The organism is Musicola keenii (assembly GCF_014855505.1).
GTDB lineage: Bacteria > Pseudomonadota > Gammaproteobacteria > Enterobacterales > Enterobacteriaceae > Musicola > Musicola paradisiaca.
The window spans coordinates 115,344-230,686 of the sequence record NZ_JAAWVW010000001.1 but is presented as its reverse complement, the minus strand read 5'-3'; the positions used below and the strand labels follow the sequence as shown (position 1 = coordinate 230,686).

General features: G+C 56.1%; 105 protein-coding genes (2 of these 105 cut by a window edge). 59 read left to right on the top strand and 46 right to left on the bottom strand.

Features of this window, described 5'->3' with window-relative positions:
* Positions 1-23: the 5' portion of a helix-turn-helix transcriptional regulator gene (locus HEP82_RS01035; protein WP_192456392.1), read on the bottom strand. The gene continues 700 nt to the left of window position 1, outside the view; 23 of the gene's 723 nt are visible here — the first part of the coding sequence; the start codon lies at positions 21-23; the stop codon falls past the left edge of the window.
* Between the two features lie 560 nt (positions 24-583).
* Between HEP82_RS01035 and HEP82_RS01030 the strand changes: the two genes are divergently transcribed.
* The 13 genes from HEP82_RS01030 (at position 584) to HEP82_RS00970 (ending at position 14,785) form a co-directional block, all read left to right on the top strand.
* Positions 584-958, top strand: a complete 375-nt coding sequence (locus HEP82_RS01030; protein WP_192456391.1) for a YidH family protein — start codon at positions 584-586, stop codon at positions 956-958.
* Between the two features lie 9 nt (positions 959-967).
* On the top strand, positions 968-1,285 hold the full coding sequence (locus tag HEP82_RS01025; RefSeq protein WP_192456390.1) for a DUF202 domain-containing protein: 318 nt from the start codon (positions 968-970) through the stop codon (positions 1,283-1,285).
* Positions 1,286-1,501: 216 nt separating this feature from the next.
* Complete coding sequence (gene dgcN, locus HEP82_RS01020; RefSeq protein ID WP_192456389.1) at positions 1,502-2,509, top strand: N-acetyltransferase DgcN; 1,008 nt, start codon at positions 1,502-1,504, stop codon at positions 2,507-2,509.
* 4 nt (positions 2,510-2,513) lie between these two features.
* The gene (gene dgcA / locus HEP82_RS01015) at positions 2,514-3,479 is read left to right on the top strand and encodes an N-acetyl-D-Glu racemase DgcA (RefSeq protein ID WP_192456388.1); all 966 of its coding nucleotides are present in this window, start codon (positions 2,514-2,516) and stop codon (positions 3,477-3,479) included.
* A 20-nt stretch (positions 3,480-3,499) separates the two neighbouring features.
* Positions 3,500-5,374 carry an ABC transporter ATP-binding protein gene (locus tag HEP82_RS01010; RefSeq protein ID WP_192456387.1) on the top strand — a complete coding sequence of 625 codons (1,875 nt, stop codon included), beginning with the start codon at positions 3,500-3,502 and terminating at the stop codon, positions 5,372-5,374.
* Between the two features lie 58 nt (positions 5,375-5,432).
* Positions 5,433-6,974: a glutathione ABC transporter substrate-binding protein gene (locus HEP82_RS01005; protein WP_192456386.1), complete on the top strand. Its 1,542-nt coding sequence runs from the start codon at positions 5,433-5,435 to the stop codon at positions 6,972-6,974.
* A 17-nt stretch (positions 6,975-6,991) separates the two neighbouring features.
* Positions 6,992-7,912: an ABC transporter permease gene (locus HEP82_RS01000; protein WP_192456385.1), complete on the top strand. Its 921-nt coding sequence runs from the start codon at positions 6,992-6,994 to the stop codon at positions 7,910-7,912.
* 8 nt (positions 7,913-7,920) lie between these two features.
* A complete protein-coding gene (locus HEP82_RS00995) occupies positions 7,921-8,817 on the top strand; it encodes an ABC transporter permease subunit (RefSeq protein WP_192456384.1) in 897 nt (298 codons plus the stop codon).
* 124 nt (positions 8,818-8,941) lie between these two features.
* On the top strand, positions 8,942-10,000 hold the full coding sequence (locus HEP82_RS00990; RefSeq protein ID WP_192456383.1) for a DmpA family aminopeptidase: 1,059 nt from the start codon (positions 8,942-8,944) through the stop codon (positions 9,998-10,000).
* Between the two features lie 10 nt (positions 10,001-10,010).
* A complete protein-coding gene (locus HEP82_RS00985) occupies positions 10,011-10,832 on the top strand; it encodes a M55 family metallopeptidase (protein WP_192456382.1) in 822 nt (273 codons plus the stop codon).
* Positions 10,833-10,859: 27 nt separating this feature from the next.
* Positions 10,860-11,822 (top strand): isoaspartyl peptidase/L-asparaginase family protein, encoded by a 963-nt coding sequence (locus HEP82_RS00980; protein ID WP_192456381.1) that lies wholly within the window; start codon positions 10,860-10,862, stop codon positions 11,820-11,822.
* Positions 11,823-12,021: 199 nt separating this feature from the next.
* Complete coding sequence (locus tag HEP82_RS00975) at positions 12,022-13,347, top strand: sulfotransferase family 2 domain-containing protein (RefSeq protein WP_192456380.1); 1,326 nt, start codon at positions 12,022-12,024, stop codon at positions 13,345-13,347.
* Positions 13,348-13,654: 307 nt separating this feature from the next.
* Complete coding sequence (locus HEP82_RS00970; RefSeq protein ID WP_192456379.1) at positions 13,655-14,785, top strand: acyltransferase family protein; 1,131 nt, start codon at positions 13,655-13,657, stop codon at positions 14,783-14,785.
* Positions 14,786-14,974: 189 nt separating this feature from the next.
* Here the strand turns inward: HEP82_RS00970 and HEP82_RS00965 are convergent, their stop codons facing one another.
* Genes HEP82_RS00965 through HEP82_RS00940 form a run of 6 tightly spaced genes read right to left on the bottom strand, consistent with a single transcriptional unit; the run spans position 14,975 to position 21,555 of the window.
* Positions 14,975-16,486 (bottom strand): serine hydrolase domain-containing protein, encoded by a 1,512-nt coding sequence (locus HEP82_RS00965; RefSeq protein ID WP_192456378.1) that lies wholly within the window; start codon positions 16,484-16,486, stop codon positions 14,975-14,977.
* The gene (locus tag HEP82_RS00960; protein WP_192456377.1) at positions 16,483-17,223 is read right to left on the bottom strand and encodes an ABC transporter ATP-binding protein; all 741 of its coding nucleotides are present in this window, start codon (positions 17,221-17,223) and stop codon (positions 16,483-16,485) included. Before HEP82_RS00960 ends, HEP82_RS00965 begins: the two co-directional genes overlap by 4 nt.
* On the bottom strand, positions 17,220-18,050 hold the full coding sequence (locus HEP82_RS00955) for an ABC transporter ATP-binding protein (RefSeq protein ID WP_192456376.1): 831 nt from the start codon (positions 18,048-18,050) through the stop codon (positions 17,220-17,222). Before HEP82_RS00955 ends, HEP82_RS00960 begins: the two co-directional genes overlap by 4 nt.
* Complete coding sequence (locus HEP82_RS00950; RefSeq protein WP_192456375.1) at positions 18,051-18,953, bottom strand: ABC transporter permease; 903 nt, start codon at positions 18,951-18,953, stop codon at positions 18,051-18,053.
* The gene (locus tag HEP82_RS00945; RefSeq protein ID WP_192456374.1) at positions 18,950-19,960 is read right to left on the bottom strand and encodes an ABC transporter permease; all 1,011 of its coding nucleotides are present in this window, start codon (positions 19,958-19,960) and stop codon (positions 18,950-18,952) included. The genes HEP82_RS00950 and HEP82_RS00945 overlap by 4 nt, the downstream gene beginning before the upstream one ends.
* A complete protein-coding gene (locus HEP82_RS00940) occupies positions 19,960-21,555 on the bottom strand; it encodes an ABC transporter substrate-binding protein (RefSeq protein ID WP_192456373.1) in 1,596 nt (531 codons plus the stop codon). Before HEP82_RS00940 ends, HEP82_RS00945 begins: the two co-directional genes overlap by 1 nt.
* 210 nt (positions 21,556-21,765) lie before the next feature.
* On the opposite strand from HEP82_RS00940, the gene HEP82_RS00935 reads away from it, so the two are divergent.
* The 4 genes from HEP82_RS00935 to HEP82_RS00920 all read left to right on the top strand — a co-directional run bounded on the left by HEP82_RS00935 (position 21,766) and on the right by HEP82_RS00920 (position 25,886).
* A complete protein-coding gene (locus HEP82_RS00935; protein ID WP_192456372.1) occupies positions 21,766-22,833 on the top strand; it encodes a dipeptidase in 1,068 nt (355 codons plus the stop codon).
* A gap of 167 nt (positions 22,834-23,000) precedes the next feature.
* Positions 23,001-23,909: a LysR family transcriptional regulator gene (locus HEP82_RS00930; RefSeq protein WP_192456371.1), complete on the top strand. Its 909-nt coding sequence runs from the start codon at positions 23,001-23,003 to the stop codon at positions 23,907-23,909.
* Between the two features lie 376 nt (positions 23,910-24,285).
* Entirely contained in the window at positions 24,286-24,798 is a 513-nt protein-coding gene (locus HEP82_RS00925; protein ID WP_192456370.1) for an RcnB family protein, read from the top strand.
* 224 nt (positions 24,799-25,022) lie between these two features.
* Complete coding sequence (locus HEP82_RS00920; protein WP_192456369.1) at positions 25,023-25,886, top strand: YicC/YloC family endoribonuclease; 864 nt, start codon at positions 25,023-25,025, stop codon at positions 25,884-25,886.
* A 207-nt stretch (positions 25,887-26,093) separates the two neighbouring features.
* Here the strand turns inward: HEP82_RS00920 and HEP82_RS00915 are convergent, their stop codons facing one another.
* A complete protein-coding gene (locus HEP82_RS00915; RefSeq protein ID WP_192456368.1) occupies positions 26,094-26,396 on the bottom strand; it encodes a hypothetical protein in 303 nt (100 codons plus the stop codon).
* 118 nt (positions 26,397-26,514) lie between these two features.
* Between HEP82_RS00915 and HEP82_RS00910 the strand changes: the two genes are divergently transcribed.
* From HEP82_RS00910 to HEP82_RS00895, 4 genes are all read left to right on the top strand, one after another.
* Positions 26,515-27,528 (top strand): DNA-binding protein, encoded by a 1,014-nt coding sequence (locus HEP82_RS00910; RefSeq protein WP_192456367.1) that lies wholly within the window; start codon positions 26,515-26,517, stop codon positions 27,526-27,528.
* Between the two features lie 8 nt (positions 27,529-27,536).
* Positions 27,537-27,998, top strand: coding sequence for a type II toxin-antitoxin system death-on-curing family toxin (locus HEP82_RS00905; protein WP_192456366.1), 462 nt, complete (start codon positions 27,537-27,539; stop codon positions 27,996-27,998).
* Positions 27,999-28,293: 295 nt separating this feature from the next.
* Complete coding sequence (locus HEP82_RS00900; RefSeq protein ID WP_192456365.1) at positions 28,294-28,695, top strand: hypothetical protein; 402 nt, start codon at positions 28,294-28,296, stop codon at positions 28,693-28,695.
* Positions 28,696-29,055: 360 nt separating this feature from the next.
* Positions 29,056-30,105 (top strand): phosphotransferase enzyme family protein, encoded by a 1,050-nt coding sequence (locus HEP82_RS00895; protein ID WP_192456364.1) that lies wholly within the window; start codon positions 29,056-29,058, stop codon positions 30,103-30,105.
* A gap of 36 nt (positions 30,106-30,141) precedes the next feature.
* Here the strand turns inward: HEP82_RS00895 and HEP82_RS00890 are convergent, their stop codons facing one another.
* The 6 genes from HEP82_RS00890 to ulaG form a co-directional block, all read right to left on the bottom strand.
* Positions 30,142-30,795 (bottom strand): hypothetical protein, encoded by a 654-nt coding sequence (locus HEP82_RS00890; RefSeq protein ID WP_192456363.1) that lies wholly within the window; start codon positions 30,793-30,795, stop codon positions 30,142-30,144.
* A 67-nt stretch (positions 30,796-30,862) separates the two neighbouring features.
* Complete coding sequence (locus HEP82_RS00885) at positions 30,863-31,573, bottom strand: LuxR family transcriptional regulator (protein WP_192456603.1); 711 nt, start codon at positions 31,571-31,573, stop codon at positions 30,863-30,865.
* A 663-nt stretch (positions 31,574-32,236) separates the two neighbouring features.
* The gene (ulaR, locus tag HEP82_RS00880) at positions 32,237-32,992 is read right to left on the bottom strand and encodes an HTH-type transcriptional regulator UlaR (protein WP_192456362.1); all 756 of its coding nucleotides are present in this window, start codon (positions 32,990-32,992) and stop codon (positions 32,237-32,239) included.
* A gap of 99 nt (positions 32,993-33,091) precedes the next feature.
* Positions 33,092-33,964, bottom strand: a complete 873-nt coding sequence (locus HEP82_RS00875; RefSeq protein ID WP_192456361.1) for an L-ribulose-5-phosphate 3-epimerase — start codon at positions 33,962-33,964, stop codon at positions 33,092-33,094.
* Positions 33,965-34,003: 39 nt separating this feature from the next.
* Positions 34,004-34,828, bottom strand: a complete 825-nt coding sequence (locus HEP82_RS00870; protein WP_192456360.1) for a Cof-type HAD-IIB family hydrolase — start codon at positions 34,826-34,828, stop codon at positions 34,004-34,006.
* A gap of 76 nt (positions 34,829-34,904) precedes the next feature.
* Positions 34,905-35,972, bottom strand: a complete 1,068-nt coding sequence (ulaG, locus tag HEP82_RS00865) for an L-ascorbate 6-phosphate lactonase (RefSeq protein WP_192456359.1) — start codon at positions 35,970-35,972, stop codon at positions 34,905-34,907.
* Positions 35,973-36,457: 485 nt separating this feature from the next.
* On the opposite strand from ulaG, the gene HEP82_RS00860 reads away from it, so the two are divergent.
* The 19 genes from HEP82_RS00860 (at position 36,458) to HEP82_RS00765 (ending at position 55,074) form a co-directional block, all read left to right on the top strand.
* The gene (locus HEP82_RS00860) at positions 36,458-38,221 is read left to right on the top strand and encodes a PTS ascorbate-specific subunit IIBC (RefSeq protein ID WP_192456358.1); all 1,764 of its coding nucleotides are present in this window, start codon (positions 36,458-36,460) and stop codon (positions 38,219-38,221) included.
* Between the two features lie 69 nt (positions 38,222-38,290).
* Positions 38,291-38,767, top strand: coding sequence for a PTS sugar transporter subunit IIA (locus HEP82_RS00855; RefSeq protein WP_192456357.1), 477 nt, complete (start codon positions 38,291-38,293; stop codon positions 38,765-38,767).
* A 57-nt stretch (positions 38,768-38,824) separates the two neighbouring features.
* Positions 38,825-39,517 (top strand): L-ribulose-5-phosphate 4-epimerase, encoded by a 693-nt coding sequence (locus HEP82_RS00850; protein ID WP_192456356.1) that lies wholly within the window; start codon positions 38,825-38,827, stop codon positions 39,515-39,517.
* A gap of 164 nt (positions 39,518-39,681) precedes the next feature.
* Positions 39,682-40,326 carry a 3-keto-L-gulonate-6-phosphate decarboxylase UlaD gene (locus HEP82_RS00845; RefSeq protein WP_192456602.1) on the top strand — a complete coding sequence of 215 codons (645 nt, stop codon included), beginning with the start codon at positions 39,682-39,684 and terminating at the stop codon, positions 40,324-40,326.
* A gap of 222 nt (positions 40,327-40,548) precedes the next feature.
* Positions 40,549-40,857 (top strand): hypothetical protein, encoded by a 309-nt coding sequence (locus HEP82_RS00840; protein WP_012763756.1) that lies wholly within the window; start codon positions 40,549-40,551, stop codon positions 40,855-40,857.
* Complete coding sequence (gene lysA, locus HEP82_RS00835; protein ID WP_192456355.1) at positions 40,850-42,178, top strand: diaminopimelate decarboxylase; 1,329 nt, start codon at positions 40,850-40,852, stop codon at positions 42,176-42,178. Before HEP82_RS00840 ends, lysA begins: the two co-directional genes overlap by 8 nt.
* Positions 42,175-43,092, top strand: coding sequence for a hypothetical protein (locus HEP82_RS00825; RefSeq protein WP_225622250.1), 918 nt, complete (start codon positions 42,175-42,177; stop codon positions 43,090-43,092). The genes lysA and HEP82_RS00825 overlap by 4 nt, the downstream gene beginning before the upstream one ends.
* Positions 43,093-43,101: 9 nt before the next feature.
* Entirely contained in the window at positions 43,102-44,682 is a 1,581-nt protein-coding gene (locus tag HEP82_RS00820) for a class I adenylate-forming enzyme family protein (RefSeq protein ID WP_192456352.1), read from the top strand.
* Between the two features lie 5 nt (positions 44,683-44,687).
* Entirely contained in the window at positions 44,688-44,960 is a 273-nt protein-coding gene (locus HEP82_RS00815; protein ID WP_192456351.1) for an acyl carrier protein, read from the top strand.
* Positions 44,951-46,501 carry an AMP-binding protein gene (locus HEP82_RS00810; protein ID WP_225622249.1) on the top strand — a complete coding sequence of 517 codons (1,551 nt, stop codon included), beginning with the start codon at positions 44,951-44,953 and terminating at the stop codon, positions 46,499-46,501. The genes HEP82_RS00815 and HEP82_RS00810 overlap by 10 nt, the downstream gene beginning before the upstream one ends.
* Entirely contained in the window at positions 46,482-48,002 is a 1,521-nt protein-coding gene (locus HEP82_RS00805) for an AMP-binding protein (protein ID WP_192456350.1), read from the top strand. The genes HEP82_RS00810 and HEP82_RS00805 overlap by 20 nt, the downstream gene beginning before the upstream one ends.
* A gap of 56 nt (positions 48,003-48,058) precedes the next feature.
* On the top strand, positions 48,059-48,490 hold the full coding sequence (locus HEP82_RS00800) for a VOC family protein (RefSeq protein ID WP_192456349.1): 432 nt from the start codon (positions 48,059-48,061) through the stop codon (positions 48,488-48,490).
* On the top strand, positions 48,487-49,617 hold the full coding sequence (locus tag HEP82_RS00795) for an acyl-CoA dehydrogenase family protein (RefSeq protein WP_192456348.1): 1,131 nt from the start codon (positions 48,487-48,489) through the stop codon (positions 49,615-49,617). The genes HEP82_RS00800 and HEP82_RS00795 overlap by 4 nt, the downstream gene beginning before the upstream one ends.
* 5 nt (positions 49,618-49,622) lie before the next feature.
* Positions 49,623-50,141, top strand: coding sequence for a hypothetical protein (locus tag HEP82_RS00790; RefSeq protein ID WP_192456347.1), 519 nt, complete (start codon positions 49,623-49,625; stop codon positions 50,139-50,141).
* Between the two features lie 50 nt (positions 50,142-50,191).
* Positions 50,192-51,169, top strand: coding sequence for a 3-oxoacyl-[acyl-carrier-protein] synthase III C-terminal domain-containing protein (locus HEP82_RS00785; RefSeq protein ID WP_192456346.1), 978 nt, complete (start codon positions 50,192-50,194; stop codon positions 51,167-51,169).
* 47 nt (positions 51,170-51,216) lie between these two features.
* Positions 51,217-52,353, top strand: a complete 1,137-nt coding sequence (locus HEP82_RS00780) for an acyl-CoA dehydrogenase family protein (protein ID WP_192456345.1) — start codon at positions 51,217-51,219, stop codon at positions 52,351-52,353.
* A complete protein-coding gene (locus HEP82_RS00775; RefSeq protein ID WP_192456344.1) occupies positions 52,337-53,173 on the top strand; it encodes a hypothetical protein in 837 nt (278 codons plus the stop codon). The genes HEP82_RS00780 and HEP82_RS00775 overlap by 17 nt, the downstream gene beginning before the upstream one ends.
* Positions 53,174-53,177: 4 nt before the next feature.
* The gene (locus HEP82_RS00770) at positions 53,178-54,101 is read left to right on the top strand and encodes a 3-oxoacyl-ACP synthase (RefSeq protein ID WP_192456343.1); all 924 of its coding nucleotides are present in this window, start codon (positions 53,178-53,180) and stop codon (positions 54,099-54,101) included.
* Between the two features lie 307 nt (positions 54,102-54,408).
* A complete protein-coding gene (locus HEP82_RS00765) occupies positions 54,409-55,074 on the top strand; it encodes a GIN domain-containing protein (RefSeq protein WP_192456342.1) in 666 nt (221 codons plus the stop codon).
* 41 nt (positions 55,075-55,115) lie between these two features.
* On the opposite strand, the gene HEP82_RS00760 is transcribed toward HEP82_RS00765, so the two are convergent.
* The 5 genes from HEP82_RS00760 to HEP82_RS00740 form a co-directional block, all read right to left on the bottom strand.
* A complete protein-coding gene (locus HEP82_RS00760; RefSeq protein WP_192456341.1) occupies positions 55,116-55,862 on the bottom strand; it encodes a 4'-phosphopantetheinyl transferase family protein in 747 nt (248 codons plus the stop codon).
* Positions 55,819-57,138, bottom strand: coding sequence for a sensor histidine kinase (locus tag HEP82_RS00755; protein WP_192456340.1), 1,320 nt, complete (start codon positions 57,136-57,138; stop codon positions 55,819-55,821). Before HEP82_RS00755 ends, HEP82_RS00760 begins: the two co-directional genes overlap by 44 nt.
* Positions 57,131-58,531 carry a sigma-54-dependent transcriptional regulator gene (locus HEP82_RS00750; protein WP_192456339.1) on the bottom strand — a complete coding sequence of 467 codons (1,401 nt, stop codon included), beginning with the start codon at positions 58,529-58,531 and terminating at the stop codon, positions 57,131-57,133. Before HEP82_RS00750 ends, HEP82_RS00755 begins: the two co-directional genes overlap by 8 nt.
* A gap of 316 nt (positions 58,532-58,847) precedes the next feature.
* The gene (locus HEP82_RS00745; protein WP_192456338.1) at positions 58,848-61,289 is read right to left on the bottom strand and encodes an ABC transporter permease; all 2,442 of its coding nucleotides are present in this window, start codon (positions 61,287-61,289) and stop codon (positions 58,848-58,850) included.
* Positions 61,290-61,293: 4 nt separating this feature from the next.
* On the bottom strand, positions 61,294-62,001 hold the full coding sequence (locus HEP82_RS00740) for an ABC transporter ATP-binding protein (RefSeq protein ID WP_192456337.1): 708 nt from the start codon (positions 61,999-62,001) through the stop codon (positions 61,294-61,296).
* 449 nt (positions 62,002-62,450) lie between these two features.
* Between HEP82_RS00740 and HEP82_RS00735 the strand changes: the two genes are divergently transcribed.
* Positions 62,451-63,008 carry a helix-turn-helix transcriptional regulator gene (locus HEP82_RS00735; protein WP_012763736.1) on the top strand — a complete coding sequence of 186 codons (558 nt, stop codon included), beginning with the start codon at positions 62,451-62,453 and terminating at the stop codon, positions 63,006-63,008.
* Here HEP82_RS00735 and HEP82_RS00730 read toward each other — a convergent pair.
* The 6 genes from HEP82_RS00730 to HEP82_RS00705 form a co-directional block, all read right to left on the bottom strand.
* Positions 62,990-63,991, bottom strand: coding sequence for an alpha/beta fold hydrolase (locus HEP82_RS00730; protein ID WP_192456336.1), 1,002 nt, complete (start codon positions 63,989-63,991; stop codon positions 62,990-62,992). The two genes, HEP82_RS00735 and HEP82_RS00730, sit on opposite strands and share 19 nt — an antisense overlap.
* The gene (locus HEP82_RS00725) at positions 63,978-65,339 is read right to left on the bottom strand and encodes an MATE family efflux transporter (RefSeq protein WP_192456335.1); all 1,362 of its coding nucleotides are present in this window, start codon (positions 65,337-65,339) and stop codon (positions 63,978-63,980) included. The genes HEP82_RS00730 and HEP82_RS00725 overlap by 14 nt, the downstream gene beginning before the upstream one ends.
* A gap of 20 nt (positions 65,340-65,359) precedes the next feature.
* Positions 65,360-65,971: a VfmB protein gene (locus HEP82_RS00720; RefSeq protein ID WP_192456334.1), complete on the bottom strand. Its 612-nt coding sequence runs from the start codon at positions 65,969-65,971 to the stop codon at positions 65,360-65,362.
* Positions 65,961-66,227 (bottom strand): phosphopantetheine-binding protein, encoded by a 267-nt coding sequence (locus HEP82_RS00715; RefSeq protein WP_192456333.1) that lies wholly within the window; start codon positions 66,225-66,227, stop codon positions 65,961-65,963. The genes HEP82_RS00720 and HEP82_RS00715 overlap by 11 nt, the downstream gene beginning before the upstream one ends.
* Before the next feature lie 12 nt (positions 66,228-66,239).
* The gene (locus tag HEP82_RS00710; RefSeq protein ID WP_192456332.1) at positions 66,240-67,217 is read right to left on the bottom strand and encodes a 3-oxoacyl-[acyl-carrier-protein] synthase III C-terminal domain-containing protein; all 978 of its coding nucleotides are present in this window, start codon (positions 67,215-67,217) and stop codon (positions 66,240-66,242) included.
* Between the two features lie 385 nt (positions 67,218-67,602).
* On the bottom strand, positions 67,603-68,475 hold the full coding sequence (locus HEP82_RS00705) for a DMT family transporter (protein ID WP_192456331.1): 873 nt from the start codon (positions 68,473-68,475) through the stop codon (positions 67,603-67,605).
* Positions 68,476-68,783: 308 nt separating this feature from the next.
* On the opposite strand from HEP82_RS00705, the gene HEP82_RS00700 reads away from it, so the two are divergent.
* Complete coding sequence (locus tag HEP82_RS00700; RefSeq protein WP_192456330.1) at positions 68,784-69,284, top strand: MarR family winged helix-turn-helix transcriptional regulator; 501 nt, start codon at positions 68,784-68,786, stop codon at positions 69,282-69,284.
* Between the two features lie 74 nt (positions 69,285-69,358).
* Here HEP82_RS00700 and argG read toward each other — a convergent pair whose 3' ends face one another.
* Both argG and HEP82_RS00690 read right to left on the bottom strand, forming a co-directional pair.
* Complete coding sequence (gene argG / locus HEP82_RS00695; RefSeq protein ID WP_192456329.1) at positions 69,359-70,711, bottom strand: argininosuccinate synthase; 1,353 nt, start codon at positions 70,709-70,711, stop codon at positions 69,359-69,361.
* Between the two features lie 327 nt (positions 70,712-71,038).
* Positions 71,039-72,166 (bottom strand): nickel/cobalt efflux transporter, encoded by a 1,128-nt coding sequence (locus tag HEP82_RS00690; protein WP_192456328.1) that lies wholly within the window; start codon positions 72,164-72,166, stop codon positions 71,039-71,041.
* 107 nt (positions 72,167-72,273) lie between these two features.
* Between HEP82_RS00690 and HEP82_RS00685 the strand changes: the two genes are divergently transcribed.
* The gene (locus HEP82_RS00685) at positions 72,274-72,552 is read left to right on the top strand and encodes a metal/formaldehyde-sensitive transcriptional repressor (protein ID WP_012763726.1); all 279 of its coding nucleotides are present in this window, start codon (positions 72,274-72,276) and stop codon (positions 72,550-72,552) included.
* A gap of 181 nt (positions 72,553-72,733) precedes the next feature.
* A complete protein-coding gene (locus HEP82_RS00680; RefSeq protein ID WP_012763725.1) occupies positions 72,734-73,321 on the top strand; it encodes a DJ-1/PfpI family protein in 588 nt (195 codons plus the stop codon).
* Between the two features lie 70 nt (positions 73,322-73,391).
* Here the strand turns inward: HEP82_RS00680 and xylR are convergent, their stop codons facing one another.
* From xylR to xylF, 4 genes are all read right to left on the bottom strand, one after another.
* Positions 73,392-74,579: a D-xylose utilization transcriptional activator XylR gene (gene xylR / locus HEP82_RS00675; RefSeq protein WP_192456327.1), complete on the bottom strand. Its 1,188-nt coding sequence runs from the start codon at positions 74,577-74,579 to the stop codon at positions 73,392-73,394.
* A 134-nt stretch (positions 74,580-74,713) separates the two neighbouring features.
* A complete protein-coding gene (gene xylH / locus HEP82_RS00670) occupies positions 74,714-75,886 on the bottom strand; it encodes a xylose ABC transporter permease XylH (RefSeq protein WP_192456326.1) in 1,173 nt (390 codons plus the stop codon).
* On the bottom strand, positions 75,864-77,405 hold the full coding sequence (locus tag HEP82_RS00665) for a xylose ABC transporter ATP-binding protein (RefSeq protein ID WP_192456325.1): 1,542 nt from the start codon (positions 77,403-77,405) through the stop codon (positions 75,864-75,866). The genes xylH and HEP82_RS00665 overlap by 23 nt, the downstream gene beginning before the upstream one ends.
* Before the next feature lie 69 nt (positions 77,406-77,474).
* Positions 77,475-78,470: a D-xylose ABC transporter substrate-binding protein gene (gene xylF, locus HEP82_RS00660; RefSeq protein ID WP_192456600.1), complete on the bottom strand. Its 996-nt coding sequence runs from the start codon at positions 78,468-78,470 to the stop codon at positions 77,475-77,477.
* 359 nt (positions 78,471-78,829) lie between these two features.
* Between xylF and xylA the strand changes: the two genes are divergently transcribed.
* From xylA to HEP82_RS00640, 4 genes are all read left to right on the top strand, one after another.
* Positions 78,830-80,149, top strand: coding sequence for a xylose isomerase (gene xylA / locus HEP82_RS00655; protein ID WP_192456324.1), 1,320 nt, complete (start codon positions 78,830-78,832; stop codon positions 80,147-80,149).
* Between the two features lie 74 nt (positions 80,150-80,223).
* On the top strand, positions 80,224-81,684 hold the full coding sequence (gene xylB / locus HEP82_RS00650; protein ID WP_192456323.1) for a xylulokinase: 1,461 nt from the start codon (positions 80,224-80,226) through the stop codon (positions 81,682-81,684).
* Positions 81,685-81,816: 132 nt separating this feature from the next.
* Entirely contained in the window at positions 81,817-82,365 is a 549-nt protein-coding gene (locus tag HEP82_RS00645) for an isochorismatase family protein (protein ID WP_192456322.1), read from the top strand.
* A 79-nt stretch (positions 82,366-82,444) separates the two neighbouring features.
* Positions 82,445-83,365: a GlxA family transcriptional regulator gene (locus tag HEP82_RS00640; RefSeq protein ID WP_192456321.1), complete on the top strand. Its 921-nt coding sequence runs from the start codon at positions 82,445-82,447 to the stop codon at positions 83,363-83,365.
* Positions 83,366-83,411: 46 nt separating this feature from the next.
* Here the strand turns inward: HEP82_RS00640 and exaC are convergent, their stop codons facing one another.
* Positions 83,412-84,950, bottom strand: a complete 1,539-nt coding sequence (gene exaC / locus HEP82_RS00635) for an acetaldehyde dehydrogenase ExaC (protein ID WP_192456320.1) — start codon at positions 84,948-84,950, stop codon at positions 83,412-83,414.
* Between the two features lie 360 nt (positions 84,951-85,310).
* On the opposite strand from exaC, the gene fdhD reads away from it, so the two are divergent.
* From fdhD to HEP82_RS00620, 3 genes are all read left to right on the top strand, one after another.
* A complete protein-coding gene (fdhD, locus tag HEP82_RS00630) occupies positions 85,311-86,144 on the top strand; it encodes a formate dehydrogenase accessory sulfurtransferase FdhD (protein WP_192456319.1) in 834 nt (277 codons plus the stop codon).
* 203 nt (positions 86,145-86,347) lie between these two features.
* Complete coding sequence (gene sodA, locus HEP82_RS00625; RefSeq protein WP_192456318.1) at positions 86,348-86,974, top strand: superoxide dismutase [Mn]; 627 nt, start codon at positions 86,348-86,350, stop codon at positions 86,972-86,974.
* 590 nt (positions 86,975-87,564) lie between these two features.
* Positions 87,565-89,457 (top strand): methyl-accepting chemotaxis protein, encoded by a 1,893-nt coding sequence (locus HEP82_RS00620; RefSeq protein WP_192456317.1) that lies wholly within the window; start codon positions 87,565-87,567, stop codon positions 89,455-89,457.
* A 101-nt stretch (positions 89,458-89,558) separates the two neighbouring features.
* Here HEP82_RS00620 and HEP82_RS00615 read toward each other — a convergent pair whose 3' ends face one another.
* From HEP82_RS00615 to HEP82_RS00590, 6 genes are all read right to left on the bottom strand, one after another.
* A complete protein-coding gene (locus tag HEP82_RS00615) occupies positions 89,559-90,269 on the bottom strand; it encodes a DUF3053 domain-containing protein (RefSeq protein WP_192456316.1) in 711 nt (236 codons plus the stop codon).
* A 471-nt stretch (positions 90,270-90,740) separates the two neighbouring features.
* Complete coding sequence (locus HEP82_RS00610; protein WP_192456315.1) at positions 90,741-91,559, bottom strand: carbohydrate ABC transporter permease; 819 nt, start codon at positions 91,557-91,559, stop codon at positions 90,741-90,743.
* On the bottom strand, positions 91,556-92,503 hold the full coding sequence (locus HEP82_RS00605; RefSeq protein ID WP_012763710.1) for a carbohydrate ABC transporter permease: 948 nt from the start codon (positions 92,501-92,503) through the stop codon (positions 91,556-91,558). Before HEP82_RS00605 ends, HEP82_RS00610 begins: the two co-directional genes overlap by 4 nt.
* The gene (locus HEP82_RS00600; RefSeq protein WP_192456314.1) at positions 92,500-93,744 is read right to left on the bottom strand and encodes an ABC transporter substrate-binding protein; all 1,245 of its coding nucleotides are present in this window, start codon (positions 93,742-93,744) and stop codon (positions 92,500-92,502) included. The genes HEP82_RS00605 and HEP82_RS00600 overlap by 4 nt, the downstream gene beginning before the upstream one ends.
* Before the next feature lie 54 nt (positions 93,745-93,798).
* Positions 93,799-95,553 carry a GH116 family glycosyl hydrolase gene (locus HEP82_RS00595; protein WP_192456313.1) on the bottom strand — a complete coding sequence of 585 codons (1,755 nt, stop codon included), beginning with the start codon at positions 95,551-95,553 and terminating at the stop codon, positions 93,799-93,801.
* The gene (locus HEP82_RS00590; RefSeq protein WP_192456312.1) at positions 95,550-96,671 is read right to left on the bottom strand and encodes an ROK family protein; all 1,122 of its coding nucleotides are present in this window, start codon (positions 96,669-96,671) and stop codon (positions 95,550-95,552) included. Before HEP82_RS00590 ends, HEP82_RS00595 begins: the two co-directional genes overlap by 4 nt.
* Positions 96,672-96,919: 248 nt before the next feature.
* On the opposite strand from HEP82_RS00590, the gene HEP82_RS00585 reads away from it, so the two are divergent.
* The 3 genes from HEP82_RS00585 (at position 96,920) to HEP82_RS00575 (ending at position 100,734) form a co-directional block, all read left to right on the top strand.
* Positions 96,920-98,119 (top strand): ROK family transcriptional regulator, encoded by a 1,200-nt coding sequence (locus tag HEP82_RS00585; RefSeq protein WP_192456311.1) that lies wholly within the window; start codon positions 96,920-96,922, stop codon positions 98,117-98,119.
* A 350-nt stretch (positions 98,120-98,469) separates the two neighbouring features.
* The gene (locus tag HEP82_RS00580) at positions 98,470-99,564 is read left to right on the top strand and encodes an ABC transporter ATP-binding protein (RefSeq protein ID WP_192456310.1); all 1,095 of its coding nucleotides are present in this window, start codon (positions 98,470-98,472) and stop codon (positions 99,562-99,564) included.
* Positions 99,565-99,732: 168 nt separating this feature from the next.
* The gene (locus HEP82_RS00575) at positions 99,733-100,734 is read left to right on the top strand and encodes a hypothetical protein (protein WP_192456309.1); all 1,002 of its coding nucleotides are present in this window, start codon (positions 99,733-99,735) and stop codon (positions 100,732-100,734) included.
* Between the two features lie 190 nt (positions 100,735-100,924).
* Here the strand turns inward: HEP82_RS00575 and glyS are convergent, their stop codons facing one another.
* The 3 genes from glyS to HEP82_RS00560 all read right to left on the bottom strand — a co-directional run bounded on the left by glyS (position 100,925) and on the right by HEP82_RS00560 (position 104,871).
* Positions 100,925-102,994: a glycine--tRNA ligase subunit beta gene (gene glyS / locus HEP82_RS00570; protein WP_192456308.1), complete on the bottom strand. Its 2,070-nt coding sequence runs from the start codon at positions 102,992-102,994 to the stop codon at positions 100,925-100,927.
* Between the two features lie 9 nt (positions 102,995-103,003).
* Positions 103,004-103,918 (bottom strand): glycine--tRNA ligase subunit alpha, encoded by a 915-nt coding sequence (gene glyQ / locus HEP82_RS00565; RefSeq protein ID WP_192456307.1) that lies wholly within the window; start codon positions 103,916-103,918, stop codon positions 103,004-103,006.
* A 146-nt stretch (positions 103,919-104,064) separates the two neighbouring features.
* Entirely contained in the window at positions 104,065-104,871 is an 807-nt protein-coding gene (locus HEP82_RS00560) for a sulfite exporter TauE/SafE family protein (protein WP_192456306.1), read from the bottom strand.
* 205 nt (positions 104,872-105,076) lie between these two features.
* On the opposite strand from HEP82_RS00560, the gene HEP82_RS00555 reads away from it, so the two are divergent.
* Both HEP82_RS00555 and HEP82_RS00550 read left to right on the top strand, forming a co-directional pair.
* Positions 105,077-105,637 carry a DNA-3-methyladenine glycosylase I gene (locus tag HEP82_RS00555; protein WP_192456599.1) on the top strand — a complete coding sequence of 187 codons (561 nt, stop codon included), beginning with the start codon at positions 105,077-105,079 and terminating at the stop codon, positions 105,635-105,637.
* The gene (locus tag HEP82_RS00550; RefSeq protein WP_192456598.1) at positions 105,634-106,083 is read left to right on the top strand and encodes an N-acetyltransferase; all 450 of its coding nucleotides are present in this window, start codon (positions 105,634-105,636) and stop codon (positions 106,081-106,083) included. Before HEP82_RS00555 ends, HEP82_RS00550 begins: the two co-directional genes overlap by 4 nt.
* A gap of 59 nt (positions 106,084-106,142) precedes the next feature.
* Here HEP82_RS00550 and HEP82_RS00545 read toward each other — a convergent pair whose 3' ends face one another.
* A complete protein-coding gene (locus tag HEP82_RS00545; RefSeq protein WP_192456305.1) occupies positions 106,143-106,391 on the bottom strand; it encodes a YdgH/BhsA/McbA-like domain containing protein in 249 nt (82 codons plus the stop codon).
* A 239-nt stretch (positions 106,392-106,630) separates the two neighbouring features.
* Here HEP82_RS00545 and ghrB point away from each other — a divergent pair, with 239 nt between their 5' ends.
* Positions 106,631-107,596: a glyoxylate/hydroxypyruvate reductase GhrB gene (ghrB, locus tag HEP82_RS00540; RefSeq protein WP_192456304.1), complete on the top strand. Its 966-nt coding sequence runs from the start codon at positions 106,631-106,633 to the stop codon at positions 107,594-107,596.
* Positions 107,597-107,703: 107 nt separating this feature from the next.
* Here the strand turns inward: ghrB and HEP82_RS00535 are convergent, their stop codons facing one another.
* A complete protein-coding gene (locus HEP82_RS00535; RefSeq protein WP_192456303.1) occupies positions 107,704-108,912 on the bottom strand; it encodes an aldose 1-epimerase family protein in 1,209 nt (402 codons plus the stop codon).
* A 394-nt stretch (positions 108,913-109,306) separates the two neighbouring features.
* Here HEP82_RS00535 and HEP82_RS00530 point away from each other — a divergent pair, with 394 nt between their 5' ends.
* On the top strand, positions 109,307-110,560 hold the full coding sequence (locus HEP82_RS00530) for a valine--pyruvate transaminase (protein WP_192456302.1): 1,254 nt from the start codon (positions 109,307-109,309) through the stop codon (positions 110,558-110,560).
* Between the two features lie 111 nt (positions 110,561-110,671).
* Here the strand turns inward: HEP82_RS00530 and HEP82_RS00525 are convergent, their stop codons facing one another.
* Positions 110,672-111,724 carry a 2,3-butanediol dehydrogenase gene (locus HEP82_RS00525; RefSeq protein ID WP_192456301.1) on the bottom strand — a complete coding sequence of 351 codons (1,053 nt, stop codon included), beginning with the start codon at positions 111,722-111,724 and terminating at the stop codon, positions 110,672-110,674.
* Positions 111,725-112,044: 320 nt separating this feature from the next.
* On the opposite strand from HEP82_RS00525, the gene HEP82_RS00520 reads away from it, so the two are divergent.
* A complete protein-coding gene (locus tag HEP82_RS00520; RefSeq protein ID WP_192456300.1) occupies positions 112,045-112,362 on the top strand; it encodes an NIPSNAP family protein in 318 nt (105 codons plus the stop codon).
* Between the two features lie 181 nt (positions 112,363-112,543).
* Here HEP82_RS00520 and HEP82_RS00515 read toward each other — a convergent pair whose 3' ends face one another.
* Positions 112,544-113,830 carry a Zn-dependent hydrolase gene (locus tag HEP82_RS00515; protein WP_192456299.1) on the bottom strand — a complete coding sequence of 429 codons (1,287 nt, stop codon included), beginning with the start codon at positions 113,828-113,830 and terminating at the stop codon, positions 112,544-112,546.
* A gap of 81 nt (positions 113,831-113,911) precedes the next feature.
* Positions 113,912-115,343: the 3' portion of a dihydropyrimidinase gene (gene hydA / locus HEP82_RS00510; protein WP_192456298.1), read on the bottom strand. The gene runs 17 nt beyond the window's last position; 1,432 of the gene's 1,449 nt are visible here — the last part of the coding sequence; its start codon lies off the right edge, out of view; the stop codon is at positions 113,912-113,914.

The following is a 115,343-nucleotide window of genomic DNA, read 5'->3' as shown; positions in this document are numbered from 1 at the left end:
GTATTATCAAAATATCCACGCATTAATGATCGTCCCTTTTCATAAAAAGCATAATATCTATTCGACTAATCAGCAGTCTCTATTATCACTAGGACTGTATACTCTAAAGTGCTTTGAGATTCAATGGAATGAAAACCTACGGAATAATATAATTCATTGTTAATGTTATAATTTTTCTTCTTTTCCAGCGGCTCTTGCAGAGAAAGACACGAATAATGTTTCCACATGTCGATGATGACCATACGCCAATAACACCGACGATCTGTGTTCTCTTCATTCCCTATCCGCCATCCGCCGCCAGACCGGCGAGGATCGCGCCTCGCAGCAAAACGCCATTCCGTACGGAATATCCGAATCCGTTTAGCGAACCAGACGGCGCTCTCAATAATAATACGGGACGCGGCCGGAAACCGCGCCAAGGTATTCATCCGTTGCCTGCATGGTATAAGATGGCAGACTTCACGTTTACGGCAGGCAAACGGGTCGTACTACCAAGTTGGTTTTCTGTGGAAGCCTTGCCGTCAAACTGCGGCCCGTATTTCCGTTTTCTAAATGGATTCCTTTATCAGCCGGTGATCACCTCATGAACACAACACCGCCCGCCGACAAAAAACGCCCCTGGTATCAGCAAGGTACGCCACCGGATTACCGCTTTTCTCTGGCTAATGAGCGCACGTTCCTCGCTTGGCTGCGCACTGCGCTGGCTTTTCTGGCGGGCGCCATCGCCATTGACCAGTTCGCCCCTACATTAGCGCCGCCGGCTATTCGCGCCGGCATTGCCGTATTCCTGACGCTGACGTCAGCGCTGCTGGCGTGGATGGCTTACCGTCGCTGGGTGGCTAACGAACTGGCGATGCGCACCGGTCAGGCGCTCCCCTATACGCGGTTGTTGCTGGTGGTGGCGTGCTGCGTCGGCGCTATCTCCATAGCACTGACGCTGATGATTCTCTGGCTGTAGGAATAGGGAATGACACCGCCACCTTCGCCACCACGCGACCCGGGTCTACAACCGGAACGAACCCAGCTCGCCTGGTCTCGCACCGCTTTTGTTATGTTAATCAATAGTGTACTGCTGCTCAGAGCGGGTTCGACACCGTCCCATCCGTCGCTCACGGCCATTGGCGCCTTTCTGCTGCTGGCGACGTTAATGATGTATCTCTGGTCGCGGCTAAGGTTACGCCATGCCTGCGCCAGTTCGCCTCTTGCGGCCCGCATGATGCTGCTGTTCACGATGGCGGTGGTGGGTGCCAACTTTGCGCTACTGATCACGCTATTACTGGCCTGATTTTCCTTTTCCAGAAGATTTTGCTATGCCTGTCAGCCATAACACACAGGCATACCCATTTTGATCACCCTCACAAAAATCGTTAATTAACATGCAGTTAAAAATAAAAACACTATAACCTAAAGCTATACCCCCCTAATAAACAAGCATTCGTCAGCCCAAAAGCATCGTGGAATAGTTTTTCCATCAATCTTTTTCAATCACGGATAAGACATCATGCTGATTCCACAACCTTACCTGCTTTTTCTTGGCGATGTGACCGATCCCCTGGCGGTGAAAACGGCACGCGGGATCCACACCTGGCGTCCCGAACAGTGCGTGGGTCAGCTCCGCCTGCCGGGCAGCACCGTCTCGCTGGGGCTGGACGATCTGGATATCGTCGGCGCCGTGGCGCGCGGCGCCAAAACGCTGGTGCTGGGCACCGCCAATGCCGGGGGATTCCTGCCGGCGCACTGGCTGGATACCGTCCGCGCCGCGATCGAAGCCGGCATGAACGTCGCCAACGGCCTGCATCAACGCCTGACCGACGTCCCCGGTTTGCAGGCACTGGCCGATAAGCACCAGGTTCAACTGTTCGATATCCGCCACATGCGCCCGGAACTGACCGTCGGCAGCGGTAAAACACGCAGCGGAAAACGAGTCCTGACCGTCGGTACCGACTGTTCGGTGGGCAAAATGTACACCTCGCTGGCACTGGAAGCGGCAATGCGCAAGCTGGGCATGAAAGCGGACTTCCGCGCCACCGGTCAGACCGGCGTACTGGTCGCGGGTGACGGCATCGCCATTGACGCCGTGATCGCCGATTTCATCGCTGGCGCGGCCGAAGCACTTTCTCCCGCCAATGATGACGACCACTGGGATATCGTCGAAGGTCAGGGATCGCTGTTCCATCCGTCCTATGCCGGCGTCACTACCGGCCTTATCCACGGTGCACAGCCGCACTGGCTGGTGATGTGCCATGAAATGGGCCGCCCGCACATGCGCCACCTGCCCCACCAGCCGATGGTGGAACTGGGTGAGTGCGTGGAAGCCTGTCTGCGCGCCGCCCGCGTCACCAATACCGCGGTGCAATTGGCCGGTTTTGCCATCAACACCTCCAACCACAGCGAACAGGAAGCGCGGGACTATTGCCGTGAACTGAGCGAACGCTTCGGCGTCCCGGCGACCGACCCGATTCGTTTCGGTATCGATGATATCGCACAGCTGCTAAACACCCGGGGATAACCCTATGCGACAAATGCAAATCGAAACGCTGGAACTGCCGCTGGCAAGACCGTTCGCCATCTCTCGCGGCACCCGAACCGCCGTCACCGTGGTGCGGGTGACGCTGGAAGAGCGCGGTTTTATCGGACGCGGCGAGTGCACGCCCACCGCTCACTATCAGGAAACGGCGCAGAGCGTCGCTGCACAACTGGAATCGGTGCGTCACGCGGTGGAAAACGGCATGACGCTGGACGAACTGCAATGCCTACTGCCGCCGGGTTCGGCCCGCAATGCGCTCGACTGCGCGCTGTGGCGTTTGAACGCCGCCCTGAACAAGCAGACGCTGTGGCAATACCTCGCCATTACGCCGCCACAGTCGATCATCACCGCCGAGACGCTGAGTCTGGATAGCGTGGAAAAGATGACACACGCCGCCAAAGACGCGGTATCTCGTGGCGCGCTGCTGCTGAAAATCAAACTCAACGGCGAACAGATTTTGGAAAAAGTGGCCGCGATTCGCCACGCGGCGCCGAACGTCACCCTGATCGTCGATGCCAACGAAGCCTGGGGCGGGCAGGATCTGGAGCCATTATTACGCCAGTTAGCCGCCTACCGTATTGCCATGGTGGAACAGCCGCTGCCCGCCGGGCAGGACGCGGCGCTGGCCGATTTCACCCACGCCATTCCGGTGTGCGCGGACGAAAGCTGTCACCATAGCGGCGACATCGCCGCGCTGCGCGATCGCTACGAGATGATCAACATCAAGCTGGACAAATGCGGCGGCCTGACCGAAGCACGAGCCATGGTAGCGCTGGCCCGCGAGCAGGGCATGCGCATCATGGTGGGCTGTATGCTCGGCTCATCGCTGGCGATGGAAGCCGCTCTGCCGGTGGCGCTGAGCGCCGAGCATGTCGATCTGGACGGCCCCATCTGGCTGGCGGCGGACAGTTCGCCCTACCTGACCTATAACCTCGGCCGCATCTGGCTATAAGCAACCACACCGGAGTGACTATGACGGACACCACCTTAATCGAATCGACCGCCACAGCATCCGGTCAGGCACCGCGGCCGGTGCTGGAAATCAACGACCTGAGCGTCAGCTTCAGCGGACGATCCGGCACCAGCGAAGCGCTGAAAGGCGTGTCCTTCAGCCTGAACAAAGGCGAAGTGGTGGCGGTGGTGGGTGAAAGCGGCTCCGGCAAATCGGTCACTTCGCTGACCGTCATGGGGCTGCTGGCGGATTCCGCCACCATCAATCGCGGCAGCATTCGTTTCACCACCCGTTCCGGTCAGGCGCATTCGCTGCTGGAGATGAAAGACGACGCGCGCCGGGCGCTACGCGGCCGCGAAATGTCGATGATCTTTCAGGAACCGATGACCTCGCTCAACCCGGTGCTGAAAGTCAGCGACCAGCTCACCGAAGCGCTGATAGACCACCAAATGTGCGACGCCGCCAGCGCCAGCGCCCAGGCGCGAGAACTGCTGCGCAAGGTGCGCATCGCCGACGTCGATCGGGTAATGAACAGCTACCCCCACTCCTTGTCGGGCGGCATGCGGCAGCGCGTGATGATTGCCCAGGCGCTGGCCTGCAATCCGCAGCTGCTGATCGCCGACGAACCCACCACCGCGCTGGACGTCACCGTGCAGGCGCGCATTCTGCAAATCCTGCGCGATCTGCAACGCCAGAGCGATATGGCGGTACTGTTTATCACCCACGACATGGGCGTGGTGGCGGAAATCGCCGATCGCGTGGTGGTGATGTACCGCGGCGAAGTGGTGGAGCAGGGTCGCGTGGACGATATTTTCAACCGCCCGCAACACGATTACACCAAAGCGCTGCTGGCGGCGGTGCCGAAGCTCGGCGACATGCGCGACAGCGCCTGGCCCCGACGCTTCCCGTTGTTAGGGCAACAGAGTGAAGAAACCGCGCAAGACCACATGACCGCACAATATGACGCCTTGCCGCTGCTGGACGTTCGCGGCCTGAAAGTCTACTACCCGGTGCGCAGCGGGCTGCTGTCCGCCGTCACCCACCGGGTGCACGCGGTGGAGCAGATCGATTTTGCCGTCTGGCCGGGCGAAACGCTGGCGATTGTCGGCGAATCCGGCTGCGGCAAGTCCACCACTGGCCGGGCGCTGCTGCGGCTGGTGGACAGCGAGTCGGAAAGCCTGCTGTTTGAAGGGCACGAAATCGCCGTCATGCGGGATCGGGACTTTCTGCCGCTGCGCCGCAAAATGCAGATGGTGTTTCAGGATCCGTACGCCTCCCTCAATCCACGGCTGACGGTCGGCTTCACCATCGCCGAGCCGCTGCTGCTGCACGGCCTGGTCAAATCGCTGGAGGAAGCCACGCCGCAGGTGCAGGCGCTGCTGAAAAGCGTCGGCCTGCCGCCGGAGTACGCCCGCCGTTATCCGCACGAATTTTCCGGCGGCCAGCGTCAGCGCATCGCCATCGCCCGCGCCATGGCGCTGAAGCCGCAGGTGATCATCGCCGACGAAGCGGTCTCCGCGCTGGACGTATCGATTCAGGCGCAGGTGGTCAACCTGATGATGGATCTGCAACAGCAAACCGGCGTGTCGTGGATCTTCATTTCTCACGATATGGCGGTGGTGGAACGCATCGCCAACCGCGTCGCGGTGATGTACCTCGGTCAGATTGTCGAGATCGGCCCGCGCCAGTCAGTCTTCAATAATCCGCAGCACCCCTATACCCGCCGGCTATTGGCCTCGGTGCCGGTTGCCGACCCTGGCCGACGCTATGCGCGCCAGCTGGACGACAGCGAGATCCCGTCGCCGTTGCGCAAAGCCAATGAGCGGGTCGCCAAGGCACAGTACCGTCAGGTCGGCCCGCACCACTGGGTCAGCGATGCCGAGATCGGGCGCTGACTAATAACACCGCAAACACAACACATGACATAACCACACAGCATCACAGGAGAGCACCATGAAGCCGTTACTACGTCGTTCCGCCGTCGCCCTCGGGTTGTCGCTCTGTCTGGCCGCTGCGGCTCAGGCTCAGGATCTGCGCATTTCCATGTACGCCGACATCACCGGATTCGACCCGCATGATACCTCGGATACGCTGAGCTACTCGATCCAGAGCGGGGTATTCGAGCGTCTGTTCCAGTTCGACAACCAGATGAAACTGGTGCCGCGCCTGGCCACCAGCTACACCGGCAATGCCGATGCCACCGAATACACCATTACGCTGCGCGAAGGTGTCACCTTCCAGGACGGTACGCCGTTCAACGCCGATGCGGTGAAAGCCAACCTTGACCGTCTGGCCGACCAGACCAAGGGCCTGAAACGCAACAGCCTGTTCAACATGATCAAGAGCGTCACCGTGCTGTCGCCGACGCAGGTGAAGATCGAACTGAACAAATCCTTCGGCGCCTTTATCAACACCCTGGCGCACCCGTCGGCGGTGATGCACAGCCCGGCAGCGCTGAAACAGTACCCGGATGAAACCCAGCTGCGCGTACACCCGGTCGGCACCGGCCCGTTCAAGTTCGTCGAATGGCAGCAGGGTAAAGACGTCAAGCTGGTGAAAAACGACAGCTACTGGCAGAAAGGCTGGCCGAAAGTCGACAGCGTGACCTTCTACCCGTCGCCGGAAGACGCCACTCGCGTCGCGGCGCTGAAATCCGGCCAATCGGACGCCATCTACCCGCTGCCGTCCGATCTGGTAAATACCGTCCAGGAAGACAGCAAGCTGCAAGTTCAGCGTGACCCCAGTATTTATCTGTATTACATGGCGATTAACACCCAGCACGGACCGCTGAGCGATCTGAAAGTCCGTCAGGCGCTGAACTACTCTATCAACCGCAACCTGTGGCTGAAAGTCGGTTTCGCCGGCATGGGTCTGCCAGCTGCGTCCGCCATGGCGCCGCGCGTGCAGTTCTTCGCCAGCCAGAGCGAACCGAACTACACCTACAGCCCGGCCAAAGCCAAAGAGCTGCTGAAGGAAGCCGGCTATGAGAAAGGCCTGGAGCTGAAACTGTGGGTCAGCAACGCCACTGCCGCAGTGCGTAGCGCCCAGTTCTTCAAACAGCAGTTGGAACAGGTCGGTATTAAAGTCACCGTCACCCCGATGGACTCCGGTACCCGCAACGAAAAACTGTTCGGCGTGAAAGATCCGAAACAGGCTGAATTCGACCTGTACTACGGCGGCTGGTCGCCCTCCACCGGTGATGCCGACTGGGCGCTGCGTCCGCTGTTCGCCACCGAATCCTGGGTGCCGAAAGCCTACAACGTCTCCTACTACAGCAATGCTGACGTCGATAAAGCGATCGTGGCCGGCCTGGCAACCGCCGACAACACCAAGCGCGCCGCCGCCTATGCCGAAGCGCAGAAGCTGATCTGGAAAGACGCGCCGGTAGTGTTCCTGGGCGTGCCGGACAACCTGGTGGGTAAAGTGAAGAGTCTGTCCGGCGTTTACATGCTGGCGGACGGTTCGCTGATTTTCGACCAGGCTGAGTTCAAGTAATCACACGGGGGATCACCATGTTTGCCTATATCGTCCGACGTTTGCTGGAAATGATCCCGGTTTTGCTGGTGATCTCCCTGTTGGTGTTCGGTTTTATCAAACTGCTGCCGGGTGACCCGGCGCGAATTTACGCCGGCCCCGACGCCACGATCGAAGCGGTGGAAGCCGCCCGCGAGCATCTGGGCCTTAACAATCCGCTGCCGCAGCAGTACCTCGACTGGCTGAGCGGGATGATGCGTGGTGACTTCGGCATCACCTACCGCACCCAGCAGCCGGTGTTGACCGTCATCCAGAAAAGTTTTATGCCGACGCTGTGGCTGGCGTTGGCCGGTTTTGTCTGGTCGGTGGTGCTTGGCCTGTTGATCGGCGTATTCGCCGCGCTCAAGCGCGGTAAATGGCAAGACTGGACGCTGATGAGCGCCGCCGTCGGCGGCATTTCGATGCCGACCTTCTGGCTCGGCCTATTGCTGATCCAGTTCGTCGCCATGCCGTTCGGCATTTTTTCCGTCAGCGGTTTCAATAAACCGCTGGATATCGTGCTGCCGGCGCTGACGCTGGGCGCGTCCGTCGCGGCGGTCATGGCGCGCTTCACCCGCTCTGCCTTTCTGGAAGTGATGCAGGAAGACTACGTGCGCACCGCCCGTGCCAAAGGGCTGCGTCAACGGTTGATCGTCTGGAAGCATGTGATGCGCAACGCGCTGATCCCGGTTATTACCATGCTCGGCCTGCAATTCGGTTTCCTGCTCGGCGGCTCGATCGTGGTGGAAAGCGTGTTCAACTGGCCGGGGCTCGGCTGGTTGCTGATCGAATCCATCAAAACACAAGACCAGCCGGTAATTCAGGCGCTGGTCATGCTGTTCGTCATTGAATTTATCCTGATTAACCTGCTGGTCGACCTGCTGTACGCGGTGGTGAATCCGGCCATTCGTTTACGTTAGGAGCGACGATGAATCCTGCACAAGATCCTGTTGCGGCCCCAACCGCCCTCGATGACACCATTCGCTCGCCCTGGCGCGACTTTCTGCACGCCTTCGTGCGTAACCCGATGGCGCTGTTTGCCGGCGGCTTCGTACTACTGCTGGTGATGGTGGCGGCGTTCGCCCCCTGGCTGGCGCCGTGGAACCCGATGGAGCCGGACTGGATGGCGCTCAGCGCGCCGCCTTCCGCCGAGCACTGGATGGGCACCGACGATCTGGGCCGCGACGTGATGAGCCGCATCATTTACGGCGCACGTATCTCGCTGTACGTCGGCTTCTTCTCGGTCACGCTCGGCATGCTGGTGGGTATCGTGCTCGGCCTGTTGGCGGGCTACTATGGCCGCTGGATAGACATGCTGATCATGCGCGGCTGCGACGTGCTGTTCGCCTTCCCCGGTATGCTGCTGGCGATCGCGGTGGTCGCCATCCTCGGCCCCGGCCTGAATAATGTGATTATCGCGGTAGCGGTATTCAGCGTGCCGGTATTCGCCCGTATTGTGCGCGCCTCTACGCTGTCGCTGAAACAAGCCGCTTACGTGGAAGCGGTGCGCTGCGCCGGCGCGCCGGACCGCATCATCCTGATGCGCCATATTCTGCCGGGCACGCTGTCGAACGTGATCGTCTATTTCACCATGCGTATCGGCACCAGCATTCTGACCGCCGCCGGGCTGAGTTTTATCGGGCTCGGCCCGGAGCCGGATGTGCCGGAGTGGGGCAACATTCTGGCGATGAGCCGCAGTATGATGATGGCCGGCCAATGGCACGTCAGCGTGTTCCCCGGCCTGGCGATTTTCTGTACCGTGCTGGCGTTCAACCTGCTGGGCGATGCGCTGCGCGATACGCTGGATCCGAAACTGAAACGCTGACCCCGAACCGCTCATGCCGATGGGCGGAACGCCGGAATGGGCCAACGACAAGCGTGTCGCTCCGGCGGCGCCCGCTCACACCGGCTTAACGGCGCAAGAGCACCCAACGCGGAATGAGGACATCATGACCCTTTATCAACAGGCGCGGCTGCAACCGCTGTTGCAGCGCTGGCGCGAAGAGCGTCGGCTGGGAACCCCGCGTCTACCTGGCGGCGAACACAACCGTCTGAGCGACGTACCCGGCGTGCGCGTCGGTCACTACACACTGGCCGACGGCGACATCCAAACCGGCGTCACCGCCATCGTGCCGCCCGGCGCTAACCTGTTCGTCCAGCCGTTACCCTGTGGCGCGGCGGTACTCAACGGCTTCGCCAAACCGGTCGGGCTGGTACAGGTTGAAGAGCTGGGACGGCTCCAAACCCCGATACTGCTCAGCAATACCCTATCGGTCGGCACGCTATTCACGGCGCTGGTACGCGACGCCATCGGTAAAAACCCCGAACTGGGCCGATCGCTGCCCACCGTCAACCCGCTGGCGCTGGAGTGCAACGACGGCTGGCTCAACGACATTCAGGCGCTGGCCGTCACCGAGCCGATGGCGCTGGCGGCACTGGACGACGCCCGCGTCGATTTCGCCCGCGGCAGCGTGGGCGCCGGGCGCGGTATGAGCTGCTTCGGCCTGAAAGGCGGCATCGGCACCGCCTCGCGGCTGATCCCGGAACTGAATGCCACGCTCGGCGTGTTGGTGCTGGCGAATTTCGGCACGCTGTCGGCGCTCACGCTGGATGGCGTACAGGCCGGCGAGGCCATCGCCCCGCTGCTGCCGGAACTGGCACCGCAGCGCGACGCCGGCTCCATCATTATCATCATGGCGACGGACGCCCCGCTGGACGCCCGCCAACTGACGCGCATCGCCCGACGCGCCGGCGCCGGTCTGGGCCGGCTCGGCAGCTATTGGGGGCACGGCTCCGGCGATATCGCCGTGGCGTTTTCCACCTGCCCGACGCCGCAGCCGCCGGAAGACGCCGCGCTGGAGCCGATGCTCAACGCCGCCGCCGATGCCACCGAGCACGCGGTGCTGGACGCCCTGTTGCAGGCTGACGCGGTGACGGGTTTTCGTGGTCATCATCGTCCGTCGTTGACGCAGGTGCTGGACCGTTTATCCCAGGTTCGTCCCGAATAAGGAACCCGACATGAAAGTGTTTATTTCTGCAGATATTGAAGGTATTGCCGGCGTCATGCGGCCGGAACAGTGCAGCCCCGGCGCGCCGGAGCATCAGATCGCCCGTGGTCTGATGGAGCAGGAGGTCAACGCCGCGATTGAAGGCGCGTTCGCCGGCGGCGCCAGCGAAGTGGTGGTGGCCGATAGCCACGCCGCCATGACCAACCTGCGGGCGGAAAACATCGACCCGCGCGCCCGTCTGGTTCAGGGCAAACCCCGCGGTTTATCGATGGTGGAAGGGTTGCAGCAGCAACAGTTCGACGGCCTGATGTTTATCGGCTACCACAGTGCCGCCGGAGAACACGGCGTGCTGGCGCATACCATCAACGGCCGGGCATTTTACCGAGTACGCATCAATGGCGAAGTGATGGGCGAAAGCGATATCTACGCTGCGGCGGGGGCCGAACTGAACACGCCGCTGTGGCTGGTGAGCGGTGATGATACGCTGCAAAGTTGGATCAACCGCTATTACCCGGCGACGGACTTTGCCTGCGTGAAACGCGCCATTTCCCAAACGGCGGCAGAGTCCCTCAGCCCGGAAGCAGCGCGCAACGTCATCCGCGCTGCCGCCACCCAGGCAGTACAGAAAGCGCATAAAGAGACAACCACGCGGCTACAACCGCCATATGAATTAGAGCTGATGGTGGCTAAACCGGTGCTGGCCGACCTGTTTTGCCTGATCCCCGGCGTTAAGCGCAAAGACGCGATCACCGTGGGTTATCACTCCCCGACCATCGCGCCGATCGTCAGCCTGCTGGGGGCATTCTCCTATCTGGCGACTACACAAAATTAACGTTCGCATCCGAACGAGGGCAATTCGATGAAACCAGTAATTGTGATCCATGGCGGCGCGGGTGCGCTCAGCCGGTCGGCCATGAGCAGTGACAAAGAACAACGCTACCGTGCGGCGCTGCTGTCCATCGTCACCCGCGGCCAAGACATTCTGGCCGCCAACGGCAGCGCGCTGGACGCCGTTACCGAGGCAGTCCGCCTGCTGGAAGAGTGTCCGCTGTTCAACGCGGGCAGAGGTTCGGTGTTTACCCATCAGGGCACCCACGAGCTGGACGCCTGCGTGATGGACGGCCAATCGTTACAGGCCGGAGCCGTGACCGGCGTCAGCCATATCCGCAACCCGGTACTGGCGGCACGCACGGTGCTGGAACGCAGCCCGCATGTGATGTTCACCGCCGCCGGCGCGGAGGCGTTCGCCCGCGATCACGGGCTGGAAATGGTGGAACCGTCGTTCTTCTCTACCGATGAACGCTACCAGCAGTTGCTGAGAGCGCAGGCCGGCGCAGGCCAGATCCTGCTGGATCACGACGGCGAGCGTGCGGCGTCGGGCGCCGATCCGATCGACCCGGATCGCAAGTTCGGCACCGTCGGCGCGGTCGCGCTGGATGCGGCAGGCAACCTGGCCGCCGCCACCTCCACCGGCGGCATGACCAACAAACAGGTCGGCCGTGTTGGCGACTCGCCGATTGTCGGCGCGGGCTGCTATGCTAATAACCAGACGGTGGCCGTTTCCTGCACCGGCACCGGCGAAGTCTTCATGCGTACCGTCGCCGCTTACGACGTGTCGGCGCTGATGGAGTACGCCAGCCTGCCGTTGCCGGACGCCGCCGATAAGGTGGTGATGGAGAAAATCAACGCGCTGGGCGGCAGCGGCGGGCTGATCGCCGTCGACCATTACGGCAATATCGTCCTGCCGTTCAACAGCGAAGGGATGTACCGCGGCTACGGCTACGTTGGCGAGGAAGCCGTGGTGGGGATTTATCGGGATTAGCGCGACCACTCAGTGACTGGTTGCGGTAATTATCCACATATTCTGATAATCAGTCGCTTACGCCACCGATGTAGGCGGCGGTTCAACTGCGTAGACACCTTGAATGCTCACAATTAATGACCAATAAACACTATTACCAAGTGCATTATTAGTATGTAATTCATCCAACTACGTTACTGCAAGAAAGTAAAGGTCAGGCATGCCTCGTATTGTTTTTCATCATGTTGATAAATGTGCAGGCACATCGCTGCTAAAGTATCTGCAAAATTTTTTTTCGTCCGATGAGTGTATTTATTTAGAAGAACACGCCGATTGGATGGGCGCCGGTGATATAGCGTTTGACCCAAATCAGCTGGCACGGGCGCGTTTTATTCATGAACCATTCGGTAGCCGAATTTGGTCAAATTACATATCGAATGCCGCAACATTGTGCTTTCTACGCAATCCGCTGGACAGACTGGTCTCTAATTGGTGGATGGTACACCGCTGGACAGACGAAGAAGCAACCCATTTCCCCGATGGCACACTGATCCGTGATCTGGCACAAAATAACCCGGCATTATTCTTTTCTTCCAACCACCCACAATGCCAATACCTTAACTGGAACCGGATCAGTCTCCATCTGGCCTGCGCCCCCAGAGAGTACCTGGAAGCCTGGCGAAAAGATTCCCTCGATAGTAAGGATTTTCGAGCCTTCATCCGAAAACGTGCCGAGGAAACGCTACGTTCCTTGTCTTTTATCGGCTTTCAGGAGGATTTTGAACGTTCGTTATCTGCACTACAATTGTGGCTGTCGCTCCCTCCAGACCAGCCACAGCCGCTAAATATTCATGCCAGTAAGCAGCAAAAGCCGAAATTAAGCGAAGAAGCGGTGGCCGCAGCCAATCAACTGATTGATCTCGACCAGGAAATCGTTGCTATTGCTCGTGAACTTTACGACGCGCAAATGGCACGATTCCAGGCGACCTATGGCGCAGATTTTGCGAGTGTGGCGGAGGGTAACTACCGTCAGGCATTAACCCGCCCGGCCGGCTGGACGGTTGTGGACATGTCACAACCATTAAACGGCACAGGGTGGCACTGCCGTGAGCGGAATGAACGCAAGTTCAGCCGCTGGATTGGCCCGACGCCAACGGCAACCATCGATATTCCATTCAGGAAAGACCGGGATATTCTGGTACGGTTTAGAGTTACCAACATACTGTCGACACGCCAGGTCGATGAGCTCACCTTGAAAGTTGATGATTACGCAGCCCCCTTGCATCGATGGTCAGAAAGCACGTTCGTTGTAGTATTTGACGCCGTCATACCCCAGCAGGAACTCAACCACGCTAACGACATTCTACGGCTGACGATTGACTGTGCCGAAACGATTACCATGGCCACCCCAGACGATGGTCGCCAGCTCGGTCTTGAGATCTGTGAGATTGAAGTCGGTCCATCTGATGCTTTCATACTCCAGGCACCAGGTACACCTGCCGCCTCACTCGGTCTGAGGGGTATCGCCTCCAGCAGGAATGATTGATGTAATGCCATTGCCACACCCACAGGACATTTCCCCATGCTACCGCATGGTTTTCAGCCTGTTCCGCCAATGAACAGGCTATCTCGTTTTTTCAACGTCATATCGCACTCTTGTTCACGGAAAGCCCTCCAGGTCGTCGCCAATAGAGCGATACTACACAGCAGATGATTCTGGTAACGTAGTGCTCCTCGAAATAAAACCGACGCCCATAATGGGCTGTTGATAGGTGGTGCTCAGTTCAAAACTCGCCTGACTCATCACCTCAAGGACAAACACACAATATGACTCACAAGACATATCTACGATAATGAAAAGACAATATAGTTTAGACTTAGCCCGCCTGATGGCCGCCTATTTCGTGCTATTTGGCCATTTTGTGCTGAGCGGTACATTTGATGATACATCTCGAACTTGGGTTGAAAGTACAGAAGCACTCCCTCTATTAGATAAATCTAGCCAGTCACTATGGATGTTCGACATATATCTGCTAGAACACGGGAGAACGGCAACTGCAATTTGGGGCGTTGCATTATTTTTCCTGATTAGTGGATGGGTTGTCCCACCAATGTTATCCAGGTATTCGCGAAAGCAATTTCTCATTAATCGTTTTTTTCGTATTTTCCCAATGCTTATTGTTGCCGTGATAGTCGCCGCAGCTATTCAATACCAATTTGGCGAACGCTCTTCACTGAATATCAGCGATATTCTATCAACAATGACGCTAACTAATCAGTTTATAAATCATCCCCTGACATTAGGGGTTGTCTGGACGTTGTTAATTGAGTTCAAATTCTACCTATTAATCACATTTATGGGGCGGATTAACTGCACAAAGATTTTATGTGCCTCAGCGGTAATGTTTGTGCTATTAGCATTGCAGGCTGTATTGGTGAAGGACGGGATCTATACTACCTCACCGCAAGCGATGGTAGTTACGAATGCAATGATTCATGACTTTTGTTTTATGATTTTTATGTTATGCGGCTCAGCATTATGGATGATAATCCATCATTCAGAAAAGCGTCTGATGGGTGCAGTAACACTACTGTTAACTATCATCGTTTATAATATCTATCGGTATTTATGTATTAATAAACTGGGAATCCATCTTTCTCAAGATATTAATATGCTAACACAATTAATCGTCTTTTTATTTTTTGGACTATGTCTGCTCGCTCAAAAATATTTCCCCCATGAAAATATGGTAACTCGCATAGTGTGTGTCTTGTCTAACGTTACCTATTCGCTTTACTTATTGCATGTTAGTTTGGGTTTCTTCTTAATATCAAAACTCCGTCATGTGTTCGAAAACCCATATTTATTGCTGGTGACAGTCACTGTGATTGTCACCTTAATGTCAGCGGTAACATATCGGTTTATTGAAATACCAGGCAATAGGTTCGGAAAAAGGTTACTGAGCAATCTCTACCCTAAATAGCCCGAAACGGATATGCCGGTGATGATGTACCCTGTGGACATCGCGTTAATGTGCTAATCGTTAGCCTGACAGTGGAAGAGATATCCCTTTTGCTGTCAGGCATCAATAATGCCACCACACTTTGCCGATAAGGCGTGTCGTCGCAAGCTGGCGCCTTGAGAGTTAAAATCAACCGGAGCCACCTCACACTCACCCGCGCTGATACCTCACCACCCGGCTGCGGTTAAGCAGCAGAATCAGTTCGTCGCCGTCCGGCAGCAGCGAGAAGCGTTTTTCCCACAGGCCGTCCTGAACGGTGGCGAGTGCCCGGCCATTGCCCAATGGCTGCAACATGCCCGCAATCGCCGCCGGGCCGATGCCCATCACGATGTTCGCGCCGTCGATCACCAGTTCACTGCGACACGCCGGCACCCGCCAACGCCCCTGCAACCGGGATACGCTGTCGTCCACCTCTACCGGTAGGAAACGCTTCGGTGCATGGCCGATTTCCCCTTCGATCGCCACACCGTTCTGGCGCAGGCGCATTGGCAGGTGGCTGGAAAGCGACACCGCCACGCCCGGTTCGTCATCGAGGTATAGCGTTTCCGACGCGCCCAGCCAGCAAGCACCCGGCGCTGTGACTTCCAGCCAGTCCCCGCCGTGTTCCGCCACATACAAACCCGGCGTCAGGCAGTGGCCTTTCGGCGGCAGCGGCTGATCCAGCAACGCCGACATCACGTTCAGCGCGCAGTCATAGGTAGCGACATCTTCTCGGTTGGCCACCAGCGCCAGCCCGACTTTCCGTTCAGGATCGAGCAGGAAATAGCTCTTGTAACCGGCGTGAGAACCGCCATGCCCTACCAGCGCCACAGAGCCTAACTGGCTATGCGCCATCCCCAGTCCATAACCAGTCTGGCGACCGTCGCTCAGATAACGCGGCTGCGTCAGGCGCGCCAGCACACCCTCGCCCGGCCCTTGATTCGTCAATACCGATTGCAGCCAGCGCGTCAGATCCTGCACGCTGCCCGCCACACAACCGGAGGTGGACAGATGCAAACCAGCGCAAGACAACATCCAGCCCTGCGGTGACTGCCAATAACCCGGCACCAGCCCCGGCACAATGTCGAACCAGGTTTCCGGCGCATGCAGCGCAATGCCCAATGGCTGGTTGATGTGGCGGTCGAGCAAATCGGCAAAGTAGACGCCTTTGGCTTTCAGCGCTTCTTCTACCAACCGATAGCCGGTATTGGTATAAGAAATTTCGCTGCCTGCCGGGTAGTTGAGATCGCCCCACTGCGCCAGATACGCCAGCAGGCTGGCGGCGGAGGTGGCGTTGTAAACCGACAGCCCCAGCAGCGACAAGTTTTCCCGCACGTCCGGCAGGCCGGAGGTCATATCCAGCGCCTGTCCCACCGTCACCTTGCCGTTATCGCCGGTCAACTGCGGCAGATGCCGGTCGAGACGGTCGCTCAGCGCCAGGTGGTTGCTGGCCGGGCCGGTAGCCAAGGATGCAAACAGGTGCTTGGTGACGGACGCAAAACGCACCACGCTCTGGGTGGTAAACGGTGTCTGTTGCGCCAGATCCGCCAGCCCGCCGCAGCAAGCGGCGCGAATCTGCTCGCCGTCAAACAACGTGATGGCGCCGCCGGGTTGCCCCGGCTGATTCCAGTGCTGGGTGATATCGCGGGCGATGTCGATCGCCCGCTGCCAGTGTAATGTCATGCCGGTTCCTCCAGCGTCATGCTTAAATCATACAGTTCTGCGGTGTGCGCGTGGCTAACGCGGCGGGCGCGCAAATCCTCGGTACTGACCTGTTCCACCATTTCGCCATGCTGCATCACGCCCACCCGCTGGCAGAGGTGCGACACCACCGCCAGGTTATGGCTGACCATGATGTAGGTGAGCTTACGCTCGTGGCGTAAGTCCGCCAGCAGGTTAAGGATTTCCGCCTGCACCGACACATCCAACGCCGAGGTCGGCTCATCCAGCAGCAGCACCTCCGGTTCGGCAATCAAAGCGCGGGCGATCGCCACGCGCTGACGCTGGCCGCCGGAGAGCTGATGCGGAAACCGGAAGCGTACCGCCGCCGGCAGCCCGACTTCCTCCAGCGCCTTGGCGATACGCTGCTCCGCGCGATCGAAACGGTGCACCAACAACGGTTCGTGCAGAATGCGATCAATGGTCTGACGGGGATGCAGCGAGCCATACGGGTCCTGAAATACCATCTGCACCTGGCGGAAGAAATGACGATCCTGCCGGCCGGCCAGCGACATACCGCCAAAGGTAATCCCCCCTTGCCAGTATCGGTTCAACCCGGCCATCGCCCGCAGAATGGTGGATTTACCGGAGCCGCTCTCCCCCACCATGCCGAAACTGCCGCCGCTTTCCACGTCAAAGGACACGCCTTTGACCACCTCGAGACCGCCAAACGCGATCCGCAGGTTTTCTACATGAATCATGCGTTCCTCCAGGCCGGGTCGCGCTGCAAGACTTGCAGCCGCTCGCGCGGATGTCGCAGCGAAGGCAGGCAGGCCAGCAGCCCCTGGGTATAAGGATGCTGCGCCTGCATCAGTTCGCTGGCCTTCAGCATTTCCACGATCCGGCCGGCGTACATCACCGCCACGCGATCGCAGAAGTGCGACACCAACGGCAGATCGTGGCTGATCAGGATCAGCCCCATCCCGCGCTGGGAAACCAGATCGTCGATCAACGACAGGAGCTCCGCCTGAACGGTGGCGTCCAGCGCGGAAGTGGGTTCATCGGCGATCAGCAGTTCCGGATCCGGCGCCAACATCATGGCGATCATCACTCGCTGCCCCATCCCGCCGGACACTTCATGGGGATAGCGTCCCGCCACCCGTTGAGGATCACGAATCCGCACCTGCTCCAGCAGCGCCACCGCCGCATCCATCGCGGCGCGGCGGCTGCCGCCTTTGTGTTCGCGCCAGGCTTCGGCGATCTGCTGGCCGATGGTCATCACCGGGTTCAGGGAATATTTCGGGTCTTGCAGGATAAAACCGACGCGCTTGCCGCGAATCTGGCGCAGGGTTTTCTCGCTGGCGCCGCGCAGGTCGATACCATCGAAGCTGAGCTTGTCCGCCTCAATGCGGGCATTGCCGGGCAACAACTGCATCAGGCTGCGGGCAGTGAGGGACTTGCCGGAACCGCTCTCCCCGACGATGGCGAATTTTTCTTTCCCCACGCTCAGCGAGATACCGCGCACAGCCTCGAACGTCTCCGTGCGATTGGCGAAGGAGATGCGAAGATTTTCAATTTCTACCAGCATTTAACGCTCCTTCGGGTCCAGCACATCACGCAGGCCGTCGCCCAGGAAGTTGAACGCCAGCGAGGTCAGGAAAATCGCGATGCAGGGCACCAGCGGCACCCACCAGGCGTTGAACAGGAAACGGCGCGCGGTGGCGATCATGGTGCCCCACTCCGGCGACGGCGGCTGTGCCCCCATGCCGAGGAAGCCGAGGCTGGCGGCAGTAATGATGATAGAGCTCATATCCAGCGTGACGCGCACAATCAGGCTCGGCACGCACAGCGGCATGATGTGCCGCAGGATGATGCGAAACGGCGAGGCGCCGGTCAGACGGCAAGCGGCGATGAAATCGCTGTTGCGAAACTGCAGCGTTTCCGCCCGCGCCAGACGGGCATAAGGCGGCCAAGCGGTCAGCGCAATCGCCAGAATGGCGCTTTCCACCCCCGGTTTGAGCGCCGCGACAAACGCCAGCGCCAACACCAGGCGCGGGAACGCCAAAAAGATATCCGTCAACCGCATCAGGGTTTTATCCAACCAACTGCCCGCGTAACCGGCGATACAGCCGATCAACAGGCCGAGCGGCGCGGTCAGCGCCACCACGGCGATCACCATACCGAGCGTGGTGCGTCCGCCGTACAGGATGCGGGTGTACACATCGCGCCCCAGTTCGTCCGTACCCAGCCAGTGCGCCGATGACGGCGCCGCCAGTCGATTGGCGAGATCCTGAAAGCCGGGATCGTAGGGAGTCAGCAACGGCGCGGCCAGCGACAACAGCAACACTAGCGTGATGGTAATCAACCCCATCATCGCCAGCAGGTTGGTGCGCAGCCCCAGCCACAGCCGATAGCGTTGCCCCCAGACCGCCTGACGGCGCGTCGCGGGGGTTTCGTCGAGCAACCAGGCTCGTGAGACTAAGAAACTCATGTTACTCGGGGATCCAAAAGTCGATAGAGAATGTCGGCCAGCAGGTTAAGCAGTACATACACCGCACCGACCAGCAGCGTGGCGCCGACGACTGGGTTCATGTCCGCATTGAGCAGCGCATTGGTGAGATATTGCCCCAAGCCCGGCCAGGAGAAGACGTTTTCCGTCACCACCGCCCCCTCCAGCAGGCCGGCATAGGTCAGCGCGAGTACCGTAACCAGTTGCACCGCCACGGTGGGAAAGGCATGCCGCCAAATCACCCGGCGGGAGGACAACCCCTTGGCACGGGCGGTAATCACGAATTCGCCATTCAGCGCATTGAGCATGAAGGTACGGGTCATGCGCGTGATATAGGCCATGCTGAAATACGCCAGGATCAGTACCGGCTGCACCATGTGCGCCAACGCATCGCGCAGGGCGTCATAGTCACGGGCCAGCAGGGAATCCACCGTCAGCAAACCAGTAACGTGCGGCACCATATCCTGAAAGATAATGTCCTGACGCCCCGGCCCCGGCGCGATATCAAGCACCGCGTAGAAAATCAACAAGCTCATCAGCGCCAGCACAAACACCGGCAACGAATGCCCAGCCAGGCAGATGACACGTATCGTCTGATCCACCCAGCTCCCTTGACGCACCGCCGCCCACACGCCTAGCGGAATGCCGAGCAACGCGGCGACGATAATCGCCGCGGTCGCCAGTTCCAGCGTGGCAGGGAAATAACGGGCGATATCGGAAAGCACCGGATTGGAGGTCAGCACCGAGCGCCCAAGGTCGCCGTGCAACAGTTGGTTGAGGTAATGACCGTATTGGATCCACAGGGGCTGATCCAGCCCCATTTCCTGTCGAACCCGCTCCACAACGGCCTGTGGGGCATTATCCCCCACGGCCGCCAGTACCGGGTCGGTCGGCATAATGCGACCGATAAAGAAGGTCAATATGGAAAGCCCCAACAACGTCAGCGCCAGACTGCCAAGCGTACTGAAAAAGCGGGTCAGCATGTGCATCAGGCTTTCTTCACCTGCTGGTAGGGAACCTTGCTCAGTACAGTCAGCGTGACGCCGCTAAGATTCTTGCGGCAGGCCAGCGTTTTTTCATACTGCATCATCACGGTAAACGGGCTCAGTTCACGGTGTTTGCGCTGTAGGGTCTGGTACAGCTCGATACGCTTGGCGGCGTCCTTCTCATGCAGCGCCTGCTCGGTCATCTGGTTGAACGAATCATCAGACCAGTTGCAACGCCACGCCAATGTACGGTTACGAGCGCCGTCACTATTGTCGGTGTTGATGCAGAACGCTTCAGCGTTGGAGTTCGGGTCGAAATAGTCTGCCCCCCAGGCAGTCAGCGCCAGTTGCTGCTGGCGAGCGCGCATTTTGGTCAATACCTGACGGTTTTCCGCCGCAATCAGCTTCACCTTGATGCCGATAGCGCCGAGCTGCGTCTGGATTGCCTGTGCGATATCCGGGAACGGCTGGGCGGAGTAATGATCCATGGTGATCTCAAACCCCTCCGGGTATCCGGCGTCTTTCAACAGGGCTTTGGCCTTGGCGACATCCAGATGGAACGGGTTGTCGTCCAGCGCCGCCGGGAAACCGTCCGGCAAGAAACTTTGATGCACTTTATGGGTCAGCGGCAGAATGTTTTTCTGGATGCTGTCGTAATCCAGCGCCCATTTAATCGCCTGCCATACCTGCGGTTTTTTCAGGAATTCGTTGGCAGTATTGCAGGAAAGCAACATCAGGCTGGCAATGCTCTGACGCACCAGATGGTAGTTGCTGTCGTTCAGCAATGGGCGAATCTGTTCCGTCGTCAGATCACGGGCAATATCCACATCCCCTTTTTGCAGCATCAGCAGCTGTGCGGACGGATCGACGATATGCTTGAGCAGCACACGTTTGAAGACATTATCCCCAGGGAAATTATCGTTTTTCTGCAGAATGATACTTTCGCTGGGTTTCCAGCTCACCAGCGTGAACGGGCCGGAACCGGCGCTATTCTGCTTGATCCACTGGTTGCCCAAGTCGTTGTTCTGCTGGTTAGCCAGCGCGATTTTCTTTTGGACTACGCTGCCCACCGGCGCCGACAGGCAATAAAGCAGGAAGGTTTCCGCCGCCGGTTTTTCCAGATTCAGCACCAGCGTGTGGGCATCCGGCGCGGTAATGCGCTGTTCCACGTTGTCTTTGGTGAAACCGAACTGGTTGATAATAAAGGCCGGACTTTTATCCAGCTTCACCGCACGCTGCAACGAAAACGCGGCGTCTTCTGCAGTAATCGGCGCGCCATCGGCGAATTTGGCTTGCGGGTTGAGATGAAAGGTAAAGGTTTTGCCTTCATTGCTGACGGCCCAACTGCTCGCCAGATCACCGATCACCTCCTGCGGGTTGGAGGGGTTCGGCATCACTAAGCGCTGGTACAGGTTGCCGATAACTTCGGTGCCCACCGTCTCAAAGCACTCCTGCGGATCGAGACTGGTCATGTTATCGAGCTGCATCGCCATCACCAGCATGGAGGGCGGCGTATCGGCAAATGCGGTGTTCAGATTGAGCCAGGACAGGAAAGGTACGGTTGCGCAACCGGCAAGAAAACGTCTTCTGGTGACCATTAATCCCCCAAGTGTTTAACTATTTGATTTATAAATAAAAATAAACATATTTTTTCTGTATTCGGCTTGACAGGGTCGGCAGGAGCTGGCTTAAATGGGCGTGCGTCGAATAAAAATTCAGCGCTGGAACAGACCGACCGCCAGTGGGTAATTCCCCGCCGCGTTCCGAACCATCGATTTCATTTCAATCCAGTACCGGTACTTCCGCTCATGTCAGATAAACCAGTGTTTCACGATCGCATTCCTGTGTTCGACGGCCACAATGACGTACTGTCCCGCCTATGGCGCCAGCATCGCGATAATCCGACGGAGGCATTTCTTTGCGGGCCGTCGCAAGGCCAAATCGACTTGCCTCGGTTACGTCAGGGAGGGTTCGCCGGCGGCCTGTTCGCCACCTACGTTCCTTCAGCCAAAAAGGGAAATGCAAACTCCATACCAGGTGATAACAGTGTATTCACAACACCCACATTGGACGAAGCGCGGGAAACCAGTTTCTGGATGATTTCCACACTATTACGCATTGAAGCCGAGTCCGCCGGACAGGTAAAAGTGTGTCGTAGCGTGGCGGAGATCCGGCGCTGTATGACACAAGGCGTGCTGGCGACGGTGATGCACATTGAAGGTGCAGAGATGCTGGATCCCGACCTGACGCTACTGGATATTCTGTATGCCGCCGGGTTGCGCAGCCTTGGCCCGTTATGGAGCCGGCCAAATATTTTCGGCCAGGGCGTGCCCTTCCGGTTTCCCTCCTCGCCCGACACCGGCGATGGCCTGACGGAAGCCGGTTTGCGGCTGATCCGCGCCTGTAATGCCCGGCGCATTTTGGTGGATTTATCCCATATGGACGAAAAAGGATTCTGGCAGACAGCGGAGATTTCCGATGCACCGCTGGTCGCCAGCCACTCCAATGCCCATGCATTGTGCGCGCAGTCGCGCAACCTGACCGACCGTCAACTGGCCGCCATCCGCGAAAGCAACGGCTTTGTCGGCGTCAATTTCGGTACCGCTTTCCTGCGGGCCGATGGCCGCAAAGACCCATCGGCAACCGTGTTGGAAATCGTCAGGCATATAGAGTATCTGCTTGAAAAAGTTGGGGAAGATAATGTGGGGTTCGGTTCTGATCTGGATGGCACCACCGTTCCTCCCGATCTGAAAGATGCGGCGGGATTCCCCATATTGGTGCAGTCCATGCTCGATCTTGGCTATTCGCGCACCATTTTGGAGAAAATCTGTTACGGCAACTGGCTACGAGTGCTGGAAGCCACTTGGGGCGAATAGCTCAAACGGGGGCGCACGCCGCGCCCCCGATGCGTTGTCTGATACCTGCCCGGTTTTCTTCCCAGTTCCAATAAAGTGGCGTAAACCTTGCTTATATTTGCACCTTAATCGATCGCGCACGAGCCGGTCGTCAACCCACCACATTCCATCCATCAGGGCGCCAGATTATGCGTTTACGCCATATCGAAGTCTTCCAGGCCATCGTTCAGGCTGGCACCATCAGCGGCGCGGCACGGTTATTGAACGTTTCCCAGCCCAATGTCAGCCGGGTGCTCAATCACGCCGAACAGCAGTTGGGGTTCGCTCTGTTCGAACGGCGCGTGCAGGGTATGGTGCCGACGGTGGAGGGACGACGGTTGATGCCGGAAATTGAGCGTCTTTACAGCCATTTGCAGGATATCGCCCACCTGACGGAACAGATTCGCCGCGGCAAGCGTCAAACAGTACGGCTTGGCGCCGCCCATGCCTTCGGCCAGATGATCGTAGCGCCGGCGATGGTGGCATTTCAGCAGCAGGCAGCGATGGTGAACGTGGAGCTGGTGACGGAACATTTCGGCACGCTATGCCAAAATGTTCAGCAACAACAGCTTGATTTAGCGCTGGTATTCGGTCAGCAAGTCCCGACCGATTTGCTGGCGGAACCGTTATGCCAATCTCGCATGGTGGCGATTCTGCCCAAAAACAGTCCGCAGCAGGGGCCGGTTTCGCTGGAGTGGTTGTGCCATAACAACCTGCTGATGATGCAACAGCAGGATCCACTGGGCCAAGTGGTACACCGCGCGCTGCGGGATCGCCACTTGAAGCCGGCGGCCTCGCTGTATATCAAAACCTATTCGGTGATCGCCGATATGGTGTTGGCCGGCGGCGGCACCGGTATTGTCGATCTGTTCACCGCCCATCGTTACGCCGATCAACTCAAGATTGTGCCCATCAGCCAGCCGTTGCCGTTCGAAGTGATGCTGATAAGCCGCAGCGATATTCCGCAATCACGCGAAGTGTTACAGCTCAAACAGGAGCTGAAAATCAAATGCCGCGAGCTGGCAACCCGATGCCTGCCGATGCTGCAGGCCGCCTGACCCCTTCTCGTTTCCCCGGTTCGACGCGGTATCTTTCCCGTCGGGCTGGCGGCTAGCCGACCACTTGCACGTTATTCTCGACAGTGCCCATTACAGGCGCGCGGCGTCACAGCGCACCGCCCAGCGCCAGAAGACAAGGCAGCCGAGGTATCGCGGTGCACGACATCCCGCCAAATCCAGATTATTCAGATAGCGTTCCCGCTGACGACCTCCTATGGTTATCCCGAACAACCGGAGTCGATAAAAGTAATATCTGTCGCTTAAGAACCGAGACTCGCGAGCGAGCGCAGGGTAAGGCGTCCTACCTGAAGCCCCCCTGACATTTCCCCAGTCTGGCTTAGCTGAACGGTATTAACGTCCATAAGAGGCAGTAACCATGAAAAAAGCAGCATTGGCATTGTTAATAGGCACAGCAGTCGTATCCAATGCATTGTTCGTCTCCGCGTCCTATGCGGAAGGTCCCGGCGACAATCGCGGCCCGCAGCAACAGCAGCAATGGAAGCCCGGCGGCCAAGGGCAAGGACAGGGCCCCGGCGGTGGTCAGCAGCCGGGCCGTCAGGGCGGAGGCCAACCGGGTCATCAAGGCGGCGAGCAAGGGCGTCCAGACGCGCGTAACGATCGCAATCCGGGTCAGGGCCGTCAGGAACAACGTCCGGGCCCGCAGCAACAGCGTGAGCATTTTGCCTTTAGCGGCCATGACTTCCGGCGCGGCCATCCGGTGCCGAGAGATTTCCGCTGGGATCGGTATCGCGTGGACGACTGGCGCGGCCGTGGCCTGTATGCACCGCCGTCCGGCTACCGCTGGGCCTATATCGACGGCAACTATGTGCTGATTGCCGTTGCTACCGGCATCATCACCTCCATCATTATCAATAGCGCACTGCACTGATCAATGCCCCGTCAGAGGCGTACATATTCGCCTCTGACTCTCGCGCTACACGCTCTGTTTCCCCTTCTGGCATTCTTCCCCATCCATCGTGCTCTGCCGCAACAGAGACGCGGATGGCGGTGAGACATGCAACCGGATTTTCTACACGTGTTAATGATGCCGTTACCCTGACGCCGGAGACAGGGTTATAATCATCTGCATCATTCCTTTATCGGTATCGACTTATGATTCGTAGCATGACTGCTTACGCCCGGCGAGAAATCAAGGGTGACTGGGGCAATGCGTCCTGGGAACTGCGTTCCGTAAACCAGCGTTATCTGGAAACTTATATCCGCATGCCGGAACAATTTCGCAGTTTGGAGCCGGTTATTCGCGAGCGTATCCGCCAGCGTCTGACCCGCGGCAAAATCGAGTGCAACCTGCGTTTCGACCTCGACCCACGCGCACAGGGGCAATTGATGCTGAATGAATCGCTGGCGAAACAGCTGGTTGATGCCGCCAACTGGGTCAAAATGCAGAGCGACGAAGGGGAAATCAATCCGCTGGACATCCTGCGTTGGCCTGGCGTGATGTCGGCGCAAGAGCAAGACCTGGACACCATCAGCGCCGAGCTGATGCAGGCGCTGGAAGCAACGCTGGACGACTTCATCACCGCCCGAGAAAGCGAAGGCAATGCGCTCAAACAACTTATCGAGCAACGGCTGGCAGGCGTCAGCGCCGAAGTGACGAAAGTGCGCGCTCACATGCCCAGCATCCTGCAATGGCAGCGGGAAAGATTACTCGGCAAGCTGGAAGAGGCGCAGGTTCAGCTCGAAAACAACCGGCTGGAACAGGAACTGGTGCTGCTGGCGCAGCGCATTGACGTGGCGGAAGAGCTGGATCGGCTGGAAGCCCATGTGAAGGAAACCTACAACATCCTCACCAAGAAAGAAGCCGTCGGCCGCCGGCTGGATTTCATGATGCAGGAATTTAACCGCGAATCGAACACGCTGGCGTCCAAATCCATCAATGCCGACGTCACCGCCTCCGCCATCGAATTGAAAGTCTTGATCGAGCAGATGCGGGAGCAGATTCAGAATATCGAGTAACGTTTCACGCGATCTCACGTAGTCTCATCAGGATAAAAAGGCCATTGTAAATCATGGCCTTTTTTGTTTTACATAGTCTCATATCGTATCACTAGAGCGCGTGTTTCGTGTGTACATAGACGTGTACATATTGACATTTATGACACGCAGTTTATGTACACAGCAATGAGACAAGTGGACTGCCCCACACCGGTAGACGATCCCGCCCTATAGTTTGGACTGACCGGGTAAATCGTAGCGCACGACAGTAGCGTTAGTTTCACCGCCGCTCTTTACCTGACGGGATTCATACACTGTCACACGTTCCAGCAGCCCACCAGCAACCACGCTTTCGAGGGTGCACCGGGTTGATTCGAGCGGGTGGTGCTTATCGAACGACACCATGCCATGAAGCAGGTAGGCAACGCCCGACACATCGAACGACGGTGCGCCAATTTCACCCGTCACCCACTCCCGGTTATCAGGTTCGAAGTAGTTGAGTATCGTCTTCTTGCAGCTCGTCATTCTCATTCACCATTACGCCACGTTTCAGGGTGGTGATCACGTAGACTATCAGGGCGAGGGGTAAAAATATTTGCGGTATAATGTTACTTTGTGATGCTTCACGCTCCCTCTTAAGGTGATGGATATGGCTAAAGATCTTACTACCTCCGCACACGACCGACAGAACATACTTAATAACACCTATGCACTAACTCACGCTGAAAATCATATGGCCTTAGGTGGGATTGAATTCAATGGCGAACGGCTTTTTACAAAAAGTCAGTTAATGGAGATTTTTGGTATCAGTGATGCCACAGTAGAACGATATATCGCAAATCATAGCAACGAACTCAAAAACAATGGCTATCGACTCATAAAAGGAAGGGAACTTAAAAAATTCAAAGAGTTAGATCATGTCTCCTTCATCAATGAGGGTAACAAGGCACCCACTATTGGGGTGTTTAATTACCGAGCCGTTCTGAACTTTGCCATGCTACTGGTAGAAAGTGAGCAAGCCAAGATTATACGTACACGTCTGCTTGATATTGTCATTGATACTTTAGCTGAAAGGGCTGGCGGGCATACCAAGTATATTAACCAACGCGATGAGAATTACTTATTGGCTTCTTTTCAAGAAGAAAGCTATCGCAAGCAATTCACTGATGCCCTAGATGAATGTGTCGAAGGGAATAATTGGAAGTATGCAAAGTTTACCAACCTTGTATATCAAAGCATCTTTCACGAAGACGCAGCCGAGTACCGTAAGGTTTTGAATCTTGCACAAAAAGAGAAGATACGGGACACTATGTATTCCGAAGTTCTAACTCTTATTGCTGGTTTCGAATCTGGTATTGCGCATGAATTAAAACAGGAATTCTCTCGTTTAGGCCGAAAGCTTACACAGCCGGAAGCAGAAGCTCTTTTTAAACAATTCGAATCCCATCCATTGTTCAAGCCTATGATGCTGGATGCCAGAACCAAAATGGCAAGTAGGGATCTTTGTTTCAGAGACGCGCTGCATGAAAAGCTTAAGGCATACGTAAGGGCTGTACCTGAGGGCGACTTTGAGCGTTTCTTGGGTGAGAAAAGTAAATCGCTTGAAGAACGTTTGAACGACCCAGAAACCCTAGAAGTGTTTAAAAGACTGAAATATCGCTAGGGGTATCAATGGAAGATATAAAATTCAATTATTTTGACATTCATCACGCCATTCGGGTTCATGATTGGATCATTGATAAAACTGGCGGCTTACACGGAATCAGAGACCAAGGGGTACTAGAAAGCGCACTTGAACATATCAAAAATGATTGGTACTACCCCGAATTCGTGGATAAGCTAAGTCACTTATTCTTTGCAATAAATAAATTTCATGCTTTTACTGACGGAAACAAAAGATCAGGTATCGCCCTTTCAACATACTTTCTTGAGATAAATGGTTTCGGTCATTGTGTGCAACTTTTTGTGCGTGAGATGGAAAACATCGCTGTTTGGGTGGCTGATGGCGCGATAGAAAAAGAATTGCTCAAAAACATCATCCATGATCTGATCTTGTGCGAAGAAATACTTGAAACAACCAAGCTGGAGATTGTCATAGCTGTAATGGAGTTTGACGCTCAAAGGCATGGTTAAAAAAAATGCACCCTGATTTTATGGGTACACAAGGGTGTACCCATTAAAAAAACGCCCCCTATAAAAATCAGTGAGAATGCGAAATTGAGCGTCATACTCAACAAACAGATTCAAGCGATTCAGCCAAAAATATTTAAAAAACCATAAAGCCCATAATAACGGGCTTTATTTTTTATAAAAAAACACAGCTATGAAATATCATGAGGACGTTAAAAACCTTGAAATTATGTCTATTTTATTTATAGAATGAAATCGCATTAAATTATTAAGGACTTTATTTTCAGGAGATTTAATTATGCGTCGAATTACCCTCAGTACCTTTATGTTTGCTTTCCTTTCTTTTGCTAGCACAGCCTCAACATCCATCACTATTGATGCTAAGAAAAATTGTCTCGCTGCACCGTCAGATAGCACAATGACATCTGGCTCTTCTGCAATATTTCAGTTGGAGCAAGGGCGATATGTTCTCTCCCTCGTATCCAATAGTATGAACTGTTCTAGTTTATCCAGCATAACCTGCCCAATTGATGTTGTTATGGTTGCAGGCGGAATGAAAAATGCCAGATGGGGCATTTCTGTTACCAGCACCCCCGTCGTTGTCGATTCAACAACAACATCCTTTATCGCATATATCAGCGATAACAATTGTTACGACAATGTAGGGCAGGCAACATTACTGATACAAAAATCAGAATAATAAAATACCTTGCACAAGGTAATGTAATTTTATTTCTTAGCATAACCTTAGAAATATCTATAAATAGCGCCCATGATTTTTACCATAGGCGCTACACCTTAAAACATGCATTTCATTTTTAATCCTGAATGTAGAGCTCCCCATTCATTGTAAATATGTCTTTGCCAAACTCCGATAAAACAGCTAACTCAATAGCGTGGCTAAATAACATTATTTAAACACCTGAACGATACATGCAAAAGATAGTTACCGTTATCTGAAAGTAGAGTGGTTTGGCTAACCGGAATGCTTACAATAACAACAACCCACCACCGTCCGACGTTGTCTAACGTCCACACTCACCGCGTAGGAAAAGCCTATATGTCCGCGCTTCATTCTGATGACGACGCCGCCGCGCTGGCCGATATCCTGCGGCATCGCTACGGCGTAGCGCCGATAATGCAGATCGAACGCCTACCGATTGGACAAGGGACGCTGAATTACCGCGTGCTTGGCGCACAACAGCAATATTTCATCAAACGCTATACCGGCCAGGAAGATCTGCAGGCGGAAGCGGCCGGGATCGCGCTGTCGGAAACGGCTCGCCACGCAGGCATTCCTACCGCCAGCGTCATACCGAATATCGACGGACAGTGGATTGACCACAGTACCGCCACCGCCCTTTCGCTTTGGCGATGGTCTGAGGGTGTGGTCATCACCCATGGTTTACAGGCCGGGCACTATCAGGAAATCGGTGCGATGCTGGGTCGCATCCATCGTGTCTTCGCGTCTCTGCCGACGGCAGGCCTGCCGCGTCACCAGCCTGAGCTATGGCGCAGTACCGATCCCGGCAAGGTGCAGTCGGAGGTTGCACAGCTGTTGGCAATTATTAATGAAAAAATACGCAACGGAACAGCGGATGCGTTTGATCTACGCGGTTTCGAAGCATTACATGCGCGGCAGCAGCAACTCACCGCATTCACGCCATTACTCGCGGGCCTGCCCGCATTGGGTGTACAGCCCTTGCATGGCGATTACACGCTGGTGAATATGTTGTTTACCGGCGAAAAAATAAGCGCCGTGCTGGATTTCCGCCCGCCAGCGTTATTTTTCAGAAGTTATGAATTGGGAAGAATCGCGTTTTCTCCGCATAGTGTAGTCAACGATCCGAACTGGCTAAACATGGCCAAGCAGCTTATTACCGCCTACCGGGAAGAACATCCTGAGGTGCCGCTTAACGATGTGATCTTTAGCGCCAGAGTCGCACTGCTCCAGCTATTGAAAAGCCTTTACGGCATCAAACAGCATTACCTGAAACCGGGTTTGATTCCGTCGGATTTAGATAATTTCTGGGCGCTGCGCCACCGTACCGTTGGCATCATGCTGCCCCGGCTGGAAGAAATCGAAGCGGTATTACGGCAGTCGTTGTAATCATGTTCTATTACCGTCGACACGCCGGGAAATACGCTAGGGCGTAAGGTAAAAAGGCGTGGCGATATTCGCGAATGACTCCAGAAAATCCGAGCGTAATTCCGTTTCCTCGGCCTGTCCGGTGTCAACGTTATAGACCTGCGCATGCAGCCAGCATTTGATATTACCGAGTGAAAATTCAAAAGTGTTGTCGTCGATACGGTCATCGCGCGCGGTATTTTCCCGCTTTTGGCGAAATAGGGTCAGTACGATCGACAGCGTCAGCGTGGTGTCCTCAATCGGCTCGCAGGATAGCGATCTTTCTTTGTCATCGTCGGAAAACTGATACAGCGTCTGTTTTCTGATCTGCTTTGCGGATCTGACTTCTTGAGCCGTATAAGGGTGGGTATGAAAATCACCGAGGTAGATAAGTTCATCACGGAACACTTCGCCAATAGCACGCTTTAATGCTTCGGTATCGTTGCGAGGCAGTGCCCAGTTTTGATGCATTTTGGCGGAGGTGTCGATGGTCATGCTGGTCACTCGGAATTTACTGCGCTTTTTCCCCGCCTGATATTGCCCCCAGATGCGGCCGAAACATTCCACGCCGATGTCCTGTTTATGCGGATGTTGGATGCAATAGGTTTCCAACCCGGCGACCACCATCTGAAACAGCGCTGTGCTGGTAATAACAACCTTATGTTTCACCATATTCCCCCACGCTTCTTTTGAGCCTATGGATACCGCGGCCGAAATGCTCGCCGAAAGATGAATATCATCACACACGCCGAATCAGATTCATTTCAATCCCCATTCGAATGGCATGTTTGGCATTCGCCACTCCCAGCTTTCTCACCACATTTCCGATATGGAATTTTACCGTACTGGTTTTAATACCCAGAATCAGCGCAATTTCCTGATAGGTTTTCCCCATGCTGGCCCAGTACAGAATGTCATTTTCCCGTTCGGAAAATAACACTTCATTACTACGATGTTGACGGCTTTCCGCCAACTCGCGATAGAGTGACAGGATTTTCTCGTGAGTCGCAATCAGCAGCATCTGCAATTTTTCCTGATTACCGTGAATAATATTTTCAATATTATCGGCTGCCAGGGATAACGTCGCCATATGGTTATTTTGATCATGCAGCACGAAAGTATACCCATGACAGATATCATATTGCCGGGCATGCTCAAATAATTGAGGTAATTTAAGGCGGGAATGACGCACCACATTATCATTCCATGAGAATGGTGAAACTTTATTGACAGCAGTGAGAATCACCGGGTCGATACTATTGTAATTTCTCTTTTTATACGTACTCACCCATTCAGATGGATAATTCGAAATAATCACCATATCTGTCGGGAAGCGCTTATTCATAATCAAATAAGCATATTTCAACCCACTGTAACATTGCAGATTACGAGCGAGATAATTTTGTATTGCCGCACTGATAAAATCAACCTCAGGAAGCGATACGACCATATAATCCTCACCAACAAAAACATTACTTTTCATAATAATATCATAATCAACACGTATTGCCGATAGTACCGATAACACCTTCAATACTGATGAAATTTCGCGAAGACCAGGAATATAGCGAAGTGGGAATAACATGCCGAATAGGGGAATGGATGAGAGGTGTAAGATGAGAGGTATCGTACTGTACTTTGGTCTAACTATTCTTTTTATTTTAGAATAACTAAACTCCATCAAAAAATAATATACCCCCAATAATTCGAGTTACAGGAAGGCGGCAAGTGAGTGAATCCCGATGAGCTGACTCAGGTCAGTGATGCGGGTGAGCGACAAAGAGGCATATGCCTCTTTGAACGCTGCTTGCAGCGGCCCGAAGGGCGAGGCCCATTGATGGGCCGAGTAACATAGCCAACACACCTGCAACGTGAAATATGACGGGATAAATGTAATACAAAAAAATACTCACCCATGTCAGATCGTTATCAATCAACATCAGGGAAAATAAGATAAAAAAGGAGCCAAACTCATGTTTGGCTCCTTTTTTTATTCCAGCCAGCCGTTCGTTGCATCACAAAAAACGACCGTATTAACGGATGCGCAGGCTATTTAAAACTGCAACAGTGAGCGATGACATTTTCCCCTGCCAGCCCCTACGGCTGGTTGCGGCTATACCAACCGCACATCGACGCCTTTATCCCGCAGCTGCTGCACCACCACCGGGTCAGCATCCCGGCCGGTGATCACCACATCAATACGTTCCGCCGGGCAGAACAGCATACCGGCGCGTTGCCCCACCTTGCTGCTGTCGGTCAGCACCACCAGTTTGCCGACGTGATCCAGCATCTTTTGTTCCGCCATCGCGGTCAGCATATCCATCTTATACAACCCATCGGCGGTCAGCCCTTTACCGCTGGTGAACATCCAGTGCCCGGCATACAGGGATGAAATCTCGTCCTGCGGCGCCAACGTGATGGACTGGGATTTATTGTATTGGCCGCCGATGATCACCACGCCGTCGTGTTCTGCTTCGATCAGATAGTTGGCCAGCGGAAAATAGTTGGTGATGACCTGCACGTCCTGGCCGCAAATTTCCTGGCCCAGCAGGAACGCGGTGGAACCGCAGTTAATGACGGCGCTCTCGCCCGGACGCACCAGCGCGGCGGCGGCTTGCACGATGCGCACCTTCTCGTCGTGGTTGGACGCCTGATGGATATTGAGCGGCGACCAGAAGGCCTTTTTCTGCGCCAGCGCTTCGGCGCCGTTACGCACTTTACGCAGCTTGCCGGATTCATTGAGTTTGTTGATATCGCGTCGCGCGGTAGCCGGCGAGATATCGAATGCCTGCATCAGCCCGGCGACCGTCATCTGACGTTTCTGCTGGAGGAGCTCAATAATGGCGTTATGGCGCTGTGCTTCTGTCATGGGATGCCCGGTTAATGATTATTATTGACGATTTATGATTGTATAACGCTCATAGCAGGAATAAAAGCCGCCATCAACCACATCTGTCCCGCGACAACATCAGGCCAGCGCCAGCCCCGCCTGCCGCCCCATCGTCACCAGTCGGGATTTCGCCAACCGCAGATTGCTGGCCCACTGTTCGTCCTGCGCCCACATTTCCACCACCATCGGCCCGTTGTACTGCATCTCCGCCAACGTGCGGAAAATGGCCGGAAAATCCACCTGCCCTTCGCCGATCACCAGATCGCGAAATTGCCCTTTGCTCTGCGCAGACACCTTCAGCGTGTCCTTAAGATGGATTTGCACAATATGCTCACTGCTGAGTTTCAGCTCGGTACAGGTATCGTAGTTCCAGCCGGTGATATTGCCCACATCGGGATAGGCCATGAAATAAGGCGATGGAATGGCTTTCTTCAAGACTTCGAACTTGCTGAGCGAATTGAGATACGGCGTATCCATGATCTCCACACCCAGCATCACTCCGGCTCGCTCCGCCATTTTAGTCGCGGCTTTCATCCCCTCGATAAAACGCCGATGCGTCGCCTCGCTTTGCGGTTCGTAGTAGACATCGTAGCCGGCAAGCTGGATGCAACGAATGCCCAGCTTGTAAGCCAGATTGATGGCTTTTTCCATGATCAGATAGGCTTCGCGCCGCACCGCTTCGTCTTCGGAACCAAACGGAAACCGACGGTGCGCGCTCAGGCACATCGACTGCAACGGCATGCCGTAATGCTCGCACAGATGGCGTAACCGGTAGATGTCCTCGTCGGGCCAATCGAGCCGGCGCAGCCGCTCGTCGGATTCATCCACGGAGATCTCGATGAAATCGAACCCCAGCTCCCTGGCGACCTGAATTTTTTCTTCCCAGCTCAACGCGGCGGGCATGGCTTTCTCATACAGCCCCAGCCGAAAAGGTTTATCGAAATTGTGCATAGCGTCCCCTGTTGTTGAATGTCCCGATAGGCCCGGTCTTCACGCGCCGAAATAGCGGTGCAGCACCTCCTGGATGCCCAACCCGTCATTGCTGTCTTCGGTCACGACATCCGCCGCCTGTTTCACTGCGTCGTCGGCATTGGCCATCGCCACGCCGAGCCCGGCCAGTTGCAACATCGAGATATCGTTATGGTTGTCGCCGATCGCCACCACCTCGGCAGGGTCGATCGCATGCTGGGCGAGAAACGCCGCCAAACGGCTGCCCTTGGTGTTGCCGCGCCGGGCAAAATCGATGCGGTTGTGCCAGGATTTTTCGCCGTTGAAATGTTCTTGAACCCACGGCAGCCGGGCGAAGGCCTCGACACGTTCGATATCGCCCTCCACCACAAACTTCCAGACGTGGCTTTGTGACGCCAGTTCGTCGTCAAACGACGCCACGCGGGCAATCGACGGGCGAATCGCCGTCGGAAACTGCTGCGCCCAACGCTCCAGTACCTGCATATAGTCGATCGGTCGGCCGGCGGAATAGACCATACGGTCAGTCACGTACATCACCAGGTTCAATCCGTGCCCGGCGGCCAGCGCCAGAAAATCGCGGGCGACGTCATGCCCGATGGCATCGGCCGCCAGCACGCTCTGCGTGCGGTAGTCATACACATAGGTACCGTTGCAGCAGATGATGGGCGTCGAGAGCCCCAGTTCATGGTGATACGGACGCGCCGCCGTGTGATGCCGCCCAGTCACCAACAGCACCGTCACCCGATCGCGGATGCTTGCGATAGCCGCCCTCACCGGCGGCAGGATCCGGTGGTCGCTGGTCAGCGTGGTGCCATCCAGATCCAACGCCAATACGCGATAGTTCACTGTCGCCCCCTTTCAGCGCTGTTTTTCGCACGGCGGGGCGCCTAAACCGGCACGCCCGCCGTATCGCCGTGAGCCCTTACAGGAAGGACTTGTACGGCAGTTCCGGTTCGTCGATGAAGATATCGTCAAAGCCGCGCGGATGCTGGTAATGCATCTTCGTCTGGTCGGTCGGGAAGGTGTATTTGCCGCCCACCTGCCAGAAGAACGGCCGGAAACCGTAGTTCAGACGGTCTTTCTTCATCTGCCACAGCACTTCAATCTCACGCGGGTCGCTCTGGAAGTTGGCCCAGATATCGTGATGGAACGGGATCACCACTTGCGCATTGAGTGATTCTCCGGCGCGCAGAATGTCGGATGCGGTCATCTTGTCGGTCACGCCGCGCGGGTTTTCGCCGTAGGAGAGCAATGCCACGTCAACGCGGTATTCATTGCCGTGACGGGCGAAGTAGTTGGAGTAGTGGGAATCACCGGAATGATAGAGATTGCCGCCGGAAGTTTTCACCAGATAGTTCACCGCCCGGTCGTCCATGCCGTCCAGTATGTTTTTGTCACGCGACGACACCCCTTCCGGCAGCGTCACCAGCGCAGTGCGGTCAAAAGCGTCGAGCACCTTAATGGTGATATCCCCCACCGGAATTTCATCCCCCACGCGGGCGACGATGCAGCGTTCGGCAGGTACGCCCCAGCGGGTCCACAGATCCACACAGGCCTGCGGGCCGATGAATTTCACATGCTTGCCGCAGTTTTGCAGCACCGCCGCCGCGACGTTGACGTCGATATGGTCGGCGTGATCGTGCGTCGCCAGCACCGCATCGATTTTCTTGATGCCGAACGGGTCGAGCACAAACGGCGAGGTGCGCAGGTTTGGCTGCAACTTACGCACGCCCCCCATCCGCATCATCTGGTGTTGTTGCTTCATAAAGGGATTGGCGTGGGTCTTCTTGCCGGTGCCGCACCAGAAATCGATAGAGATGTTGGTATCACCGGCGGACTTCAACCAGATGCCGGTACACCCCAGCCACCACATAGCAAAGGTTCCCGGCGCCACCTGTTCCTGCTCGATTTCTTCATTCAGCCAGGTTCCCCACTCGGGAAACGTACTGAGGATCCAGGACTCACGGGTAATTTCATCTATCTTGCTCATCGGATAAACCCTTCTTGATTGGAAGACGGTGCGGCATCGGCCCGTTATCAGACCGTGAGCGCTTTTGATTCGTCGTGAATATAACAATCACAAAAATGATTATCAATGATTTCTATGAGCGTTTTGTGATTACGGTAGAAATAATTCCCGTCACTTGGGATGAAAAAGAATTTAAACAAATAAATATCAATGAGATAAAATCAATCAATAATAAAAGAACTCACCCAGGCTCGCCAACCAGATCGGTGAACTTCGGTCATATACGGCGAAAAAAAATCTTGATCACCATCACTCGTGTCGATTCACGAACGGGATCGCTCTCACATAAAATCAATTAATGACTTTTTATGATTACTTGTGATTGTTAATGTGACGGCGCGAAAAGGAATGCAGACACAGCGCGGAGAAGCACATCAAGAACAAACGGCGAAACGTCACCACTGATCCATGAGCAATGAGGTGTCCTCATTTGACGGAGCATCATTATGGAAACCCTATATAGCATTTTTTACATCTTCTACAGCCAGGTCATGACCAAAGCGCCGCTGCTGCTCGGTTTGGTCACGTGTATCGGCTATCTGCTGCTGCGGCGCGATACGACGACAGTCATCAAAGGTACCACCAAAACCATCGTCGGCTTTATGCTGGTACAGGTGGGCTCCGGCACGCTGGTTGCCGGTTTCAAACCGGTCATCGACAAGATTTCCGAGTATCACCATCTCACCGGTTCGGTCATCGACCCTTACACCACCATGATGGCAACCATGGAAACCATGGGCGATAAATACGCCTGGGTCGGCTATGCAGTGCTGCTGGCGCTGGGCATCAATATTTTGCTGGTAGCATTCCGCCGTTACACCGGCATCCGCACCATCATGCTCACCGGCCATATCATGTTCCAGCAGGCAGGGCTGGTGGCGGTGTTCTATCTGGTGTTGGGCGCGTCGATGTGGGAAACCATCATCTACTCGGCGGTGATCATGGCGCTTTACTGGGGCATCTCGTCGAACATCATGTTCAAGGCCACCGAAGCCGTGACCGGCGGCGCCGGCTTCTCCATCGGCCACCAACAGCAGGTCGCCTCCTGGATCGCCACCAAAGTCGCGCCGAAACTGGGCAACAAGGAAGATAGCGTCGACCACCTGCAACTGCCGAAATGGCTGCACATCTTCCACGACAGCATTACCGCAACCGCCATCGTCATGACCGTCTTCTTCGGCATCATCCTGCTCTCTTTCGGGCTCGACAACCTGCAGAAAATGGCCGGGCAAACCCACTGGACTATCTACATTCTGGAAACCGGGCTGAAATTCGCCGTCGCCATTCAAGTGATCGTGGCGGGGGTACGCATGTTCGTCGCGGAGCTGTCTGAAGCGTTCAAAGGGATCTCCGAACGGGTTATTCCCAACGCGGTTCTGGCTATCGACTGCGCCGCCATCTACGCCTACTCGCCGAACGCCATGGTATTCGGCTTCATGTGGGGCACCATCGGCCAGTTCATCGCGGTGGTCGGGCTGCTGGTGTTCAAAGCGCCGATCATGATCATCCCCGGCTTTATCCCGATGTTCTTCTCCAACGCCACCATCGGCGTATTCGCCAACCACTTCGGCGGCTGGAAAGCGGTGATGAAGATCTGCTTCGTGATGGGCATCATCGAAGTGCTGGGCTCCGCCTGGGCGATCCACCTGTTCGCGCTGCACGGCGCCAAATTCAACGCCTGGATGGGGATGGCCGACTGGGCATTACTGTTCCCGCCCATCATGCAAGGGTTGTCCACCTCCTCACTGTTCTTCTTTGTGCTGCTGGCAGGCGTCGGGGTCTATATGTACTTCGCCTCCCGCCTCCTGCGCGCTGAAGAAGACGCCGCCGCGCACACCGCTCCGGCCGTCACCGACCTCCCGGAAACCACCGCGCACAGCGACGATGCCGCAATGCAGCCGGGGCGCGCCATCCGCATTCTGGCGGTATGCGGCAACGGTCAGGGCTCCTCCATGATGATGAAAATGAAAATCGGCAAATACCTAGAGCAAAAGGGTGTGCCGCACATCATGGATTCCTGCGCCGTCGCAGATTACAAATCCAAGTTGGCCACCACCGACATCATCGTCTCCTCCCGCCATCTGGCCGGTGAAATGCAGCCGGGCGAGGGTAAGTTCGTACTCGGCGTACAAAACATGCTGAACCCGAACTCTTTCGGCGATGAACTGCTCGGCTTGATCCAGAAAAAACTGACCGCCGGCGACTTCTGACGCCACCGACGGCAGCCCGATAGCACACGCCCTGTCCGCCGGATGGCGGGCAGACCAGAGGAGCACCTCATGAAGTTCAAACAATCATTGATCGACAACAACTCCATTCTGTTGCAAGCCCATGCGACCGATTGGCGCGACGCCATCCGGCTCGGTACCGACATGCTGATCGCCTCCGGCGCCGTCGAGCCCCGCTACCACGACGCCATTATCAGCAGCATCGAACAGATGGGGCCTTATATCGTGATCGCTCCGCAGTTCGCCATGCCGCACGCCCGCCCGGAAAACGGCGTCAACCGGACGGCGTTCGCGCTGGTCACACTGGACGCGCCGGTGAAATTCGACGGCGAAGATGAACCGGTGGATGTGCTGGTCACGCTGGCCGGCAGCTCCTCCGACGAACACATGGAAGGGTTGATGGAAGTCACCAAGGTGCTGGAAGACGACGACAGCGACACCGGCGTCGATCTCGACAAACTGCGCGCCTGCCGCAGCCGGGAAGATGTCTACCGCGTGATTGAAGCGGCGCTGGGGCAAATGGCCTGACGCCTGACGGATCATTTTTGACAAGGCGCGCCGCCGCCGCGCGCCGGGAGAGTATGTATGTTTACCGCGCTGAAACAACGGGTGCTGGAAGCCAACCTGCTGCTGCCGCATTACGGACTGGTGACGTTTACCTGGGGCAACGTCTCGGAGATCGACCGCCAGCAAGGGGTTATCGCTATCAAACCCTCCGGCGTCAGCTACGACGCCATGACGGTGGACGACATCGTGGTGGTGGATCTGGACGGGCATACGGTGGAAGGAGGGCTCAACCCCTCCAGCGACACCGCGACCCATCTGGTGCTGTATCACGCCTTCCCGGCGCTGGGCGGCATCGTCCACACCCATTCCCGCAGCGGCACCGTCTGGGCGCAAGCGGGGATGGACATCCCAGCGCTCGGCACCACCCACGCCGACTACTTTTACGGCGACATTCCCTGCACCCGGCCGCTAACCCGTGCGGAGATCGACACCGATTACGAAAAACATACCGGCGACGTGATTGTGGAAACCTTCCGCCAGCGCGATCTGGATCCGATGGCGGTACCCAGCGCGGTGATCACCGGCCATGCGCCTTTTTCCTGGGGGAAAGATGCGTTCGATGCGGTGCACAACGCCGTGGTGCTGGAGGAGGTGGCGGCGATGGCGCTCTCCACCCGCACGCTAAACCGCGAGATCCGCATTCAGCAGGCGCTATCGGATAAGCACTACTTCCGTAAACACGGTGCCAACGCCTACTACGGGCAACAGTGAAACAGAACCCGCGCCTCGCCGGCCGGTTAAACGTGATTGAAGCGGGAAAACGCCGGGGGAGGTTCCCGGAGGGACGTCTCACCCCGGCAGTCGGCCCGCAGGCACCCACGGGCCACTGACGCCCGGCGCTATAACATTATTGCATTGAATAAGGATCACACATGATGACCAAACCCCTGTTGCAGATAGCTCTCGATTCCACCGATCTCGCCTCCGCCGTTACCATCGCCAACAGCGTGGAAAGCTTTGTGGACGTCATCGAAGTCGGCACCATTCTGGCCTTCGCCGAAGGCATGTCCGCCGTGCGCACTCTGCGCAAACGGCACCCGAACCATATTCTGGTCTGCGACATGAAAACCACCGACGGCGGCGCGATTCTGGCGCGCATGGCGTTTGAAGCCGGCGCCAACTGGATTACCGTGTCCGCCGCCGCCCACGTCGCCACCATCGCCGCCTGCAAGAAGGTCGCCGACGAATTCAACGGCGAAATTCAGATTGAACTGTACGGCCGCTGGACGCTGGACGACGCCAAAACCTGGGTCGATATGGGCATCAAGCAGGCGATCTACCACCGCTCGCGAGATGCCGAACTGGCAGGCGTCAACTGGACGCCGGACGACCTGAACCGAATGCGCGCCTTGTCTGAACTGGGCATCGACGTCTCCATCACCGGCGGTATCGTGCCGGAAGACATCCACCTGTTCGCCGGCATCAACGCCAAAACGCTGATCGCCGGGCGCGCGCTGGCGACTGCAACCGGCAAGGCCACCGCCGAAGCGCTGCGCCGCGAAATCGACAAATACTGGTGATACACGCCGAATGCCTGATCGCTACAGGCATCGCCACTGCCGGACGGCCGTTCGTTAACAGTCAGAAAAATCGAGATAACATCGTGATCGTTGAGGATTATCTCCGTTTTTAAAACTAACGGGCGGCCACCGCCCGTCAAATGCCGGTTGTGCAATTTCAAACAAAATGCCGTGAAGTCAATCGCTATACTCCGAACAAATACACTGATAATGGAGTATCACATGGCACATCCGGCGTTGGTGAATCACGAAGCGGAGAACATTCACAACCTGCTACGTGAGAAAATGGCGGTTATCGGCATCGATCACCACCGAATCAACGATATCTTTCAGGGTTCGCCGTTGTTCGGCGACGACGGGCTGTTTGATTCCATCAACCTCGTCAGTTTGATCGCCGTACTGAGCGATCACTTCGAAACGCAAGGCCTGTCCGGCGAGCTGTTCAATCTGATGGACGACGGCGTGTTCGACACCTTTCGCGACCTGTCCAGCCTGACCCGATACCTGCAAGAGCAAACCCGTCATGCATGAACCCGAACCGGGCGTTCCCTGCTTTGATGAAGGATACATAGACGGCGTAGCCGTCAGCGATATCGCCAACCGTATCGGAACGCCGTTCTACGTATACAGCGCACGCCAGCTGCGCCGCCAGTTTGGGCAGTTGCGCCAGCGTTTACCGTCGAACATCGATATCTATTACTCCCTGAAGGCCAATCCCAACCTTTCCGTGGTCAACCTGCTGGTGACGGCAGGCGCGGGATGCGAAGTCTGCTCGCCCACCGAACTGGAGACCGCGCTGGCGGCGGGCGTCGCCCCGCAGCGCGTGTTGTATGTCGGCCCCGGCAAATCGCTCGCGGCGCTGGAACACGCCGTCGACAAGCAGGTACGCGCCATCGTGGCGGAGTCAATCGCCGAACTGGATGCCATCAACCGGCAGGCTGCGGCGTCGGGCAGCGTGCAAACGGTGGCGCTGCGCATCAACCCGGATTTCAACGTCGAACACGCCCGACTGGTGATGAGCGGCAAACCCACCCAATTCGGCTTGTCGCTGGAAAACGCACATGCGGCACTCGCCAGCCTGTCGCGCTGGCCGTTTATCGCCCTGCGCGGCTTCCACATTTATCTCGGCACCCGCATCCTTAACGCTCAGGCGATTGCCGACAACACCCGCCACATCCTGCAACTGGCGCGTGCCCTGCGCGACCGCTACCGCTTATCACTGGACTTTGTCGATGTCGGCGGCGGCTTTGGCGTGCCCTACTTTCCCAAGGAACAACCGCTGGATTTGCCGCAACTGGGCGACGCGCTGACCCGCATCGCCGACGACTTCGGCGCGCAGGCGCCGGATACCCGCATCATCATCGAGCTGGGGCGTTATCTGGTGGCGGAAGCCGGCATGTTCGTCACCCGGGTCAACACGCTGAAAACCGCAGGCGACAAACAGTTTGCGGTGTGCGACGGCGGCGCCAACTGCCACAGCGCGGCGGCAGGCCTCAACAGCATGCTGCGGAAAAACTTTCCGTTGCGCCGGCTGGGGGACAATCGACAGCGGCCAACCCAGCGCTATCAGGTCAGCGGCCCGCTGTGCACCCCGACCGACCTGCTGGGCGACAACGTGTTGCTGCCGGAACTGACGGTCGGCGACCTGATCGGCATTACTCATTCCGGCGCCTACGGCCTGACCGCCTCGCCCGGCCATTTCCTCAGTTTTGGCTATCCGGCGGAAATTATGGTCGACGGCGATCGCGTGTTACTGATCCGTCAGCCGGAAACGTCCCGACAACTGCTGGAGCGTCAGCGCCCGCAACCGTTGATGTCCGCTGCCACTGTCGCAGTTAAGGACGACGCATGACGCTATGCATCCAGCCGGCCAATATGGTGTGGCGCACCTTCTCCAACCAGGACGACCTGCCGCCGCACTCCAGTCAGGAGGTGATGGCCGACTACCTGCGTGCGTTCTTTCTCTCTCACGGCGAAACTCAAGAACCGGACAACGAATGGCTCGACCGCTGGCTGAACAGCGGCCAGCTCTCGTTCGTTCATATGATGCAGGCGCTGCTGCCGGAACTTCAGGCTCGTCATCTGCTACAGGATATCGATCTGGCGCTGTTCGCCCACTGGACGCCAGATACCGACATCGGCTGCGCGGTGCCCAATGCGCTGATCAACGCCTGCGGCGCGCGTCAGGCTTTTGGGCTGTCCATTTCCGATCGCGGCCTGGCGGCGCCACTGTTCGCACTGTACGCCATCGACGAATATCTCACCGGCGATCCCTCCCGGCAAAAAGCCCTGTTGATGATTGCCGATCAGGATCTGGCGCCTTATCCCAGCGAGCGGTTGCGTCTGTTGCAGCCGCGCAAAAACTGCAGCCTGCTCCTGATCGAAAAACACGCGCCCGCGCAGGCGTACGGCCTGGTGTACGAGGGGTATTATCGCCAGCCTTATGCCTCCGACGGCGATCTGACGCTGACTGTCCGCCAGCTGCTGGCGCGGGTGCGCGAACAGCATGCCGACCCACTGCCTATTACGCTGCTGGTCGGCGCTACGCTGTTCGTCGCGTTGCAAAACGGCGTCGGCGACGCTCAGCTGGCGCAGGTAGCGGAATCATTGCTGTGCGCGGCGCCGTTCGTTTACCTGAAAACCGCCGCCCAACCCGATAATCGTTACCTGATGGTGGTGGCGGAAGCCCGTCATCTCACCGCCTGTGCATTTCGCTGCCAGCCCGACCGGAACCCGTTCCCGCATTCCCCTGTATTGACTCGTTGAGGACGCACCATGACGCCAACCGCCCACCTCACTGCCTGGCTCGACCGGGCCGCCCAAGAGGCCGCCAACCATGCGGCCGTTATCGACGCCGACCGTGAAATCAGCTGGTTCATGTTGCGCCTGCAGGCACGGCAGCTGGCTGAATATCTCCAACAACAAGGGGTAGAACGCGGCGACCGGGTGATCGTCTACATGCCTAACTCGCTGACATTTATCACCTGCTTCTGGGCATTGCAGTATCTGGGCGCCGTGTTTATTCCGGTCAACCCAGACACCCGAGCCAGTAAACTCAGTTGGCTGGTGGACAACGCCGGTTGTCGACTGGTGCTGGCGGATACGGCGCTGCGCGACGAAATCGGCATCGCCTACGGCAGCGAGCACTGGCAACAGTACAACCGCGCCGTACAGGTACTGTTCAACGACGATGTAGCCGCTTCGCTGGTTGAAACGCCCTATCGCATTTCGGTGCCGGATGACGCCGTGCCGGGCATCGACCTCGATCTGGCCTGCATCATCTACACCTCCGGTTCCACCGGATATCCTAAAGGCGTCATGCTCAGTCGCCGCAACATGACTGCCGCCGCAGACTCCGTTGCCGGCTACCTGCAATTGCGCAGCGACGACCGCATCATGTCGATGATCCCGATGAGCTTCGACTACGGCCTCTACCAGATGATCATGGCGACGCGGGTACAGTGCACCCTGATTGTGGAGCCGGACTTCCGCCGCCCGCTGCTGTCGCTGCAACGGATGGTGACATTACGGGCCACCGTGCTGCCGATTGTGCCCACCATGCTGCGCCTGATCGCGCCCTTCGCTTCGCGCTACGACTTCAGCGGCATTCGTACCCTGACCAACACCGCCGCTGCGCTGCACCCCGACGATATCAGCCGGTTACGCGCGCTATTTCCACAAGCGCGGATCTACTCCATGTACGGGCTGACGGAATGCCATCGCTGCACCTATCTGCCGCCGGAGTTACTGGCCAGCCACCCGCAAAGCGTCGGCATCGCCATTCCCAATACCGAACTGTGGGTAGTGGACGAGCAAGGGCAACGCCACACCCGCAACGCCACCGGGGAATTGGTGATCCGCGGCGCGACCGTGATGTGCGGCTACTGGCGCAATCAGGAAAAAACCGCAGAAAAACTGCGCCCCGGCCTGTTGCCGGGCGAAAAGGTGCTCTATACCGGCGATCTGTGCCATCTGGACGAACAGGGCCTGCTTTACTTCGTCGGGCGCCAAGACGAAATGCTGAAAAGTTGCGGCGAAAAAGTCGCGCCGAAAGAAGTGGAAACCGTGCTGTGCCGTCATCCGCAGGTGGTACAGGCCGCAGTGTTCGGCGTGCCGCACCCGATCTACGGCGACGAAATCGTCGCTTGCGTGGTCACTGTCGGCGATATCACCGAAAAGGCGTTGTCGCGCTGGAGCAAAACCCAGATGGAATCGCATTTGGTGCCGCATCGTTTCCAACTGCTCAACCAGTTGCCGTTGACGCCGAATGGCAAAATCAACCGGTTGCAGTTGAAGGCGCAATGTACTGCCGCCGAACCGGCGGCATCCCGCTTACAACCTGGATTGACGGAGTAACACGCATGTCACTGGATCTCTATTACGATGACGTGGTTGCCGCCATTGGCCTGGTACTGGAAACCGATGACTTGTCAGAGCTCGGCCCGCACACCCATCTGGAGCGGGATTTGGGCTTCACCAGCGGCGTATTCATCGAGCTGCTGATGTACCTGGAAGAGCGAGTGGACGATCTGTCGATCAACCCCGTCACGCTGGATACCGAGCAGATCGCCACCATTGAAGCCTTGTGCCGTTTTATCCATACCCAACGGGAGAACAACGCCTCTTGTGCCTGATCGCATCCTGGCAACCGCTGATCACCCTGTTCGCCCGCTTTGAAGGGACAAGCGCTATTGCCTACCATCACATCGACGGCTGTCTAACCTATCGCCAGCTTTATCTGGGCGCGTTGGCGCTGGCGGAACAGCTGGACATCGCGACCGCCGGCCGTACTCCCCGGCCGCCGGTGTTGTTGTACGGCCACAAAAACCGGGTCTATCTGATCGCCTATTGGGCCTGTCTGTTGACGGGCCATCCCATCGTGCCGATGGAAACCGACAACGCCGATGCCCGGCTACGTACCATCGCCGATAGCATTCAGGCCGAGTTACTGTTGAACCTCACCGACGAAACCGCACCGGACTGCGGTATTCCGGTTATCCCGGTAACAATGGCGTTGTGCGAACAGGCCGCGCCGTCACTGAACGAACGCTGCCGCCGCATGGGAATGGACTTCGGCCACGACAACATCATCAGCGGCACCGCTTACATCATGTTTTCTTCCGGCACCACCGGTGCCCCCAAAGGCATTCGCATCGGTTATCCCAATCTGGCGCATTTCGTGCGCTGGATTGAAGGGCGCTTCCCGTCCCCCGGTGCCGTCAGCGGCAATATTCGCTACTGTTTCGATGTTTCGCTCTACGAGCTGTGGCTGGCCTGGCTTCACCTTGAGCCGATTTCGACGCTCGACTACCGTGACATCATCAACACCCGAAAAATGATCGCCCGTCACGCCGAAGCCGGCGTGCAAACCTGGGTCAGTACCCCTTCCCTGGTGCGCAACTACTTGCAGGATCGCCAGTTTCGGCAGGAAAACCTGCCGCAACTCAACACCTTCATTTTTTGCGGCGAAGTGCTGCCTAAAGAGATGGTCGACGCGCTGTGGCGGGCCTTTCCCGGTTGCCGCATCGTCAATACCTACGGCCCGACGGAGTGCACGGTGGCCGTCACCGCCTGCGATATCACGCCGGAGATGATGAGTGACCCGGCGCCGTTGCCTATCGGCCGTGCTCGCCCCGGCGTCGGCATCCATATCGATACCACCGCGGCACAGAATGGACGCGGTGAAATTCTGCTGTGCGGCGCCGCTGTCGGCGAAGGGTATCTGAATGCCGCCGCGTCGCAACAGGCCCGTTTTTTCACTACGCACAACGGCGTTCGCGGCTACCGCACCGGCGACCTGGGTTCGCTGCGCGACGGCCTGCTCTATTTCCATGGACGGAAAGATGACGAGCTGAAGATTCAGGGCTATCGCATCTCGCCGGGTGAGATTGAACATCTTCTGCGCCAACACCCTCAGGTTCAGGACGTCATCGTCAGTCCCTGGCTGCGACAAGGCATCCCGCAAGCCTTGCAAGCGTTCGTATTAAGCGATCAAGTTGATATTTGCCCGGCGCTGGCAGCCTACCTACAACGCCATGTCCCGGCTTACATGATCCCCCGATTCTGGTACCCGATTGACGACCCGACGCTGAATCTGAACAGCAAACTCGATCGCCGTCAGATTGCCGAACAGACCCCAAACAGAGGTAAACGTTATGTTTTCGTCGGTTCTTAATCCCCTGCGCGACGCGATTCTACGCCAACCGGAGGACATCGCGCTGATCACCAACGAGGGCCAGTACACCTTTGCGCAGTTGGGTGAACGTATCCAGGCGTTGCGTAATGCCATCCGCCGGCATCAGCCTGGCTGCGTGATGATTTACGGCCACAAACAGTTGGACGCCGCCGCCGCGATGATCGCCTGCGCCTTCGAGACCGTCGCCTTTACCTTCGTCGATATCGCCAACCCCGCGCCGCGTATCGCCAATATCGTCGCCATGACCGGCGCACAACTGGTGCTGCTGGCATGCGAGCCGCCGTTACCGCTCCCCATCAACCACATGCCGATCCTTCGCTGTCAGGACTGCCGCACCGATGAAGCATTACAGCCCGTCGCTCCCTCTCGCGATAATGCGGTGTTTTATATTCTCTCCACATCCGGCAGCACCGGGGAACCCAAGGGCGTTAAAATCAGCTACGACAACTTCGGTGCGCTGGCCGACTGGGCGATCCCATTGGTGCACCGACGTTATCCCGGCGCTCACGTCAACCATGCCTGTCTGTCGTTTGATATGGGGGTCATGGATATTTTTCTGGCACTGTCCGTCGGAAAAGCCGTCATCATGCTGAATCATCGCGACAATATCCGCCCGCTCGCCAATCTGCACATCCTCACCCCACCGACGCGACGGGTCAGCACCTGGTTTTCCACCCCCGGCTTTCTGGAAATTATGTGTATGGCGACGCCATTTCAGCAGGCGCACCTGCCCGATCTGCGCTTCATCGGCATCGGGGGAGAAATGCTCTCGCCGTCGCTGGTGAAAACACTCCACGCACGTTTTCCGCAGGCGCAGATCCTGAATGGCTACGGTCCGACAGAAGCCACATGTATGACACATGCCGCCATCCTGACGCCGGAGAACCTGCCGGATACGCCGCCATTAACGGTTGGGCTGCCGGGTGTCGGCAACGGTATGGCGATCGTGGATAAACAACGCTGTCCCCTACCGGCCCTGGCTGTCGGCGAAATCGTACTGTTCGGCTCGCAGATCAGCCCTGGGTATCTGCCGGAAAACGATCCCCGTAACCAGCTGTTCGGGTTGTGGCGCGGACAGCGTTGCTATTACACCGGCGATATGGGGTACCTGAATGCTGATGGTGAGCTGTTCATAAAAGGCAGGGACGATGGGCAATTCAAATGGCAAGGTAATCGTATCGAGACCGGCGAAGTCGAAACCACCGCACAGCGGATTGACGGTGTGCAGCAGGCGGCGCTGGTGTCGCAAAAAACACACGGCAAAGTCACGGCGCTGGTGCTGTTCGTCCATCTCGCCGTCGATGATGCCAGCCGGCGTGAGCATTTTCGGCGTGAGTTGGCGCGTCGGCTGCCCGCCTACATGGTGCCTCGCACCATTCACTTTACGGCCGTTTTCCCTCTCACGTTGCACGGCAAGACCGATCGTCAGGCGTTGATGCGGCAATTTACAAACAACGATGAGACCTGCAATCAGGAATAAAAAAAAACCACCGTAACCGCTAGGCTGTAAAAACGGTATTTTTCAAAGGAAAAGCCATGAAATTCAGCCATCTTGGATACATCGTCAAAAATAGCGATGCCACCATTGCGGCCATGGCCCACTTCTTTCCGCAGACTCTCGTACACCGGAAAAAGATCGCGGCCCAGCAGATTTTCGTCAGCTTCATGAACACCGCCCATGGCGATATGCAGATCGAACTGGTGGAGCCGCTGCCGGAAAACCGCTTGCTGAACGGCATGCTGGAAAAAGCGCACAAAGAGTGCTTGCCCTACCATATCTGCTTCGAGGTGAACGACTTCGCCGAAAAGTATCAACAATTAATTCACGGCGGGTGGCTGGCGCTCACCAGACCTTTCCATGCCTATCCCGACGGACCGTTGGCCAGCCATCTGTACAAACCCGAAGCTGGCATCATGGAGATCATGTCCGGCAGCACCACTCTGCTGGCGCAAGGAGAAACCGCGTGACCGACTATGCCCTCTTCCTGCAACCGCTGAAAACGCGGATTGAAAGCACGCTCGACGAAGGACGCCATCTTGGCGGCCAGATCGATATCGACCCGGAAAAAGCGCGCATCACCGCCGGTTACTCGCTGGCGCCGATGTTGAATACGCTCGGCGTTCCCGCCGACTACCGGCCGCAGTGCTGGCTGGAAGAGGCCGGCGTTGCGCTGAATAACCTGTCGCTGCCGTTACGTTGCGAAGCCTACGAATCCTTCGGCTATATCGACCCTAATCTGCTGTTCTCCTCCCCCGGCCCAGGCATGGCGGCGATGGTGGTGGACAGCATCGGCAGCCAAACACAGCGGGACGAGTTTTTCTCGCAATTCAGCCGCGAGCTCACCTGGAGCAGCTTCGCCATGTCGGAGCCGAACGTCGGCAGCGATGTCCAACAATTGCAGACGCAGGCGGTTAAAGTGGACGGCGGCTGGCTGATAAACGGGGAGAAGTATCTGATCGGCAACGGCGTCATCGCCGATACCGGCGTGCTCTTTGCCCGTACCGCGCCGGGGCCGCTGGGCATTAACGTCTTCATCTTCTCGCCACGCCATCAACCAGGAATCGAGGCGGAACGTATTCCCATCGTGGCGCTGCCCGGCTGCAATGTCTCGCACCTGCGTTTTCACGATCTGTTCCTGCCGGATAGCGCGTTGCTGGGTCAACACCTGAAACCAACCGAACGCTTTGCCCGCTCCGCCCTGATCACCTTCGACGCGCTGCGCCCCTGCGTCGGCGCCATTGCGCTGGGGATTGCCCGTTCCGCGCTTGATATGGTGTTGCAACACCGCTGGACGACGCCGAAGAGCGGCTGGCTGCAAAAAGCGCAGCGCCAATTGCAGGCCGCCATGGCGCAGGCGCGTGCCATTTGCGAGCGATTTGAACAAGGAGAGGCCTGCGGACGCGAAGCTGGGCTTATCAAAGTGGTCTCCACCCGCATCGCCGAACAAGTGATCATGAATGCGGTTCACCACGCGCCGCCTGCGGCGTTAGGGGAATGTCCTCGGCTGGCGAAAGCCTGGCGCGATGTGAAAGCGCTCGAATATACCGAAGGCACCACCTTTATCCACCTGCTTAATCACGGTTATCGGAGATAACCAACGTGGTCGATATCGTACTCACGCCAGCGCAGGAAACCGCCGGGCGGTTAACGGTGGACACGGTAGCGACGCTGCTGTCGCCGTCCGAGGTGCGATCGTTGCACCCCTGGCTTACGCTCAACCCGGCGCAAGATGGGGCGCCTTGGTATCTGCACACCCCTAGGCTCGCCGACGCCACCGGCCGCCATGCTGCTGCGGTGGTTGAGCTGTGCCGGCGGTTTAACGAACGACATAAGCAGGGAACGCTGCTGTATGAATATTGCGGCGTGCCGCTGCAATTTCGCACGCCGTTGTTGCAAAGCCTGCTGTTCGCCGCCCCCGGATTTCGCCACAGCGTCGGCATTCGGGTACAGGAACGCCCCTTAGCGGCACAATCGCTGGCACAGACCTTACGGGAAACCGGCGGCGCGTTACTCTATCTTTCCGATCCGTTGCTCCGTCTCAGCCAGCGTGCCGATGCCGGGCCTGTAACCTACGCCTACCGCTGTTTTACTGATCCGGGTCGCCATCATGATGCATAACCCCGGTTCGCGCCTTTTCCAACACCAGCCTGACCCTAGGGTTTGCCGCCATGCTCGGACATATTGACGCGATCGAAATGGCGTTTCCGCCCGACGTGCACACGCTGGAAACGGTAGCGCAAGAGGTGGGATTAAGCCGGCTAGATACCCGCATGTTCGACCGGTTTTACGGCCTGCGCCGCTTTCACGGCGGGAACGGTACGCTGGACGAGCTGCTGACGCCGGTGATCACGCAGTTACAAGCTTCACGTCCTCAAGCGTTCGCCGCCATCAGCCATGTGGCGCACTGCCATACCGTGCCTGATGTTCGGGCCTTCGACCAACGTGCGCTGACCCCCAACTGGCTGCAACGTTTTGCGCCGCAGGTGGAATTCGCCAGCCTGACCATGGGGCATTGCGCCACGCCGCTGACGGCGGCCGAGTGGATGCTGAAACAGTTGTCGCCGGAGGGTTATGGCCTGCTGCTGATCGGCGAAAAGGCTTTCCATCCACGGGTCAAGTTGATCCGCGACACCACACTCATGGGCGAAGCCGCCTGCGCGGTGCTGCTCAGCCGACAGGGAGACGGCCCCGCGATTCTGAGCCGCCATACCGGCCAGGATGGTCGGTTTAGCATCCAGAAGGGCTACGACGAGCGGGAAACCACCGAATTTGGTGAACATTACATCGATTTCACCCGCCGCCACTTGCTGGCGGCGTTGGACAAGGCGAACCTGACGCTCGGGCAGATTGACTGGATCGCACCGCACAACGTCAACCTGTCGTCGTGGCACCGTCTTGCGCAATTGCTGGATTTTCCAAGAGAAAAAATCTTTCTCGACAATGTCCCCCACTACGGCCACTGCTTCGGCGCCGATCCGTTCATCAATCTGCACTTTTTGATGCGGCAACAACGGGTTCGCCCAGGCGATAAAGTCATGCTGGTCAGCGTGGGGTTAGGTGCGACCTATGCGTCGTTGATCGTGGAAATACCAACCGCCCGCCATACGCAGTCTCGCCCTGCAACGTCGGGCAATCCCTCAACCTGATTACCGCTAAGGTAATGATTCACTCCTATCGACAGGCAGGACATAGCATGAAAGCACTGACGTTCAGTAATCTTAAAAAGGATCTTGATGCGCTGGGCGAAAAACTGCGGCTCGCCGCCGGCCAGATGGAAACCGATCGCGCGCTGGCGTTATCCAGTCTGGAAGACGAACTGCTCTACGCCATTTCCTATATCGGCATTCCGCCGCAGTTCATTCCATTTCGCGGTTGGGATTATGAGGCCTGCAGCTATCAGGATAATATCGATATGCTGGAATATCTCAGCCGGTTCGACGCCAGTGCGCTGATGTCGCTGCCGGGCGCCTCGCTGTCGGCGCGCGCCGTCATCGCACTCGGCACACCGCAGCAACAGGCGTTCTTTTTCTCCCGGTTCGCGACACCGCCGTGCTGGGCTTTCTTCGCCGTAACCGAGCCGGAAGTCGGTTCAGATACGCAGTCCGTCGCCTCTTCGCTGACCCGCTGCGACGACGGGTATTTGCTCACTGCACACAAGAAATTCATCGGCGGCGCGCAGCTCGCCTCCGTCGGGCTGGTCTTCGCCCGGGATGGCGATACACAGCGGCTGGTGATGGTCGATCCGAAACGTTACGCGCAGCACATTTCCATCACGCCGCTGGAGCAATTCGGCCTGCAGGGCTCCAACCTGACGGAAATCAGCATTAGTGACATGCCGGTACAACCGGCCGATATTTTGGGTTACGAGCGTAAAGGGTTGAATCAGGGACTGCATGCGTTGGGACAAGTTTTCGAACGTCATCGGCCGATGGTCAGCGCCATGGCGTTGGGGACGACATACGGCTTACTCAGCGCGCTGGAAGGCCACCCCTTGGACGACGAGCAGCAACGCTGGGTGACTCAGCAATGGCGCACCTATCACCTGCTGCGCCGACAACTTGCGGAGATCGCCGAACATTACCAGAACGGCGCATCGCAGTATTACACCACCAGCCAGCTCAAACGCCGCTGCACCTTGTTTGCGGAAAGCGTAGCACACCGCATGCCGCACCTGTTGAATGGCCAGGCATGGCTGGAAAACCCGCAACTGCGTCGCCGTTGTCGGGATGCTTTCGCGTTCGAGTACATGGAAGGCACCGCCAATATTCACCTGATGAACAGTTTCCGTTGCCACACCGCCCGGGGAGGCGTTTGTGCCCACGTATCTTGACCCCCGGTCGATACTGCACCGCAGCTCGACGCTGAGGGAGGAAACACTGCCGACCGGCCATCAACAGCGGGCCTACTGGCACGACTACGCCGCCCGCTTCTTGGCCGCCAACGGCTTATCATGGCGCGATACGCTGGCCAACCCGCCGCCTGACGGTGGGCTGTCTTCGTTTATCAGCCTGCTTGACCCGTTACTGCCCATGTGCCGTGCGCGCCACGACCTCAGCCGTATCGACAGTGTTCTGATGGCCCACTGGACGCCGGACTTGCACCTGGGGAGTTCGGTAATCAACTACGTTATTCATGAACTGGGATTACCGGATTGTCTGGCGTTAACTATCAGTGATCGCGGGCCGGATGCGGCGTTATTTGCACTTGCCAGCATCGCCAACTGCCAGCAGGAAAACACCGGCGACGCTTTGCTGTTGATGGCCGACCAAGGCTACCTGCACTACCGTTCCGACTTGATGTCGGCGCTTACTCCGGAAAACAACGCCGGCCTGCTCACGCTAAGCCGCCGCCCCCAGGCATTGCGCTATCAGGGGTATCATCGTCAACCGCTGACGACGCAAAGGACATTGATAGCGGAAGTGCAACACCTGATAGCCCGCTTTGAGTTGCGTCCGCAGCATACCGTAGTTATCGCAGACGCGACGCTACTGGCCCTGCTGCCGGCCGCACTACTCGTCATCGCCACGCACCCACAGTGGTTATGCGCCGCGCCGTTCGCGGCGCTGGCCACCCACTATCAGCCCGGCCATGATTATCTGCTGTTGGTGGAGCACCAGCGGCGGCTCAGCGCAGTCGCACTGCGGGGATAGCATTATGCGGCTCACCCATTTCGTAAACTGGATCCCGGAAAACAGGATCAGTGCGGCGGAGATTATCACTCAGTCCGGCGCATCCCCTTCCGAAGCCAGGATATTCTCGCAACTGTTCGGGTTTCGGCAGGTGGCCGCACTGGATGGCGAGACCGCCGTGGAACAGGTACTTTTTCATCTGCTTGACCGGTTACAACAGGAAGCCCCCCAACCGGCGCTACCCGCAGATACGCTGATTTATGTTCACGGCATGCCCGTTCAACACCCCGATGCGCCTGGCTGGAGCGCACGTTTGCGGGCGCATCCGTTTATGACTCCGGATGCCGCCTGTTACGAGTTGGATCAACAGAATTGCGCCACGCTGTTTTGGGCGCTCGATTTGGCCCGACGTCTGCTCACCACCCGGCAAGCCCGACGCATCGCGATCGTCGCCGGGGATACGCTGTCCACCTTTCCTCCAGAGGAACGGTACGTCGCAGGCTGCACGCTGGTCGGCGATGCATTTTCGGCATTACTGTTGGAAGAGGCCGACGAGGGTTTGCAGATTGGGCCGATTTTTCTGGCGCAACGCCCGGAGTTTCATGCCGGCATCCACGATGGCGAGCAAGCCAAAAAGGATTTCTATCAGGCGCACGATGAACTGGTCAGCGCCGCGCTGCTCGGTGCGGGCGTCACACCGCACGAACAGCCGATGCTGCTGCCCCATAACGTCAATCGCATCAGTTGGCTTAACTATTCCCGCCGACATCACTACCCGATGGAGTCTATTGCGCTCGGTCTGATGCCGGATATCGGCCACTGCTATACCACCGATTCACTGCTGCTGTTGCAGATGGCGCTGCCCGCCGTTCTCGCCGGAACGCCGCATGTCATGCTGTCAGTCGGGCTGGGTGCCTGGATAGGCAGTTGCCGGCTGTTCTATGTATGACGCCAGTCTGGTTTGTTTCACCGTCAAACACGAGCGACAAACCATGCGGCAGGTCGATCGCTCGATAAACGGTAATGTTCAATTTCAGACAACTACCTTGCTGGCAACACGGCATAATGGCTATCAAGGACGCACTTCGCAGGCATCCGTTCTGCGAAGAAACAGGGATGTACGAACCACCTGATTGAGTCAAGGGACGGTGCTTATCAATCAGGTATCAGCCGGACAGGGAATGTCGCAGGCTGATGGTTCGCCCGCCAGTCCCCACCATCGGGAACCCCAGCTGAAAACAGCCATGAGACACGGAATGAAAACACTGTTTTTTTCGGTACTGGCGTTATTGCCGCTCACCGTAGCCTGCTCGCCAACCCAACAGAAAAGCGTTGAACTGACACATTTTTCAGCACTGAATCTCAGCCGAGGGCTGGAAGTCACCGTCCAGTGCGGCAACGAGAATCGCGTCAGCGCCACCGCCAAACCGGCCGTATTGGAAAAACTGGTTATCCAGCGTCAGAACGATACGTTGACCATCGATAATCCATACAATGACAGCAACAAACTGCGCGACCATAGTGTGGTTGTCACCATTACGCTCAACGCGCCGTTATCCCGTATCAACGCTCAGTCCGGGGTTCAGTTTGCCTTGCCCGCCTGCGCGGTATCGCCCGACCAGTTGACGATCGACGCCAGTATGGGCGCGGACGTCAACGTCGAAGGTGCAACCCGCACGCTCAACCTGACGTTGGCGATGGGCGCCGCGTTCAATCGCAACGCCTCCGATTTTTCCGCCGACAATGCCGTAGTGCGTTTCGCTATGGGTGCCGACGCACGCCTGTGCCGTGTGAAGCGTCTGAGCGGCAGTATGACGAGCGGCGCCAGAGCCACTGTTTCACCAACGACCGACGTGCATATCGATGGCGGGCTGGCCAGCCTGGTTGAACACAGCTGCCCGGCGGAAACCGCCGCCAGGTAAAATGTGATACACCTGCGGGCGGAACACTGAGCCGGTTCCCGTTACCCGGCATCCGGCGTCAGTATCCGTACCCGCCACGCACCAATGTCTACCACAGCGGACGCCGTGGGTAAGGCACAGCAGCAGAATGCCGTCGCCGGAGCACCATCCAGCCACCCCTCCTGTATTACCGCGTCAACGTCTTGATCCTTATCACGCACCAGAACATGGCCTGCCGCCGACAGGCAGCTAAAGTCGTTGAGCTGTCGGTGCAACCCCAGGCCAAGCGCCTTGATATAGGCCTCTTTGCGCGTCCACAACCGGATAAACGCCGGCAGAAATGCCTCATCCGACAGCGACGCCAGCCAGTGTGTCTCATTGGGATGGAAAAAACGCGCCGCCACCGCGCGCTTGCCCGTCGGATTGCCCACACACCGCTCAACATCCACGCCGACCGGGTGATGCATGGCAATGGCGAACGCCAACGCCGTTCGGGTATGCGACACATTGAACTGGATAGCGGGGTAGTCCACCAGGAACGGCTTGCCGTGGGCATTACGCTCAAAACGTAGCGCCTGCGGCACCTGCCGGCAGATCGGCGCCAGCAATAACCGCAGGATACCCCAGGCTTGCTGGGACAGCGTCATCGCCGTATCGATATCGACGCCGGCAGCCTGACGAATCGCCGCCTGTCGCGCCGCGCTCGCCAAACTATCAACCGGCGCGACAATGCACAAAGGCTGATGCGGCTCATCGCTGGGTAGTTCATCCCAACGGCAGGAAGATATTGACGATACATCCTTCCGCATCTTTGCGATTCTCCAGTGTCAGATGTCCGCCATGCCCCTCGACAATCTGTCGGCACAAAATCAGCCCGATGCCGCTGCCGTGATTTTTGGTGGTATAAAACGGGATAAACAGGTTTTCGATATTCGCCACGCCCTTACCCTGATCAATGATTTCAATGTGCAGTTGCCGGGCCACCACCGTCCAGCGCAGTACGATTTCGCCGACGCCCGGCTCCATAGCCTCATCCGCATTTTTCATCAGATTGATGAACATCTGCTGCATTTGATTGGCGTCCACCGCAACCGTCAACGGCGATTCGCCGGAAAAAACCAACCGACGTTGTGGGAACAACATCGCCATTTGCGTCATCAACAGCGTGACATCGCAGGGCTGTTTACTGGGCGGCGGCAGCCGGTTGAGCTGACGGTAGCTCCCGACAAAGGCGATTAAATCGCGGGCGCGATTGTTGATGATTTCCATGCCGTTCACCAGATCCGGCGCCGCAGGATGCTGGGTATCTTTACGGAATACCTGCAACAACGTCTGGCTGATGGAGGCGATCGGCGTCAGCGAGTTGTTGATTTCATGGCTGATCACCCGCAACAGGTTCTGCCAGGTTTTCTGTTCTTCATTACGCAACAGTTTGCTGACGTCGCTGATAAACAATAGATGATTCTGCCGGCCATCCTCCATATAGGAATCATGCCGTATCTGGAACATCCCTTGTGCACTGGGGAAGCGCCAGTCGATCGGCTCTGCGCCGGAGGACTGCTGCAACAACCCTTCCAGCCCGAACTCCGCCGCCGGTTGGCCGACCAGCAATTTGACGGGTTTATTCAGCAATGCGGAGGCGGCATCGTTACACCACATCACACGCTGCTCGGCATCCAGGGCAAACACGCTGACGCTAATATTGGAAATTACCTTGTGGAGTACGTAGTAGGTTTCTTGCTGTTGTTGACGGCTACGCGCCATCGTGCCGGATAACTGGTTGATCTGACGTATCAGATTGTCGAACGCGCCTTTTCCTTTGGTCACGCCGCGCAAGCTGAAGTTCTCCTGCCCCAGCGCTTCCAACAGGTTGGAGACAACATGAATCCTGGCATTCAACCGCTCGGAAAAAGTAAAACTGCTGTAAATCAGACACAGCACGATGATGAACACCGTCAGTATTTTCAGATACACCGACTGATCGGGGAAAAACCACAGCAAAAAATACCCCAGTAATCCGACAAATGCGGCGATGTTCAGGGATAGCAGATGAGGCGGTTCAAAGGAGGTATCGAGTTTACTCATGATTAATCTTGTACTTTTCCAGTCGCCGGTAGAACGCACTGCGACTTAACCCCAGCGATTGCGCGGCTTTGACCGCATTGCCCTCGAACTTTGTCATACGCTGACTCAGCAAACGCTCTTCGATATCCGCCAGCGTGGCGTCCGAGCTGAACGCCGCCTCCGCCCTGAACGTTTTCTGCGACATCGTCGGTAACGAGGGGAAAATATCATCGCTGTTGAGCCGGGATGCCGCACACAACAGAACGGCACGCTCCAGCAAGTGGCTCAGTTCGCGAACATTTCCCGGCCAGTGATAACGGAACAGCGCCGCTTGCCCCGACGGGCTGAGCACGGGTACCGGCTTATTGTATTTTCTGGCATAGCGCTCAATAAAATTCAACGTCAGCGGTACGATATCCTCCTGACGCTCCGCCAACGACGGCAGGTGCAACTCGATGGTATTGAGCCGGTAGTAGAGATCCTGACGAAAGGTGCCTTCCGCTACCCGTTCGGCAAGATTGGCGTTGGTGGCGGCAACGATACGGCAGTGGGTTTTCAGGGTGCGGGAGGAGCCGACCCGTTCAAAACAGCGCTCTTCCAGAATACGCAACAGCTTGCTCTGCTGCGTCATGGGCAGGTTGCCGATTTCGTCCAGAAACAGCGTGCCCTTGTCCGCCAGTTCGAAACGCCCGACGCGGCTTTCCCGTGCATCGGTAAAGGCGCCTTTTACATGACCGAACATTTCACTTTCGAACAGATTCTCGTTGATGCAACCCATGTTTACCGACACCAGGCTCTCATCACGCCGGGAGGACAATTGATGAATCACGCGCGCCAGCAGGCTTTTGCCGGTACCGTTCTCACCGAGGATCAAAATATTGGTGTCAGTGACCGCCACCTGTTCCACCATTCTCATCAGTTGCTGCATCTGAGACGATTCGATCACCCATTCGCCGTTGAAGTCGTCTTCCAGCGCCAGCTTCAACAGTTTGTTCTCTTCTTTCAACCGTTTACCTGAACGCTGGCTGCGGCTGAAACTGATCTGCTGACGCAGAATGCTCAACAGGCGCTCGTTATCCCAGGGTTTCTGGATGAAATCGACCGCGCCGGCCTGCATCGCACTGACGGCGATATCCACGCTGCCCCAGCCGGTCATCGCGACCACCGGCAGGTACTCGTCGTACTTTTTGATCTCTTCCAGCAAGATCAACCCTTCCTGCCCGGACGTCGTATCCCGCTGGTAATTCATGTCCATCAGGATCACATCGAAATCATGCTGGGAAAGTTGAAGAGGAACCTGTTCAACGGTGGATGCCAGAGTGACCTGATACCCCTCCATCGACAGCAACATCTGCAAACTGGCCAGAATATGCGCGTCATCATCAACAATCAGAACATGTTGCTTATCCGCCATGTGGGTCCTTTATCACGCTGGGTTATACCGAAGTGTTATACCGATCGACAACCATACACAACAACGCTTATGCGCGGTTGACTGCTAGACCAGAGGCCAGTTTATGGTTGAGACCGCGCCGCGAAATAGCCGCTGGCCGCCGCCACGCATCATAACGACATCCCCGACGCTGCCAGTCGGTGCGACGGGCAAAACCAGGGGGAAATCCCCGCTGTGTTTGCCCATCTAGCCAAGTATGACAGCTTGTGGCGACAATTAACGACTCCTGTGCGGAAAACAGGAACCTTAAGGATGCTATCGGGAGTTTCTGCGCCGCTTACTCGTAGCGGATCGCCTCGCCGGGTTTCATCATGATCGCCCTGCGCGAAGGGATCCAGGTGGCCAGCGAAACCGTTATCAGGATGAAAAACGCAACCGACAAAAACAGCAGGATAAATCCACTGCTGCCGTCACCGTATACCCGGTTGATTTTAGGTGCGGCAAAAATGGCAAGTGGTAATCCCAGGGCAAGACCGACAAACAGTTGCCTCAATCCGGAAAACATCAGCATACGCATGAGATTGGTTGGTGACGCGCCCAATACCTGTCGAATACCTATTTCCTGAGTACGCTGATTAATCGCATTTTGGGTAACGCCATAAATACCGCTGGCCGCCAACACCATAGCCGCCAAACCAAATAACAGAAACAGATTAGTGACAAACTCTACGCCTGCAGTGTTTCGGATCAACATATCACTCAACATTTGCGGCTGACTCATCTCAATCATCGGGCCTGTCTGTCGAACCATCTGCTGCATAACGGGTACCACTTGCTGCTGATGAGTAGTTTTTAACATCAGCGTCAATGATGGGTTCTCCTGTTGCAGCTGTAACAATGAGCGATAGACGGTCGGCCGGCTTTTAAATTCGCTGAAAGGACGACCGTGAATAATATGCGGAACGACGCCTATTATTGTGAACCAGCGATTATCAACCCCATCAATAAAACGAATTTTCTTACCAACTATATTTTTTTCTCCGGGCCAGTAGCGCTGAGAAAAAGAATTACTGACAACAGCGACAGGCAGGGAATTCGCATCATCTTTAAACGAAAACTCTCTTCCATATAATACCTTTGCACCTATCGCTGCCAGATTACCGGGCATGACTTTTATATCATTTACCAATGAGTAGGGTTGAGGATCATTGGTATCGTTAAGGATATTCTCCGTAGTAACCTGATGTGGAAAAGTAAACTGACCAGGAGCGTTCGATATCAGGATATTCGCACTCACACCAGGGATGGTATTTAACCTTTCCATTATTTTTATATAAAAATCGCTACGACTGCGGTTGTCCGGATAACTGTCTTTATTAAGATTAATCTGGCTAACAAGATAATTATCTATCGGGACACCATAATCCGCTTTTGTCGCGCGAATGACTAAAAATAGCAATAACACGCTGATACACAGAATAGAACAGGATAACGCTACTTCAACGACTACCAGCGTTCTACTGAACTTACCTGCTCTTCGCCCCTGATCGCTATTTGCACCGTCACGTAATGCATAGGCGAATTGCCCATTCGCTATTTTCCAGGCAGGTAATGCACTCGTTACCAATGCGGTGATAATGACCAGCACAATAGCATCAATAATGACCTCTCCATCCAGCGACAAATGCCACCACACAGGAATTTTATTCGGAACGAATTTGGGGAACATGTAGTTCGTAATATCCAGCCCCCAGGAGGCCAGTAATACACCAATAATGCCAGCCACCGTACAAATAATCAGGCTTTCCCATAGCATTTGCAGCAATAGTCTCGACGTAGGAGAACCTAATGCCACCCTGATGGCAATTTCCCGAGTACGACGATTGGAGCGCGCAAGCAACAAATTCCCGACATTGCAACATGCCAGCAAGAGCACAAAACCTACGGCTGACAACATAACCAGAAATGACTGGGCCGTTTCCTCTCCGGTAAAACTTTCCTGAAAGGACAGCACCTTGACAGAAATATCTTTCTTATCATTGGGAGCCTCGCCCACGACACCCCGCATGATGTCATCAAGTTCGCGATCGGCATCCACGGGCTTACGTTTTTTCGCCAAATGAGCAAAAACAAAAACCTCCGGCGCTTTTTCCCGTTTCAAAGTCGATGCGGCTGGAATAGCGGCAGGCAACCACAAGTCATGATAAAAGGGAAATGCAAAACCTTTTGGCATCACACCAACAATCTGTGTATTTACGCTATTAATTTTTACCGTCAGGCCAAGAATATCACCACGTCCCTGAAAATATTTCTGCCAGAGGTCATAGCTGATAATCGCGACAGGAAGGGCATTCGCCGCCATATCCTGGTCATCAAAAGCACGCCCGAGTAATGGATGGACACCGGTATAACTGAACATGCTCGGTGTATTTCGCACGGCAATATATCGCACGGAAGTATCTTCCGTTTTCAAATCGACATATTCGGCATAAAAATAACTGATATCTTCAAGCGTTTTGGCTCGCTGGCGAATCAATTCGTAGTCAAGAAAATTTACGCCATAGTCATTAAATGCCTCGCCATTTACCGTCGGTGTCAGCAACACCATACCGCTACCATTCGGGTACGGTAACGTTTTATACATAATGGTGTTGATGATGGAAAACATATAAAGCGCAAGCCCCAGTCCGCACGCCATTACGGTAATGGTCAATACGCTGAAACCGGGGCTTTTCAACAGCAGCCGCAGAGCATAACGGATATCAAACCATATGTTCATGCTGTTATACCGCCTGCAGCAGTTGGCTGTTCCCGCCATCGGCCACCACCTGCCCGTCGGACAGCACAATGGTGCGCTGAGCGCGCATGGCGGACCGTGGATCATGGGTCACAATACAGATAGTCGCGCCGTCCTGATGCAGTTCATCAAGAATGTTCATCACCGCTTCAGCGTTGGCGGAATCCAGGTTGCCGGTCGGCTCATCGGCCAACAGCAATGAAGGCCGCCCGACGATGGCGCGAGCCACAGCCACCCGCTGCTGTTGGCCACCGGAAAGCTGGGAGGGGTAATGCCGCACACGGTGGGACATACCGACCTTCTCCAACGCCTGAATCACTCGCGTTTTTTGCTCCGAACGGGAGAGGTCATTACGGTAAGTCAATGGCAATGCGACATTTTCCTCAATGGTCAGATCGCTTATCAGGTTGAAAGACTGAAAGATAAAACCGATTTCTCTGTTGCGCAGACGCGCCATTTCCTTACGGCTGATAAATTCGATATCCGTACCATTCAACCAGTAGTGTCCTTCGGTAGGCGTATCCAGCAATCCCATAATCGACAATAGCGTAGACTTGCCGCAGCCGGACGGGCCGGCAATGGAAACGTACTCCCCCGAATGAATGGAGAGATTTATCTTGCTAAGGGCATGAGTCTCGATTTCATCGGTAAGGAAGATTTTATGCACATTATCAAGTTGAACCAGCACCGTCATGGGAAATCCTCAGCATATAAATAAAATCAGCCTTCCGCGGCCGATGATATCTTATAGTCTTTCTTGCGATTACTTTTTATCTCTGGTTTTAAGAATACGCAAAATTCTCCTGAAAAACGCCGAACACCCTCCCCCTACATACATTCTTCACTGGATAGGTTTCTGCTACCTGACGGACAATATCGTCCTATTTCACGTCGTACCGCTGCTTCCACCATTTACGGAACAATAATCCCATTAACGAAACGAATTTCGTCCCAGGAATGGGATTATTTATCAAAAATCGTAACGAATTCCCTTGATATACCGGCTTTCCATACATGGCATGTTATTTGCGTTAAATCGTTTGCTCGTTGCTGTAAGGACAATAATTAACAACCCCTCACCGTTGTATGGATATTCGTCTATAGCCGGATCCAGATACGAGGAAATTATTTTGGGATGACACCATGAACCTACAGAATACATACGCTCACACACTGGATAACGACAGTTTCAATAATAATCTCATTCAGGATATGTATCGCCGGCATCCGCAATTACGCAAAACGCTGGCATCCAGCAGCAAAGCCACCAATCTGGCGGTGATTATCGACTATATTATAGACAATATCGGCAACAATATTACGCTGGAAAATCTTGAACAGGTCAGCGGAAAATCAAAATTCGACATCTGCAGATTATTCAATCAGATATATAATATTACGCCCATGCGTTGGATCTGGCGCGTCCGTCTGACATTAGCGAAGGAAATCATCCATATATCCCCAAACTGGTCGTTAACCGATATTTGCTATGCTTGTGGATTTTCATCATTACCTCATTTCTCGCGCTGCTTTACCAAAACCTACAATATTCCACCGCTGAAATACCGTAAGGCCGTGTTTCAGGATAAAGAAGCGGCGCGCGTTATTAACAATACCAGCTTTGATATTATTTTCGGTCGGCAGCGTCACCTGTTTTCACGCCATGTTCTGTTGGATAACATTCAAAATATCGCCAACTGACCCGGGGGCGTCACAGTCAGAAACTCCAGAATACGCCGGTGTACCAAAGGGCTGCGTAAAATACCCAGGTGGCCCAAGCCTCGGGTATAAAACAGTTCGCTGCAACGTAAGGCGCCATGCAGCGTCTGCGCAGTCTGCGGCGCTACCCTGGCATCCTGCAAATCATGGCAAATCAGCGCCGGGCAAAACAACGAACGGTAAATTTCCGGCCCGACGTTGTCTGGATGAAAGCCGAAACGCTGTGCATACAGCGCTTTCATCGGCACCGCCAACGCGGGCGCGACGCCCGTTCCCGCCAAAAAGCGATCAATCATCGCGCCCAGATTATCCGGGCTCGCCAACAGCACCAGCCGCTCGGCGGCGAGCCCTTGTACCATGGCCAGCGCACTAATAAGCCCTCCGCTGGAATGGCCGATCACAGCGTCAAACGGTCCATACTGCTTCCCCAGCGTGATCACCAGTTCCGCCAACTCATAGTTGGACACGCGATCCCCCTCCGACACCCCATGCGCTGGCAGATCAGGCATAACGATGCCGAACCCTTGCGCTTTCAACGCCTCGCACAACGGGCGAAACATGATGCCGCGCCCCTCCCAGCCATGCACCAGCAGCACATTTCTTAGCGGCGCGCCCCGTGCTGGAAACCAACGGAAAACGCAAACCCGCCGACGCTGAAACAGCAGTTCTTCCTGATCAAACGCCGCCAGGTAATCACGATCCATCTGCTTGTAAGAAAAATAGCGGGTTGACTCAAACAAACGCAGTAAATACCTGGCCGCCAGACGCTGAGAAAATCGTTGCAACAGCCAGAGATCCGCCATGCGTAACCGGTGGCAAACTTGCTGATAATGGGTATCGGGTTTGATTTTTATCCGCAGCAGTAGCGAAGGCCGCCGTTTCAACCAGACCAGTACGTGGTAATAACGGTAATGAACCTGCGCAAACAACCACAGCAGGGGATAGCACAGATCATACAGCAGCATCCCGCTCCCCCAATGATTTCAATAACAAGCGATACTCTCGCAGGAAAACTACCGCATACAACACGCTAAAAGACACCATCAGACCGGCAAGCGTCCTAATGTCATCAAAATACGACCTGGTAGTCAGCACAACGCCCGCCATGGCGAGTTCCAGCACCAGGGTAAATAACAACACGCGCTTTCCCCGTTCTAACTGCTCCAGTAGCGTCTGTAACGCCGCCACCAACGACGTCAGGAAAAACGTGGGCAATAGCAACAACAGCACAGTCTGGCTGGCATGACGGATCACCGCATCGTTGGACAACCCATCCAACACGCCGGTACGGATCACTCCCACCGCCAACGTCAGGAACAAACAGACCAAGACAACCAGCCATAACCCACTCTTCAACAACCTAGCCAGCGCCACGACCGAAGCCGTTTTCAAACGTTGATTAGACAAAATGGCGATGGCGGACCCCAATGCCACGGCAGGGATAATGAAAAAAGCCCGCAGCTTGATAACGATCAGGAACGCCGGCAACATCCCTTCTCCCGCACGGGCCACCATCGGAAAGATCACCATCGAACTGAAGAAAACCACCACCATGGAGAAAAACACCGGGATACCGGCATTGGCCAGCAACGCCAATAGCCGGGGCAAAAACGCCTGCGGGCGATCGTCAGGCCGATCGGCGGTGCGCGCCTGACGGCGTACCAGAACAAAAACCAGCGGCAACAACGGCGCTGCGGCGATGGCGTTTGCCAGCAGCACGGCGTCGAACCCCAACTGATAGTGCTGAAAACCCACAAAACACAGCAGGGCGTTGCCCAGAATGTAAGCGCACATCAACAGCATGGCCGCCGCGGTACGGCCCTGACCGCGTAACGCGGCATTGCCCACTTCCAGCAACATGAAAGGCGTCATGGAAAGCAGATACCAGGGAGCCGAGGAACGCATCAACGACGGATCCGTGCTCCCCATCCAGCTCGACAACGGAGAGGCCAGCAGATAGCACAGCGCCGCCGCCGCTGTTGTGGCCAGCAGCCCCAACCCCCCGGACAGCAACGTGCTGTGCCAAATGCGGCCACGGGGCCAGTCATGCCGGGAACGCGCGCTAAACACCTGATTAGTGATCGCCACGCATTCCATAATGGCGATAAACAGAAAATTGAATGGTTGCAACAAAGAAAGCGTCGACAATGTCTGGCTTTCCGCCCCGTTTCCCAGTATCGCGATCTGCAGATTCTGAGAAAGGGAAACGACAATGGCAGTAACCATCATCGGCCATGCCAACACGACGATCTGGAGCACATCGCCGTGCACAGACGATGTTCGGCGGGTCATCACTCGCGAAATCGGGCCCATTCTCGCTTCCTTACCGATCGTTAGGCTGCAGCCAGGCAACTGGCCTTGCCGTAGATGCTGTATAGCATCATGGAAAAATAGGAGAGGCTATGGGTATTGCCGAGCAGAAAACCGTGACCGCCCATCATTTTCTCCGCGTCGTTGCTAAGCTGCGTGATCTGGTAATGGTCGTCTTCCAGGCCAAGCATATCGCCCGCCTGCAGGCGCTGATGCTGTTGCTCCAGCAGCAGCGCGGCCCTGCCCGCCACATCGGCGAAACTGGCCTTAATCAGTTGGTGCCGGGTCGTTTTGGCGCCAAAGCTGGTTCTGCCGGATAAGTGCTGCCAGCTCATGGCCTGCATACGAGCCAGAATGCCGAGCCGCGCCACACAAACCAATAAAGGGAAATGAGCCGACAGAGATAGCGTTTCCTGACTACGCACCACATCCAACTCCAGGTGCGTCAATACCCGGTCAAACAACCGTTGCTGCTGGCCCGCGTCGGGGATCCGGCCGATTTCCTGAATCTGGTAGCCTATCTGATGAAGATAATGCCCGGCGCCGGATGCGGGTTGCAGCAACAACGTCAACGCCTCCGACAACGGACGATCGCGGAAGGCTGCCCAGATTTGCCCGATATGCTCAGCCGACATGACGCACCTCCTGCATGACATTGCTATTCAGCCATGAAATTAGGCCGCCGACTGTACTAAAGGTTTCCATATTAATCTGGTCGGGGTCGAACAGCAGGCCTTCAATTTTATCTTCCAGCGTTAACAGAAATTGCACGAACATCACGGAATCCAGATCGAGATCATTATCCAAATCCGTACTTTCATTAATTTCAATCTCATCGTTATCCATAACTTCACGTAATGCCTGTTGAATTACCGTTAATGTCGCAGACATACCCTTCTCCTATTAAATATCTGTGTGCTGTATCAGTGCGCAAGAAAGCGTGACGCCCATCCCGATTGAAAAACAGAAATAATTTCTCGCGCGACTGGTTGTCTTAAGTAATGAAGAAAAATTAAATAACACGTCGGAACAATAAAGATGTCCATAATCGGCAACATTGCCATCGAATAATCGCCCGCCAATATTCAGACGCGCCGCCATTTGATTAAGTAATGGAAGATTAAGATTACAGGGTACGAAATAATCCACATCTTCCGAGTTTATTCCCGACAGCCTGACGGAATGCGAAACAAAATCGCATAATTCTCCCAATAAACAATCATTGAGATCCGCTTTTTCCTGACGGGTCATATTGTCGGCATTGTTATAAAACCGGCTTAAATGCTTTACCGCTGTAAACGTGACCTGCCAGGGGCTGGGCCGCGCATTAAATAATGCGGCGACAGGTAATTCTCCTTGTACACCAACGGTGAAACGATTTATTTCGGGATGAAATGCCTTCTCTCCCGTTAATACAATAATTGGTATATTTCGCCTTACCGCCCCTTGCCTTATCAAATGCAACGCTGATAGCGCGGAAGCGCAATGATTCAGGCTCAGCGTCATGACATCCCAGTTGGCGAGCCGCTGCCGGATAAGAATGCTACCCAGCCAGTCACGATCGAAAAAGGTGTTGTGGGTTTGTGTTTTGGCATAAATCACCACCCCTTCCCGCTGGTGTAATTCGGGCCATTCTGCCGCCAGACCCGCCACGGCCGATTCCAGCATCACCTCATGGCTGGCCGGATGCATAGGCACCGTTCTCAACTGGTAGAACTTTTCCATCACGCGGCACTGGCCCGCTTTCAGCCGATGCGAATCACCCAATTCGCTCAAGGGAACTCGCCGGATCGCCGAGAGTGCATCGTGATAGATAGCGTTAAGGCAAAACACACCGGTTTCCGATGGAATGTGCACGGTTCCCGTCCCATTTTCGCGCATACGCTACTATTTCCAGACACTTTGCCAATAAACAGATTTAATTTTTATCCGGAATTGCTGGCGTCGGCGTTTCAGGAGACTCTCCGTCCCGCTAATGGGATTAGGGCTGAAAATCCGGGACGGGACGATAAAAACAGCAAAAAAATGGCAGAATGAACTTAAGGCCGCTCAATCCCGCGCCAATAAATCCATGCCAAAACAGGGGGGGTTTGTCTGTTGAGACCCAAAAAGTAGGCATTACTGCGGGAACCACCCCGCCTTACCCAGCCTGAGTAACCGGCTTACGCCCCAGTCAGACGCGAATAAGACAGGGTAAAAAAGCGCTGCCGTTCCGGTGTGCCGCTGATTAATCCGGGGATGACATTCCCCTACGCCACGCGGCAACTCAGCCGCTACGACCGAGTTGCGCTTTTCTCTTCAGGAACGCTAAATCCTGGGCGGCAATGACAGCGCCGAAAATGAAAACAACGCCGAGCAGTTGTGCGCCGGACAATCCCTGAGACAAAAACAAAAAACCCAGTAACAGAGCGACAAGCGGGCTAAGGAAACTCAGCATCGACATGGCGACCGGCGAATGCGCCTCTACGCCGGAGAACCACATGAAATAAGCCAACAGCGACCCAGGTATCGCCAGATAAAAATAACCGGCCGCATTTATCAGGGATAAATGAACTGGAAGCGACTCCACCATCAACTGGAGCGGCAGAATAACGATACCACCGCAAAATAGCTGCCAGCCGGTGAATGTCAGCATCGACATCCCTGGCGGGCGCCCCCATTTTTTGGTCAGCACCAAGCCCGACGCCATACTACATGTCGCCAGCATCGCCGCCATCAAGCCCTCTGGATTCAGTGGCGCGTCAGGCAACGAAATCAACAACACAATTCCCGCGCCGCCCATGACGGCGGCCATTACCTGCTGCTTCGCGATGGGTTGCGCCAACAGCAGGCATGACAGCACGATCACCACCAGCGGCTGAAAAGAGCCGACCAATGCCACCACACCTCCCGGCAATCTGTAGGCGGCGAAAAACAGCATGACAAAGAAAATACCGATGTTCAGTGCCCCCAGGACAAACAAGCGCCGCAGCCAATAGAGACTCGGCATCGGGGTGCTGGCGATAAGCAGGAGTCCCGGCGGCAAAGCACGAACCAACGCCGCCAGCAATGGCCTGTCGGCCGGCAAAAATTGGGTGGTGACAAAATACGTTGTCCCCCAGACACAGGGCGCGTAAAACGCGAAATGCTTAAGTTGCATACCCCCCTCCTTCAACAATGTGCCAATTCATGAACAACGAGCCGTTGTATCGCGTCAAAAGAGACACATCCGGCACAACCATCCGGCATGAACCACAGCCTGGCGATATGTCGGTATGAGGTTAACCGATCATATATTTCATTGTCGAAATATACTTTTTAGTAATTTACTTTACGGTAATATATTAGATTGAATTTTTCTCTATTGAATATTAGAGTCATACGTATCGCGTTCAGGAGTTTTCATCGCGTATGACGAGTAAGGACGGACAAGACAGATGTATTGGCTGATTCAAGGATATCGCCGAGATGCCACGCTACCTGGAAGTATCTGATATTATTAAACAATGGGAACAAGAACGTCCGGATCTGGATGTCAGCCCCATGTTGGTTATCGGGAGTCTATCCCGCGTCAGCCTGCTGATTGACCGGGCGTTAGACAGGGTTTTCAGCCAACATCACTTAAGCGCCAGAGAATTCGACATTCTGGCCACCTTGCGCCGGAGCGGTGCGCCGTATGCCATCAGCCCGACGCAAATCGTCAATGCACTGATGATCAACAACAGTACGCTAACCAGCAGGTTGGATCGTCTTGAGAGCGCAGGATGGCTGCGGCGGGTTCCTATTCAGGGAGATCGGCGCTCCGTGAACATCCAGCTTACGGATGAAGGGTTCGCACTCATCAACCAGGTAGTGGCTGAGCATGTCGAAAATGAAAGGCAGCTGCTTTCCCTTTTCAGCGATGAAGAAAAAGTCACGTTACGTACGTTGCTCTCTCGTTTTGAAAAACACCTGAACACCACCGTCTGACAGGCCTGACAACCAATTAGAGCCATCAAAAAAGGGCATACGTGTATGCCCTTTCGTTGTAATGCCGCCCGGCGCTATTTGGCGGATTTGTCCTGCAACTGCGAGTTGCCACTCACCAATGGTACACCGGTATTGCCGGAGGAAAGCAGGCCGGTTTCCGCATAGTTGAACAGTTTTTCGCGCGTATCGATGATATCCAGGTTACGCATGGTCAACTGGCCGATACGATCATCCGGCGAGAATACGGATTCGCCTTTTTCCATGGTGAGACGCTCCGGTTTGTAGGTCAGGTTATCGGAGACGGTATTCAGAATGGAATAATCATTGCCGCGACGCAGTTCGAGGGTGACTTCGCCAGTAATAGCGCTAGCGACCCAACGCTGCAACGCATCACGCAGCATCAGCGCCTGCGGATCGAACCAGCGCCCCTGATACAGCAGACGGCCCAGCTGACGACCGTGGGCGTGATACTGCTCAATAGTGTCTTCGTTGTGGATACCCGTCATCAGGCGCTCATAGGCGATATGCAGCAGCGCCATCCCTGGGGCTTCATAGATACCACGGCTTTTCGCTTCAATAATTCGGTTCTCGATCTGATCGCTCATGCCGAGGCCATGACGGCCGCCGATACGATTGGCTTCCAGCATCAGTTCAACGTCGTCAGTGAAGGTTTTGCCATTCAGCGCTACCGGGTAGCCGCGTTCGAAACGCACGGTCACTTCTTCCGCCGGGATGTGTACGTTTTCGTCCCAGAACTTCACGCCCATGATGGGATTAACGATTTTCACGCTGGAATTCAGGAACTCCAGATCCTTGGCCTCATGCGTCGCCCCCAGCATGTTGGAATCGGTGGAGTAGGCTTTCTCGGCAGACATCTTATAGTTAAAGCCCGCTTGCGCCATAAACTCGGACATTTCCTGACGTCCGCCCAATTCATCAATGAAATCCGTATCCAGCCAGGGTTTGTAGATCTTCAGCTCAGCATTGGTCAGCAGACCATAGCGATAAAAACGTTCGATATCGTTGCCTTTGTAAGTGCTGCCGTCGCCCCAGATATTCACGCCGTCTTCTTTCATTGCCGCCACCAGCATGGTGCCAGTCACCGCACGGCCCAATGGGGTGGTGTTGAAGTACGTCATACCGCCGGTGGTGTTGTGAAACGCACCGCACTGAATTGCCGCGATGCCTTCAGCCACCAGTTGCTTACGGCAGTCGATCAGACGGGCGTTTTCCGCTCCATACTCCTTGGCGCGGCGCGGAATGGCCTCGTAGTCATCCTCATCCGGCTGCCCCAGATTTGCCGTATAGGCGTAAGGTACGGCCCCTTTCTGACGCATCCAGAGTAAGGCGGCGCTGGTATCCAGACCACCGGAGAATGCGATGCCAATCCGCTGACCAACCGGAAGATGTTTCAGAATCGTCGTCATAACTATTAGTCCCTGCTCGAGTTCGGTGGCGTTAAGCTTAGCAGCCCGCCGGTTTACGCAATACATGAGAATACATTGAAGCAGCCAGGATCACGATGGCGCCGTTGGGATGGCGTTTTCATCATCACGTTCATCAATGCATATTTATGCAAAATATATGATTTATAATTTAATCATCTTTTTTTGCCGACCGGAAGAGAAGAGCGAGATTTTTGGAGGAAAATTTCGTAGATACAGTAAAACCGGCGTTGAAAACGCCGGTTGAAGGCGGTGATACCCCAACAAGGGCCGGAATGAACACCTCAACGCAATGACGTGGGACACAGATTAGAAGAAATTCAGTCGACCAGCGCCGTGAACCAGCATATAGGCACCGACCAGAGCAATCAGCAGGCTGGAAAAATAAGGCGCACGACGCGCCAGCGTCGAAAATCCCGACCAGCGTCGGCTGACCTGCTTCACGCTGATCGCCGCTCCCACGCCGACGGCAACCAGCGTCAGCGCCAACCCGATACTGAAGCACACCACCAACGCCGCTCCCAACGAAAACGCCTTCACCTGAAGACACAACAGCAAGACGGTGATCGCCGCCGGGCAAGGCAACAACCCGCCGGTCAGCCCGAATAATAAAATCTGGCCATTGGTTGCCCGTCCATCGGCAAACCGGCGGCGAATTTCACTGGCGTGAGCTTGCTCATGGGCGTCCTGATATTCGTCGTTATGCACCACAGGTTGTCCATGCCCGTCATCGGAAAAAACCAATGGGTAATCATGGTGATGGTCGCCGTGGCCCAGGGTCAGAGACGCCAGAAAACTGTGCGGCTCCGGGATGGTCTGCGCCGACTCCAGATACCCCTCGCGCTCGACAAAACAGAAGCGCTGTCGTTCGCCTGCCGACCGTTCCGTCTCTACGTATACTTGTTCCGCCGCCCACTGCGCTCCGGATAAAGCTGTCAATCGCCAGCGCGGTTCACCGGTTTCTTCAATGATCGCCAGCATCACCCGACCGTGGCCGGTATCGACGATACGCTGCTCATCATGGTGATGTTCATCATGGTGGTGTTCATCATGGTGATGGTGGTGCTCATGGTGATGCATATCCCATTGCCGCTCCCCCTGCCAGGTTCGCCAAAACATCCAGGCCGCCGTGCCAAGAATGATGAAACCAGAGCACAGCTGCAGCCAGGGCTCCGTCGCTTCCGCAGTAAAGGCATTGCTCAAATACATGCCGCCCAGCGCGATCAACCAGACCACGACGGTATGCGACAGCGTAGCCGCCAGCCCCAGCATGATCGCCTGCCGCACCGTCCCCTGAATGGCAATAATAAACGCGGCCATCATGGTCTTCGAATGACCGGGTTCCAGACCGTGTAATGCGCCCAGCAACACCGCGCTGGGAATAAACAGCCAGGCATTGGCTACGCCCTGCTGCAAAAGAGAGACGAAATCAGTCATAGTGAGCATCCGTGTCCGGCGTTTACATGCCTGGATAGAGTGAAAGGAAATGAGAATCAGTTTTATACTATACCCCAGTATATTATGAGACAACCCCGGAGTATTTCATGCCTCATACAATTAAAGACAAAAAGAAGCTGTTGACCCGAGTCAGACGCATAAAAGGCCAGGCGGAAGCGCTGGAAAAAGCGCTGGATAGCGGCCACAGCGAATGCCTGCAAATACTCCAGCAGATCGCCGCCATCCGCGGTGCAGTAAATGGTCTGATGAGCGAGGTGCTGGAAGGGCACATTCGGGTACATTTGATGAACGAGAATGCAGACCCCGCAGAACGGGAAACAGATTTGGATGCGATCGTGGCGGTCATCCGCTCATACCTTAAATAACCCCGCGTCTGCAGAGTCTGCGATCCATAGACTCGCTGCATGATGATGTCGGTTTGCAATACCCATCAATATTCAGCGCGCGTTACGCGATACAAGGCACAGATTCAAAACGTAGTTTCATTTTTTAGCTATTTATTTGCTATCCTTGCGAGCATCAACTCCCCCGATTGCTGGAGATATTATGGCTAAGAAAGTCGCCGTCCTGCTGGCGCCCGGATTCGAAGAAGCAGAAGCGGTCATGGTCATCGACGCCCTGCACCGCACTCAAGTAGAGGTCATGACGCTGTCCTGCCAGGACATGCTGGAACTGCGTAGTTATCACAATATCCGCATGTTTGCGGACGCACTGCTGGAACGCAATATGGATACCCTGTTCGACGCAGTGGTGATCCCCGGAGGGCCGCAAGGCACGGTAAATCTGGCCGCCAACCCGCTGGTCGCTGAATTTATCCGCCGTCATGACGATGCCGGTCGGCTGATTTGCCCACTTTGCTCCGCTGCGGCCCGTGTGCTTGGCGGCCACAACTTATTGAAAGGCCGGCGTTATGTTTGTTCCGGTGATCTATGGAAAGACGTAACGGACGGCGTATATGTCGACCAGAACGTGGTGGAGGATGGCAATCTGATCAGCGGTAAAGGGCTGGGGGTGGCATTTGATTTCGCCTTCACCATCGCTCACCGGCTGACCGGTAATACCGACGACATCAACTACCAGGTTGAGCACATTTACTATGACTCCTGGCGTGTTAAGGAAACAGCCCACGCCTGAGTCGTCTGTCAGATACCCTCTTCCAAGGCTGCATGGCCATGCAGCCTTTCAGTCACGTTGCCAGGCGACATCAGTCACTGTAATCCCCTTCGCCATACCGTTCCCGATACTCTTTTGGCGTCATACCGTAGTCTTTCTTAAACACGGAATAAAAATACGGCAGCGACGGATAACCGCACATTGTCGAAATTTCATTGACGGACAACGACGTAGAAACCAGCAGATTACGGGCGCGATCCCGTTTTTCTCTATGAATGATGCCGTGAATCGTCTGGTTGGTTTCATCCTTAACGCGCTTCTCCAGATTGGAACGGGAAAGGCCAACCGCATCCAGCACCTGCTCCACCTTGATGCCGCGGCAGGCGTGATGACGAATGAAATGCAGCGCCTGAATCACCGCCGGATCATGCACCGAACGGTAGTCCGTAGAGCGGCGTTCCGCCACCCTCATCGGCGGCACCAGAATCCGCTGTAACGGCAACGGCTGTGACGCCAACAGCAGTTGATGCAGCAGCTTCGCGGCCCGATACCCCATCTGGCGCGTTCCCTGCACTACGGAAGACAATGCCACCCGCGACAGGTAGCGCGTCAACTCTTCGTTATCGATACCGATGACGCACAACTTTTCCGGCACCGGGATATTCAGATGCTCGCAAACCTGCAGCAGATGGCGAGCCCTGGCATCCGTCACAGCGATAATGCCGGTCTGCGGCGGCAGTGTCTGCACCCAATCAGCCAGACGGTTCTGCGCGTACTGCCAGTTATCCGGCAACGTTTCCATTCCCTGATAAACCACGCCTTGATACTGTTCCGCCGCCACCAGCTGTCGGAAGGCATACTCCCGTTCCTGCGCCCATCCCTTGCCCGCCTCAGCCGGTAAACCGTAAAAGGCGAAACGGTGAATCCCTTTTTGTTTCAGATGCATAAACGCGCTTTCCACCAGCGCGTGGTTATCGGTGGCGATATAGTGCACCGGCGGATAATCCGCAGGATTATGATAAGAACCGCCAACCCCCACCAGCGGCACCGAGACATCGGCCAGCCGGCGGATAATGTCTCGATCGTCGAAATCGGCGATCACGCCATCACCGAGCCAATCGCCGATGTTTTCCAGACGACAGCGAAAATCCTCTTCGATAAAAATGTCCCAATCACACTGCGAAGCCTGCAGGTACTCCCCCACGCCTTCCACGACCTGCCGGTCGTAAACCTTGTTGGCATTGAACAACAGCGTAATTCGATAGCGCTTCTCAAACATGCGATGCATCTCATCCGAGCGGAGCCTTCCTGCATAACACAGCCTGCTTACGGCCAGAAAATGAATTTCCCCATTTTGCGAAGCGCCTCGAGCACCCGATGGATCGCGCCGCCCGTCCACATCGCGAATGTGTCTCAGGCTTTACGCTTAGTGGCGGTATCCATCCATACCGCCAGCAATAAAATGCCGCCCTTCACGATGTACTGCCAGAACGTGGGCACATCCAACATGCTCATTCCATTATCCAGCGATGCCATGATAAAGGCCCCCATCACCGCGCCGGCTACGCTGCCGACGCCGCCGGCCAGGCTGGTTCCGCCGATAACGCAGGCGGCGATGGCATCCAGTTCGGCAATATTCCCCGCCGATGGCGACCCAGCGCCGAGACGGGAGCTGAGCACCAGACCGGCCACCGCCACTAGCAACCCATTGATGGCGAATACCGCCAGCTTGGTGCGCTCAACATTGATGCCGGACAACCGCGCCGCATCCAGATTACCCCCCACCGCATAAATCCGGCGTCCGAACGCAGTACGAGCCGCCATAAAAACACCCGCCAGCATAATCAATGTCAACAGCAAGACCGGCGTGGGCACACCACGATAATCGTTGAGTAAATAGATAGCGCCCAACACAACAGCCGCCATCAGCGCCTGACGGCCGACGTCGGCGGATGACGAAGCCACCGGCAACCCCAGATGCTGACGGCTGCGTCTCTGGCGCCACTGCCATGCGACAAACAGCAGCAACCCCAACACACCGAACAGGAAACCGACGCCATCCGGCAGATAACTCTGGCCAATCCGGGACATGGCGGGCGATGTGGGAGACACCGTGGTGCCGTTAGTCACACCGATCAGCACGCCGCGAAATGCCAGCATCCCCGCCAGCGTCACGATAAAAGACGGCACCCGACGATAAGCGACCCACCAGCCATTCCACGCCCCCAACAACAATCCCAGCAACAGCGTGACAACGATAGTCAATGGCAGCGGCCAGCCAAACCAGACATCGAAGATCGCCGCCGCCCCCCCCAGCAACCCCATCATTGAACCGACCGACAGATCGATCTCGGCGGAAATAATGACGAAAACCATGCCTACCGCCAGAATGCCGGTGATAGCCGTCTGGCGCAGCAGGTTGGAAATATTACGGGCGCTCAAATAGGCCCCATCGGTCATCAACGTAAAGAACAGCCCGATGGCCACGACCGCTGCAATCATCACGTAGACCTGCAGATGAAAATTTTTGGCGCGGCGAGGCGCGGCCAGGGCGCTCGACCGTTCAGACAGCGACGTTTTCAGCATGATGCTCACTCCTCAGCGCGGCTTCCATGACCTGTTCCTGCGTTAACCCTCGATTAGGCAGATCAGCCCGGATACGTCCCTGGTGCATCACCAGAACCCGATCGCTCAAGCCCAATACTTCGGGCAATTCGGAAGAAATGACGATGATGGCAATCCCTTGCTTAACCAATTGATTGATGAGTTTATAAATTTCATATTTCGCACCGATGTCGATGCCGCGCGTGGGCTCATCCAGAATCAGAATTTTAGGGTGCAGCAGCAGACATTTCGCCAAAATAGCTTTCTGCTGATTGCCGCCGCTCAGACGGGCAATCGCCAGTTCCGGCGACGCGGTTTTCACCTTGAGATGGGCAATAGACTCACGAACACAATTCTGCTCTCGCGCATCATCCAGCACAGACCCGCCGCCGCTGAACTGCTCCAGCGCCGCCAGCGTAATGTTCTGCGCCACACTCATTACCGGCACAATACCGTCTTTCTTGCGGTCTTCCGGCACCATGGCGATGCCGAGCGCTATGGCGTCCCGACAATGACGGATAGTGACCGGCTTTCCCTCCACCAGAACCCGCCCTTGCCAGCGCCCCGGATAAGCGCCGAACACACACTGTACTGTCTCGGTACGCCCTGCACCGACCAGGCCGGCAATCCCCAGGATCTCGCCGCGATGTAACGAAAACGACACCTCATCCACCCGACGAATATGGCGGTTGACGGGGTGCCAGGCGGTCAGGTGCTCCACCCGCAACACTTCGTCACCGATATCGTGCGGTTCACCGGGGTACAATTCGGTTAACTCACGGCCGACCATCATGGCGATGATCTGCTCCTCGCCAAGCGATGCCGCCGGATAAGTGCCGACATGCTTGCCGTCGCGAATGACGCAAATCATGTCGGAAATAGCTTTGACCTCATTCAGCTTGTGGGAAATGTAGATACAAGCGATGCCGTGGTGACGTAGATCCTGCACGATATTCAACAGCACCGTGGTCTCTTTCTCGGTCAGCGATGCCGTCGGCTCATCCAGAACCAGCAACCGCACCTGCTTATTGAGCGCTTTGGCAATTTCCACCAGTTGCTGCTGGCCGAGCCCGAGATCGCCCACGCGGCTGTTGGGGTCGACATCCAGCTTTACCTGTTCCAGCATCTTCAGACAGCGCAGATACATGGCGTCGTAGTCCATCACGCCAAAATGCGACCATTCATTGCCGAGGAACACGTTCTCCAGCACCGTCATCTCTTTGACCAGCGCCAGTTCCTGATGAATGATGGCGATGCCCTTCTGTTCGGTGTCGCGGATATGCGCAGCCCGCAATTCATCGCCGGCAAACCGGATGCTGCCTTCATAGCTGCCGTGCGGATATACCGCACACAGCACTTTCATCAACGTAGACTTGCCGGAACCGTTTTCTCCGCACAGCGACAACACTTGCCCGACATCAAGCTGCAGGCTGATGTTGTCCACGGCTTTCACAGCACCGAAAGTCTTGGTGATATTTTTCATTTCCAGCAAACAAGGCACGATGCACTCCCTCTTTACCCGCAGTCTCTGCCGTCAATGGACAACATCGCCATCGACGGCGACGCCTCCTCAGTACACATCCGATTTTTTGTGGAAACCGTCAGCGACTACGGTACTGTCGATGTTGTTCTTATCCACGGGGATCGGCGTCAACAAGAAGGAAGGAACGGCTTTCTTGCCGTTATTCAGCGTGGCGTTCGACGGGGGCATTTTCCCCTCACCCAGCGAAATCGCGATATCGGCGGCGTCCTGCGCCAGTTTGGTAATGGGTTTGTAGACCGTCATGGTCTGGGTGCCTGCGACGATTCGCTTGATGGCCGCCAGATCAGCATCCTGACCGGAGATCGCCACCTTGCCCGCCAGCCCCTGCGCCGCCAACGCCTGAATGGCGCCGCCGGCCGTAGCGTCGTTCGAGGCCACGACGGCATCGACCTTATTGCTGTTGGCCGTCAATGCGTTTTCCATGATCTTCAGGGCGTTTTCCGGTAGCCAGGCGTCCACCCATTGGTCGCCGACCACGTTAATTTTCCCGTTATCAATTAACGGTTTTAATACTTTCATCTGCCCTTCACGGAACAGCTTGGCATTATTATCAACCGGCGATCCGCCCATCAAAAAATAATTTCCCTGAGGCACTTTATCAACCAGATATCGGGCCTGTAATTCGCCTACCTTCTCATTATCAAACGAAATATAAAAATCGATATCCGCATTATTAATCATGCGGTCATAAGCCAGTACCTTTATTCCTTCGCGTTTAGCCTCTGCAATAACATTGCTTAAGACCTTGCCGTTATAGGGAATAATAACCAGCACATCGACGCCGCGATTAATCATATTTTCTATTTGCGATATCTGGGTCTCCTCATTGCCATTCGCGGATTGTACAAACACTTTCGCTCCTTGCGTTTCCGCTTTCTGCACGAAAATATCCCGATCCTTTTGCCAGCGTTCAAGCCTTAAATCATCGATCGCCATACCAATTTTCACTTCCTTGGCGAATCCCGGCTGACCCAGCGTAGCGATAACGGCACAGACTGACAGCAAAATGTATTTCACTTTCATCATTGAGTACCTTTCGTTATTTGAATGCAGGGAACCCCTGACAGGTAAATCCCGTGGTCATCGGAATTGTTGACGCAAAAAGTGCAGAGCATCAATTGCTGATTTTTATCCCTTGATTACGATTTTTAGTTTAATTGTTATTTTTTGATAGCGGTCATATTTTACGCTTGTTAACTCTGTTTTTTCACGTAGCTATTCCGAGCAGGTTTGCAAATTTTATTAATTCATTTTTGAGAACACGCGCACATTTAATAATTATCTTAATTCCAGTGTAAAATAACGTAATTGAGCCGCCCAAATATCGATACGAATAATTAAGCAGTGTCCCGTCTGTCGGGAAAGTTTCCAAGGAGATGAGAATGCACGCTTATTTCGATCAGATAGAAAAAATCCGCTTTGAAGGTCAGGGCAGCAGCAACCCATTAGCTTTCCGTCACTATGATCCCGAACAGGACATTCTCGGTAAACGGATGGCTGACCACCTGCGCTTCGCGGTGTGTTACTGGCATACGTTCTGCTGGAACGGCGCGGATATGTTCGGCGCCGGCGCGTTTACCCGCCCCTGGCAATGCAGCGGGGATCCTCTGGCTCTGGCGCGCGCCAAAGCGGACATTGCGTTCGAGTTCTTTCAGAAGTTGGGAGTTCCCTATTACTGCTTCCATGATGTGGATGTATCGCCGGAAGGCGGGTCGTTACAGGAGTATCGCAGCAATTTTGCCGCCATGACCGATATTCTCGCGGCTAAACAGCAGGATACCGGCGTCAAGCTGCTCTGGGGCACCGCCAACTGCTTCACCCATCCGCGTTACGCCGCCGGCGCCGCCACCAATCCGGATCCGGAAGTGTTCGCCTGGGCGGCGACGCAAGTCTTCACCGCCATGAACGCCACTCTGCAGTTGGGAGGAGAAAACTATGTGCTGTGGGGAGGACGCGAAGGCTATGAAACCCTGCTGAACACCGACCTGCGTCAGGAAAGGGAACAAATCGGCCGTTTCATGCAGATGGTGGTGGAACATAAACACAAGATTGGTTTTCGCGGCACGCTGCTGATCGAACCCAAACCGCAGGAACCCACCAAGCACCAGTACGATTATGACGTCGCCACCGTCTACGGTTTCCTGAAACAGTTCGGGCTGGAAAAAGACATCAAAGTCAATATCGAGGCCAATCACGCGACACTGGCGGGCCACTCCTTTCACCATGAAATCGCCACCGCCATCGCGCTCGGCATTTTCGGTTCGGTGGACGCCAACCGCGGCGATCCGCAGCTCGGCTGGGATACTGACCAGTTCCCTAACAGCGTGGAAGAAAACGCGCTGGTACTGTATGAAATCCTACAAGCGGGCGGGTTCACCACCGGTGGGTTGAACTTCGACGCCAAGGTGCGCCGCCAAAGCACCGATCGTTACGATCTGTTCCACGCCCACATCGGCGCGATGGACACGCTGGCGCTGGCGCTGAAAGCGGCAGCGCGCATGATCGAGGATAACGTGTTGAGTCAGCAGGTGGCACAGCGTTACTCCGGCTGGAACGGTGAACTGGGCCAACAGATCCTACAGGGTAATACCTCGCTGGAAACGCTGGCGCACTATGCGGAACGCCACCAGCTCGCTCCCCAGCACCGGAGTGGCCGCCAGGAAATGCTGGAGAATCTGGTCAACCGCTATCTGTACGGCTGATGTTGTCCGTTCGGCATGCCATCCGGCTACGGTTGAACTCGCCAACACCGCACAAACACAAACAGTGAGGCGTTATGTACATAGGTATCGATCTGGGAACGTCAGGCGTAAAAGCCGTTCTTCTGCGGGAAGACGGCGAAGTCATCGCCAGTCAGAACGCCGCGTTGACCCTATCCCGGCCCCATCCTTTATGGTCAGAACAGGATCCGGAACACTGGTGGCAGGCGACCGATGGCGTATTGACACAGTTGGCGAAGCAACATGATCTTAGCGCGGTACGTGCGATCGGGCTCTCCGGCCAGATGCATGGCGCCACGCTGCTGGATCGGCGACAACAGGTACTGCGCCCGGCAATTCTGTGGAATGACGGACGCAGTTCCCTGCAATGTCTTGAACTGGAGCAATTGACGCCGGATTGCCAACATATCACTGGCAATCTGATGATGCCGGGGTTTACCGCTCCCAAGTTAAAATGGGTGCAACAGCATGAGCCGGAGATATTCCGGCAGGTGGACAAAGTGCTGCTGCCCAAGGATTACCTGCGTTTCCGCATGACCGACGGTTTCGCCAGCGATATGTCGGATGCAGCCGGCACGCTATGGCTGGATGTCGCCAAGAGGGACTGGAGCGATGTACTGCTCAACGCCGGTGCGCTGACTCGTGAACAGATGCCCGAGCTGTTTGAAGGCAACAGTATCACCGGGTTATTGCGGGCTGATATCGCCGCCCGCTGGGGAATGAAGACCATCCCGGTTGTTGCCGGCGGCGGAGATAACGCGGCTGGCGCGATCGGCGTCGGTGTGTATCAGGCCGGTCAGGCGATGTTGTCGCTGGGTACGTCCGGCGTCTATTTTGCCGTCAGCGATGGGTTTCGCAGCAATCCTCAGCATGCGGTGCACAGTTTCTGTCACGCCCTGCCCGCTACCTGGCACCTGATGTCGGTCATACTGAGTGCGGCATCCTGCCTGGACTGGGCGGCAAAGCTGACCCACGCCGACAGCGTGGCTGCCTTGTTGACCGAAGCGGAACAAGCCGGCGAGGACGAAACGGCAACCCCAGTCTGGTTTTTGCCCTATCTGTCCGGTGAGCGCACGCCGTACAACAATCCGCATGCAAAAGGGGCGTTCTGGGGGCTGACACATTCGCATAGCCGTGCCGCGCTAGGCCGGGCGGTGCTTGAAGGGGTGGGTTTCGCGTTGGCGGACGGCATGGATGTATTACACATGACCGGGCTTGAACCTGAGCGCGTTACACTGATTGGCGGCGGCGCGCGCAGCGCCTACTGGCGACAAATGCTGGCGGATATCAGCGGTAAAACGCTGGTGTACCGAACGGGAGGCGATGTGGGCCCGGCACTTGGCGCCGCTCGTCTAGCACAGATCGCGATGAATCCGGATCAGCCGTTGGCAACGCTGCTGCCCGAACTGCCGATAGAGCAAATCCATATGCCGGATCCGGCGCGCCACGCACATTATGGTGAACAACGCGGCGTCTTCCGCCAGCTCTATCATCATCTGCTGCCGATGATGTCATAACTCCGCTATGGGCTGGACGAGCTGTTACCCGCAACTCGTCCAGATATAGCCCTATCATGTCCTGATTTGGCCTTCAGTCATCCGTTCGTCTGCGGCATCATGACTGCTCACCATCACCACCGGAGAGCCGATATGGCCCAGTCAGCATTGTTAGTCATTGATGTACAAAACTCTTTTTTACACCGTCCATTCTGGACGGAGAGCGATGTTCCGGTATTTCAGACGGCTCTGCTGCGATTGATTGATGGCTGCCAACGTCAAGGCGTCGCCGTTGCGGACATTTTCCATGTATCGCAGGGCCCTTTTTCGCTGGAATCCGGCCATGTCGTCCGTCAGTCTTTTTTGACGCATCGGCCAGACATCCAGGTGCACAAACACGTACATAATGCGTTAACCGAGTCAGGCCTGTTGACCTGGTTACAACAGCAGGAGATCCGTCACCTGATTATTTCCGGTATTCGTACCGAACAGTGCTGTGAAACCACCGCCCGAGTTGCCTCCGATCTGGGCTATCGGGTAACGTTTGTTACAGAAGCCACGCTGACATTCCCAATGACGCATGACGGCCTGACGCTAAGTAGCGGTGAATTGAAACACCGCACCGAAACCGTATTGATCGATCGCTTCGCCGCCATCCGCAGTGTGGACGCCTGTCTAGCCGAACTGGAACAAACATCGTAATCCGCCGACCGCGTGATGGCGAAGCGACTCTTTGCCGCCACTGTGGCGGCAATCATCAGATGCAGCAGGAGCCCCAACCATGAGCCGACAAGTCTATTTCCTGATGCTTCCCGGCGTGCTGATGCTGGATGTCGCAGGCCCGGCGGAAGCGTTACGGCTGGCCGGCCACTTTTCGCTGCATTACGTCAGCCCGGAAACTGAATTGCAATGCTCCACCGGCATGACGCTGAGCCACCTTGCCCCACTGCCGGATGAGCTCCCCGAAGGCGCGATTCTGATCATTCCCGGCGTCTTTGATTCACAGCACTATTTTTCGACACCGCAAGCTGATATCGCACGCCGCTGGCTCTGTCGGCTGCAACCAGCCTCGCGTGCGCAGCAGCTAACGCTGGCCTGTATCTGTTCCGGCACCCTGCTGGCGGCGCAAGCCGGCCTGTTGGATGGCTACCAATGCACCACCCACCACGATGTACTGGAACGGCTGATCCGGCAGGCACCGCTGGCATTGGTAAAAGAGAACCGGATTTTCATTGAAGATCGCGGCATTTACACCAGTGCGGGCATCACCGCCGGCATCGACCTGACCCTGCATCTGATCGCCCGTTTTCTTGATGCACAACAATCGCTGCAGGTCGCCCGAGAAATGGTGGTGTACTTCCGACGAGCAGGCAGCGACGAGCAGCTCTCACCCTGGCTGCAACACCGTAACCATATCCACTCGGTGGTACACCGGGCGCAGGATTTGATGTCGGCGGAGCCGGAGGCCGACTGGCCCCTCGACGCGCTGGCCGATCGTATTCACGTCAGTAGCCGCCATTTGACTCGCCTATTTCGCGAACAAACCGGTATCAGCGTCCGGGAGTATCACGAGCAGTTACGCATCGCCGTCGCGCAACAGCGCCTGAGGCAAGGCGTTGGCGTGGAAAAAGCCGCGTTGATGGCTGGGTTCTCTTCCGGCCGTCAGCTACGGCGGGCCCAGCAGCGGCAGCACTGCCGATAAACAGACAGGGCTGCACACGCAGCCCTGTTAATCAACACGCTTCCCGTCAGAACAGGCCGAGTGGTTTATCCGAGTAACTCACCAACAGGCATTTAGTCTGCTGATAATGCTCCAGCATCATTTTGTGATTTTCCCGGCCAATACCCGATTGTTTGTACCCGCCGAATGCCGCATGTGCCGGATACGCATGGTAGCAGTTAGTCCACACACGACCAGCCTGTACGCCACGGCCTACACGATAGGCAATGTTGGCATTACGGCTCCAGACCCCAGCGCCCAGGCCATACTGGGTGTCATTAGCGATCTCCAGAGCCTCATCAATGGTCTTGAACGTGGTCACGGCCAGCACCGGGCCGAAAATTTCCTCCTGGAATACGCGCATACTGTTGTGGCCAAAAAGAATGGTCGGCTCCAGATAGTATCCCTGCGCCAGATCGCCCGGCAGCGCCTTACGACGCCCGCCACTCAGCACCTGTGCCCCCTCTTTCTTGCCGATATCGATGTAATTCAGAATGGTGTCCAATTGGCCGGACGAAACCTGCGCCCCCATCATGGTCTGGCTGTCCAATGGGTTGCCCACGCGAATGGATTCGACGCGCTTGATGGCTCGCTCCATAAAACGCTCGTAAATGGACTCCTGAATCAGCGCCCGGCTCGGACAGGTACACACTTCGCCCTGATTGAAAGCAAACAGCGTGAAGCCTTCCAATACTTTATCGAAAAAGCTGTCTTCCCGATCCATCACATCGGCAAAGAAGATATTCGGCGATTTGCCGCCCAGTTCCAGTGTCACCGGGATCACATTCTGGGCGGCATAGCCCATGATCTGCTGGCCGACTTCGGTAGAGCCGGTAAACGCAACCTTGGCGATACGCGGAGAAGTCGCCAGATATTCGCCGATCTGCCCCCCGGCGCCGTTCACTACATTGAGAACGCCCGGCGGCAGCAGATCCTGAATCAACTCCATCAGCAACAATACTGAAAGCGGCGTCAGTTTGGCGGGCTTAAGCACAATGCAGTTACCCGCCGCCAGCGCGGGCGCCAACTTCCAGCACGCCATCAACAGCGGGAAGTTCCACGGAATAATCTGCCCTACCACACCCAACGGCTCGTGAAAGTGGTAGGCCACGGTATCGTGATCGATTTCACTGATACTCCCTTCCTGCGCACGAATACAGGCGGCGAAATAACGGAAATGATCGATGCCCAACGGGACGTCGGCATTAAGAGTTTCACGGATGGGCTTGCCGTTGTCCCAAGTTTCAGCGCTGGCCAGCAATTCGAGGTTTTCCTCCATACGATCAGCGATGCGATTAAGAATCAACGCCCTCGCACTGGCAGACATCGCTCCCCATTCGGCTTTGGCTTTATGCGCCGCGTCCAGCGCGTGATCTATATCAAGGGTGTTCGAACTGGCGACTTCACACAGCGGCAACCCGGTCACTGGCGTCAGGTTGAGGTAATACTCGCCGCTGGAAGGCGGCACCCACGCGCCGCCGATAAAGTTGTCATAACGTTTCTTCAGATTAAGCGCATATCCATACTCACCGGGAGCAACCCGGCTGCCTGAAGCGTCAATGGTCATGTCGTTCTCCTTCGTGATGCACCGCCTGCAACACCGCCTAGGGTGTAGGGGCTCAGCTATACCATGTGATCAGGGTGCCTGCGATCGCCCTGACCACAGTGAAAAACACTGGAAGACACAAAAGCGAAAACAAATCAGTAACAGTGATTAAAGAATATACAGCGCGTTATCCATTACAACAGCCTGTTCCACTGTGAAATCTTCACTCTCCGACACAGCGCACAGTTTGTAGCCAGAGTGTTACACCTCGTTACTCTGATTGCGTGCAGGTACGCAACTCCGGGAGAAAAGTTCGCATCCACCAGGCTGCGGTGAAATAATGCGGCAACCTACTTATGCGATGACAGGCAGACAATCAGGGTGAACAGCAACGTCGATAATTTCCCGCCCACCGTTTCGCAGGATGCGCCAACCGGCGCGTGCCAACGTCAGGTACGACATCAGGGCAGCCTCGAATACGCGCAGCCGGATTGGCTGGCGGAAGAAGTGCCGGTGGCGCTGGTTTATAACGGGATATCCCATGTCGTGATGATGGCGACGCCCAAGGATCTGGAGTCATTCGCGCTGGGGTTCTCACTGTCGGAAGGCATCATCGAGTCACCGCGAGAAATCTACGGTATGGACATCGTCCCCGTATGCAACGGTATCGAAGTACAGATAGAACTCTCCTCCCGCCGCTTCGCCGGCCTGAAACAACGCCGTCGGGCAATGGATGGGCGAACCGGCTGCGGCGTCTGCGGCGTGGAACAACTGGCGGAAATCGGTAAACCGATCTCGCCGCTGCCTTTTACCCAGACCTTTTCGCTTTCCTATTTGGAAAATGCGTTGCACGCACTCAAAAATGTGCAGCAGGCAGGGCAACTCACCGGCGCGACCCACGCCGCCGCCTGGCTCGCGACGGATGGGCAATTGCAAGGGGGCTGCGAAGACGTGGGCCGCCATGTGGCGCTGGATAAACTGCTGGGCCTGCGCGCCGGCCAGCCCTGGCAGCAAGGCGCAGTGCTGGTTTCCAGCCGCGCCAGCTATGAGATGGTGCAAAAATCCGCTATGTGCGGCGTTGAGATTCTCTTCGCCGTCTCGGCGGCGACATCGCTGGCGGTGGATGTCGCTCAACGCTGTAATCTGACGCTGGTCGGTTTCTGCCGTCCCGGTCGCGCCACGGTATATACGCATCCGCAACGGCTGCGGGCTTAGACCGATTTGTTGTTAGGTTGACGGCTGTTGGCATAAGCATTTGCATCCAAGGGCTAAAAGAGCATAAGGCGCTGACCACAACCTCGAATAATCATTTTCAATATCATTTAATTAACTATAATGAACCTAATGCTTACGCGGCGCTAACAAGCTTGCGCCGAACAACGGTCATTCCGCATTACAACATAATGGAGATGCTAAACATGAGTTATTCACTGCCATCCCTGCCATACGCTTACGACGCTCTTGAGCCGCATTTCGACAAGCAGACGATGGAAATTCACCACACCAAACATCACCAGGCTTATGTCAACAATGCCAACGCCGCGCTGGAATCCCTGCCGGAATTTGCCAGCCTGTCCGCTGAAGAGCTGATCACTAAACTGGATCAACTGCCAGCCGATAAAAAAGGCCCCCTGCGCAACAATGCCGGCGGTCATGCCAACCACAGTCTGTTCTGGAAAGGCCTGAAACTGGGCACCACGCTGGAAGGCGAGCTGAAAGCGGCCATTGAACGCGATTTCGGCAGTGTTGACGCCTTCAAGGAAAAATTCGAGCAGGCCGCTGCTACCCGTTTCGGTTCTGGTTGGGCCTGGCTGGTACTGAAAGCTGACGGCAAACTGGCCGTGGTGTCCACCGCCAATCAGGACAGCCCGCTGATGGGCGAAGCCATTTCCGGCGCGTCCGGCTACCCGTTGGTCGCACTGGATGTCTGGGAACACGCCTACTACCTGAAATACCAGAACCGTCGCCCGGATTACATCAAAGCCTTCTGGAACGTCGTTAACTGGGACGAAGCTGCCAAACGCTTTGCTGAAGCCACAAAATAATCACTTCACGCTGATTATCACGTTAGCGTAATACCTCAGACCCGGAATAACTGCCGTTATACCGGGTCTTTTTTATTTTATTCACCGCATAACCGAGACAAAAAACCTGTAAGCTTGCCATCGTTGAGCGAATTAATTTCTGACGCTATTCCGGCTTATGGATGACAGCATTCAGCATCAATCCTACGCGGATACATAAAATTAGTGCGGATAAGACTCACCAAATAACATCACGGGCTATTGAGTATCATTAATATCTTTTGGGTTGGCGGAGATCCGGCTATACCCTGAATAATTCAAGCGGCAGGACAACCGACTGGCGTATTGAACGACGTCAGACATTGGTTTTTCAGGATAAGGGTCGTTGAGCACCTTGTAATACGGCAAGTGGGAACATCCCGATAATCTGACGCGCTAAGTGATTCGGGTGAGCGACAAATCTGCCGAAAGCAGATTTGAACGCAGCAACGGCAGCCCCCAAAAAGCCAACGCCAGAAATGCTCGAGTTACCAAGCCAACTTACCTGCTACTTGAAGTATGACGAGTCTATCAGCCCTCTCTCAATGAACGCGGCATATGTGGAAGAAAAAATGGCTATAAGTTTTGAAAATATCAAAGTCAGCAAAAAGTTAGGATTCGGCTTCGCGCTGGTACTCTTGCTGACCGTCATCATCGCAGGCGTCAGCGTGCGCTATATTGAAATACTGAAAGGACGTTTTGAAAAAGTTATTTTCAGTAATCAAATCAGTGATGAGGTTAATCAGGCACGTTATTATCGTGTGCTTTATAGCGCCAATTACAGTCCTGATAGCATGAAGGAAAACACCACACATATTGATAACGTTATTAAATTAATCTCTTCCATTCAGACAAAATCCTGGCGGTCGGATTATGACGGAAAATTGGCGAATATCAGTAAACTGATCGGCCAATATAAAGAAAAACAGAAAAACTACCTTGATGCCGTTGCTAAAAAAGACGATGTCAGAAAGAGCTGGAACCTGTCGGGTGCCGATAAGCCCGTCAAAGAACTGGAACAACAGATCAAAGCATCGGGCGATCTCTCCCAACAACTGCAACTGACAACACTAAATCAAAAACTGGTTACTGTTCGCTATCTGGTGCGCGGCTTACTGCTGTCATTGAATAGTGACGCTGAAAAACCATTGCTGGCGGCACTGGATGACGCACGCAGCAGCACCGATCAGTTTGTGAAAATCCTGTCGCCGGAGCAGCAGGCGATTCTCGCACCGGTGGTATCCACGTTATCAACGTACAAAACACGGGTGCAGGCTTATCTTCCCGCTTATCAGGAAGAAATGAATCAAGGCAACCAGCTTGGCGCCGTTGCGGAACAGCTAATGTCAGAGGTGGATAAGCTCGTCACCGAAGAAACGACATCCACCCAGCAGGATATCGCCGACGCTGAATGGCAGATAGCCATCACGTCGATAATCACGCTACTGCTAGGCGTCCTGGTAGCCTGGTATATCTCCCGCCAGATAACTCACCCGCTGAACCAAACGGTCAATATCGCCGAACGTATCGCAACAGGCGATCTGACCGTTACGGTGGAAACCCAACGCCGCGATGAGCTGGGTATGCTGCTCGGCGCTATGGCAAAAATGAAAGCCAATCTGCACAGCATGATCGACGATATTCGTATGGGAGTGACCCAAATCACTACCGCCGCCAGCGAAATCGTCACTGGCAACAATGACCTCGCCGCACGAACGGAAGCGCAGGCCGCAGCGGTAGAAGAAACCGCCGCCAGCATGGAGCAACTGACCGCGACCGTGAAACAAAACGCCGACAACGCGCATCACGCCAATAAACTGGTGCTGGATGCCACGCAGACGGCGCAGTCAGGCGGGAAACTGGTGGAAAACGTGGTGCAGACCATGTCCGAAATCGAAGGCAGTTCCAAACGCATTGCAGAAATTACATCGGTGATAAACGGCATCGCGTTCCAGACCAACATTCTGGCGCTCAACGCCGCCGTAGAAGCGGCTCGCGCCGGTGAACAAGGCCGCGGATTCGCCGTAGTCGCTAACGAAGTCCGCAATCTGGCGCAACGCAGTTCGCAGGCGGCCAAGGAAATTGAAGGGCTGATCTCTACGTCGGTGGAACAGGTTTCCCACGGTGCGCAACTGGTGCACAAGGCAGGAAAAACCATGAATGACATCGTTTCGGCGGTCACGCATGTCCACGACATCATGGGGGAAATCACCATGGCCTCCGACGAACAGAGCCGTGGCATCGCCCAGGTCAATCAGGCGATAGTGGGCATGGACAGCTCCACGCAACAGAACGCCGCACTGGTACAGGAATCCTCGGCAGCGGCCAATTCACTCGAAGATCAGGCCGTGTTGCTGTCGAATGCAGTTTCCGTATTCCGCCTCTCTTCAGCACGGGAATTGGGGCCGGCAACCCATGGTCTTCCGTTTGCCGGCAGCTCGCGGCAGTTGTCCCTCCCGCGCTGACGTTTCCAGCGGTGCGCTGCATCGCGCCAACCGTTAAAAATGCCATAAAAAACGGCGTGAGGTACTCCCCTCACGCCGTTATCACTGCCGCAAACCTGTCGTTATCGGGCAAATGTCAGCAACGATTGCGATTTCAATTGCGTGAATAGCTTCTGCTGCTGTCCCGTCAACTCGGCCAGCATATTGTTGTACTGGTCAACCTGCTGTTGGGTACGAAACTGCACGTTGGCGCCGTTAAAAATGGCCTGATTGCCCTGCGCCTGCAGATAATCACCGATTTGCACCAATATCTGGGCAAACGCAACGCTGGCCGGCCCGACGGTTATCATCGCATTGGCGGGCTGAACCACGATGCGGCCATAAATCTTGTCAAACACCGGTTGCAGATCTTCCGTCTGTTTCAATGCACGGCGGGCATTCTCCGCCTGCGCTTTGGCGTTCTGCACCTGCTGATTCACCAGGTTAAGCGCGCTGACCGTCTGGCGCACGCTATCGCGCTGGTTGATGTAATCCTGCGGAACATGGATACGCGACACTTCGTCCAGCATCGGCGTCAGACTATCAGCCAGCACCTGATTCAACTGCTGATTGAATGACGTCAACACCGCGTAATCCTGGGTATAGCGGCCAAAGCTCTGTTTCTGCGGTTCGGAAAGCTCCGGCAGTTGCCGCCCTTCCTGCGGCAACCCTTGCAGAAACGCAATAAACGCCTGACGCTGCTCCTTGTCCTTGTCGCCACAGGCAGACAGTTGCAATGCCATAAAAAACATCATTACTGGCAACAGCCAGCGTGAACGGATATCCGCCAACATCTCTGATACTCCTGTTGTATTTCACCGCCGCTCACGACGGCAGATTTCACCAGTACATCATGTCCAATCACCGGGTCATGCAGAAACGCATCACACGGGATGGAAAACGCCTATCAGGCAGTGGTCCGCTATTCTACGCTCTATTTCCCCGAGGCCATGTAAAAAATAGCCGGCATATTCATCATGCGCCGTCGTAAAAAAACGGTATGTCATGTCGCTGGGGCTGGCGGCCGATGCAACAGGGCGGACGCCTCATCAATACAGGGAAGTCTGGAGGGGATGCGAACCACTTAAGATGATCGGCATCAGGCAAAACGGCCGGCATTGCGGAACCGATAAAAAGGAAGATCCCTGTCGTCGCGCCGGTGACGAGAGCCAACCGGACACAGCGCCGCCAGCCCGGCGGCGAAGGGTGAAAGACAACGCGGACGGCAAGCCCGCCCGTGGTTAGCGGCGGGCAGGAAGCCGGCGCTACTCCTTGGTGGCACCGGCCATCAACCCGTTCATGAAGTAGCGTTGCAGCGCCAGAAAGATCGCCAGCATCGGCAAGACCGCCATGGCGGACATCGCCAGCAGACGCGGCCAGTTGATATCAAACTGGCCAACATTGCTGGCCAGCGCCAGTTGCACCGTCCACTGGCTCTGATCGCTGATCACCAGGAACGGCCACAGGAAATCGTTCCACCGCCAGACGAAGGTGAACGCCGCCAGCGTGGCGATGGCCGGCAGCGACAGCGGCACCACGATGCGCCACAGAATCCGCCACTCGCTGGTACCTTCCAGACGCGCCGCCTCCAGCAGGCTGTCGGGAATGTTCTTGATGTACTGACGCATCAAGAATACCCCGGTGGGCGTGGCCGCCGGCGCGATAATCACCCCCCACAGCGTATTGAGCAGGTGTAAATCGCGCAGCAGCAGGAAAATCGGGATCAGGATAATCTGCAGCGGAATCATCAACGCGCACATGATGATCATGAACACCAGCGTATCGCCACGAAACCGGAACTTCGCCAGCGCGTAGCCCGCCATGACGCTGATCGTGACCGACAGCAGCGACGAGAGGATGGAAACGAAAAAGGAGTTGCCGAACGTATGCACAAAATTGGTGTTGGCGAACACATCGACAAAATTCTCCAGCGTCGCGTTTTCCGGCCACAGGGACGGCGGCCAGGCAAAAATCTCATCGACCGATTTCAGCGCGTTGGAAAAGATCCAGATCGGCGGCAACAGGAAAAACAGCAGCATAAAACCGATGACTATCCAGCGCGTCAGCAGAGATGAACCCTTCATTTAAAACTCCTCGACAGACGAAGTTGGATGACCGACAGCGCGAACAAAATCACGAACAGCACCACCGATTGCGCCGCCGCAACCCCTGCGGTGGCCGGTTGCATAAACGCATTCTCATAAATGGTCTGGATCAAATAGACGGTGGCGCGCCCCGGCCCGCCGCCCGTCAGTGACAGCACCAGTTCATACACTTTAAAGGCTTCAATCGACGACAACACCACCACCACCACCACACTCGGCTGCAACAGCGGCAGAGTAATACGCCAGAAGGTGCGCCAACGGCTGGTGCCGTCGATACGCGAGGCTTCATACAAATCTTCCGGAATGGCCGTCAACCCGGCCAACAGAATCATCATATTGAAGCCCGCACTGGCCCACACCCAGACAATCACCACGGCAATCTGCGCCATGGTTTCCTGTTGTAGCCAGGGTACCGGGCTGATATCGATCAGGCTCAGTACGTAGTTGATCAATCCGGAGTTATAACCAAACAGCCATTTCCACATGATGCCGATGGTCAGCAAGCTTATCATCGACGGGAAAAAGACGATGGTGCGCGCCAACCCGAACCCCCGCATCTGCGGCGCCAGCAACAGCGCCATAACCAGAGCGATCGTCAGATTGAGCGGTACCGCAAACACCACAAACACCACCGTCCGCAGCAGGACGTGCTGAAATTCGGGATCGGTAAAGACCTGAATAAAGTTGTCGATGCCGACGAATTTGGGGTGCGTGCTGGCGACCTGCGGCAACACCACCACGCCGCGCTGAAATACCGACATCCAGAACCCTTGCAGCAGCGGATAGAAGGTGAACAGCAACAACAACCCAAACGACGGCAATATCAACAAATAAGGCCAGAACTTCCTGATACGACTGTTAAACGATCCCGAACTCTGCGACATACCCGCCAGACTGGCCTGCTCCGGATTCATCACTTTCATTGCGATGCCCCTAATCCATCCTGTGCCGCCTTCATGATTTTCTCGATGGCCTGCTCTGGCGTGATCTGATGAGTTACCGCCTGCATCACAGCATCCTTCATCGGCGCCCAGACGAACTGCATCGCTTCATTGGCCTGATCCGCCGCCGCATAAGCCGGGCTTTCCACCAGTTCATGCTGCATCAGCGCCATCGCCTGGCTGATTTTCGGATCCTCGTATTTCACCGGCTCATCAGACAAAGTGGCCGGAATCATGCCGATCGGTACCGAAAGACGTTTCAGGACATCCGGCGAAGTCAGCCATTTGACCACACGGGTAGACTCATCCAGATGTTGACTGGTGTTGAACGCGACCACATATTCACCGCCGTAAACGCTGGATTTGACGGTGCCTCGCGGCGTATAACCGGCACGCCAGTCAAACTTGGCGCGTTGCGCCAGCGAACTGAGCTGCCAGCTGCCGGTCATCCAGGCCACCGCCTGCCCGCCGATAAACAGCTCTTTCGGGTTATCCGCGCTGGAGCCAGACCACTGACCGCGCGGCATATACTCATCGGCGATCTTGACGAAGCCGGCCAGCGTATCGGCGGCTTTCTGCTTATCCATCACCACCTTGTAAGGCGGTTCGGTGGAAAAGACATGGTTGCCATAGTGGTATTCATGGATGATCCAGCGGCTGGCCGACACATCCCACACCAAGGGATAACGCACATGCGCTTTCTGCGCGACGTCCTTGATCTTCGGCAGGAACTCTTCCCACGTCCAACCCTGCTGCACATCCGGCAGGGCCACGCCCGCTTTCTTGAAGGCATCGGCATTCAGCAATAGCCCGGTGGAGGTGACATACAGTGGAGCGGCTATCGCTTTATCGCCCAGCCTGGCACCGTCTGCCCAGCCTTTGATGTAGTGATTCAGGTAGTCCTTGCCGAAGTATTGATTGAAGTCCACCAGGTAAGGGCGAATCACCGCTTCCATCGACGAGGTTTTGGAAATATCCGGCATCCCGGAACCCGACGCCGCATATTGGCGGAATTTCTGGATCACGTTGTCATACGGAACCAGTTGCAGGTTGAAGGTCGTCTGCGGGTGCTGTTGTGTGTATTCATTCAATAACTGCTTGAGCACGGCGGATTCATTCTTATCCGTTTCGTACCACATGATCGTCAACTCGGCGGCCTGCAATGATGAACACGCAAGCGTCATGGCACCAGCCAGTACTGCGATAACAGCCTTTTTCTTCATGATGTGTTTCCTGATCAATGTTATTGCATCGAACACAGTCAAACTACGCTGTGATTACTGACCGCCGTCAAAGTGATGACGGTACTTCATCACCACCGCGGCGGGCATACTGCTCCACCCTTGTAATAACGATCCCCGACCAAACGGCGGAGAGAAATACTCCACGGCACCGGCCCATCCTTGTTCCAGGCACGTCACCCACCAGCGGGTCAGCGGGTACTCGCTTCCCGGTATGCCGTACTGCAATAGCGTGTCGGCGTACAACCCATCCAGATAAGGCCAGTCGGAACCGTTGTGGTAACGCAAGGTAAAGGCCGACTTGGCGCGCGTATCTTGCCGGCGTTTGAACGGCGGCCAAGCACACATCACGCCCCAGTCGCCATAGCGTTGTTCGCGGTTATGGCGAGTCTCCAGTTGCGCCTGGATCCGACGCAGCACAGCGTCGGCGCGCGCGTTATCCACCGCGCCGTAACGCAGCAGCGTCAGGCTGTCGAGCGTGAGGTGATCTTCAATGAATTCATCCGGGTGGCCATAATCGGCGTAGTGCCCATTCGGTTGCAAAAGCACGGCGTCGAGATGCCGGGCCGCCTGCGCCGCCAGGTGTTCGCAACGCTCGGCCAGCGCCGGATCGCGCTCTGCCGCCCACTGCGCCACCGCCTTGACGGCGCCAATCCACAGGCCGAGATCGTAAGCGACATAGCCGAAGCGATAGACGTTATCCGCCCAGTCACGATCGTTATGCGACGGTTTTTGCGGCAGGCCGTTATCGTCAAGAATGAAGCCTTCGTAGCGCGCAATGATGGTGGCGATCTGCGGCCAGTATTGCTCGCAGGGCGAGCTGTCACCCGTGACGCGCACGTAATCGGCAATCGTCAGAATAAAGAACAACGGACTGTCGAAATGGTCGCTCCACCAGTCCTGCGGGCGGCTGTGGTTTTCCGTCACGGCGGGATTATGCTGACGCGCATCTTCCCAGGCGTCCGACAAACCGGGGCCATTGAGGATCACGCCGCTCGGCGCTTCGCCCGTCGGCTGCAATCCCGCCGCCATCAGGTGAATCTCCTCCAGCACGATCTGCGGCTGCAACGGCAGCAACGCCTGCAGCGTCCAGTAGCCGTCACGGTAGTAGGTGCGCGCCGGTGCGCTGTAGTCCATCCCCGCCGCCAGCCCGGCGAATTTCCCGGCGTGGTCATAACGAATACTGGACAACGCAGCGTGCAGACTTTGCTGCACCATACTGCGCAACAAAGGCTGCGCCTGCGGCAGCGAGTCGCAGTCATCGATGTAACGCTGCGCCTCTTGCTTAATCTGTTCGGTGCTCAACGCCAGACCGCGCCGGGCTTCGGCGTCGTCATTGCCCGCAGCGATCAACACATCCTCGCCGCGCTGTTCGACGATCACCACGCCCCAGGGCAATACCCATCGTTGCTGTTCGCCTAACCGTTCCCGCGCGGCGCGGCCGCCTTGCCGATCCCACCAGGCGCGTTTTTTCGCCGGATAAAAACGCCGGAATCGCGTCTGCGTCAGCAGCGCCACCGGCTGCGATTGCGCCACATAAAACCCCCGTTCCGCCGTCAACAGGCGGTTAGGTGCAAACAAGCAAGACCCGTTCAACGGCGCGACATGGACGCGGCCCAGCGTACCGCTGCCCCACAGCGCCAGTTCCACAATGCCCTGCGCTGCACAGAACGATCCCTGCAAACGCCGAGCCATAAACGGCAGCCGCGTCACAGCGTCGCCGACAAGCTGGCCATCCGGTTGCGGTTGTAACTTCCACTCAGATGACGATATTGACGTGTTACTGTTCATGCCGGTTCTCCCACATTATGCAAAGACAACGCCGTCAGGCAGGCTTCTCTGGCCAGATGGACGGCGCCGACGACGCCCGCATCGTCCAACAGAGCGCTGCCGGTAAGCCGTACCGGCACCGGGATCAGCGCCTCAACCTGCTGGCGAACTCGTTCATGGAACGCCGGCCGCGCGCCGATGCCGCCGCCCAGAATCAGCCATTCGGGGTTCAACAGACTCACCGCGGAAGCGACGCCCAGCGCCGCAATCCGTGCGGTATTCTCCAGTACCGCGATCGCCTGCGGCTCGCCCAGTTCGGCCTGGCGAAAAATATCGATGACCTCGATATTTCCCCCCTGGTAACGCTGGCGAATCGCGCTGCTGCTGACACGGTCTTCAAACACGCCGCCCACGGAAATTCTGGCGTCTTCATAAGGCGTTGCGCTCAGCGGCAAGAGCGCGATTTCCCCCGCCATGCCGCTATGCCCGCTGATGATGCCGCCTTGCGCGATGATGCCCATCCCGACGCCGGTGCCGAAAGCGACAAACACCAGCGAATCGCTGCCCTTACCGTGCCCATAGTGGTATTCCCCCAGCGCCGCCAGATTGACGTCATTCTCGAATACCGTCGGGCACGACTGCCCATCCGCCAGCGATAGCATGGTAGGCAACCGGGCGGGTAAGCGTAGGTTAGGGGAGAGCTGTACGTTTCGTTGTCTATCAATTGAGCCGGGAATACCGATGGCAATCTGCTTCAGCCGCTGCGGCGAAACGCCGGCCTGGCTGAGCAGATCCTCCGCCAGCGACGACATTTGTTGCATAGCGGCTTGTTCATCGCCTTTGCGGGTAGGGTGCGCCGTTTGCGCCAGCACTTCGCCGGTCAGCGTCGCCAGCCGGCCTTTGACTTTGGTGCCGCCCAAATCAAAACCTATGACGACGGGCGATTGCGGATGCAATTCGATACCCTGTGGTTTACGTTGGATAATGCCCTGTTTTTCCATAAGTTTCATCAGTTGCTGTGCGCTCGCCAACGGAATATCGAGGACGGAAGCCCAGCCGGATATCGGTTCCAACGACAGACGCTCCAGTTGAGAAAGCGCGTTTGCAAGAGTTTTACCAAGTGGCTGAGAGTTCGCCATATCACGTCCTTTTTCCCAACGTAGATTGCAGCCATAAATAACTGCTATAATTAGTTCATCAACCTTACGAATTAATATCCTTTCCGATCGGAACCGTCAATATGAACCCTGAGTCAAATAATAATTTTCTCTGGAAAGTGAACAGAAACGAGAGCGGGGTAACACTTTTATTGCATAATATGCAGGCATTTCTGGCGATCAGACGACCTGATTCAATACCGTCCCGATACATGATTGAGAAAAAATAAGTGATTGAAATAGAAAATGATGTTCCGGTTCTACGCCAGATATCGGTTCGAGCCGTGATGGAGTACCTGCTTCACGCCGGCCCGGCATCGCGTGCGGCGATGGCAAAGGCAACGAAGCTGTCCAAGCAGACGATGTCCGAAGTCATTTTGATTCTGGAAGAACGGGGGTGGGTACGCCCTTGCGGACTGGAGTCGGGCAAGGTCGGGCGCGCCGCCATGAACTACGAGATCGCCGACGATCTGGCCTATGTGTTGGGCATGGACGTCGGTGCAACCACGATCCGGCTAAGCCTAGTCAACCTGCGCGGCGCCGAAATCGCGCATTATGAAACAGAAAATGACAGCCAAGGCGGCATCGATCTGGTCAATCGCCTGTGCCAGTTAAAAAACGACATTCTGGCCCAGCAACAGATCGATGAGAGCAAACTGCACAGCGTCAGCGTAGCGATCCCCGGCGTGATCAACCAAAAAACCGGCGCGCTGGACATGGCACCCAACCTGAAAAACATGAGCGGATTTGCGCTGCGGGACACCATGCAGCAGGCTTTCGGCTGCGAAGTGCTGATTGAAAACGACGTGAATGCCGCCGCGATCGGCGAATACTGGCGGGGCTGCGGGCAAGACGACCACTCACTGGCGTTTATTTCACTGGGTACCGGGATTGGTCTGGGCCTGATACTGGAAGGAATTCTACTGCGTGGCGCGATGGGCGCCGCCGGCGAGATCTCCTATCTGCCGCTGGGCGGCGATGCCTACGCGCCGGAAAGCCTGCGTCAAGGGACGCTAGAGTCGGTGCTGGGCGCCGCCGGTATTAGCCAGCGCTATCATTTCGCTGGCGGGGCGGCGAACACGCCGGTGCGGGACATACTGAACCGCTACGCGGACAAAGAGCCCTCCGCCATCGTGACCATCGAAGAGACGGCCCGCACCGCAGCCTTGCTGGTGCTATCGGTGTCGCTGATGTTCGACCCGGAAAGCATCATCATTGGCGGCAATATCGGTATCCGTCCGGAGCTGACCGAACGCATTCGCTATTACCTGAGTAACTGCTCTCCCCACCCCATCCTGCTGAAATCCAGCACCCTGGGTTCGCAGTCCGTACTGACGGGTGCAGTGGCTATTTCATTGAATAAATTACACAATCTTCTTTTTGGTTTACCGGATCTGTCCCGCAAGATCCCATTACCTAAAAACCTCTGAGCACCCTCTCGCGAGCGAGACCGGGGAAAGACTGGAGCACCCGTTCCCTTCACCCCGCCGCTCGCGCAGCCAGACTGACCAACAAGCATGATCCGCCAACCCACTCTGGCTTTCCGGGCGATTCAACGACCGGTGCTTCTGCCTCAGCAATAAGAAAAAAATATCATAACTCGCTAAATTATAAGTATTTTTCTACATTCTTGTTGAAGGTCACATTTTTTTAATTATTTAGTTCGACATATTGACGAACTAAATAAGGCTCCGTCATGATGTCACTCGCTAAGGTAATCGATAGCGTGATCCATCGGTTACTGCGTCTCTCAACTCTGAGCGGTGGACGGAAAGATCTGATGGCACAACTGACACTGAAAAATATCACTAAATCATTTGGTAATACGCAAATCATCAAGGGCGTCGACCTCGATGTTAAAGATGGTGAGTTTGTGGTTTTCGTCGGTCCTTCCGGCTGCGGGAAATCAACGCTGCTCAGGCTGATCGCCGGTCTTGAGGACTGTACCTCCGGCACTATCGCCATTGGCGGTTGCGATGTCACGCAGGTATCGCCGAGCGATCGCGGCATCGCGATGGTGTTCCAGTCCTACGCCCTCTACCCGCATATGACCGTAGCGCAGAACCTGTCGTTCGGCCTGGAAAATACCGCCATGTCCAAGGCCGATATCCAGACTCGGGTGCAGGAAGCCGCCAGAATGTTGCAGATAGAACCCTATCTGGCCAGAAAGCCGCGTGCGCTTTCCGGCGGTCAGCGCCAGCGCGTCGCCATCGGCCGTGCTATTGTGCGTAACCCCAGCGTTTTCCTGTTCGATGAGCCGTTATCCAATCTCGATGCCGCCCTGCGGGTGGATACCCGGTCGGAAATCATCAAACTGCACAAGCGGCTGAAAAGCACCATCGTTTACGTCACCCACGATCAGATTGAAGCAATGACGATGGCAGATCGCATCGCCATCCTTAACGGCGGCATGGTGGAGCAGTTCGATAAACCGCTGGTGCTTTTTCATCATCCCAGAAATCGTTTCGTCGCCGGTTTTATCGGCTCGCCGAAAATGAATTTCTACACCGGGGTCATTGCAGAATTGCAAGGCGATAACGCACTGATCGCAATTGAAGGATTCCCACCGCTCACTCTGACAGTCAATCCGCAGTTAGCGCAGCGCGGCATGGAAATTGAGCTGGGCATCCGGCCCAGCCACTTCCTATTACATACGGCGGATGAAAACACCCTGCCGTTCCGCGTGGACTACGCCGAGATGATCGGTACGGAAACCTATATGTACGGGCACATTGAAGGCAACAACAGCAAAACGACACTGCACCTGCCGGACAACCTCAATGTCGCCGAAGGGGACTTGCTCACACTGGCGCTGCCGGCCGAACGCCTGCACCTGTTCCGGGTCAGCGACGGCTTATCTCTGGCCGCGTATTAAGCGGCCCGCCTTGCCGGGCCCGCCCCGAATACTGTGGGACACCACTTAACATTTAATGCTATATTTCCCGGCGATTGAGGATCCTGTTTCAATTCGGTGCGGGCCATAACGATCAAAACCACCGCATCGTAACGAATCATAAAAAATTATCCTGAGGATAACGGCATTATGCGTTTGTTATTTATTTGTCCAGACTGGGCGGGGTTGGCAACACCGATCGTGGCGGAAATGAAACGGCAGGGTCACGATGTTATCCATATCGATCATCGCGATTTATCGACATTCCGCTATTTTGACTCATGCCACCGCATTATCGCTAAACTCTATAAAATATTTACCGGCAAGCACTACAAACGTCAGGCTCTCGACCATCAAATCCAGCATGGCCTGCATAATTTTTTTATCGGCCGAGAACCGTTCGACGCCATTATTATGACGGAACCCAAACTGTTTAATGAACAGCACCTGAACATACTGCGTCAGCATGGAAAAAAACTGGTCGCCACGCTGTGGGACAGCCTGAGCAAAGCGCCAGACAATGCTTTACATATCAATATTTTCGATCATGTCCTGAGCTATGACAGCCAGGATTGCGCACGCTTTCACTTCACCAAAATCAACAACTATATCGATCCATCCTGGAAAAGCACGACGCCCTATCAGGCCTGTGAATATGATGTTTTTTCCATTATGAGTTTTACATCGGAGAGATATAAACAAGCGGTTCAATTTCTCGATAAAAACCCCGAACTCAAATCCAATATTATTTTCTATATCGATAAACCGGGGAAACGAAAATATATCAAGGACGCACGGATAAAAGCGTCGGAGCAATTATTCCTGGGCGCGGAACTGGCGCACGAAATTGATAATGCCAGAGCCATTCTGGATATTGTACAGGGCCAGCAGGCAGGATTATCTTTTCGCGCTTACGAATCCATGGCTTATCAACGCAAACTGATCACCACCAATCTGCACACGGCCGATTATGATTTTTATAACCCGCACAATGTCTGCATGCTTAATCAGGATGGGTCAGTCCCATCGGATTTCATTCATACCCCTTACCGACCTGTAGCGGAAAATATTTATCATCAATACACGCTCAGTGCCTGGGTGGAGAACGTGATGCAGGAAATATCAGGCGGTACATTGCCTCCACGGCATTAAATTGACGGGCTACCTTCCTCAGCAACGGCATGGTCTGCCCCCCCTGTGAGCCCCCGGCTAATATGCGGCGTGCGGGCGCCCTTCTACCGTGCATCATCAGCACAAGCCGACGTCGACAAAGCGCGCACGCTCAAACGAAAAAGCCTCCGAAACGGAGGCTTTGATCTATGGATGGTAATATCCGAATCGCTTACTGCAACACCGAAATATCCGCCACCTTCAGGAACAGGTTGCGCAGTTCGTTGAGCAGCGTCAGGCGGTTAATACGCACCTGCTGATCCTCAGCGTTGACCATCACCTTATCGAAGAAGTTATCCACCGATTCGCGCAACTGCGCCAGCTCCACCAAGGCTTCCTGATAACGGCCTTCGGCAAACCACGGCGCCAGCTTGCTGGTCAGCGCGGTGACGTAGGTCGCCAGTTGGATTTCTTCCTTCTCTTTCAGCAACGCCGCCTGTACGCCGTCGTTCAGCGTTTCGGTGGATTTAGCCAGAATGTTGGACACGCGCTTGTTGGAGGCGGCCAGCGCCGCGGCTTGCTCCAGCGTGCGGAAATGGCTTACGGCTTTCACGCGAGCATCGAAATCCGCCGGACGAGTCGGACGGCGCGCCAGCACCGCCTGAATGGTGTCCACGCTGTGACCTTCTTCCTGATACCAGGCGCGGAAGCGGCCCAGCATGAATTCGATCACATCGTCCACCACGTTGGCGTTAGTCAACTTGTCGCCGTACAGGCGCACCGCTTCTTCGGTCAGGGTTTGCAAGTCCAACGGCAGACGTTTTTCCACGATGATGCGCAACGCGCCCAACGCGGCGCGGCGTAGCGCGAATGGGTCTTTGTCACCTTTCGGGTGCTGACCGATGCCGAAAATCCCCGCCAGCGTATCCATCTTGTCGGCGATCGCCAGCGCACAGGCCACCGGCGACGACGGCAGTTCATCGCCGGCAAAACGCGGCTGATACTGCTCGTTCAGCGCTACCGCCACGTCTTCGGCTTCGCCGTCGTGACGGGCGTAGTGCATCCCCATCACGCCTTGAGTATCGGTGAATTCAAACACCATGTTGGTCATCAGGTCGCATTTGGACAGCAGGCCCGCACGTTTGGCGTGGTTCACATCGGCATCGATCTGTTCGGCAACCCAGCCCGACAGCGCCTGAATGCGGTCGGTCTTGTCGCGCAGCGTGCCCAACTGTTGCTGGAACAGCACGGTTTCCAGACGCGGCAGATGATCTTCCAGGCGTTTTTTACGGTCGGTATTGAAGAAGAATTCGGCGTCGGCCAGACGCGGGCGCACCACCTTCTCGTTACCGGCGATAATCTGCTGCGGGTCTTTCGAGTCAATATTGGCGACAAAGATGAAATTCGGCAGCAGCTTGCCGGCATTGTCGTAAACCGGGAAGTATTTCTGATCGCCTTTCATGGTGTACACCAGCGCTTCTGCCGGCACCGCCAGGAATTTCTCTTCAAATTTCGCCGTCAGCACTACCGGCCATTCCACCAGCGAAGTGACTTCTTCCAGCAGGCTGTCGCTCAGATCGGCATTGCCGCCAATCTTGCGCGCCGCGTCTTCGGCGTCGGCTTTGATTTTGGCTTTACGCGCCTCATAATCGGCGAGCACCTTGCCGCGCTCCAGCAGAATCTGCGGATACTGGTCGGCGTTATCGATAGTGAATTCCGGCTCGCCCATAAAGCGATGGCCGCGGAGGGTACGCCCGGAGTCGATGCCCAGCACGGTGCCGGGGACCAATTCATCACCCAGCAGCAGCGTCACGGTGTGTACCGGACGCACAAACTGGGTGTCGTTATCGCCCCAGCGCATCAGTTTGGGGATCGGCAGCTTCGCCAGTGCGGTACTGACCATGCCCGGCAGCAGCGTCTGCGCCGCCTCACCTTTCACCTGCGCACGGAACAGCAGCCATTCGCCCTTGTCGGTAGTCAGACGTTCAGCCTGCTCGACGGTGATACCGCAACCACGCGCCCAACCTTCGGCCGCTTTGGTCGCTTTACCTTCAGCATCAAACGCCTGCGCGATGGCCGGGCCACGTTTTTCCACTTCCCTGTCCGGCTGAGACGCGCTCAGACCGGCGACTTTCAGCGCCAGACGGCGCGGCGCGGCGAACCAGCTCACCGACTGATAACCCAGCCCGGCGGTATCCAGCTCGGCAGTAAAATTAGCGGCAAAAGATTCCGCCAGATTGCGCAAAGCCTTCGGCGGCAGCTCTTCCGTGCCGATTTCCACCAGAAACGTCTTGTCTGTCATCGCTGCCTCTCAGCTCTCTTTTCGATTACACATCGGGAAGCCCAGCGCCTCGCGGGAGGCGTAGTAGGCTTCCGCCACCGCTTTGGTCAGGGTACGGATCCGCAGGATGTAACGCTGACGCTCGGTCACGGAAATGGCTTTGCGCGCGTCCAGCAGGTTGAAGCTATGCGCGGCTTTCAGGATGCGTTCGTAGGCTGGCAACGGCAGCGGTTTTTCCAGCGCCAGCAACTGCTGGGCTTCTTTTTCGTACTGTTCGAAGCAGGTAAACAGGAAATCCACATCGGCGTATTCGAAGTTATAGGTGGACTGCTCCACTTCGTTCTGATGGAACACGTCGCCGTAAGTGGTTTTACCCAATGGGCCGTCGCTCCACACCAGATCGTAGACGCTGTCCACGCCCTGAATGTACATCGCCAGACGTTCCAGGCCGTAAGTGATCTCGCCAGTCACCGGTTTACACTCCAGCCCGCCCACCTGCTGGAAGTAGGTGAACTGGGTCACTTCCATGCCGTTCAGCCACACTTCCCAGCCCAGGCCCCAGGCGCCCAGCGTCGGGTTTTCCCAGTTGTCTTCCACGAAGCGGATGTCGTGAATGGTCGGATCCATGCCCAACTCCTTCAGCGAACCGAGGTACAGCTCCTGAATATTGTCCGGCGACGGCTTGATGATCACCTGGAACTGGTAGTAGTGCTGCAGGCGGTTGGGGTTTTCACCGTAGCGGCCGTCGGTAGGACGGCGGGACGGTTGTACATAGGCGGCGGCAATCGGCTCCGGGCCGAGCGCGCGCAGGCAGGTCATTGGGTGGGAAGTGCCGGCGCCGACTTCCATGTCCAGCGGTTGGACGATGGTGCAGCCCTGACGCGCCCAGTAATCCTGTAACGTCAGGATCAGGCCCTGAAAGGTCTTGGTATCAAACTTTTGCATGTTGGATTCGCACGCGATACGAGTGGTTTTTACAATGAAGGCGCCAGTATACCCGCTGAATGCAAGATATACAGCCAGAATGCGGCAACAACTTTACCCACGAGTAAATTTTTGCAGCCCGTAAAACACAGGGCCGAATAGGCTATTCAGCCGGTAAATACGGTCTGCAACATTTTCAAACTCAGCAACAGCAGCAGCCCGGCAAAACACTTTTTCAGCGTGACGACCGGCAGCCGATGCGCCAGCCGTGCGCCCACCGGCGCAGTAAAAAAGCTCACCATGGAAATCAGCACTACCGCCGGCAGCGAGACATAACCCATGCTGAATGCGGGTAAACCGGTCGCCGACCAGCCATTCACCATATACCCCAACGCACCGGCCAGCGCGATCGGCAACCCGACGGCGGCGGACGTGCCGATCGCCTGCTGAATGCGCACGTTGCACCAGGTCAGGAAAGGGACGGTGAGCGAGCCGCCGCCAATCGCCACCAGCGCGGAGATACCGCCGATAACCAGCCCCGCCAGTGATAAGCCCGGCGTTCCCGGCAACTGACGGTTGGGTTTCGGCTTGATATTCAACACCATCTGCACAGCAACGTAGGCCATAAAACAGGAGAAAAAGATCGCCAGCGCGCGAGTCGGCACCTTCGTCGCCAACCAGGTGGCGGCAAACGTGCCGATCAAGATGGCGGGAGCGATGCGCCACACCACTGGCCATAGCACTGCCTGATGCTGATGGTGGGTACGCAGGCTGGAGACGGCGGTCATCACGATGGCGGCCATGGACGTCCCCAGCGCCAGATGCACCAGGTGCGACGGCGCTACGCCTTGGGCGGCGAACAACCCGGTCAGCACCGGCACCATGATGCCGCCGCCGCCGATGCCCAACAGCCCGGCCATAAAACCGACAACAGCACCCAATGCCAGATAAGCCAATATCCACTCGACGCCCATTACGCTCCCCTGTCTGCAAAAAATGAGACGACATCACATCAGCGCCATCTTCGGTTTCGTGATCTTACTGTCGGCGCGGGGTTGCATCCCGCCGGCGTTCAGGTAATCATCGCCGGGATCCGCATCTATGCACCACACGTCGGCCATCATCAATACCAACATCACCGACAAATCACAACGGGTTAACGCTTTATTGGGGGACGCGATGAAACGCTGCGGCTGGGTCACTCAGGATGCACTGTATCTGGACTACCACGACAACGAATGGGGCAAACCCTGCACCGACAGTCAGAAACTGTTCGAGTTGCTCTGTCTCGAAGGCCAGCAGGCGGGGTTGTCATGGATTACCGTACTCAAAAAACGGGAACACTACCGCCGCTGTTTTCATGATTTCGACCCGCATCGCGTTGCCGTGATGACCGACGACGATGTCGCGCGGCTGGTACAAGACAGCGGCATCATCCGACATCGAGGAAAGATCGAGGCCATCATCACCAATGCGCGAGCCTGGGTAGCGATGCAAACGCAGGGTGAAAATTTTTCCGATTTTATCTGGGCGTTTGTCGACCACACACCGCTCGTCAATCACCCGGGCTCCCTGTCTGACGTCCCGGCGAAAACCGCCCTCTCCGACGCCATGTCCAAAGCGTTGAAAAAGCGCGGCTTCAAATTTATCGGCTCCACTATCTGTTACGCCTTCATGCAGGCGGCCGGCTTGGTGAACGACCATGTGGCAGACTGTTTCTGCCGTCAGGAGTCATGGTGATCCGGGATTTTCATCCACAGGATGTGGAACAACTCATACCGCTTTGGCTGGAAAGCACCACCCGCGCACACCCGTTCATTAACCCTCGTTACTGGCAGGAAAGCGAAGAGTTGGTGCGTTATCGCTATCTTCCCCACTCTCAGACCTGGATTTATGAAGACGAACAAGGCATCGGCGGTTTTATCAGCGTCATGCGTCAACGTTTTGTCGGCGCGCTGTTCGTCCACCATCGGCTGTACGGCACGGGTGTTGCCGCCACGCTAATGCGCTACGTTCAGGATAGATTTGATGAACTGAGTCTGGAGGTGTATCAGCAAAATCATCGCGCCTGTGCGTTTTACCGCAAGCTGGGGTACTCGGTGGTACAGGAGAGTTATCAGGGTGAAACGCAGGCACAACTCTTGATTATGCACTGGAAGCGGCAGGAGCCAATCTTGCCGGGATGACGTGTCGAAAACGGGGCACGGGACGGGTCAACCCGTCCCATGTCAGTCGGTGAGAGCAATCAGTTGTAGAGCTCAGCTACACCTCGCAGGCTATCACTGCCGCTGGCGGAAATGATGCGGAAGGATTTGGCGCCGGCGGCATCGGCTTTGGCGGCCAGTTCAGCATTCAATTCACCCAGGCTGGAGGCACTGGCGGAAACAGTACCGATTTCAGCGCCCTGCGCCTGATGCACCTCAGTGGCCGCCATAGAACCGAAAGACAGGGTGGCGAGAGCGAAAATTGCAGCAATATTTTTGATCATGTTCATAGTATTAATTCCTCGTGTATTTGTTAGTCTGGAAGGCCAATAACCTTCGATGAAATCTATCCTATGCCTGTCGTCCGGCGATGAAAATCGGGTATTTTTGCGGATATCATTCGATTTATTTGAATTAATATATGGGCAATTCCACAGCCAATGATGTGCCTTAATCGCTTGCGGTTCACACCGGCCTCACCCATGATGCAGATTGTCACCTCGCCTTGAATCTGCTGGAGTTTGTACCGATGAAACCTGAAATAATCCTCTACAAAAGCATTCCTGACGATTTACGCCGCACGCTGGAACAACACTTTACCGTCGCCGTCTTCGATGGCCTGCCGCCTGTCGACCACCCGGTGTTGACGAACGCGGAAGGTCTCATCGGTGCAGGTCATACCGTCAGTCGGGAATACATAGCCCATATGCCGAAATTACGTGCGGTTTCCACCGTCTCGGTGGGTTACGACAACATTGACGTCGCCGCACTGAATGAAAAGAAAGCGCTGCTGATGCACACGCCGACCGTCCTGACCGAAACCGTGGCCGACACCGTGCTGACGCTGATGCTGATGAGCGCCCGACGAGCGCTGGAATCCGCCGAGCGGGTGAAGGCCGGCGAGTGGACGCGCAGCGTCGGCGCCGACTGGTTCGGCATCGATGTGCATCACAAAACCATCGGCATTCTGGGCATGGGGCGTATCGGGCTGGCGGTGGCGCAACGCACGCACTGTGGCTTCGGCATGAGCGTGCTCTACAACGCCCGCCGTCATCATGATGAGGCGGAAACCCGTTTCAACGCCCGCTACTGCGATCTCGATACCCTGCTGGCCGAGTCGGATTTTCTGTGCATCACCCTGCCGTTGACGCCGGAAACCCGTCATCTGATCGGCCAGGCGCAACTGGCGAAGATGAAGCCCGGCGCCATTCTGATCAATATCGGGCGCGGCCCGGTTGTAGACGAACAGGCGCTGATTGACGCCCTGACTAACGGCACCCTCTACGCCGCCGGTCTGGATGTGTTCGAACAAGAACCGCTGCCGGTCGATTCGCCGCTGCTGAAACTGCCGAACGTGGTGGCGCTGCCGCACATCGGCTCCGCCACCGTCGAAACCCGCTACAATATGGCGGCCTGCGCGGTGGACAACCTGATCGCCGCGCTCAGCGGCAATGTCAAAGAAAACTGCGTCAACCCGGATGTGCTGACGCAGTAACCCATCGCGCTCGTCAGAGCGGGCTCCCCGCCAACGAAAACGCCGCCTTTCCGGTACAGGGAAAGGCGGCGCACGTTGCGATCATCCACGTTGAGAAACGCGCGTAATCACTCCACCGCAATCGGTTTTTCAGTCAGCGTGATGGGGCGATCGCCCTGAATCGCCTTCACTTTCTGCTCGGTTTGCTGAACGGCGGCCGGGCTGCTCAACAGACTGTAGGTCAGCTCAAATGTGGTGCTCTGGCCCGGTTGCAACGTCTTCACCCGCCCCTGCTGGCGCTCAATAGTGACCGGATAAGCGTAACTGGTGCCGGGTTCAATACCGGTAACGTAGCCCTGCTTCTGGGTATCGGTATTCTTCCACAGCGTCAGCAGCGGCAATTGGCGGGTATCAAACGCGATCGACACGCCTTTGTCTCCCGCCCGGTTGAACAACGCCGCCAGTGTCTTGCCGTCTTTATCGGCATACGGCGTCAGGTTAAACACCATCTCATCAAAGCCTTTGGTGGGCCCCTGATAGGTCTGCCAGTCTTTCAGGCCCGCTTTGGCGTAATCGTTAAACGGCGAGATCTCTTTTACCGGCGCGATGAAACGCGCACCCGCTTCCAGAACCGGCGTGCCGAAGTTGCTGTGATAGATAATCTGGTAATCACGCGGGTAGTCGGCTTTGTTGGTCAATACATCATGGATGGTGAAGGATTCGCTGCCCGGCACGTAGCGCAGTTCAGTCCAGGTTTCCAGATTGGATTTCTTGAAGCTATTTTCTTTGAGTAAACCGCGCACCGTGATGGTGTGCGGCGCTTTGTCGCTCACATCGACAATCACTCTTGACGCCGGCGTATTCCCGGCGCGGCCATGCAGCGTGTAAATCATACCGTCGCTGGTAACGGGGTGCCCGGTCCATTCGTAACCACAGCGCACCATCATTTCGTTAAAGCCTTCCAGCCAACCCAGGCCGTTGCGGCTTTCCAGCCGAATGGTATTGGGGTTGACCACTTCATCCACCGGTGAATCCCAGCCCAGCCGAATATTTTTGCCGGTCACATGCAGCAAATCCATACCGCGGCTCGGGCTGAGCGCAATTTGCAACCCGTTCGGGCTGGTGATGGTAATCACTTTGCTGCCTTCCTGACGGCCGCCGTGCAGTACCTTTTGCTCAATGCTGAAGTGCTGATCCTTAATCTTTAGCGCGTCGCTGGTCACTTGCCAGTTGCCTTTCTCGGTGCTGCTTTCTACGTCCGTCAGCACAAAGGTTTGTGCGGAAAGTTGCCAGGAAACCAGAGCCAGAGAAATACCCATTGCCAGTGCTTTTTTCATCCCTTGCGTCCTCTTTAGCTGAATTGATTAAGCTTTCGAAGGCAGAGACTACGAATCCAACGTTAGAGAGAATGTGACCCGTCTCACCAGACAACAGGAATGCGCAGTTTTCATGCTGAATTTGCCGGTTGAGTCACAGGAAACATAAAAAATATTGACGTTTTATCAGCAAAAATGGGCAATCGATCGGTATAGAGCTGACAAACTTCAGCAACAGTGCAGCCGCGGTAGTGTTAACGCGCTACAAAGCTGAATACCTTTCAGCTCATGCTGCGCCACCGTGCCATTCGGCATCGGCCGTAAAAAATCGACCGTCCCGGCAGTTCCGATTGCGCCGTATTCGGGCCCGCGTTAAGGTTGCGCCTTACCTGCGATCGACGATGACTCACAACATATGAATTTCTCCCGTTTCGGCAACAAATTTACCCGCCATTCCGGCATCACCCAGCTGATGGCGGATCTGAACGACGGCCTGCGCACACCCGGCGCCATTATGCTGGGCGGCGGCAACCCGGCCCATATTCCAGAGATGGATGCGTATTTTCAGCAACTGTGCAGCAATCTGCTGGCGGAAGGAAAATTGACGGAAGCGCTGTGCAATTACGACGGCCCACAAGGTAAAGATGCGCTGTTATCCGCGTTGGCGGACATGCTGCGTCAGCAGCAGGGGTGGGATATCGGCCCGCAGAACATCGCGCTGACCAACGGCAGCCAGAGCGCTTTTTTCTATCTGTGCAACCTGTTCGCCGGGCGTACCGATGACGGCAAACTGCGCCGGGTGTTGTTCCCGTTGGCGCCGGAGTATATCGGTTACGCCGACTCCGGGGTGGATGAAGACATGTTCGTCTCGCTGCGCCCACAGATTGAGCTGCTGCCGGAGGGACAATTCAAATACCACGTTGATTTTGAACAGCTGAACATTACCGATGACATCGGCATGATCTGTGTCTCGCGCCCCACCAATCCCACCGGCAACGTGCTGACCGACGACGAAGTGCAACATCTGGATGCGCTGGCGCGCCAGCACCAGATCCCGCTGGTGATCGACAACGCCTACGGCGTGCCGTTCCCCGGTATTATCTTCAGCGACGCCACGCCGTTGTGGAACCCCAACATCATTCTGTGCATGAGCCTGTCCAAACTGGGGTTGCCCGGCTCACGCTGCGGCATTGTGATTGCCGCGGAACCGGTGATCGCCGCGCTCGGCAACATGAACGGCATCATCAGCCTGGCGCCCGGCTCTATCGGCCCGGCCATTGCCCTTGAGATGATCCGTCGCGGCGATCTGCTACGCTTGTCGGAACAGGTGGTGCGCCCGTTCTACCGCCAGCGTGTCGAACAGACTATCGCCATCATCCGCCGTTATCTGTCACCGGAACGCTGCCTGATCCATAAACCCGAAGGCGCCATTTTCCTGTGGTTGTGGCTGCGCGATTTGCCGATCACCACCGAAGAGCTGTACCAGCGATTGAAAAAACGCGGCGTACTGATGGTGCCCGGCCATTACTTTTTCCCCGGCCTGGCGCAGGAATGGGAACATGCCCACCAGTGCCTGCGCATGAACTATGTGCCGGAACCGGAAAAAATCGAACGGGGCGTCGCCATTCTGGCGGAAGAAATCGAGCGGGCGCGGCAGGAAAAACGCTGACGACGCAACCGACGCCGCCAGACAGTGGCGAACGCCGGATAAACGCAGCCCCTCATGACGAGGGGCTGGCAACACCTAGAGAACAAGGCCGGATAACGGCGTGCCTCTACCTCACTTCTCGGGGGAGACCAGAATCTTCACCTGAGACTTATCGGCAATCAACGTGTTGAACCCTTGCTCAATCACATCGTCGAGCGCTATCTGGCGCGTCACGAAGTCTTTCGGTTTGAAATAACCTTTCTCCATCAGCGCCAGCGTCGCCGGGAACACATTGCGATAGCCGATAATCCCCGTCACATGCCGTTCTTTAAACAGTATCTGGTTGGGGTAAATCGGCGCCGCCTTTTCCCACACGCTAACGATCATGGTTTCGCCCTGAATACGCACGCAGTCGATACTCTGCTGCAATACCGGCGCCACGCCGGTCACTTCATAGGCCACATCGACGCCACCGTCGGTACGCGCCACAATCTCCTGTACCGCATCCGTCGCGGAAGGGTCGATAACGATGGCACCCAACGAGGCCGCCTTTTCCCGGCGCTGCGGCGACAGCTCGACGACATAGATCTCCTGGGCGCCGGCAGCCCTGAGCGCTTCGACAACCAGCAATCCGATCGGCCCGGCCCCGAACACAGCAGCCTTATCGCCCATCTGGAAACGGCTTTCCCGCACCGCATGTACCGCGACCGCCGCAGGCTCGGTGAGAGCGCCCTGTTCGTAGCTCACCGAATCAGGCAGACGATGAATGATGGATGCCGGCACCGATGCATACTCGGAAAAACCGCCGCCCATCCCGGCCAGGCCGTAAAAGCCCATTTTGTCGCACAGATTGTAAAGCCCCTGACGGCTGGCTTTGGAGTTGGGATCGAACAGAATCGGCTCGACCGTCACCCGATCCCCGACGTGATAATCGCTGACACCGGCGCCGACTTCCACGATTTCGCCGCAGAACTCATGGCCCAGCGTCACGGGCGCTTTTTCACCGGTCAGCGGATGGGGTTGTTCGACCGGGATAAAAATCGGCCCGGCAAGGTATTCGTGCAGATCGGTGCCGCAAATACCGCACCATTTCACCTTGATTTTGACCCGTCCCGGCCCCGCCTGAGCTTCTGCAACGTCATCGATACGGATGTCTTTCTGACCGTGCCATCTTAACGCTTTCATAACACCTCGCTTTCAGTTACCTGATGTTGTTCCTTGAGTTTTCTTGCCGGCGGCCAACCCTGCCGACAAACAGCGTGAGATCAAATAATATGCAAGCCCGCCTGGCGGCAAACCCCGACGCACATCACTTTTCACCCAAAAACATCGCATTCCATTGACATTATGGATACATATTGAAAACCATCCGCCTAAAACCGCATCCCGCTGTCGCAATACGTGCGTTTTTTAGCGCCATAGTCGACGAGGAGCTCAAATCGCTTCATCGACGCATCCTGTCGCCTGAATAATCAGATCCCATCACCCATCATGGAGGCACGACCATGCGCGTATTCCAACTGCGAACTTACACCCTGAAAACACCGGAAGCCGCCGCGCAATATGCGGAAATCTGGTATGCCCATATCACGAGCCTGAAAGCGTTTCACATCCAGACGCACGGTGTGTTTCAACCGCTGGCGCATGAACGTCAGGTTATTGCGCTTGTCAGCTATCCGGAAAATGCGGATGTGTCGGCGCTGAGCGCCGCTTATATGTCCAGCGATGCGTTTCGCGCCGACATGGCCGGGTTTGATATCGCAATGATTGAAAGGGTAGAAGAGACGCTGCTAGGCGCGCTGCCCGCCTCGCCGTTACAGTAACGAAGCACCGGCCCCATCGACGCCGCCGCTTTGGACACAGGCAAACCGCGTACAGATAACCTGGCGGGCCGGGTCATGTCCCGCGCCAACCGGTTTAAGCATGGCAACTAAACCGACGCCGTCCCCGGCAAGCAGGAACGGCGTCGTTGGTTTTGACGATCCACATTCAGAGGGGCCGGGCTCAGCGCCGCCCCGCCACACCCGCTTTTTCCAGCATCGCATGCAACAACACATTGGCACCCGCCGTCACATGCTCCGGCGCCGCGTACTCAATCTCGTTGTGGCTGATGCCGTCTTTGCAAGGGATGAAAATCATACCGGTGGGCGCCAGCATGCTCATATACACCGCGTCGTGCCCCGCGCCGGACACGATATCCCGGTGGGAATACCCCAGGCGCTGCGCCGCATTGCGCACCGCGTCCTTACACTCCGGATGGAACGGCGCCGCCGGGTAGTGCGACACTTGCGTCAATTCGATGCCAAGGCCGGTCTCCTGCGCCAGTTGGCGGATAAAAGCTTTGAGCGCGGCGTCCATTTCATCGACCAACGCATCGTTGATATTGCGAAAATCGACGGAGAATTTCACGCTGCCTGGCACCACGTTGCGGCTGTTGGGGTGCACTTGCACCATCCCCACCGTCCCGCGGCCATGCGGTGCAAAGCGCCCGGCGATCGCCACCACTTCCTGCATGATGCGGGTGGACACCTGCAACGCATCCTTACGCAGCGCCATCGGCGTCGGGCCGGCGTGCGATTCCTGCCCCGTCACCACGCAGTCATACCAGCGGATGCCCAGCACCGCCTGTACGACGCCGATCGTGACATCTTCATCCTCCAGGATCGGCCCTTGCTCGATATGCGCTTCAAAATAGGCGCCGATCGCGCGATCGCCCGGCATTTGCGGCCCGGCATAGCCGATCTTCGTCAGTTCATCCTTTACCGTCTTGCCGTCGATATCCACCGCGGCGTAGGCGTGCTCCAGCGAGAAAACGCCGGCGAACACCCCGGAACCCATCATCACCGGCACAAAACGCGAGCCTTCTTCATTGGTCCAGAACACCATTTCCACCGGCGCTTCGGTTTCAATACCGCTATCGTTGAGGGTACGGATCACCTCCAGCGCCGCCAACACGCCAAAATTACCGTCGAACTTGCCGCCGGTGGGCTGGGTGTCAATATGGCTGCCGGCGACAATCGGCGGCAGCGCGTTATTGCGCCCCGGACGGCGCATAAACACATTGCCGATCTGATCGACGTCCACCGATAGCCCAGCGGCTTTGCCCCATCCCACCACCAGATCGCGCCCTTGCCGATCCAAGTCGGTCAACGTCAGCCGGCACACGCCGCCCTTCGGCGTAGCGCCAATGACCGCCAAATCCATCAGCGACTGCCACAGCCGGTCGCCATCCACTCGTAGGTCGGTCGTATCGATGCCGCACTGGGCGGCGGTCAGTACATCGCTCGTCATTGCTCTTTCCTCACCGTGAAATCAAACCCTGTCTGAACGATGGCGGCCCCGCCCGCAACCGGACGGAGACGGCCTCTCGCGTTAGCGCGTCACCGCCTGCGGCGCCCGCTGACGTTCCCACTGCGCCGCTGCGCTGAAATCCGGCCCAAATGCCGGGCGTTTGATATAGCGTCCCGCCCCTTCGCGGGCGCGCAGATCGCCGTTGGCGTACACCACCACGCCCTGACTGACGGTAAAAGCCGGAATACCCTTGACGGTACGGCCTTCAAACGCATTGAAATCATTACGAGAATGATGGGTTTTGGCCGACAGCGTCTTACTGCCCGCCGGGTCCCATAACGCCAGATCCGCATCGGCGCCAACGGATACGCTGCCTTTACGCGGATAGATATTGAACAACCGCGCGGTATTGGCGGAAGTGATAGCGACAAACTCACTCGGCGTCAGACGACCGCTATTGACGCCCGCATCCCAGATCACCGCCATGCGTTCTTCGACGCCGCCGCAGCCGTTGGGAATTTTGGTGAAATTATCCAGGCCGGCGGCTTTCTGGCTGGCGCAAAACGTACAGTGATCGGTCGCGGTGGTGTGCAACTGCCCGGACTGCAACCCGTGCCACAGCGCGTCCTGATGCGCTTTCGGCCGGAACGGCGGGCTCATGACATAGGCGGCGGCGCGGGCAGCGTCCGCATCGCGGTAAACGCTGTCGTCGATCACCAGATGCCCCGCCAACACTTCGCCGTACACTCGCTGTCCTCGAGCCCGAGCGCGGGCTATCGCCTCCGCCGACTCGATACAGGACACATGCACCACGTAGATCGGTACCCCCATGATGCTGGCGATGGTGATGGCGCGGTTGGCCGCCTCGCCCTCCACCTCCGGCGGACGCGACAGCGGGTGCCCTTCCGGCCCGGTAATCCCCTGTTTGAGCAATTCCTGTTGCAGCAGATAGACCATCTCGCCGTTTTCGGCGTGCACCGTCGGCATCGCGCCCAGCTCCAACGAGCGGCGAAAACTGTTCATCAGCGTTTCGTCGTCGCACATGATGGCGTTTTTGTACGCCATAAAATGTTTGAAGCTGTTGACCCCTTCTTCCCGCACCAATGTGCCCATGTCGCGACGTACACTGTCATCCCACCAGGTGATGGCAACGTGGAAGCTGTAATCCGAGGCCGCCTTTTCCGCCCAGCCGCGCCAGGTGTGATACGCCTCCATCAGCGGCTGCTGCGGATTGGGAATAACAAAATCGATGATGGTGGTGGTACCGCCCGCCAGCGCCGCAGCGGTGCCGCTGTAGAAATCATCCACCGTGGTGGTGCCCATAAACGGAAAATTCATATGGGTGTGCGGGTCGATGCCGCCCGGCATCACGTACAACCCGCCGGCGTCCACCACCTCCGCGCCGACGATGTCCGATGCCGGGATATCGCCCACCGCCGCAATCACGTCGTCGACGCACAGAACATCGGCGCGGAACTGACGATCGGCATTCACCACGGTGCCGCCCTTAATC

What these genes read in the sequence shown, in the direction of transcription:
- HEP82_RS01030 (WP_192456391.1), top strand. Translation starts at nt 584, where the DNA reads ATGAACACAACACCGCCCGCCGACAAAAAACGCCCCTGGTATCAGCAA.
- HEP82_RS01025 (WP_192456390.1), top strand. Translation starts at nt 968, where the DNA reads ATGACACCGCCACCTTCGCCACCACGCGACCCGGGTCTACAACCGGAA.
- dgcN (WP_192456389.1), top strand. Translation starts at nt 1,502, where the DNA reads ATGCTGATTCCACAACCTTACCTGCTTTTTCTTGGCGATGTGACCGAT.
- dgcA (WP_192456388.1), top strand. Translation starts at nt 2,514, where the DNA reads ATGCGACAAATGCAAATCGAAACGCTGGAACTGCCGCTGGCAAGACCG.
- HEP82_RS01010 (WP_192456387.1), top strand. Translation starts at nt 3,500, where the DNA reads ATGACGGACACCACCTTAATCGAATCGACCGCCACAGCATCCGGTCAG.
- HEP82_RS01005 (WP_192456386.1), top strand. Translation starts at nt 5,433, where the DNA reads ATGAAGCCGTTACTACGTCGTTCCGCCGTCGCCCTCGGGTTGTCGCTC.
- HEP82_RS01000 (WP_192456385.1), top strand. Translation starts at nt 6,992, where the DNA reads ATGTTTGCCTATATCGTCCGACGTTTGCTGGAAATGATCCCGGTTTTG.
- HEP82_RS00995 (WP_192456384.1), top strand. Translation starts at nt 7,921, where the DNA reads ATGAATCCTGCACAAGATCCTGTTGCGGCCCCAACCGCCCTCGATGAC.
- HEP82_RS00990 (WP_192456383.1), top strand. Translation starts at nt 8,942, where the DNA reads ATGACCCTTTATCAACAGGCGCGGCTGCAACCGCTGTTGCAGCGCTGG.
- HEP82_RS00985 (WP_192456382.1), top strand. Translation starts at nt 10,011, where the DNA reads ATGAAAGTGTTTATTTCTGCAGATATTGAAGGTATTGCCGGCGTCATG.
- HEP82_RS00980 (WP_192456381.1), top strand. Translation starts at nt 10,860, where the DNA reads ATGAAACCAGTAATTGTGATCCATGGCGGCGCGGGTGCGCTCAGCCGG.
- HEP82_RS00975 (WP_192456380.1), top strand. Translation starts at nt 12,022, where the DNA reads ATGCCTCGTATTGTTTTTCATCATGTTGATAAATGTGCAGGCACATCG.
- HEP82_RS00970 (WP_192456379.1), top strand. Translation starts at nt 13,655, where the DNA reads ATGAAAAGACAATATAGTTTAGACTTAGCCCGCCTGATGGCCGCCTAT.
- HEP82_RS00965 (WP_192456378.1), bottom strand. Translation starts at nt 16,486, where the DNA reads ATGACATTACACTGGCAGCGGGCGATCGACATCGCCCGCGATATCACC.
- HEP82_RS00960 (WP_192456377.1), bottom strand. Translation starts at nt 17,223, where the DNA reads ATGATTCATGTAGAAAACCTGCGGATCGCGTTTGGCGGTCTCGAGGTG.
- HEP82_RS00955 (WP_192456376.1), bottom strand. Translation starts at nt 18,050, where the DNA reads ATGCTGGTAGAAATTGAAAATCTTCGCATCTCCTTCGCCAATCGCACG.
- HEP82_RS00950 (WP_192456375.1), bottom strand. Translation starts at nt 18,953, where the DNA reads ATGAGTTTCTTAGTCTCACGAGCCTGGTTGCTCGACGAAACCCCCGCG.
- HEP82_RS00945 (WP_192456374.1), bottom strand. Translation starts at nt 19,960, where the DNA reads ATGCACATGCTGACCCGCTTTTTCAGTACGCTTGGCAGTCTGGCGCTG.
- HEP82_RS00940 (WP_192456373.1), bottom strand. Translation starts at nt 21,555, where the DNA reads ATGGTCACCAGAAGACGTTTTCTTGCCGGTTGCGCAACCGTACCTTTC.
- HEP82_RS00935 (WP_192456372.1), top strand. Translation starts at nt 21,766, where the DNA reads ATGTCAGATAAACCAGTGTTTCACGATCGCATTCCTGTGTTCGACGGC.
- HEP82_RS00930 (WP_192456371.1), top strand. Translation starts at nt 23,001, where the DNA reads ATGCGTTTACGCCATATCGAAGTCTTCCAGGCCATCGTTCAGGCTGGC.
- HEP82_RS00925 (WP_192456370.1), top strand. Translation starts at nt 24,286, where the DNA reads ATGAAAAAAGCAGCATTGGCATTGTTAATAGGCACAGCAGTCGTATCC.
- HEP82_RS00920 (WP_192456369.1), top strand. Translation starts at nt 25,023, where the DNA reads ATGATTCGTAGCATGACTGCTTACGCCCGGCGAGAAATCAAGGGTGAC.
- HEP82_RS00915 (WP_192456368.1), bottom strand. Translation starts at nt 26,396, where the DNA reads ATGAGAATGACGAGCTGCAAGAAGACGATACTCAACTACTTCGAACCT.
- HEP82_RS00910 (WP_192456367.1), top strand. Translation starts at nt 26,515, where the DNA reads ATGGCTAAAGATCTTACTACCTCCGCACACGACCGACAGAACATACTT.
- HEP82_RS00905 (WP_192456366.1), top strand. Translation starts at nt 27,537, where the DNA reads ATGGAAGATATAAAATTCAATTATTTTGACATTCATCACGCCATTCGG.
- HEP82_RS00900 (WP_192456365.1), top strand. Translation starts at nt 28,294, where the DNA reads ATGCGTCGAATTACCCTCAGTACCTTTATGTTTGCTTTCCTTTCTTTT.
- HEP82_RS00895 (WP_192456364.1), top strand. Translation starts at nt 29,056, where the DNA reads ATGTCCGCGCTTCATTCTGATGACGACGCCGCCGCGCTGGCCGATATC.
- HEP82_RS00890 (WP_192456363.1), bottom strand. Translation starts at nt 30,795, where the DNA reads ATGGTGAAACATAAGGTTGTTATTACCAGCACAGCGCTGTTTCAGATG.
- HEP82_RS00885 (WP_192456603.1), bottom strand. Translation starts at nt 31,573, where the DNA reads ATGGTCGTATCGCTTCCTGAGGTTGATTTTATCAGTGCGGCAATACAA.
- ulaR (WP_192456362.1), bottom strand. Translation starts at nt 32,992, where the DNA reads ATGACAGAAGCACAGCGCCATAACGCCATTATTGAGCTCCTCCAGCAG.
- HEP82_RS00875 (WP_192456361.1), bottom strand. Translation starts at nt 33,964, where the DNA reads ATGCACAATTTCGATAAACCTTTTCGGCTGGGGCTGTATGAGAAAGCC.
- ulaG (WP_192456359.1), bottom strand. Translation starts at nt 35,972, where the DNA reads ATGAGCAAGATAGATGAAATTACCCGTGAGTCCTGGATCCTCAGTACG.
- HEP82_RS00860 (WP_192456358.1), top strand. Translation starts at nt 36,458, where the DNA reads ATGGAAACCCTATATAGCATTTTTTACATCTTCTACAGCCAGGTCATG.
- HEP82_RS00855 (WP_192456357.1), top strand. Translation starts at nt 38,291, where the DNA reads ATGAAGTTCAAACAATCATTGATCGACAACAACTCCATTCTGTTGCAA.
- HEP82_RS00850 (WP_192456356.1), top strand. Translation starts at nt 38,825, where the DNA reads ATGTTTACCGCGCTGAAACAACGGGTGCTGGAAGCCAACCTGCTGCTG.
- HEP82_RS00845 (WP_192456602.1), top strand. Translation starts at nt 39,682, where the DNA reads ATGACCAAACCCCTGTTGCAGATAGCTCTCGATTCCACCGATCTCGCC.
- HEP82_RS00840 (WP_012763756.1), top strand. Translation starts at nt 40,549, where the DNA reads ATGGCACATCCGGCGTTGGTGAATCACGAAGCGGAGAACATTCACAAC.
- lysA (WP_192456355.1), top strand. Translation starts at nt 40,850, where the DNA reads ATGCATGAACCCGAACCGGGCGTTCCCTGCTTTGATGAAGGATACATA.
- HEP82_RS00825 (WP_225622250.1), top strand. Translation starts at nt 42,175, where the DNA reads ATGACGCTATGCATCCAGCCGGCCAATATGGTGTGGCGCACCTTCTCC.
- HEP82_RS00820 (WP_192456352.1), top strand. Translation starts at nt 43,102, where the DNA reads ATGACGCCAACCGCCCACCTCACTGCCTGGCTCGACCGGGCCGCCCAA.
- HEP82_RS00815 (WP_192456351.1), top strand. Translation starts at nt 44,688, where the DNA reads ATGTCACTGGATCTCTATTACGATGACGTGGTTGCCGCCATTGGCCTG.
- HEP82_RS00805 (WP_192456350.1), top strand. Translation starts at nt 46,482, where the DNA reads ATGTTTTCGTCGGTTCTTAATCCCCTGCGCGACGCGATTCTACGCCAA.
- HEP82_RS00800 (WP_192456349.1), top strand. Translation starts at nt 48,059, where the DNA reads ATGAAATTCAGCCATCTTGGATACATCGTCAAAAATAGCGATGCCACC.
- HEP82_RS00785 (WP_192456346.1), top strand. Translation starts at nt 50,192, where the DNA reads ATGCTCGGACATATTGACGCGATCGAAATGGCGTTTCCGCCCGACGTG.
- HEP82_RS00780 (WP_192456345.1), top strand. Translation starts at nt 51,217, where the DNA reads ATGAAAGCACTGACGTTCAGTAATCTTAAAAAGGATCTTGATGCGCTG.
- HEP82_RS00770 (WP_192456343.1), top strand. Translation starts at nt 53,178, where the DNA reads ATGCGGCTCACCCATTTCGTAAACTGGATCCCGGAAAACAGGATCAGT.
- HEP82_RS00765 (WP_192456342.1), top strand. Translation starts at nt 54,409, where the DNA reads ATGAAAACACTGTTTTTTTCGGTACTGGCGTTATTGCCGCTCACCGTA.
- HEP82_RS00760 (WP_192456341.1), bottom strand. Translation starts at nt 55,862, where the DNA reads ATGCGGAAGGATGTATCGTCAATATCTTCCTGCCGTTGGGATGAACTA.
- HEP82_RS00755 (WP_192456340.1), bottom strand. Translation starts at nt 57,138, where the DNA reads ATGAGTAAACTCGATACCTCCTTTGAACCGCCTCATCTGCTATCCCTG.
- HEP82_RS00750 (WP_192456339.1), bottom strand. Translation starts at nt 58,531, where the DNA reads ATGGCGGATAAGCAACATGTTCTGATTGTTGATGATGACGCGCATATT.
- HEP82_RS00745 (WP_192456338.1), bottom strand. Translation starts at nt 61,289, where the DNA reads ATGAACATATGGTTTGATATCCGTTATGCTCTGCGGCTGCTGTTGAAA.
- HEP82_RS00740 (WP_192456337.1), bottom strand. Translation starts at nt 62,001, where the DNA reads ATGACGGTGCTGGTTCAACTTGATAATGTGCATAAAATCTTCCTTACC.
- HEP82_RS00735 (WP_012763736.1), top strand. Translation starts at nt 62,451, where the DNA reads ATGAACCTACAGAATACATACGCTCACACACTGGATAACGACAGTTTC.
- HEP82_RS00730 (WP_192456336.1), bottom strand. Translation starts at nt 63,991, where the DNA reads ATGCTGCTGTATGATCTGTGCTATCCCCTGCTGTGGTTGTTTGCGCAG.
- HEP82_RS00725 (WP_192456335.1), bottom strand. Translation starts at nt 65,339, where the DNA reads ATGGGCCCGATTTCGCGAGTGATGACCCGCCGAACATCGTCTGTGCAC.
- HEP82_RS00720 (WP_192456334.1), bottom strand. Translation starts at nt 65,971, where the DNA reads ATGTCGGCTGAGCATATCGGGCAAATCTGGGCAGCCTTCCGCGATCGT.
- HEP82_RS00715 (WP_192456333.1), bottom strand. Translation starts at nt 66,227, where the DNA reads ATGTCTGCGACATTAACGGTAATTCAACAGGCATTACGTGAAGTTATG.
- HEP82_RS00710 (WP_192456332.1), bottom strand. Translation starts at nt 67,217, where the DNA reads ATGCGCGAAAATGGGACGGGAACCGTGCACATTCCATCGGAAACCGGT.
- HEP82_RS00705 (WP_192456331.1), bottom strand. Translation starts at nt 68,475, where the DNA reads ATGCAACTTAAGCATTTCGCGTTTTACGCGCCCTGTGTCTGGGGGACA.
- HEP82_RS00700 (WP_192456330.1), top strand. Translation starts at nt 68,784, where the DNA reads ATGCCACGCTACCTGGAAGTATCTGATATTATTAAACAATGGGAACAA.
- argG (WP_192456329.1), bottom strand. Translation starts at nt 70,711, where the DNA reads ATGACGACGATTCTGAAACATCTTCCGGTTGGTCAGCGGATTGGCATC.
- HEP82_RS00690 (WP_192456328.1), bottom strand. Translation starts at nt 72,166, where the DNA reads ATGACTGATTTCGTCTCTCTTTTGCAGCAGGGCGTAGCCAATGCCTGG.
- HEP82_RS00685 (WP_012763726.1), top strand. Translation starts at nt 72,274, where the DNA reads ATGCCTCATACAATTAAAGACAAAAAGAAGCTGTTGACCCGAGTCAGA.
- HEP82_RS00680 (WP_012763725.1), top strand. Translation starts at nt 72,734, where the DNA reads ATGGCTAAGAAAGTCGCCGTCCTGCTGGCGCCCGGATTCGAAGAAGCA.
- xylR (WP_192456327.1), bottom strand. Translation starts at nt 74,579, where the DNA reads ATGTTTGAGAAGCGCTATCGAATTACGCTGTTGTTCAATGCCAACAAG.
- xylH (WP_192456326.1), bottom strand. Translation starts at nt 75,886, where the DNA reads ATGCTGAAAACGTCGCTGTCTGAACGGTCGAGCGCCCTGGCCGCGCCT.
- xylF (WP_192456600.1), bottom strand. Translation starts at nt 78,470, where the DNA reads ATGAAAGTGAAATACATTTTGCTGTCAGTCTGTGCCGTTATCGCTACG.
- xylA (WP_192456324.1), top strand. Translation starts at nt 78,830, where the DNA reads ATGCACGCTTATTTCGATCAGATAGAAAAAATCCGCTTTGAAGGTCAG.
- xylB (WP_192456323.1), top strand. Translation starts at nt 80,224, where the DNA reads ATGTACATAGGTATCGATCTGGGAACGTCAGGCGTAAAAGCCGTTCTT.
- HEP82_RS00645 (WP_192456322.1), top strand. Translation starts at nt 81,817, where the DNA reads ATGGCCCAGTCAGCATTGTTAGTCATTGATGTACAAAACTCTTTTTTA.
- HEP82_RS00640 (WP_192456321.1), top strand. Translation starts at nt 82,445, where the DNA reads ATGAGCCGACAAGTCTATTTCCTGATGCTTCCCGGCGTGCTGATGCTG.
- exaC (WP_192456320.1), bottom strand. Translation starts at nt 84,950, where the DNA reads ATGACCATTGACGCTTCAGGCAGCCGGGTTGCTCCCGGTGAGTATGGA.
- sodA (WP_192456318.1), top strand. Translation starts at nt 86,348, where the DNA reads ATGAGTTATTCACTGCCATCCCTGCCATACGCTTACGACGCTCTTGAG.
- HEP82_RS00620 (WP_192456317.1), top strand. Translation starts at nt 87,565, where the DNA reads ATGGCTATAAGTTTTGAAAATATCAAAGTCAGCAAAAAGTTAGGATTC.
- HEP82_RS00615 (WP_192456316.1), bottom strand. Translation starts at nt 90,269, where the DNA reads ATGTTGGCGGATATCCGTTCACGCTGGCTGTTGCCAGTAATGATGTTT.
- HEP82_RS00610 (WP_192456315.1), bottom strand. Translation starts at nt 91,559, where the DNA reads ATGAAGGGTTCATCTCTGCTGACGCGCTGGATAGTCATCGGTTTTATG.
- HEP82_RS00605 (WP_012763710.1), bottom strand. Translation starts at nt 92,503, where the DNA reads ATGAAAGTGATGAATCCGGAGCAGGCCAGTCTGGCGGGTATGTCGCAG.
- HEP82_RS00600 (WP_192456314.1), bottom strand. Translation starts at nt 93,744, where the DNA reads ATGAAGAAAAAGGCTGTTATCGCAGTACTGGCTGGTGCCATGACGCTT.
- HEP82_RS00595 (WP_192456313.1), bottom strand. Translation starts at nt 95,553, where the DNA reads ATGAACAGTAACACGTCAATATCGTCATCTGAGTGGAAGTTACAACCG.
- HEP82_RS00590 (WP_192456312.1), bottom strand. Translation starts at nt 96,671, where the DNA reads ATGGCGAACTCTCAGCCACTTGGTAAAACTCTTGCAAACGCGCTTTCT.
- HEP82_RS00580 (WP_192456310.1), top strand. Translation starts at nt 98,470, where the DNA reads ATGGCACAACTGACACTGAAAAATATCACTAAATCATTTGGTAATACG.
- HEP82_RS00575 (WP_192456309.1), top strand. Translation starts at nt 99,733, where the DNA reads ATGCGTTTGTTATTTATTTGTCCAGACTGGGCGGGGTTGGCAACACCG.
- glyS (WP_192456308.1), bottom strand. Translation starts at nt 102,994, where the DNA reads ATGACAGACAAGACGTTTCTGGTGGAAATCGGCACGGAAGAGCTGCCG.
- glyQ (WP_192456307.1), bottom strand. Translation starts at nt 103,918, where the DNA reads ATGCAAAAGTTTGATACCAAGACCTTTCAGGGCCTGATCCTGACGTTA.
- HEP82_RS00560 (WP_192456306.1), bottom strand. Translation starts at nt 104,871, where the DNA reads ATGGGCGTCGAGTGGATATTGGCTTATCTGGCATTGGGTGCTGTTGTC.
- HEP82_RS00555 (WP_192456599.1), top strand. Translation starts at nt 105,077, where the DNA reads ATGAAACGCTGCGGCTGGGTCACTCAGGATGCACTGTATCTGGACTAC.
- HEP82_RS00545 (WP_192456305.1), bottom strand. Translation starts at nt 106,391, where the DNA reads ATGAACATGATCAAAAATATTGCTGCAATTTTCGCTCTCGCCACCCTG.
- ghrB (WP_192456304.1), top strand. Translation starts at nt 106,631, where the DNA reads ATGAAACCTGAAATAATCCTCTACAAAAGCATTCCTGACGATTTACGC.
- HEP82_RS00535 (WP_192456303.1), bottom strand. Translation starts at nt 108,912, where the DNA reads ATGAAAAAAGCACTGGCAATGGGTATTTCTCTGGCTCTGGTTTCCTGG.
- HEP82_RS00530 (WP_192456302.1), top strand. Translation starts at nt 109,307, where the DNA reads ATGAATTTCTCCCGTTTCGGCAACAAATTTACCCGCCATTCCGGCATC.
- HEP82_RS00525 (WP_192456301.1), bottom strand. Translation starts at nt 111,724, where the DNA reads ATGAAAGCGTTAAGATGGCACGGTCAGAAAGACATCCGTATCGATGAC.
- HEP82_RS00520 (WP_192456300.1), top strand. Translation starts at nt 112,045, where the DNA reads ATGCGCGTATTCCAACTGCGAACTTACACCCTGAAAACACCGGAAGCC.
- HEP82_RS00515 (WP_192456299.1), bottom strand. Translation starts at nt 113,830, where the DNA reads ATGACGAGCGATGTACTGACCGCCGCCCAGTGCGGCATCGATACGACC.